This is a genomic window from Streptomyces sp. CMB-StM0423, from assembly GCF_002847285.1.
GTDB lineage: Bacteria > Actinomycetota > Actinomycetes > Streptomycetales > Streptomycetaceae > Streptomyces.
The window spans coordinates 3,008,641-3,123,983 of record NZ_CP025407.1 but is presented as its reverse complement, the minus strand read 5'-3'; the positions used below and the strand labels follow the sequence as shown (position 1 = coordinate 3,123,983).

Genomic DNA, 115,343 nt, shown 5'->3' with positions numbered 1-115,343 from the left:
ACGGCGCGGAGTGCCGCGAGCTGCGCGAGACGGCGTTCGGATCCTTCAAGCCGGGGGACTAACCCGCGCGAGCGGGGCACAGACCACCCGTCGAGCACGTATCGTGATGTCTCGCGGACCGTACGCATCCGGACCAGGCTGAATACCGACCGCATTTGGCCCGGTCTCAGGCTCATTGCGCGGTTGTGGGGAGGCGTTCGTGGACGACTACGCGGGCCGAGTGCTCGCCGACCGTTACCGGCTACCGGCTGCCGTCGACGCCGAACCCATCCACACGCGCGCCTTCGACACGTACAGCGGGCAGGACGTCCTCATCGGGCAGGTGCCGCTGCCGGAGATCGTCGAGGCCGAGCTGATAGAGGACGGCGGCGGCGCGGATCCCTCCGGGTACGGCGACGGGGCGGGCCGGAGCGCGGCGAGCGCGGTGGTGCAGCGTGCGATGGACGCAGCCCGCGCGGCCGCGGCCATACCGGACCACCCGCGGCTGGCGCAGGTCTTCGACGTCTTCGAGGAGGGCGGCAGCCTCTGGATCGTCAGCGAGCTGGTGCCCGCGCGGACGCTCGAAGGGCTGCTGGAGGAGCGGCCGTTGAGCCCGTACCGCGGGGCGGAGGTCGCGGCGGACATCCTCACGGCGCTGCGGGCGCTGCACGCGCACGGCTGGACGCACCGGAACATCACGACGCGCACGGTGCTCGTCTGCGAAGACGGCCGGGTGGTCCTGACGGGCCTGGCGTCGGGCGCGGCGGAAGAGGCGCTGTGCGGCTACGACCCGCTGCCGCCGCCGCCGGGCCGCGGCGAACCCCCGCGCCCGTCGGGCAGCCCTGGGCCCCGCCCCGGCGTGACCGCGGACCCGGGGTTGGGCCCGGAACCGGGACTGGGGCCGGGCGACGCGCCGGGCCTGCCGCAACTCCCGGACCCGGCAACGGGGTTCCTGCCGGCGCAGGGCTCTCCCGGCGTTCCGCGGGGTGTGGCCGGTCAGCCGGAGGGCGGGGTCTTACCGCCGAGATGGGACGACCGCCGCGGACCGTACGGCGACGGCGCGGAGGCGCGCGGCGGTGCGGGCCCGTACGGCACGCCGCCGTACGACGAGGACGACGAGGTGTGGCGCTCGGCTCCGTACGGTGCGGGCGGCGGACCCGATCCGGCGGAGGGCGAGCCCCGGGGCGGCGAAGGCCGCGAAGCGAGCTGGGGGACGCAGGGCGGCTCGGGCACCGGAGCGGGCGCCGGCGAAGGCGCCGCGGAGGGCTGGCCGTTCGGCGCGTGGCAGCAGGGCGGCACGCCGGCGGGGCCGACGGGCGGTGAGCGCGGCGGCCCGGCCCAACGGCCGCCCGCGGGTGGCCCGCAGGGCGGTCAGCCGGGCGGTGGCCCGGCTCAGCAGTCGTACGAGAGTGGTGCGCAGGGCGGTCGTCCGAGCGGCGGTGCCCCTGGGGCGCCCGGGCAAGGACCCGGGGGCCCGGGCGGGGCCCCGGGGCAACGGCCGTACGCGGGTGCCGCGCAGGGCGGTCGTCCGGGTGGTCAGCCAGGCGGCGGTGCCGCCGGGGCGCACGGGCAAAGGCCCGGAGTGCCGGGCGGAGGTCCGGCTCAACGGCCGTACGCGGGTGGCCCGCAGGGTGGTGCGGCGCAGGGGCAGCCGGGTGGTGGGCCTCCCGGTGCCCGCGGGCAAGGGGCCGGAATGCCGGGCGGTGGACCGGCTCAACAGCAGTACGGGGGTGGGCCGCAGGGCGGTCAGCCCGGTGGTGCGGCTCGGGGTGCGCCCCCCGGTGCGGTGCCCGGAGGGCAGCCGCGCGGGGATGAGGTGCCTGCGGCGCGGGCCGGGGTGATGGCCGCGTACCAGGCCGGTACGCGGGCCGCCGAGGAGCAGCTTGCCGGTGGCGCCGGTGGTGCGAGACGTCCGGTGGTGCCGGGGCAGGCCGCGCGTACGCCCGAGGCCGGCGGGCCTCCGGGCGCGGGGACGGGCCCGGCGTACAGCGACCGCATCGACGTCGGTGGCGGGCAGCCCGCGCAGGGCGCCGCCGCCAACCCGGTCCCGCAGGCCGCCGGTTCACCGGATGCCGGCGCCCCCTGGGACGACCTGCCGCACGACGCGGGCGACGACGGCTACGACGAGTACGGCACCGCGGACCCGTACGGCACCACGCCCCCGCCCGGCCAGTACCGGGCCCCGGGCACGGCCCAAGGGGGCCCGACGCCGCACGCGGGCGGCCCCGTTCCGCCGGGCGCAGGCGGCGGTCCCGGCGCGCCCGGGGCCGGCCCGCCAGGAGTTCCGGGGCCGCACGGCGGGAGCGGCGGACCCGGTCCGTATCGAGGTGTGGGCGCGCCCGGCGCCCGCGGCGGCACCGGCGGTGCGCCGGCGGGCGCGGGCGGTCCCGGTACCCACGGCGGCCCCGGTGCCTCCGGCGGTCCCGGCGCGGCCGGTGGATCTCACGTGCCCGGCGGGCCCGGTGCGTCCCGCGGGCCCGGCCAGGGCCCCGTGCCCGGTGCGTCTCGTGTGCCCGGCCAAGGGCCCGTGCCCGGCGGGGCCGGTGGCGGTCAGGGCGGCTACCCGTCCGCCGACCGGTCTCGGCCGTCCGGTGCCCCGGGGGCGTACCCCGGCGGGCGCGGTTCCGGTGCCTACGGCAACTCCGGCGCCAGGCCCGCCGGGTTCGCCGAGCCCGAGCGGCAGCCCCTTCCCGACCCCCTCCCCGGCGGTGCCTCCTACGGCGGCAGCCTGCCCGGGGTGCGCCCCGGGGCGTCCATCGCCGTGCCCGTCGGCGCGCAGGCCGTGCCCGCGGGGCGCGACGAGCTGCCGGGACCCGGGACCGGCGGGGCCACCCGCTACCCCGGGCCCAGCACCCGGCTCGCCGCCGAGCGCGCGCGGCAGACGCGGATGCAGGTCGTCGGCGCCGTCACCGAGCGCTGGGCGCCCGAGCAGGCCGGGCCCATCCACGAGCACTGGCAGCTCGCGCCCCCCGTCGGCCCCGCCGCCGACCTGTGGGCGCTCGGCGCGCTGCTCTTCCGCGCCGTCCAGGGGCACTCCGCGTACCCCGAGGAGGACGTCGCCGAGCTGGTGCAGCTCGTCTGCTCCGAGCCGCCCGCGCACGCGGAGGAGTGCGGGGCCCTGCGCCCCGTCGTGGAGTCGCTGCTGCGCCAGGACCCCACGGAGCGGCCGGACTTCGAGGAGCTGCGCGGCTGGCTGCGGTCCCTGATCAGGACCGCGCCCGAGCCCGGCATCGGCAGCCGCACGGTCACCGTGCCGCAGCACGGCACCGGCCGCGGCGGCGATCCGCGGCGGCTGCCGATACTGCGCAGGCGCGGCGAGCTGATGCGCAGGCGGCGCGCGAACAAGTCGCCGGTGCCGGTGCGGCGGCGGCACAAACGCCGGGCGCGGCGCGGCCCGCGCGGGCCGCGCAGCCTCGGCCGTACGCTCATTGCGCTGATCTTCGTCGCCATGGCGGGCGCCATCGCATACGCGGCGATGTTCATGCCCGGGACCGAAGAGGCGGGTCGCGACCAGCGCAGCGTCGTCGGCGCCGGCCGCGAGGACGAGCCCGGTGACACGGCGGCACCGCCCGAGGACGCCGGCGATCCGAACGAAGCCGGGGAGCGCGGGCAGCCGAAGGAGTCCGGGGACGACCCCGACAAGCCGAAGAACGGCGGGCAGGGCAGCGGCGCGGGTTCGGAACTGCCCGACGGCTTCGTGCTCCGCGAGGACCCGGCGGGCTTCGAGGTCGCCGTCCGCGACGACTGGCAGCGGACCGCCGGGAGCGACGGCCAGGTCAGCTACGTCGGCGGGGAGTACGAACTGCTCGTCGTCCCCGGCCGCGACGGCGTCGGCGAGTTCGGCAGCGACCCGATGGCGTACCAGCAGCAGAGCGAGCCGGAGCTGGACGAGTACCGCGACTCCGCGTGGGCACAGGCCGACGGGCTGCGGCGGATCGAGGTCGGCCAGCGGGTCATGGCGGAGGGCGAGTTCGACTGGACGGACGGCAGCGGGCGCCAGGTGCACGCGCGCAACCTGGCGATGATCTGGGACGACAGCTACCACGTGGTGCTGCTGATCGGCCCGGACGGCAAGAACGACGAGGTGGAGCGGTTCCACCGGATCGCGGCGGAGAGCTACCGGCCCACCGCATGAGGAGGCGGCGGGTTCCGTAGCCGGGCCCGCCCCTTCCGTCCCGTACGCGCCACACGCCCCCCACGTGATCCCGCGCGCCCCCTTCCCGTCACCTCCCTCCGCTACCCTCCCGCCCATGTCCGACCAGGCCACCCCTCTCGTCCGCCGTCTAGGCGTCGGCGACGCCGTGCTCGTCGGCCTCGGCGCCATGCTCGGCGCCGGGATCTTCGCCGCCCTCGCGCCCGCCGCCCGCGCCGCCGGCTCCGGGTTGCTCATCGGGCTCGGCGCCGCCGCCGTCGTCGCGTACTGCAACGCCACCTCCTCCGCCCGCCTCGCCGCCCGCTACCCCGCCTCCGGCGGCACCTACGTCTACGGCCGCGAGCGCCTCGGCCCCTTCTGGGGCTACCTCGCCGGGTGGGCGTTCGTCGTCGGCAAGACCGCGTCGTGCGCGGCGATGGCGCTGACGATCGGCGCGTACGCCTGGCCGGAGCAGAAGCACGTCGTCGCGGTGGCCGCCGTCGTGGCGCTGACGGCCGTCAACTACCGCGGGGTGCAGAAGTCCGCGCTCCTCACCCGGGTGATCGTCGCGGCCGTGCTCGCGGTGCTGGCCGCCGTCGTCGTGGCGGCGCTGACCAGCGGCGCCGCCGAGGCGGACCGGCTGCGGCCGGGCGGGGACACCTCGGTGCGGGGGGTGCTGGAGGCGGCGGGGCTGCTGTTCTTCGCGTTCGCCGGATACGCGCGCATCGCCACGCTCGGCGAGGAGGTACGCGACCCGGAGCGCACCATCCCGCGCGCGGTGCCGGTGGCGCTGGGCATCACGCTCGTCGCGTACGCGGCGGTGGCGGTGGCCGTCCTCGCCGTCCTCGGCGCCGGCGGTCTCGCGCACGCGACGGCGCCGCTGTCGGACGCGGCGTCGGCGGCGGGCGCGGGGTGGCTGGAGCCGGTGGTGCGGGTCGGGGCGGCGGTGGCGGCGCTGGGGTCGCTGCTGGCGCTGATCCTCGGGATCTCCCGTACGACGCTGGCGATGGCCAGGGACCGCCATCTGCCGCACGGTCTCGCGGCGGTGCACGAGCGGTTCCGGGTGCCGCACCGGGCGGAGCTGGCGGTCGGCGCGGTGGTGTCAGTGGTGGCTGCGACAGTGGACGTGCGCGGGGCGATCGGGTTCTCCTCGTTCGGGGTGCTGCTGTACTACGCCGTGGCCAACGCCTCGGCGTGGACGCTCACCCCGGAGGAGGGCCGCCCGCCGCGCGTGGTGCCTGCGGTGGGACTTGCGGGGTGCGTGGTGCTGGCGTTCTCGCTGCCGCCGGTGTCGGTGGCGGCGGGCGCGGGGGTGCTGGCGGCGGGCGCGCTGGCGTTTGCGGTACGGGGACGGTGGGCGGAGCGGTGACGGAAGACGGCGCGGTGACGGATTCCGCCGTGCTCCGCGCGCGGGCGCGGGCGCAGTGCGTCGCCGGGGGCGTCCGGTGCGCCGGCGCCGAGGAGGTCGTGGCGCGCGTCTTCGCCGTGCAGGCGCAGGACCTGGAGGCCGCGGCACTCGGGCTGCGGGCGCGCGCGTACGGGCTCACCCGCACCGCCGTGCGCGAGGCGCTGGAGGAGCGGCGGACCCTGGTCCGCGGCTGGTTCATGCGCGGCACGCTGCACCTGGTACCCGCGGCGGACGTGCACTGGCTGCTCGCCCTCTACGGCCCCCGCCTCGTCTCCCGCGCCGCCCGGCGCTACCGCGACCTCGGTCTGGACGAGGGCGTGTACGAGCGCGCGGAGCGCGTCGTCGTGGACGCGGTCGCGGCGCACGGGCCGCTCACCCGCCCCGAGTTGGCCGAGCGGCTGGCGCGCGTCGGCGTCCAGCCCGACGGGCAGGCGCCGTTCCACGTCATCCGCAGGGCGGCGCTCGCGGGGCTGGTCTGCCACGGGCCGCTGCGGGCGGGGGAGCCCACGTACGTCGCGCTGCGCGACTGGCTGCCGCCCCCGGCAGGCCCGCAGCCGGCCGGCGACGCCGCGGTGCGCGAGCTGGTCCGGCGCTACCTCCGCGGCCACGGACCCGCCGCCCCGGGCGACTTCGCCGCCTGGTCGGGCCTGCCGCCGGGCACGGCCCGCCGCGTATGGCCGGACGAGCCGGGAACGGACGAGCCGGGAACGGACGAGCAGACCAAGGACGACCAGCGCAGGGACGTGCCGGGCAAAGACGATTCGGGCCCGCCCCCCGACGTGCGCCTCCTCCCCGCCTACGACGACTACTGGCTCGGCTGGCGCGACCGCGACGCCGCCATCCCCCGGGACTTCGTCCGCGCCGTCCGCCCCGGCGGCGGCCAGATTCGCGCCGCTGTTACCGTGAATGGCCGCGCGGCCGGCACATGGACCCGCCTGCGGAAGGGAACCGTGCAGGTCAGCATGTTCGCCGAGGGCCCCGACCGGGTTGCGGCGGATGTCACGGCGGAGGCCGCCGATGTCGCACGTTTTCTACAGAGTTGATATCCGGGGGAGCGACCGCGCGGTAGTGCGCTATTGATGGTGCCATGACGGACGAGGGGGACAAGGTGGGGGACGAGCCGACGAGCTACGGCCTGCGGCCACCGCAGCAGAACGCCGACGGCATCGCGCAGGGGCCCGCGGCCACGCAGGTCGTCGGCGATCCCGCGGTGGGCCGGCTGATCGGCGGGCGCTACCGCCTCGCCGCCCGCCTCGGCGTCGGCGGCATGGGCACCGTCTGGCGGGCCCACGACGAGGTCGTCGACCGCGACGTCGCCGTGAAGGAGCCCCGGCTGCCCGCCGATCTCGACGAGCGGATGCGGCAGACGGCGTACGAGCGGATGCAGCGCGAGGCCCGCGCCGCCGCCCGGATCGACCACCCCTCCGTCGTCACCGTGCACGACGTGGTGGTGGAGGACGGCAGGCCCTGGATCGTGATGGAGCTGGTCCGCGGCCGCTCCCTCGGCGACCAGCTCACCGAGGGCACCCTCGACCCGCGCGAGGTGGCGCGCATCGGCGGCGCCGTGCTCGGCGCGCTGACCGCCGCGCACGAGGCGGGGATCCTGCACCGCGACGTCAAGCCCGACAACGTGCTGCTCGGCCGGCACGACCGCGTCGTGCTCACCGACTTCGGCATCGCGCAGATCGAGGGGGAGCAGGGGCTGACGGAGACCGGCGCGTTCGTCGGGTCGCCGGAGTACATCGCGCCGGAGCGGGTGCTCGGCCAGCGGCCGGGCCCCGAGTCGGACCTGTGGTCGCTGGGCGTGGTGATGTACGCGGCGGTGGAGGGCATGTCCCCGTACCGCAGGCAGACCGCTCCGGCGACGCTCCAGGCCGTGCTCTCCGCAGAACCGGCGGCGCCGGCGCGCGGCTCCGGGGCGCTGGGCATGGTCGTGATGCAGTTGCTGCGCAAGGACCCGGCGGCGCGGCCGGCGCCGGACGAGGTGCGCCGGCAGTTGGAGGCGGTGGCCCGGCCGGTGCCGGCGCCGACGATGATCGCCCCGGTGGCGGGCGGTGCCGGCGGCGGAGAGGACGGCGCGGGCGGCGGGCGCGGCGGGAAGCTGGCGGCGGCGCTGCCGAAGGGGCGCGGCGGGAAGCTGGCCGTGTTGGGCGGGGCGATAGCCGTGGTGGCTGTGCTGGTGCTGACGCTGGCGAACCCGCTCGGCGGTGGCGACGACGCGCCGGCGGGCTGGAAGACGTACGACGAGACGGAACAGCTCAAGGCGTCGCTGGCGGTGCCGGAGGACTACAAGCGCAGCGTCGACGAGGGCACGGTCACGTACACGGACCCGGGCGGCATGCCCAGCCTGTGGCTCACCCGCTCCTCCGGCAACGAGGACAGCGCGCTGAGCGAGGCCAACCAGACGCTGGCGTGCGACAAGGGCGACAACATCGAGTGCACCGAGCTGAGTTCCGACGTCGACGGGTCGATCAAGGAGTTCGAGTACCGGGGCAAGGACGCCGCCGAGATGGTCACGACGTGGACCCGCGACGAGGGGTACGAGACCGAGACCGAGATGCGCAGCCGGGAGTTCTTCTACGTCAACGACGACAACATCGGCTGGCACCTGACCGTGGAGATGCCGGCCGCGGGCGAGGGCAAGCGGGACGGCGAGCGGGTCTTCCGGGAGGTCGTCGACTCGCTCGACATCCAGGACCTGTGACGGGGGCGGGGGCGGCCGCCGGTACGCCCCGGCGGGCGCCGGGGCCCCGGTCGTGTCCCGCCGGTGCCGCGCCGAACGTATGAGCCAGCAATCGCTGGCGGAATTCGGTTACCGGCAGGTATCCAAAGGCGCCGCAGGAGTCCTACCCTCGGCCTTATGACGGAGACCGCCGCAGGCAACCCCACCGCTTCCGCTTCCGACGGCGCCCGCACCGCCGTCGCCGTCGCCGCCGCGTTCGTCACGCCCGCGCTCGTCGAGCGCCTGACCCGCGGCGTGGCCGGCGCCGGCACCGTCGCCGTCCGGTCCCCGCTGACCGGCGAGGTGCTGGCCGAGGTGCCGGAGGCGGGGCCCGCGGACGTGGAGGCCGCGTTCGAGCGGGCCCGCGCCGCGCAGCGCGCCTGGGCGGCCAGGCCCGTACGCGAGCGGGCCGCCGTGCTGCTGCGCTTCCACGACCTGCTGCTGCGTCACCAGGACGAGGTGCTGGACCTCGTGCAGTTGGAGACCGGCAAGGCGCGGCTGCACGCGCACGAGGAGGTGCAGTCCGTCACGCTGGCCGCCCGCCACTACGGCCGCAGGGCCCCCGCCTACCTCGGCCCCAAGCGCCACACCGGCGCGCTGCCGACGCTGACCAAGGTCACGGAACTGCGCCACCCACGCGGCGTCGTCGGCCAGATCGCGCCCTGGAACTACCCGCTCGAACTCTCCGTCGGCGACGCCCTGCCCGCCCTCGTCGCGGGCAACGCGCTCGTCATGAAGCCCGACTCCAAGACCCCGCTGACCGCCCTGTGGGCACGCCGGAAGCTGGTCGAGGCCGGGCTGCCCGAGGAGGTGTGGCAGGTCGTGATCGGCCCGGGGCCCGTCGTCGGCCCCGAGATCGTCCGGCACGCCGACTACGTCTCCTTCACCGGCTCCACCCGCACCGGACGCGAGGTCGCCCAGGGCGCCGCGGCCCGGCTCGTCGGCGCCTCGCTGGAGCTGGGCGGCAAGAACCCCATGCTGGTGCTCGCCGACGCCGACGTGGAGAAGGCGGCGGAGGGCGCCGTGCGCGCGGCGTTCGCGTCGGCGGGGCAGTTGTGCATCTCCGTCGAGCGGCTGTACGTGCACGAGTCGGTCGCCGACGCCTTCCTCGCCCGCTTCGTCGCCAGGACCAGGGCCCTGCGGCTGGGCAACACCCTCGGCTACGGCGCCGACATGGGCTCGCTGGTCAGCGAGCAGCAGTTGGAGACCGTCACCCGGCACGTGGACGAGGCGGTCGGCAAGGGCGCCGAGGTGCTGGCCGGCGGGCGGGCGCGGCCCGATGTGGGCCCGTACTTCTACGAGCCGACGATCCTCGACGGCGTCGAGCCCGGCATGACCGTCTGCGACGAGGAGACCTTCGGGCCCGTCGTCTCGGTCTACCGCTTCCGCGACGAGGACGACGCCGTCGCGCGCGCCAACGCGACGCCGTACGGGCTGAACGCGAGCGTGTGGACGAAGGACGGCCGCCGGGGCGGCCGGATCGCGGCCAGGATCCAGTCGGGCACGGTGAACGTCAACGAGGCGTACGGGGCCGCGTACGGCAGCGTGCAGGCGCCCATGGGCGGGATGAAGGACTCCGGGGTCGGCCGGCGGCACGGCGCGGAGGGGATCCTGAAGTACACGGAGTCGCAGACGGTGGCGCAGCAGCGGGTGGTACCGCTGGCGCCGTTCGCGCTGGGGCCGCTGCGGTACGACGACGACAAGAGCTACGCGGCCTTCATGAGCCGCGGGCTGCGGGCGCTGAAAGCGCTGCGGTTCCGCTGAGGCGGGTGCGCGTACGGAGCCGTTGGGCGGTGCGTACGCGGGCGGGTGCGACCCGGGCGGCGGCGCCCGGGCGGTGGCGTGGGGGCGGCCGGTCCGGGCGTCCCCGGAGCCGGCCGCGTCCCTGCCGGGACCGGGAAGCTGTCCCCTGCATCCGGTCGCCGCGTCCGGTTCAACGAACCGGGTGTGGCGGCGGTCACGCCACCCGGACGCCGACCGGGTGACCGGTGAGAACGGATTTGCCCCCGCCCGTCCCTCCTGCTGAAACCATTCTGTGACTGGATGGACCGGACCCCGCTTCGGATATCGGATCGTCACCGTAGGAGTCTGGAACGCGGGGGTTCGTATGGCCTTGAATGCAGTGCCATGCACTTCCTCCGGCCCCTTGTGACGTTCCCGCGCGTGGTGCGCCACTACTCCTGGGTCGGCGCCGACTTGCCCCTCGACGAAGACGTCCTGCTGGACGCCCCGGGACACCGCGTCCGTGCGGTCCTGCCGGCCGCCGAGGCGGGCGACTTCCGCCCGGCCCGCGAACTCCTCGCCGGTGCCGGGCGGGCGGCGGAGTGGGAGCGGCGGGACACGTACGTCGCGGAGTTGGCGACCGCGGCCCTCGACGACGGCGGGTGGCTGCGGCGGTGGCGGGAGTGGGACCCGGAGTGCGGGGACGCGGCGGTGGTCGAGGCGGAGCGGCTGCTGCGGGCGTGGCGGGTGGAGCGGTACGGGCCGCGCAGACGGCGGTTCGAGGGGTGGGGCGTACGGCGGCGGGGCGGGGCGGTGCCGGCGCCGTGGGCGGGGTCTTCTGCCGGTACCGGGGGCGGTGACGGTGCCGGAGATGGTTCCGGGGACGCTGACGGGGCGGATGGCGCGTGGGCCGGGGTGGCCGACGCCGAGTCGTGGCCGTGGTACGGGGTGCCGGGCGCGGGGCCCGGGTACGGAAGGCCCGGTGCGGGAACGGAGCACGGCCGGCCGGGTACGGGTACGGGGGCGGTGCCGGGCGCGGGCGCGGCGGCCGACACCGGCGCCGGCCCGGGGGGCCCGGCGCCGGGGGGCGGCGGGGGTCCCCGTACGGGAGCGGGCGAAACCGCCGGAACCGCCGGCGCGGCCGGAACCCCCGGCACCGCTGGATCCGCCGGCGCGGCCGGTGCCGGCTCCGGCAGTGGGCGGCGGGCCCGGGGCCCGTACGGCGCCGGCGGCCTTCCCGCCACCGACTCCCGGGCCGTGCTGCGCGACGTCCTGCCCCTCGTCCGGCTGGCCGCCGCCCAGGCGCCCGGCGACCCCGTGCCGTGGCGCATCGCCCTCGAACACGCCACCGCCGTACGGGCGCCGCGGGAGGCGTTCGTCTCCCGGTTCGCCGAGGCGGTGGTCCGCGCGCCCGGCCACCACGGGGCGCACGTCGCGGCGTTGCGCTACCTCGCCGTCGTCGGGGGCGCGGACGTTGAGGAGTTGATGGTCTTCGCGGAGGAGTCGGCGGAGGAGGCGCTGCCGGGGTCGCTGCTGCACGCGCTGCCGCTGGAGGCCGCGTCGCTGGGCGCGAGCCGGGCCCTTGGCGCACCGTCCGGCGGCCCCGACCCCGCCGACGCCCCCGGCTCGTCCACCACCTGGGCCGTCGAACGCGCGCTTGAGCTGTCCGCGCACTACGAGCCGGGCGACCCCGAGGCCGCCGGCTTCCGCAACTGCCTCGCCGCCGCGCTCGTCCGCGCCCGGCGCTGGGACGAGGCGCTGGAGGTCTTCCGCGCCGTCGGCTCGGACGCCCGCGGCATGCCCTGGGCGCAGCCCGGCGACGACGCCGAGGCCATCCGGCGCCGCTTCCTCCTCGCCCGCCAGGAGGTACGGGCCCAACTCGCCCGGCGCGTCCCGCTGTTCGGCCCCCGGCCGGACAACGCCCCAGGGCCCGGCGCGGCCTTCGGGCCCGCCGGCACCGGCGCCGGGCCCGAGCCGGCCCCGTACGCCGGGATCGTCGTCTGCACCGCACCGCCGGCCGCGGTCGACAAGGCGGCCCACGCGGCGGGCCTGCGGCTGCGCCTGACCGCCACCGGCGGCGCCCGCACCTGCGCCCAACTGCGCACCCGGCAGCGCCCGGAGCCGGGCCGGCCGCCGGTGCGCGTGCCGGGGCGCGCGCCGGGCCGGTGGCCGCGGGGCCGTACGGCGGCGGGGGAAGCGCCGTCGCCGGACGCGCTGCTCGCCGCCGCGGCGGCGATGACGCGGGGCGAGGGCTGGTCCGCGGTGGCGCTGTACGCGGCGGACGGCGCGGCGGGGATCGCGGTGTACCGGGGCGGGGAGCGGACGGCGGAGTTCACGTGGCGCGCGTCGGGCGCGGCGTCGGTGGCGGCGACCGTACGGGACGTGGCGCAGAGCGCGTCGCCGGGCGGCGGCGGCGCGGCGGCGCCGAGCGGTCCTGAGCGGGCACCGCGTGGCGGCACGGGGCGGGTGGCGCAGTTCGCGGAGGTACGGGACACGGCGGAGGCGATCGCCGCGGCGCTGGCGGTCGCGGACGCCAGACCGCTCACGGGCGTGCTGCGCACGGCGGGCACGCGCCGCCCCCGTAGCACGCTGGCGGAGGCGCTGCAGGCCCTGGATCTGGAGGTGCTGGCCCCGCTCTTCGCCCCCGCCCCCGCCGACCCGCCCTCCCGCCCGACCACACCGCAGGCGGGCCCGGACCCGATCTCCTGAGGACGGGGGGCGCGCGGCGTACGGGCAGCGCGCGCCGCGTGCGCGTCTGCGACCGCGCACGCCGAGCCGGGTGAGTGCGTACGCCTGCGCGACGGGTCGGCGCACCATGTGGTGCCTGCCGGCGCGTGGGCAGGCGCCCGCGGCGAGCCCGCCCGCGGCGAGCCCGCCGCCGGGACCGACCGGGCGTCGGATCCTGCGCGCGGTGCGCCTCTCCGCCCCGGCCGCCGTGGATCTCCGGCCGCACGCGCCGGACCGTACGCGGGAAGGCTGTGCCTCCTGGCCGCCTCACAAGAGCCGGGCCTCGGCCCTGGTGCCCGGCCTCCTCCGCCCGGCTCCTCCGCCCGGCCCCGTCCGGGCAGCCGCGCTTCGGCCTCGCCCGGCCGTGCCACGCCCCTCACCAACCTCCCCCACAGCGCGCTGGGCGCGCGTGGGCGGTACCCCCTGGCGGCACGTCGCTGATCCCCGCCCCGGAACGCGGCCACGTCGCGTACGTCCGCTGGGTCACCGAGCACACGGACATGGACGTCGACCACGTCAACGACCTCGGCTGGACCGCCCTCCTCGAAGCGGTGATCCTCGGCGACGGCGGCAAGGACCATCAGGAGATCGTCGCCCTCCTCCTCACCGCCGACGCGGACCCGGCCATCGCCGACAAGGACGGCGTGACGCCGCTCCAGCACGCGGACAACCGCGGCTTCACGGAGATCGCCACGCTGCTGGAACGCGCCTGACCGATGACTTTCGCCGCCGGCCCGGGTCGATGATTGACGACTCGGCAATCAGCGCAGAAAGGACATCCAATGGGAAACCCCGTGGTGCACTTCGAGGTCATCGGACGCGACCCCGCGAAGCTCCGGAGCTACTACGGCGAGTTGTTCGGGTGGGAGTTCGGCGTCGGCGACGCGGCCACCGAGTCGGTCTCCCAGCCCGGCACCTACGGCTTCGTGGACGGCAGCACGACGGACGGAGGAATCAACGGCGGCATCGGCGGCGGCGAGGGCTACGAGGGCCGCGTCCTGTTCTACGTGGGCGTCCCCGACGTGGAAGCGGCACTCCAGAAGGCCGAGACCCTGGGCGGCACCCGCCGCATGGGCCCGGAGGGCACCCCGGGAACCCTGGTGGTAGGCCACTTCACAGACCCCGAGGGCCATCTGATCGGCGTAGCCGGCACGAGGTAGCGAACGGCCCCCGTCGACGCGTCGACGGGGGCCCGCTTCCTGGACAGCCCCCGCCCCGGGCTCTCACCGCCGATCCGATGCCCTCTCGATGGCGTCGAAGATGTCCGCGTCCGTCTCCTGCTGCCACCCGGGAAGCTCGGACCAGTCCGCGACATAGCCTGGCTTCGGGTCCTCGATGCGGTAGTGGATCTGCGCAATCCAGCACGTGGCGACGAAGCGCCCGCGCTGTTCCCTGCTCAGTTGAGCCGTGCTGCCGCCTGACAGCTCGATGAACTCCCGCACCTGCCGACCCACGACCGCCGCGGCCTCCCGCTCCCAGTCCGGGGTCTGCTCCCACGGTGTGACGTACCCGGGCTTCGGCTCGCCGGGAAAGTGCTTCCTGACCCCCTCAATCCACGCCTCGCGAAAGATGCGGCCTTCATCGATGTCCACGGATCTCCCTTCCGCGCGAGAAATTCAGCTCACTGTTCCTGGACCAGCGAAATGATCTGGGGAAGCAACTCCGGGGCCACGGCAATGGTTTCGCCCGAGTCGATGTCGTGTGCGCTTCCGGACGCGGAGACAACTCGCGCACCGGCTTCGCGCGCAATCACGACGCCCGCCGACGTGTCCCAAGGGTTGTTGGACAAGATGACGCTCGCGTCGGTCTTCCCTTCCGCGACCCACACCAGGTCCAGGGCCGCGGTTCCCCACATACGCACCCGCTGAACCCGTCCCGCAAGCCGCTCGGTGATCGCCAGCCGCTGCTCGTTGCGCACGCGCGCGTCCGGGCCGACGGCGTAGTCCCCGATGGACACGATGGCGGCGCTCACGTCGCTTGTGCCGCTCGCGTGGATCCTTCTTGATCCGCAGTACGCGCCACCCCCTTCGACGGCGTGGTACCGGGCACCCATGAACGGCAGGTCGACGACGCCGAGTACGCAGCGCTTACCATCGAAGAGCCCCAGAGAGACACAGCAGAGCGGGATACCGCGAACGAAGTTTGCGGTGCCGTCAACCGGATCCAGGGCCCACATGAACCGCCCTGCCTTCGGCGACTTCCCTTCCTCCTCGCCCAGGAAGGCGATGTCCGGAGTCAGACCGGCCAGATACTCCCGCACCGACGCCTCGACGGCGAAATCGACCGCGGACGCCATGTCGCGGTCGCCTTTGGCGGTGATCTCGCCGGGGTCGCGGCTGACGATGATGGACTTGGCGAGTTCGACGGCGCCGTCGGCGACTTTGAGTAGATCGGCAAGGTCGGTCATAGGAGTGTCGCTCGATCCCAGAGTGAGGTGAAGATCTGCTCGTACGCGTGGAAAAGCTCACCGCCGTGTGCCCTGCGCTCGACCAGAAACGTCGGAGAATCCACACCGCGAGCCTGCGGAAGATAAGGCTGGATCACCCCGGTCGCGTCATCGATGAGGGTGATGTTGAACCTGAGGGTCTCATTCGAGATGCCGATCTCGACTCGATCGCGTTTCTCTGTCTCCAGAAGAGAGCGCACGCGCTCCTTCGCGATCCTCAGGTTGATCTCGGTGAGGCCGGCCAGGAACCCGATGTCGTACCCTTCCTCGCGCTCGCGAACCTTCATCGCCTCGCTGCCCGGATCCAGGAAGAGTAACTGGAACCGTGTGCCGGACTCGATCAAGCGGCGAATCTGTGCGTCCGGGTAGTGCTGAACGAGAAGGTTGAGGGAGAGTCCGCTTGCCCGAACGAGGGAGGCGTTTTCGATCATTTCGTCAAGCGGCACCTCGGACAGGAGTTGCGGCCGGGACATGTAGACACCCGTCAGGTCGAGGTGTCGATTTCCCTGGCCGGGAAGTTTCCGGTGGTTGTCTGACGCTCTTACACGGTAAGGAGCGAAAAGCTCATCGATCGTCCAGCCGGGAAACATAGTCTCAAGGACTCTGCAGGAGTCGGTGCGAGGCTTTCCGCTCCGAAGGTCTCCCTTTAACCACCGGTAGAACTGGGCGTGCCCAGGGTGGCTGCCGCTGAGCCTCTTGTCAATCCCTTCCGCGATCTTCTCCCATTCCTGGCAGAAACCCGCGTAGCTGAGGTGGCGCTGCCGGACCAATGCCTTGATGGCCACCACTTCTTCGCCCATAGGCTGCCTCACCCCTGGCTGCTTGAGGCCCTCACGATACTCCGGATGAGACCGGGAAGATACAAGGTGATACCGAAACGAGTGAAGGAGGGATGCGGGCGGTATCGAAATGCGACCAGCGGTAATGCCACTGTGCGGCATGTCCACAGCAGCCGACCGAGTACCAGCTTTGAGGCGGGAGCAGATGCCGAGTAGGGCGACCGATCAGGCGGGCATTCCTGACATGCACGTGATGAAGTGGCAGTGGCGCAGGCATCCCAGGTGCGTGGGGCTGGCGCGGGCTCAGTTGCGTAAGGCGCTGGCCGGGTGGGGGATGGCCGAGCTGGAGGAGCCGGCCGTGCTGGTGGTGTCGGAGCTGGTGACGAACGCCGTCGTTCATGCCCGTGTACCGCCGGGGCGGGAGGTCCAGACGCGTTTCGTACGGCAGGACGGCGGGGTGCGGATCGAGGTGCACGATGCCTCAGGCGTCTGGCCGGTGCGGCGTGCGGCCGACGAGGCCGGGGGCTACGGGCTGCTCCTGGTCGAGACGCTCTCCTCCCGGTGGGGTGTCGCCGCGCGGGGCGGGGTCGGCAAGGTGGTGTGGGCTGTGGTCGTCGAGCCGGTGGCCGGGGGCCCGGCCGGGAGTCCTGCACGGTGACCCGAGCCGCCCGGCTCGGGGCGTCCCGGTGCTCCGGCCCCCGTCATGGCGGCGGAGCACCCGGGCATCCGGGCGGCGGTCATACCCGGCCGCGGCTGAGTTCCAGGAGGGTCATCGCCAGGGTCGTGCCCGGGCGGCCCAGGTGGTCGCGGTAGCGGGCCAGGATCTCCATTTCGCGGGAGAGGTTCACCCGGCGGCCGCCCGACGCGATGCGGGCCTTCTGGATGCGGGCCGAGACCGCCATCCGTTCCTCGACCAGCGCGATGATCCGCGTGTCCAGGTCGTCGATCCGCTCGCGGGCGTCCGTGATCTCCGTCGCCGCCTCGTCCGTGCGGGCGCCGGTCCGGTCCGTGGTGCCGGTCGGCGCGGGGGCCGTGGTGCGGTCGCCCGACTGGGTTGCGTTCATCTCGTCGCTCCTGGGGTCACGGCCCCGGAGCCCGCCGCCCGGCGGCGGCAAACGCAGCGCGCCCCGGGCCTGCCGGCCCGGGGCGCCTGGGAAGTCGCTTGTCAGCTCAAGCGCACGACCATGGCAGCCGGACGGGCCGGTTGCCATAGGTAAAGAGGAAGCTCCGCGTGCGCATGGCCGCCAGTATTCACCCCCGGCCCCCGGGGGCCAAAGGCGGCCCGCATGGTGAGACGCCGCCAGCCGATAGACTCGGCGGTATCTCCCTCCCACCGCCGGAAGGCCGCAGCAGTGACCTCAGCGACCCCCGACACCGTTCTCGTCGTGGACTTCGGTGCCCAGTACGCCCAGCTCATCGCGCGCCGCGTGCGCGAGGCCCGGATCTACAGCGAAATCGTGCCCCACACGATGCCGGTGCCGGAGATCCTGGCGAAGAACCCCAAGGCGATCATCCTCTCGGGCGGCCCCTCCTCGGTGTACGCGGCGGACGCCCCCGGCATCGACCCGGCGATCTTCACGGCCGGCGTCCCCGTCTTCGGCATGTGCTACGGCTTCCAGCTCATGGCCCAGGCCCTCGGGGGCACGGTCGACAACACCGGGAGCCGCGAGTACGGGCGTACCCAACTGGACGTCACCCGCCCCGACTCCACCCTCTTCACGGGCACCCCCGAGCGCCAGGACGTCTGGATGTCCCACGGCGACGCCTGCTCCGCCGCCCCCGCGGGCTTCACGGTCACCGCGTCGACCGAGGGCGTGCCGGTGGCCGCCTTCGAGGACGACGAGCGGAAGCTGTACGGCGTGCAGCACCACCCCGAGGTCATGCACTCCACCCACGGCCAGCTCGTCCTGGAGCACTTCCTCTACCGCGGCGCCGGCCTCGCCCCCACCTGGACCACCGCGAACGTCGTGGAGGAGTCCGTCGCCGCCGTCCGCGCGCAGGTCGGCGACGCACAGGCGATCTGCGCGCTGTCCGGCGGCGTGGACTCGGCGGTGGCCGCGGCGCTCGTCCAGCGGGCCATCGGGGACCGGCTCACCTGCGTGTACGTCGACCACGGGCTGATGCGCAAGGGCGAGTCCGAGCAGGTCGAGAAGGACTTCGTGGCCGCGACCGGCGTGCAGCTCAAGGTCGTCGACGCGGCGGAGCGGTTCCTCGCCGCCCTCGCCGGGGTGTCCGACCCCGAGCAGAAGCGGAAGATCATCGGCCGGGAGTTCATCCGGGTCTTCGAGCAGGCGCAGGCCGAGATCGTGGCCGCGGCGGGGGAGACCGGCGCGCCGGTGCGCTTCCTCGTCCAGGGCACGCTCTACCCGGACGTCGTGGAGTCCGGCGGCGGCACGGGCACCGCGAACATCAAGTCCCACCACAACGTCGGCGGGCTGCCGGAAGACCTCGACTTCGAGCTGGTCGAGCCGCTGCGGCGGCTCTTCAAGGACGAGGTCCGGATGGTCGGCAAGGAGCTGGGGCTGCCCGAGGCGATGGTGCAGCGCCAGCCGTTCCCGGGCCCCGGGCTCGGCATCCGGATCGTCGGCGAGGTGACGAAGGACCGGCTCGACCTGCTGCGCGAGGCCGACGCCATCGCCCGCGAGGAGCTGACCGCCGCCGGGCTCGACCGCGACATCTGGCAGTGCCCGGTGGTGCTCCTCGCGGACGTGCGGTCGGTGGGCGTCCAGGGCGACGGGCGCACGTACGGGCACCCGGTCGTGCTCCGGCCGGTGTCGTCGGAGGACGCGATGACCGCGGACTGGTCGCGGCTCCCGTACGACGTGCTGGCACGGATCTCGACGCGGATCACGAACGAGGTGGCGGACGTCAACCGCGTGGTTCTGGACGTCACGTCGAAGCCGCCGGGGACGATCGAGTGGGAGTGAGCGGCCCGGCGCCCCCGCCGCGGCGGCGGTAGGGCAGAATTCGCTCTCATCACATGTACGGCTTGCGGTCAAGGGGGCACGAGGTGGCGGTGGAAGCGGGGGGCGACGACACGGTGCCGCCTGCGGCGGGCCCGGCGGGTGCGGGCGACGCGGCACCGCTTGGTGCCGGTGCGGCGGGTGGGCCGGCAGGCGGAGGGTCCGCGGGCGGTATGCCGCCGGGGGACGCCGGAAGGGCCACGAGGGCCGTGCAGGTCCCTGCGCAGCTCGGCTCCGGGGACTCGGGCACGCGCGGTACGCCGACGGCGGGCGAGGCGGGCGCCGCGAACGTCCTGCCCGGCGCCGGGAGCGGTTCGGCGGGCGGATCGCCGGGGGCCGGCGAGCCGTCCGGGTCCGGTGTCTCCCGGTCCGGTGGCGAGCCGTCCGGCTCCGTCGCCCCCGGGTTCGAACCCGGCTCCGGTTCCGCTCCCGCGCCCGCCCCTGAACCCCCCGACCCCGCCGCCGAGTTCGCCCGGCGCCGCGACGGCTTCGCCGCCGGCGAGGGCGTGCCCGCCGGGGTCGCCTACTCGCCCGGCGCCTCCCGCCAGTGGGTCTCCGACGAGCTGACCCGCTCCGCCGACACCCTCGCCGAGCGCGGCGCCGCCGCGGGCGGTACGTGGCTGGCGTCGCTGTGGCGGCGCAGCCTGTACGTCACCGGCGCCGGCCTGCTCGCCCTCCTCCTCGTCATCGGGCTCACCGCCCTCGGCCCCGGCTGGACCCGGGCCCGTACCGCGGCGCTGCTCGCCGCCCTGCTGACCGCGGGACTCCTCGCCGGTGCCGCGTGGCTGAACCGCGCCCGCGGCGGGCTCCTCGCCCCCGTCGTCGGCGAGGACGGCCGGCTGTCGACCGGCCGCGCGGTGGCCGGCGCCTGGACCCTGCTCGCCGGGTACGCCCTGCTGCACTTGGCCCTCGCGCTGGCCCTCGCCGACGGTTCCGCGGCGCGCGACCGGCTCCTCGACGGCCTCGGCTGGTCCGGCACGGGCGCCGGCACCGGCGGCGCCGCCGGGCTCGTCGTCACCGTCGCCGTCGCGTGGGCCGCCGCCCTCGGCGCCCGCGCCGTCGTCGCGTACCGGCTGCGCAGCGGCGGGCTGACCAAGACCCGCGCCGCCCGCCCCCGCGGCGCCGACCTGCTCACCGACGACGCCGGCCGCGCCGCCGCCGTCGACGTCCAGTACGTCGTCGTCTCCGCCGCCGCCCTGCTCTTCGCCCTGGTGCAACTCGGCCGACAGCCCGAGCAGTTGCCCGGGCTGCCCTGGGGCGTGGCGGCGCTTGCCGCGGTGAGCGCGGCGGTGCACCTGGCCGCCCGGCTGGTCGACGGCGGGCGGCCCGCCGTGCTCTCCGTCGTCCGGGTCCGCGAGCCCGGCGACCTGCACACCGCGATCCGTACCGGCGACGACATCGAGGTGCGCGGCACCGGCTTCGTGCCGCCGGGCGCCGAGTCGCCGGAGCTGCTGGCGCGCGTGGTCGTGCGGATCGGCGCCGTCCACGTGTACGTACCGCTGGTCCCCGTGCCCGGCGGCTTCGCCAACCCCGCGGCCACCCGGCTGACGGTCCCGGTGCCGGTGGACGTGGAGCCGGGCCGCACGGAGTTGCGGGTCGTCACCGCCGGAGGCGCGGAGTCCGCCCCGTACCTGCTCGACATCGTCGACTGAGGCGGACGCGAACGACCCGATCCGGTTGAGCGTTCACGAAACGCTTTACGTATCCCCTCCCACACATGAAGTATCGGCGCCGGGGCGATCACCGGCACGGTCCACGGCAGGAGAGGCGGACTACACATGGCACAGGACCAAGCGTCCGGCACCACGGTTCTCGGGAGGGTGCCCCAGGGAGAGCCGCCCGGCGGACTCCGCGCCGCCGCCGCCCGGTTCGCGCTGCTGCCGCTGCGGATCTTCCTCGGCATCACGTTCGTCTACGCCGGCTTCGACAAGCTCACCGACGACGCCTTCCTCGACTCCAGCGGCCCCGGCTCGCTGCACAACACCCTGGACACCCTGCCCGACGTCGCCATCCCGGCCCTGGTGGACCTGGCGCAGCAGGCGCCGACGGAGTTCGGGATCGCCATCTCGCTCGGCGAGATCGCGGTCGGGCTCGGCACGCTCGCCGGGCTGTGGGCGCGGCTGGCGGCGGCCGGCGGGGCGCTGCTGTCGATGACGCTGTGGTTCACGATGAGCTGGTCGGCGGACCCGTACTACTACGGCCAGGACCTGCCGTACATGATCGCGTGGATTCCGCTGATCCTGGCGGGCGCGCCGTACTGGTCGCTGGACTCGGTGCTCGCCGTCCGCCGCCGCAGGAAGGGCCAGCAGCTCTTCGCCTAGCGCGGGAGCTTCGGCGTCCGCGCCGGATCACGCACCCGCCGTCCCCGCCGCTACGCCCGGCTCCCCGGCCCGCGCCGCCGGCCGCTCCCGTCCACGTCCCCGTCCACGTCCGCGGTCCCGTCCGCCGAAGAACCACCGGCGCCCGAGCCGTCCGCACCGGAGCCGTCCGCGCCCAGGCCGTCCACGCCCGGGCCGCCCGTGTCCCGGGCGCCGAAGCGTGCGTCGTACGTCCCGCGCAGCTCGTCCATCGGCAGCCCCCGCAGGTCCGCGCCCACGTCGACGTCCGGGTCCCGGTCCCGCGCCGCCGCCGCGCGGGCCTCCCGCGCCCGCCGGCGTGCGCGGCGCGCGCCGTAGCCGACGGCGGCGACCAGCCCGGCCAGCGCGAGCCCCGGCGGCACCACGGCCAGCGGCACCCAGTCCGGCTGCCGCAGCGCGTCCGCCGCGTCGAGCAGGGCGAACGCCGCGCCCGAGAGCAGCACGAGCCCGGCGACCAGCTTGGCGGGCTCGAACCTATGACGCCGCACGCTGGACCTCCAACTGCCCGATCGAGACCGTCAGGTCCAGCACCAGCGTCCCCCTGGGCGCTCCGGACCCGCCGGCCGTGGGCTCCAGCACCGTCGTGCGCTCCTGCCGCGGGGAGACGTCGATGTCGCCGTCGCCCTGGTTACCGCTGCTCGTGGTGGGCGGGAGCTGCATGTCGCCGATGTCGACCCGGGAGTGCACCTCCACGCGTACGTCGTCGGGGACCCGCACCGTCAGTTGGCCAAGGCCCAGCTGGGCCGCCGTCTCGACCCGCCGGCCCTTGGCCAGATCGAGCCGGCTGAGGTCGAGCCGGGCCTCGCCGCTGCCCAGCTCGTACCGGTCGCGCACGTCCGCGGCCGTCGCCGGGTGCCAGTTCCGCGTGCCCCACTCCGCCGTGATGGTGTCGGGCAGCCACAGCGCGACGGCCAGCAGAACGCTCGTCAGCAGCGCCCAGAAGGCCGTGCCGCCGCCGGTGCGGCCGATCCAGGCGCTGAGCGTGAAGCCCGCGCCGAAGACGGCGAGCGCGCTGCCCAGGCCGTACGCCAGGGTGGTGCCCAGCGGCTCCGCGCCCCAGGTGGCGCCGATGACGACGGCGCAGGTGCCCGCGGCGGCGAGGAACGTCCAGCCGCCGATGCCGGCCGCCTCGTGCTCGTCCCGGCCGCCGCCTGCCGGCGCCGAATTCTGCGGGCGGAAGCCGGCGCCGGGCGGGCCGCCCGGCGGTGCGTCCGCCACGCCCTCGCCGTCGTCGGGGCCCCAGAGGTAGGGCGGGAAGTCGCCGTCCTTGGTGAGCGGGTCGCGCCACCAGGACGGGGAGTACGGCACGGGCGGCGGCGCGGTCTCCGGCGGTGCGTCGGCCACGGCGTGGGCGGTGGCGTCGTCCACGGGGACGCCGTCGGCGGCCAGTTCCTCGGCCTCCCGGCGGTGGTGCGACCAGTAGGCGGCGCCGCCGAGGCAGAGGAGCAGCAGGGCGGCGAAGAAGTGGGTGTCCGTCGAGTTCAGCACGGACAGGAACAGGCCGCAGCCGACGATGGCGAACAGCAGCGCCGTCAGCGCCGAGCCCTCGACCCGGCCGGACAGCAGGCGGCGGCCCTCGCTGTCGTCCTCGCCGTCCAGCGGCATCAGCAGCCAGGCGAAGCCGTAGGCGACGAGGCCGAGGCCGCCGGTCGCGGTGAGCACGCCGAGGACGACGCGGAAGATGACGGGGTCCATGCCGAAGTACTGGCCGAGGCCGCCGCAGACGCCGCCGACGACCTTGTAGCGGCGGCTGCGCCGCAGCCGCGGCCGCCCCGGCGACCCGTCGGGCGTCCCGGGCGCCGGGCCCCCGGCGGTGCCGCCGGTCCGGTCCCGTACCCCCGCGCGCGCCGTACGCATACGGGCCTCCGCCGCGGCACGGCCGCCCGCGGCGTCCCGCGCGCCCGCGTCCGCGCCCGGGGACGCATCGGTGCCCGGGGACGCACCCGCGTCCGGGGATGCGCCCCCGTCCGCGCCGGGGCTCCTGTCCGTCATGGGTCCATGGTGGCGGACGCCGCCTCGGCGCGGGAGGCGGGACTACCCCGAGCCCACCCTGAAATCCTCCGGGGACCGATGGGGGGCCAACCCTGATGCCAGAGCCGCCCCACCCGTGTGACCATGCATGGCATGACCGCCCCCACCGCCGCGCCCGCCCCCGAGGGCGCCGCCCCGCCCGGCGGCCCGTACGACCCGTACGAGCGGCCCGTCCGGCGGCTGTACCGCAGCGCCGACGGGCGCTGGCTCGGCGGCGTCGCGCGCGGCCTCGCCGGGCACCTGGGGCTGCCGGTGTCGTGGGTGCGGATCGTCTTCCTCGGCCTGCTCATGGCGAACGGCCTGGGCGTGCTGCTGTACGCGGTCTTCTGGTTCGTCGTCCCGCTCGGCCAGGGCGGCAGGGCGGAGAAGCCGCTCGTCGACGTCGACGCCGACGGGCGCAAGCGGCTCCGCAAACCCGACAAGGGGCAACTGCTCGCCCTCCTCGCCCTGCTCATCGGCGCCGGCATCTTCGCCGGCAGCCTGGACCTGGGCCGCTCCAACGCCTTCGTCTGGCCGCTGCTGCTCATCGGCGCCGGTGTGGCCCTGGTGTGGCGGCAGGCGGACAACGCGCGGCGGGCGAAGTGGGCGGCGGTCACGCGGCGCACGAAGTTCCTGCCGCTGGCGCGCGGTGCGGCCGGGGTGCTGCTGGTCGGTGCGGGGGTCAGCGCGATATTCGTCATGCAGGGCTCCACCCGGCACATCGGCGCGGTGGTGCAGGCGTCGCTCGCGGTACTGGTGGGCGTGGCGCTGCTGGCGGGGCCCTGGCTCGTACGGATGGTGCAGGACCTGTCCGAGGAGCGGCTGATGCGGATCCGGGCGCAGGAGCGCGCCGAGGTCGCCGCCCACGTACACGACTCCGTGCTGCACACCCTCACGCTCATCCAGCGCAACGCGGACAACGCCGGCGAGGTGCGCAAGCTGGCCCGCGCGCAGGAGCGGGAGCTGCGCACCTGGCTGTACAAGCCGGAGGGGACCGGCAAGGACGAGGAGGGCGGGGCCGGGCCCGGGACGCTCGCCGAAGGGGTGCGCAAGACGGCGGCGGAGGTCGAGGACTACCACGGGGTGCCGGTGGAGGTGGTGTGCGTCGGCGACTGCCCGCTGGACGACAAGCTGAGCGCGCAGTTGCAGGCGGCGCGTGAGGCGATGGTCAACGCGGCCAAGTACGGTGGCGAGGCGGGGCCGGTGCAGGTCTTCGCGGAGGTCGAGGGGCGGCAGGTCTTCATCTCGGTGAAGGACCGCGGTCCCGGCTTCGACCCGGACGCGGTCCCGGCCGACAGAATGGGCGTACGCGAGTCCATCATCGGCAGGATGGAGCGCAACGGCGGCACCGCCCGGCTGCGCACGCCGGCGGGCGGGGGCACCGAGGTGGAGCTGGAGATGGAGCGCGCCGAGTGAGCGCGCACGCGGACGCGGTGGGCGCAGTGAGGAGCGGACGATGACGGACGACGCAGCGGGCGGGACCCCGGCGGCGGGGACCCCGGCGGCCGGGATCCAGGCGGGCGGCGCGGGCCCGGAGGAGGGCCGCCGGGTACGGGTCGTGCTCGTCGACGACCACCGCATGTTCCGGGCCGGGGTGCAGGCGGAGATCGGGGTGACCGACGAGACCGGCGTCGAGGTCGTCGGCGAGGCGGCGGACGTCGAGCAGGCCGTGACGGTCATCACCGCCACCCGCCCCGAGGTCGTGCTGCTCGACGTGCACCTGCCGGGCGGCGGCGGCGTCGAGGTGCTGCGCCGCTGCTCCGGGCTGATGGGGGAGTCGCCGAGCGGCGAGGCGCCGGTGCGCTTCCTGGCGCTGTCGGTGTCGGACGCGGCAGAGGACGTCATCGGCGTCATCCGCGGCGGCGCGCGCGGGTATGTGACGAAGACCATCACCGGCACGGACCTCGTCGACGCGATCTTCCGGGTCTCCGAGGGCGACGCGGTGTTCTCGCCGCGGCTGGCCGGTTTCGTCCTCGACGCGTTCGCTTCGACGGACGCGCCGCCCGTGGACGAGGACCTGGACCGGCTGACGCAGCGGGAGCGGGAGGTGCTGCGGCTGATCGCCCGGGGGTACGCGTACAAGGAAGTGGCGAAGCAGCTCTACATCTCCGTGAAGACCGTCGAATCGCATGTCTCGGCGGTGCTGCGCAAGCTCCAGTTGTCGAACCGGCACGAGCTGACGCGCTGGGCGACGGCCCGCCGCCTGGTCTGACGGACCGCCCCCCGCGCCTCTTGGCGCCTCCTCGGGCTCAGGCGGGACGTACCGCCGTCACGAACGGCATCGAGTCCACGGGCGCGTAGCGCACGGTCGCGCCCGGCCGGGGTGCGTGGATGATCTGGCCGCCGCCCGCGTAGATGCCGACGTGGCTGAGGCCGGAGTAGTAGAAGACCAGGTCCCCGGGCGCCAGCGCGGAGCGCGGGACGGTGCTGCCCGCCGCGGCCTGGGTGTAGGTGGTACGGGGCAGGGAGACGCCCGCGGCTCCCCAGGCGGCCTGGGTGAGTCCGGAGCAGTCGAAGGCGGCGGGGCCGACGGCGCCCCAGACGTACGGGCTGCCGACCGCGCCCTGGGCGTACGACACGGCGCGCGCGGCGCGGGCGTTCGGCGCCTGCACCGGCCCGCGCGCGGCGCCGCGCGCCGCCCGGTCGCCCGCCGAGCCGCCCGCGCCGCCGTGCCCGTCGGCGCCGAGGACGGCGTCGCGCTGCTCGGCGGTGAGGGTGTCGAGCAGCCCGCGGGCCTCGGTGAGCTTGTCCTCGATCGCGCCCTTGTGCCGCTTCAGCTCCGCCCGCGCGTCCTTCAGCTCCGCCAGCCGGTCGCGGGCCTCCGCGCGCACCTGCTCCACCTCCCGCAACTGCCGCCCGACGCCTTCGAGCGCGGTGGCCTGCCGGTTGCCGACCCGTTCGAGCAGGGCGGCCGAGCGCAGGTAGTCCTCCGGCTCGGCGGAGAGGGCGAGCTGCACCGTGGGGTCGGCGGTGCCGTTGCGGTACTGGGCGGTGGCGAAGGAACCGAGTGCGTTGCGGGCGTCGTTGAGCCGCGCGGTCTTGCGGGCGGCCTCGTCGCGGAGGTCGTCCAGGGCCCGTTCGGTACGGTCCGCCTCCTCCTTGACGCCGTTGTACTCCTCGACGGTCTGCTCGGCCTCGTGGTGCAGCCGGTCGACCCTGGCCCTGACCTCCGCGGGGGTCGGCGGCGGGTCGGCGTGCGCGAAGCCGCCGAGCGCGGTGGCGGTGGCGGCGCCGATGAGCATGATCGCCCCGGCGGTACGGGCCGTGGTCCTGCTGTGGGACGCCACTCGGGCGTTCACCCCTTCCTTGCGGTCCGGCGGCGGGCCGCACGGGGGAGCGGACCGCCGCCGGCTCTCGGCGGGGGCGGTCTGCTCCCGCTGCCGCGCCGGTGACGCGGGCGGCGGTGAGAAGCCGACCACCTGAGCGGAGACGCTAAGCCGAGGGCGCGGCGCGGGAGGAGGGGATGAAAGAGACTTACCAGACCTGTCCGGCGGTGACACATTGTGATCGCCCGAACACGGCCCCGTGATCTGTGGGTTGGCATCCGTGACCGATGTTCCGGAAGTGGTCACCCCCATTGGGGCGAGCTGTTACGGACCGCTACGCTCGCGTCTCATGGATGTACTCATCAACCTCTTCGTCGCCTCGCACATCATCGGTGTCGCCGCGCTGCTGGGCGGCTGGCTCACCCAGTTGAAGTCGTTGAGCACGGGCGACGTGCGCATCGCGCCCTCGATGGTGCACGGCGCCCTGGTCATGCTGGTGACCGGATTCATCCTCGTCGGTCTCAACGAGGCCGATGACGTGGAACTCGATCAGACGAAGATCAGCGTCAAGAGCCTGATCCTGATAGTGATCCTCGTCATGGTCTTCATCAAGCGGAAGGAAGAGCGCATCCCGAAGCCCTACTTCGCCGCCATCGGACTCCTGACCATGGCCAACGTCGTCATCGCCACCACCTGGACCTGAGGGCCGGACCGTTCTTCCGGCCCCCTGACCCCCTGCAACCCACGCCTTCAGGCCGGGCGCACCCCGCTGTGGAACGGCATGTAGTCGATCGACTCGTACTTCACGTCGTCGCCCGGCTTGGAAGCGTGGATCATCTGCCCGTTGCCCACGTAGATCCCGACGTGGCTGATGTCGTCGTAGAAGAAGACCAGGTCGCCCGGCTGCAGATCCGCCTTGGCCACCTGTGTGCCGGCGTTGACCTGGTCGTAGGTCGTACGCGGCAGTGAGATGCCCGCCTCCCGCCACGCGGCCTGGGTCAGGCCCGAGCAGTCGTACGAGTCCGGTCCTGTGGCACCCCACACGTACGGCTTGCCCAACTGGGCCTCGGCGAAGGCCAGCACCTGCTCCGACTTCGAGGGGCCGGGGTCCGCGGGCGGCGGCTCCTCCTTCTGCTCCTCTTCCTTCTGCTGCTCCTGCTCGCGCTGCTGCTGCTCGCGGCGCTCCTGCTCGGCCTGCTGCTGCCGCTCCAACTCCGCCTGCCGCGCGGCCTCCTGGGCCTTGCGCCGCGCCTCCTCCTCGCGCTTGCGCTCCAGCTCGGCGAGGCGCTCCTTCTCCGCCTCGGTGAGCCGGTCCAGCACCTTGCGTGCGTCGGACAGCTTGGTCTGGACCTCCTGCTTGGACTCCTGGAGCTGCTCCTGCGAGTCGGTGAGGTTGCGCAGGCTCTCCTGCGCCTCCGTGCGCTTCTTGGTCGCCTTGGCCTGGCGCACCTGGAACTGGTCGACCGCGGTCTTCTCGCGGTTCGTCAGCCGCTCCATGAGGTGCGCCTGGTCGAAGTAGGTCTGCGGGTCGGGCGCGAGCATGAACGTCGCGGTGGGCGTGATGCCCCCGGTGCGGTACTGCGCCGCCGCCAGCCGGCCCAGTTCGCGCCGCGACTCGTTGAGCCGCGCGGTCTCCTGGGCCACCTCGTCGAGCTGCTGCTCGACCCGGGTGCGCTGCTGCGCGGTGTGTTCCTTGGCGCCGTTGTAGCGCTCCGTTGCCCGCTCCGCCTCGTGGTAGAGGTGGTCGACTTCCTTCTGTACGTCCTCGATCGACCGCTCGGCCGGGGTCGCGCCGGCTTCCTGGGTGAGAAGCGTCGCTGAGGCCAGCGCCGCGGAGCCGACGCCGACGGCGGTACGGCGCCCCGCCGGCGACTCAAGGATCCGGGTCCGCGGCTTTCGGTGGGAAGCCAAGGCAGGCCACTCCTTCCGTCCGGGCAGTGTCGTGCACGGTAGCCACTCGGTGGGACTGCTGTGAAGTCTGATGTTCGATATGCCCGAAACCGTTTCGTGATCCGAGGAGCAGTTCGGCGCAAGGAGGACATCCCGGTCAGGCGGTGCGGCCGCCCGCCGGGTCGCCGGGCTGGGGTGGAAAGAGGGCTGCGGCAGTAGGTTGTCGGTGCGGCGCCCTAGACTCTGTGGACGATGAGCAGCCTCTTCGACGACAGTCATCTCGCCCTCGCCGCGAGCACCCCCGAGCCGTACTACCGCGATGGCGCACCCCGCCCCGTGACGGACCCGGAAGCGCTGCTCACGGGGCTGAACGAGCAGCAGCGCGCCGCCGTGGAGCACACCGGCTCGCCCCTGCTGATCGTCGCCGGCGCCGGCTCCGGCAAGACCCGGGTGCTGACCCACCGGATCGCGTACCTGCTCGCCAAGCGGCGCGCCCACCCCGGCCAGATCCTCGCCATCACGTTCACGAACAAGGCGGCGGGGGAGATGAAGGAGCGCGTCGAGGAGCTCGTCGGCGCGCGCGCGAATGCGATGTGGGTCTCCACCTTCCACAGCGCCTGCGTGCGCATCCTGCGCCGCGAGTCGAAGAAGCTGGGCTTCACGTCCTCGTTCTCGATCTACGACGCCGCCGACTCCCGCCGGCTGATGGCCCTGGTCTGCCGGGACCTGGACCTGGACCCGAAGCGCTATCCGCCGAAGGCGCTCAGCGCCAAGGTCTCCAGCCTGAAGAACGAGCTGATCGACGAGGAGAGCTGGGCCGCCCAGGCCGTCGACGGCTTCGAGAAGACCCTCGCCGAGGCGTACGCGCTGTACCAGTCGCGGCTGCGCGAGGCCAACGCGCTGGACTTCGACGATCTGATCATGACGACCGTGAACCTGCTGCAGGCGTTCCCGGACGTCGCCGAGCACTACCGCCGCCGGTTCCGGCACGTGCTGGTCGACGAGTACCAGGACACCAACCGGGCGCAGTACATGCTGGTGCGCGAGCTGGTCGGGCCGCCGGCCGAGGTACCAGGGGAGGACGGGGCAGCGGCGGAGGACACGGCTGCGGGGGAGGACGGGACCGCGGCGGAGGACGGCGGCGCGGGACGTACGGCGGGCCCGGAGGGACCCGCGGAGCTGTGCGTCGTCGGCGACGCCGACCAGTCCATCTACGCCTTCCGCGGCGCCACCATCCGCAACATCCTGCAGTTCGAGGAGGACTACCCCGAGGCGCGCACGATCCTGCTGGAGCAGAACTACCGCTCCACGCAGACGATCCTCAACGCGGCCAACGCCGTCATCGAGCGCAACGCCTCCCGCCGCCCCAAGAACCTGTGGACCGATGCGGGCGCCGGCGCCCGCATCGTCGGTTACGTCGCCGACACCGAGCACGACGAGGCGCAGTTCGTCGCCGACGAGATCGACCGGCTCTCGGACGCCGGCGAGGCGCGCGCTGGCGACGTAGCCGTCTTCTACCGGACCAACGCACAGTCCCGTGTCTTCGAGGAAGTCTTCATCCGCGTCGGCCTGCCGTACAAGGTCGTCGGCGGCGTCCGCTTCTACGAGCGCAGGGAGGTCCGCGACGTCCTCGCGTACCTGCGCGTGCTCGCCAACCCCGAGGACTCCGTACCGCTGCGCCGCATCATGAACGTGCCGAAGCGCGGCATCGGCGACCGCGCCGAGGCGATGATCGAGGCGCTGGCGCAGCGCGAGCGGATCTCGTTCCCGCAGGCGCTGGTGCGCGTCGACGAGGCGTACGGGATGGCGTCCCGCTCGGTCAACGCCGTCAAGCGGTTCAACACGCTGATGGAGGAGCTGCGCACGGTCGTCGAGTCCGGCGCCGGGCCCGCCACGGTGCTGGAGGCGGTGCTGGAGCAGACGGGCTATCTCGCTGAGTTGCAGGCGTCGACGGACCCGCAGGACGAGACCCGTATCGAGAACCTGCAAGAGCTGGCTGCCGTGGCCCTGGAGTTCGAGCAGGAGCGGGGCGATGAGGGGCCGGGGACGCTCGCCGACTTCCTGGAGCGCGTTGCGCTGGTCGCCGACAGCGACGAGATCCCGGAGGAGGAGACGGACGGCTCCGGCGTCATCACGCTGATGACGCTGCACACCGCCAAGGGCCTGGAGTTCCCCGTGGTGTTCCTCAGCGGCATGGAGGACGGCGTCTTCCCGCACATGCGGGCCCTCGGCGACGTCAAGGAGCTGGAGGAGGAGCGCCGGCTGGCGTACGTCGGCATCACGCGCGCGCAGCAGCGGCTGTATCTGACGCGTTCGGTGATGCGCAGCTCGTGGGGCCAGCCGTCGTACAACCCGCCGTCGCGCTTCCTGGACGAGATCCCGCCGGCCTATCTGGAGTGGCGGCGCACGGGCACCTCGGCCACCCGGGGCGGCGGCGGGGGGCGGTCGCCGATGGAGTCCGCGGCCGCGGCGCTGGCGTCGTCCACGTCCTCGCCCCGTACGCGGCAGGGCCCGTCGGGCTTCGCCACGGGGCGGGCGACGGAGCGGCCGGTGATCGCGCTGTCGGTGGGGGACCGGGTGACGCACGACCAGTTCGGGATGGGGACGGTCGTGGAGGTGTCGGGCTCGGGCGCGAACGCGCAGGCGACGATCGACTTCGGCGACGGGGGCCGGACGAAGAAGCTGCTGCTGCGGTACGCGCCGGTGGAGAAGCTGTAGGGCGCGCGCCCCCGGGTTTCGCGGGCTGCTGCGGTCCGTCGGGGCCGCGCGGCCCGCGCGGTCTGCTGCGGGTCGCCTACTGCGGGTCGAGGCCCTTCTCCTGCAGCCAGGCGAGCGGGTCGATGGCGGAGCCGCCGCCGGGGTGCACCTCGAAGTGCAGGTGCGGTCCCGTGGAGTTGCCGGAGTTGCCGGAGTAGGCGACGACGTCGCCCGCCTGTACGGGGCCGGTGGTGATGGCGTAGCTGTCGAGGTGGGCGTACCACGTCTCGGTGCCGTCGGCGGCGGTGAGGACCAGCATGTTCCCGTACGAGTAGTCGTAGCGGGTGGTGACCGTGCCGTCGGTGGCGGCCTTGACCTCGCTGCCGTACGAGACGGGGAAGTCGATGCCGGTGTGCACGGACATCCAGTTGACGCCCGCCTGGCCGTAGTACGCGCTGAGCCCCGGGCTGTCGACCGGGACCGCGAACTTCGGGCGCAGCGCCTCCTTGCGCGCCGCCTCCTCCGCCTCCCGCTTCCGCTCGGCCTCCTGCTTCTCCTTGAGGTCGATGCGCTCCTGGGTGCGGCTGGCGCGGTCGGCGAAGTCGTCGGCGTCCTCGGTGACGCCGCGAAGCTGCGTGTCCAGCGCCGCGTTGGCCTTCGAGGTCTTCGCGGAGGCCGTGTCCGCAGCCGCCTGCGTCGTCTTGCCGTCGCCCTCGGCGCCGCCCTTGCCGGTGCCCGTGACGGTCGCGGCGGCGACACCGGCCACGCCGACGACGGCGATGGACGGCACGGCCACGGTCAGCAGCGCGGAGCGCTTGGGACAGCGGCGGCGGGCGCGTACGGCGCGGCCGACGGGGGCGCCGGCCGGCCGGCGCGCTGTGCTGGGTGCGGGGTCGGCGTCGAGTGTCGCGGGGGTCCCGGGCGCGTCGGGGTGGTCGAACCCGTCCGGCTTGTCGGGGCCGCCGGTGCCTGCGACGCCGTCGTGCCCGGCGAGGGCGGCGAAGTCCCAGGCGGAGGTCGCGTCGGGGTCGGCGTGCGCGGCGTTCGCGAAGTCCGGGGCGTAGGCCGCGTGCTCGTCGTACGCGGCGGTGGCCGCCGCGGTGTCGCCGTACGCCTCGGGGTACGCGGTGGCTTCGGCGTACGCCGTGGCGTCGGGGTAGCCCGACGTGTCCGTGGCCGCCTCCGCGTACGCCGCGGTGTCGTAGTGGCCGGTGTCCCAGCCGGCGGCGGTGTCGTACTGCGTGCCGGTGTGCTGCGGGACTTCGTGCTGCACGGCCTCGTACTGCGTGCCGTCGTACTGCGTGCCGTCGTACGCCGCGGCCCCGTGCTGCGTACCGTCGTACTGCGCGGCCTCGTACTGCGCACCGTCGTACTGCGCACCGTCGTACTGCGCGCCGGTGTCCCAGCCGGACCACTCGCCGGTGGTGTTCCACTGCGCGGCCGGGGCGCTCGCCGAGGGGTAGCCGTAGTCGTCGGCCGGGCCCGCCTGCCGCGGGATGCCGCCGGTCGGAACGCCGGCGGCCGGGGTGTCGGTGGCTGCTTCCGTCCAGAGCGCGGAGACGTCGTAGCCGCCGGAGGCGTGGGCGTCAGTGGCGTAGGGATCGGCCGTGCCGTACAGGCCGTTCGCGCTGTACGCGCCGAAGTCGGCGGACTGCGTACCGGTGTCCCACGACGTGGTGGCGTCGGGCGTCAGATAGCCGCCGGCCTCGTAGCCGGTGGTGGCGTAGGTGCCCGAGTCGTACGCGGCCGAGTGGCTCGCGTCGTAGCCGTCATAGCTCTGGTCGTAGCTCTGATAGCCGTGATGGAGAGGCTCTTCACCGGAACCGCCGCCGTGGCCGGAGGTGTCGTAGCCGTACCCGTAGCTGTCGAGGCTTCCATAGGCGGAGGCGTCGCCAGCGGGAGAGGCCGGGGTGGGGAAGCCCGGCGGGGGACGGTCGTTCACCACTTCTCTTTCGCCTCGGGAGCAGGAGACTGCCGCGACTGTACCGGGCGTCCCACGGCTCGACAATCTTTCCTTGGTTTCGCCGGGGCGCGTTCGGGGCACTTGCCCGATTTTTCGAGTACCCGAGGGTAAGACCGGGGCCACGGCTGTCCGATTTGCCGGTGGCCGCCCGTGTGATTTCCCCCTCCCCGGATGTTGCGGTCGGCCGGGGTGCGCGATGCTGGGGATAACGTTCGTTCACACCCTCGAAGGATTCACGAACGCGCGGGACGGCGCGATGGAGGCAGCGATGAGTGGCACCGGTCCGATCCGCGTGGTGGTGGCCAAGCCGGGACTCGACGGCCATGACCGCGGGGCCAAGGTCATCGCGCGGGCGCTGCGCGACGCCGGCATGGAGGTCATCTACACGGGCCTGCACCAGACGCCGGAGCAGATCGTCGACACCGCGATCCAGGAGGATGCCGAGGCGATCGGCCTCTCCATCCTCTCGGGCGCGCACATGACGCTCTTCGGCAAGGTCGTGGAGCTGCTGCGGGAGCGGGACGCGCTGGACATCAAGCTGTTCGGCGGCGGGATCATCCCGGAGGACGACATCCCGCAGTTGAAGGGGCTGGGTGTCGCGGCGATCTTCACGCCGGGCGCGGCGACGACCGAAGTGGTGGAGTGGGTGCGGACGCACGTGCGGGAGCCGGCGGGCGCGTAGGGCGTACGCCCCGAGGGCGCGCACCCGGTGGCGCATTGCGCCACCGGGAGCGGCGGGTGACCGCCTGCGCGCCCGCGTCCCTCAGGGCCGCAGGGCAGCGGGCGTGGTCAGCTCGTCGCGCATCGCGGCGCGTATCCGCAGGGTGGCGACCAGCCGCTGGAACGCCTCCGACCAGTACCCGGCGGCGCCGGGCGAACTCTCCTCCGCCTCCTCGTGCATCGCGGCCAGCGGTTCGAGGCGGACGGCGTACGAGGGGTCGAGGCAGCGCTCCGCGAGGCCCATCACGCCGCTGAAGCTCCACGGGTAACTGCCGCCGTCCCGCGCGATCTCCAGGGCGTCGACCACGGCCCGGCCCAGCTCCTCCGGCCACGGCACGGCGCACGCGCCGAGGAGGCGGAACGCCTCGGACAGACCGTGCGCCGAGATGAACTCGGCGACCCACGCGGCCCGTTCCGTCTCGGGCAGCGCGGTGAGCAGCCGCGCCGGGTCCCGCCCGGGAACGTGCTCGCCGCCGCCCGACGTGCTGCCGGGTGCGGGGATGCGCGCCGGGGAGGGCGGGCCCGCGGTGAAGGGCGGCGGCTCGTTCGGCGGCGAGGTCGGGGCGGTGCCGAGGAGGGCGCGGGCCCAGGCGGCGTCGTGCTGCCGGGCGGCGGCGCGGCTCCAGGCGGCGAGCAGATCGGGCCGCCAGCCGTCGGCGACGGGCAGATCGATGACCTCCGCCGGCGTCCGGTCGTCGAAGACCTCCGTCCATACCGCCAGCGGCGCCGCCGCGACCAACTGCCCGAACCACCACGACCGCTCGCCCATGCCCGCCGGCGGCGTGGCCACGATCCCGTCCCGCTGCATGGCCGCGTCGCACTCGTACGGCGCCTCCACCGCGACGACCGGCGGCTCCTCGCTGCGGTCGAGCATCACCAGCGACCGCACCCGCGCGGCCATCCGCCCGGCCAGCGCGGAACCGGGGAGCCCGGCGAGGAGTTCGGCCGCCGCGGCCCGTACGCCGCGGCTGCGATCGGCCAGGGCCTCCTCCAGGAACGGCTCGTCGGCGAGGGACAGCCCCGTGCGCAGCAGCTCCACGAACGCGAGCCGGTCCTCCGCCTTCTCGGCCGGCCAGGTCGTGGTCAGCAGCGCGACCGCGCCCGCGGGGTCGGCCCTGCGCACCTCGGCGAAGAGCGCGCCGCGCACCTGGCTGGTCCCCGGCCCGCCGGTCCGCGGCCCCTCCTCCCACAGCGCGCGGACGGCGCCCGCGTCGCGCGGGTCGGGCAGCGCGGGCCCGGCCGCGCCGTCGCGCAGCAGCGGCGCCCACTGCGGCGCCCGTTCGGCGAGCCACAGTCCGCGCGGCCCGGCGAGGGCCAGCGCGTGCGGCCGCAGGTCGATACGGGCCCGGGCGGCGTCGAGCAGCGGGGGCAGCAACTCGGGCGGCGCCTGGTAGCCGCACTCGACGGCGTGCCGCAGCCACTCCGGTATCAGCTCGGCCAGGTCGGGCGTGGGCCCGCGCCGCCGGGTGCCGCCGCCCGTACCGGAGCGGTCCGCGAGCAGCCCGGCGAGGCGCCGCCGCGCGGCGGCGGGCAGCCGGGGCCGCGGATCGTGCGCGGCGGGCTCGGGCAGCCGCCGCGCGGGTCCCGGCACGACCCCGGCCCGCCGCCGCACGGTGGCCGCGGCGGCGGCGTCGAGCAGCGCCCCCTCGTCGACCCCCCGCCGCCCGCCCCCGACGACAGCCGCTCCGACCAACTCGCCCCAGCCCCCGAAGACCTGCGTCTCCACCGCCGTCCCCACAGTCATACGACCCCCTCCGAAGACCCGCACACCGCCCGAACCCCGCACCCGCGCGCCGACGCCACGACGGCCGCCGCCCGTCCCGTACGCCTCGCGCCCCGCCGGCCGGCCCCCGCCGGTCCTTCGCGCCGCAACTCCTCCCGATTCCGCGTCAGCGCCATGCGCCTCCGCCCTTCGCCGCCGCGATCGGCGCCCCCGCCACCGCCGCGACCGCGCCCGTCAGCGGGACCGCCGTGCCCGCCGACCACGTGGTCAGCGGGCGGAAGCCCGCGTGGCCGAACTCGCCGAAGACCGTGACCGGGCCGCCCCCCGACACCGCGAGGAGCTGCCACACGCCCGGGCCGCGCCCCGCGGCCGGGTGGAGCGGCAGCGCGCGGTCGCCCGTGCGCTCGGCCAACTGCCAGCCCCCGTCGCCCTCTTCCGGCACCGGGACCACGTCCGTGAGGACAGCCGGTATCCCCTCCAGCCACGGGTCCGCCGCCAGCGCCGCCCCGTACGCCGCGGCCACCGCCGCCACTCCGGAACCCGGCGGCAGGGACCGCTCCTCCCGGCCGCCCCCCGCCGCCGGGGTCCGCGGGCCCGCATGGACCGTGCCCAGCGCCGCGCGCAGCGGGTACGCGCCCGGGTGATAGGCCAGCTCCGCGTCCAGCAGCAGGCCCGTCGGCAGCGACTGCTCCGGCGCCCGGCCCGCCGCGCCGTACGCCAGCAGCAGCGCCATCCGCCCCGTGCCCGCGCCCCACAGCCAGATGCGGCGCGTGACCAACTTGCCGTCGTCGGCGTCCTCCTGGGCCAGCACCAGCCAGTCGTCCCGCAGCGTGCCGCCGCGCAGCAGCCCCGCGGCGTCGACAGTCAGGCCCACTCGCGCCCGCACCGTCGCCGCCAGCGGCTCGGGCAGCTCGTCCAGCCGCAGGAACCCCTGGTCCAGCAGATGCAGCAGGCTGCACTCGGCGAGCAGCCGCGCCGGCCACCCGGGTCCCGAAGCGGGCAGCGTCCCCAACTCCCGCACCCGCGCCGCCAGCCCGGGCGCCTGCGCGTCGACCATCCGCGCCGCCGTCTCCTCCCACACCGCGCCCCGCGGCGCCGTCGCCAGCCCGTCGCGCAGCAGGTCCGCCAGCCGCTGCTCCAGCTCCACGGCGCCCGCGGCGATCCGCTGCCGCCGCTGCTCCGCCCGCCGCCGGGCCTCGGCCGCCGCCGCCGGATCCGGGGCCCGCTCCGCCGCGGGCCCGGCGGCTGCCTTCCGCTCCGCCTTCTCCCGGCGGCTCGCCAGCCACTCCGCCGCCCACTCCGGAACCGGCGCTCCCGCCTGGGTCCCGGGTACGTCGCCCTGCGCCCAGCGCAGCAGCAGCCCCAGCGCGTGCTTGCACGGGAACTTCCGGCTCGGGCAACTGCACTTGTACGCCGCGCCCTGCAGATCCACCACCGTCTGATACGGCCTGCTCCCGCTCCCGCGGCACAGCCCCCACACCGCCTCGCCCGCGGCCCCGGACTCCACCCACGGCCCGGCCGCGGCGAGCTTGCTGCCCGCCGTACGTGACGAGGCGTCAGGCGCCAGCCCCCACACCTGATCCACGCTCCACCGTTCGCTCAGCCCGTCCATGCCCACGACGCTACGACCCCCCACTGACAACGGCTCCGACCTGCGCTGTCCACAGGCGCGGGGGCGGTGTCAGTGCCGTGCGGCATGGTGGTTTCCGCAGTCACCGCGGCGGTAGCGGGCGGCGGCTGCGACCGAGTCGGCGAGGAGGGGACGATGACGACCACGACAGGGGCAGGCGCGGCCATCGGGGGCAGCGGCGAGGCGGGCACGGCCGCGGAGTCCGAGGGGTCCGCGGGCACCGGCGGGTCCGCGGCCGCGGACGCCGCGCTGCGGCCGCACGCCGAGGACGCCTTCGCGCATGAACTGGCGGCCCTCGCCGCCGCGGACGACCGGCCCAGGCCGCCGCGCTGGCGGCTGTCGCCGTGGGCGGTGTCCACGTATCTGCTGGGCGGCACGCTCCCGGACGGCACGGCCATCACGCCCAAGTACATCGGCCCGCGCCGGATCGTGGAGGTGGCGGTCGCCACGCTGGCGACGGACCGGGCGCTGCTGCTCCTCGGCGTGCCCGGCACGGCGAAGACCTGGGTCTCGGAGCACCTGGCCGCCGCCGTCAGCGGCGATTCGACCCTGCTCGTGCAGGGGACGGCGGGCACCCCGGAGGAGGCGATCCGCTACGGGTGGAACTACGCGCAGTTGCTGGCCGCCGGCCCCAGCCGGGAGGCGCTGGTGCCCAGCCCCGTGATGCGGGCGATGGCGGAGGGCATGACGGCGCGGGTCGAGGAGCTGACCCGTATCCCCGCCGACGTGCAGGACTCGCTCATCACGATCCTGTCGGAGAAGACGCTGCCGATCGCGGAGCTGGGCGACGAGGTCCAGGCGGTCCGGGGGTTCAACGTCATCGCGACGGCCAACGACCGCGACCGCGGGATCAACGAGCTGTCGAGCGCGCTGCGCCGCCGCTTCAACACGGTGGTGCTGCCGCTCCCGGCGTCCCCCGAGGACGAGGTCGGCATCGTCACCCAGCGCGTCGCCCAGATCGGCGCCTCGCTCCAGCTCCCGCCGGTCCCCGAGGCGGTCGACGAGATCCGCAGGGTCGTCACGGTCTTCCGCGAACTGCGCGACGGACAGACGTCCGACGGCCGGACGAAGGTCAAGTCCCCGTCCGGGACGCTCTCGACGGCCGAGGCGATATCCGTGGTCACCGGCGGCCTCGCGCTGGCGGCCCACTTCGGCGACGGGGTGCTGCGTGCGAGCGACGTGGCGGCGGGCATCCAGAGCGCGGTGGTCCGCGATCCGGCGGCGGACAGCGTGGTCTGGCAGGAGTACCTGGAAACGGTCGTCCGCGAGCGCGAGGGCTGGAAGGACTTCTACCGCGCCTGCCGCGAGCTCACGGCGTGACCCCACCGGAGTGCCGCACATAAAGAAGTAAGGAAGGGAGTGAGGGGGTGAAGGTGGCGGAAGAGGCGTATGCGGGGGAGGAGTTCGCCGGCGCGCGGCAGGAGGACGCGGGACACATGGCAGGGGGAGGCGCGGCGCCCGCGGCCGGGGAAGCCGCGCGGGCCGTGGCCGCGAGCGGCACCGGGCCCGTGGCCGGGGAAGCCGCGGGGCGCCTGGCGGGGAGGGGCGCGGAATCCGTGGCCGGGAGAGTCGCCGCAGGCGTGGCAGGGAGGGGTGCGGAGCGCTTGGGCGGGGGAGTCGGGGTCGTGGAGGGGGAGCGGGCTGTGAGCGGTGTGGAGGAGGGGAGCACGCGGAGCGCCGCGGCCGTCGAGCCGCTGCTGCTCGGCGTGCGGCACCACGGGCCCGGCTCCGCGCGCGGGGTCGCCGCGGCGCTGGACGCGTACCGGCCGCGGGCCGTGCTCATCGAGGGGCCGCCGGAGGCGGACGCGATCGTGGGACTGGCCGGCGACGAGGAGATGCGGCCGCCCGTCGCGCTGCTGGCCCACGCCGTGGACGAGCCGGCGCGGGCGGGGTTCTGGCCGCTGGCGCACTTCTCGCCGGAGTGGGTCGCGATCCGCTGGGCGCTGCGCCACGGTGTCCCGGTCCGCTTCATCGACCTTCCCGCCACCCACACCCTCGCGATGGCCGGCGCCGGCCAACTGGCCCCGGGCGCACCGGGGCCGGGCGAGGGCCCGGAGGAAGGCCGGCCAGACGAGGGGGACGGAGCAGGAGGCCAGGGAGGGGAAGTGCCGGGGCTCAACCCCGAGGCGCTGCGCATCGACCCGTTGGCGGTCCTCGCGGAGGCCGCCGGCTACGACGATCCGGAGAGGTGGTGGGAGGACGCGATCGAGCACCGCATGCCCAAACCGGGTGCGGAAGCGGGGGAGCGGGGCGGTCGTACGGTCACCGCGACCGGTGCCGGGGACTCCGCGGCGCCGGCCGCCGAGGGCTCCGCCACCGCCGACCTCCGGGGCCCGGACGCCTACGGGGCCGGCGGCGGTGACGTCGCCGCGACGTTCGTCGCGCTGGGCGAGGCGATGGGCGCGTTGCGCGAGCGGTACGGGGACGGAGGGCACGACCGGGACCTGGTGCGCGAAGCGCACATGCGGCTGCGGCTGCGGGAGGCGCGGCGCGAGTTCGACGGGCAGGTCGCCGTCGTCTGCGGTGCGTGGCACGTGCCCGCGCTGCGGACCCGTACCACCGTCACGGCCGACCGCCGTCTGCTCAAGGGCCTGCCCAAGGTCAAGACCGAGGTGGCCTGGGTGCCGTGGACCCACCGCCGGCTGGCGCGGCAGAGCGGCTACGGGGCGGGCATCGACTCCCCCGGCTGGTACGCGCACCTCTTCGAGGTCCCGGACCGGCCCATCGAGCGCTGGTTGATCAAGGTCGCCGACCTGCTGCGCGCCGAGGGCCGTACGGTCTCGTCCGCACACGTCATCGAGGCCGTGCGGCTCGCCACCGCGCTGGCCACGATGCGGGGCCGCCCGCTCGCCGGGCTGGCCGAGACGCTCGATGCCGTACGGGCCGTGATGTGCGACGGCTCCGAGGTGCCGCTGGCGCTCGTCGCCGACCGGCTCGTCGTGGGCGACGCGCTCGGCGAGGTGCCGGAGTCGGCGCCCGCCGTGCCGCTGCAGCGCGATCTGGCGCGTACGCAGCGGGCGTTGCGGCTCAAGCCGGCGGCGGAGGAGCGCGAGCTGCAGCTCGACCTGCGCAAGGAGACCGACGCCGGGCGCAGCCGCCTGCTGCACCGGCTGCGGCTGCTCGGCATCGACTGGGGCGTGCCCGCGGCCTCCCGGGCGAGCACCGGCACGTTCCGCGAGACATGGAACCTGCGGTGGGAGCCGGACCTGTCCGTACGCGTCGTGGAGGCGGCGCTCTGGGGCACGACGGTGGTCGCGGCGGCCACGGCCAAGGCCGAGTACGAGGCGGCGCAGGCCGGTTCGCTGGCGCAGGTGACGGCGCTGGCCGAGCAGTGCCTGCTCGCCGAGCTGACCGACGCCCTGCCGGTCGCCATGCGGGCGCTCGCCGACCGCGCCGCGCTCGACACCGACGTCGGCCACCTGGCCGCGGCCCTCCCCGCGCTGGCCCGCGCCGTCCGCTACGGCGACGTCCGCGGCACGGAGACCGCGGCGCTCGCGGAGGTCGCCACGGGTCTGGCCGACCGCATCTTCGTCGGCCTTCCGGCCGCGTGCGTGGGTCTCGACACGGACGGGGCACAGGAGATGCGCACGCACGTCGACGCGGTGCACGCGGCGGTGGTGCTGCTGGACGCGGGCACGGGATCGGGAGACGCCGGTTCGGAGGCGGCCGCCTCCGGCGGTGCGGTGAACGGAGGACGCGGACCGGACGCCGCCGGTGGCGGTGCGGCGGCGGGGGCGGCGGTCGTTGACACGGCTGGTTCGCTGCGGGGGCGGTGGGCCGGTGCGTTGCGGGTGCTGGCGGGCCGGGACACCGTGCCCGGTCTCATCCGGGGCCGGGCCGTGCGGCTGCTCCTCGACGGCGGCCGGATGCCGGCCGCGGAGGCGGAGCGGGTCATGGGCCTCGCGCTGTCGCACGCCGTGCCGCCCGCGGACGCCGCCGCGTGGGTCGAGGGCTTCCTCGGCGGCGACGGCGGCATGCTCCTCGTCCACGACGAGCGGCTGCTCGCGCTGGTCGACGGCTGGCTGACCGGGCTGTCCGGCGACGCCTTCACGGACGTGCTGCCGCTGCTGCGGCGGACGTTCGCCGAGTACGAGCCCGGAGCCCGGCGCGCCATCGGAGAGTTGGTGCGCCGCGGCACCTCCGCCGCGGGCCCGGCGGAGCCGGAGGGCCTGCCCGGCTTCGCCGACGAGATCGACATCGCCCGCGCGGCCGCGGTCCTGCCCACGCTCCGCGCCCTGCTCGGCACCGAGGAGGGACAACCGTGAAGCCCGCACCCGGTTCGTCTCCAGACCCCCACACCCCGGCAGAGGAGCCCAAGATGCCCACCCCCGCCGAGTCCGCGGCCCCCGCCACCGACCCCGTGACCCCAACTCCCGCCCCTCCGGACTCCTCTGCCCCTTCGTTCGCTGTCCGCTCCGCGGACGCGGCCCCCGCCGGCCCCACCCCCGGTAACTCCACCCCCGACCCCGCCCCGTGCCCCCGACCTCCACACCCACATCTCCCGCCGCCCCCGCGGGAGAGCGGTTGCGGCGGTGGCGGCTGGTGTTGGGCGGTGAAGGCGGCGGGGACGGGACCGGGGCCGCGCTGGGTGGCGACGACGCCGGGATGGATCAGGTGCTGGCAGCTCTCTACGGGGGCGCAGAGCAACCCGGCCGCAGCGGCCGGCGCCGGGCCGGGCTCGGCGGGTCCGCGCCGCAGGTGGCCCGGTGGCTCGGCGACGTGCGGGAGTACTTCCCGACCCCCGTCGTCCAGGTCATGCAGCGCGACGCCATCGACCGCCTCGGCATCGCCTCGCTCCTCCTGGAGCCCGAGATGCTCGCCGCCGTCGAGCCCGACGTGCATCTCGTGGGCACGCTCCTCTCCCTCGCCAAGGCCATGCCCGACGAGGCCCGCGAGACCGCCCGCACCGTCGTCCGGCAGGTCACCGACGACCTGGAGCGCAAGCTCGCCGCCCGCACCCGCGCCACCCTCACCGGCGCCCTCGACCGGGCCGCCCGCGTGCAGCGCCCCCGGCACCGCGACATCGACTGGGACCGCACCATCCGCGCCAACCTCAAGCACTACGTCCCCGAGCACCGCACCGTCGTCCCCGAGCGCCTCGTCGGCTACGCGCGCGCCGCCCGCTCCGTCCGCAAGGAAGTCGTCCTCGCCATCGACCAGTCCGGCTCCATGGCCGCGTCCGTCGTCTACGCCTCCGTCTTCGGCGCCGTCCTCGCCTCGATGCGCTCCCTCGCGACCCGCCTCGTCGCCTTCGACACCGCCGTCGTCGACCTCACCGACCAGCTCAGCGACCCCGTCGACGTGCTCTTCGGCACCCAGCTCGGCGGCGGTACGGACATCAACAGGGCGCTCGCGTACTGCCAGCAGCGCCTCACCCGCCCCGCCGACACCGTCGTCGTGCTCATCAGCGACCTGTACGAGGGCGGCATACGCCAGGAGATGCTGAAGCGGGTCGCCGCGATGAAGGCGTCCGGCGTGCAGTTCGTCGCGCTGCTTGCGCTCTCCGACGAAGGGGCGCCCGCGTACGACCGTGATCACGCGGCCGCGCTCGCCGCCCTCGGCGCACCCGCGTTCGCCTGTACGCCCGAGCTCTTTCCCGAGGTGATGGCGGCGGCGCTCGAGGGCCGTCCGCTGCCCGTCCCCGCGGCGACGTAGCGGGACGCGGAAAGGAGTCCCCCGTGCCCCATCCGTACCCGCTCACCCGGGAACCGCACTTGTGACCGTTCTCACCGCGCCGGTGTGACCCCGGATTTATGCCGGGCTGTCGGGCAGGGCTAATCTGCAAGGCGACCCTGCCATTACAACGCGACACGACTGAATCACAAGGGACGGACGCGCGTGGATCTGTTCGAGTACCAGGCGAGGGATCTCTTCGCCAAGCATGGTGTACCGGTGCTGGCCGGCGAAGTCATCGACACGCCCGAGGCGGCGCGCCAGGTGACCGCGGAACTCGGCGGTCGCGCCGTCGTCAAGGCCCAGGTCAAGACCGGCGGCCGGGGCAAGGCGGGCGGCGTGAAGCTGGCGTCCGACCCCGACGACGCCGTCGTGAAGGCCGGCCAGATTCTGGGCATGGACATCAAGGGCCACACGGTCCACAAGGTGATGCTCGCCCAGACCGCGGACATCGCCGACGAGTACTACGTGTCGTATCTCCTCGACCGCGCCAACCGCACCTTCCTCGCCATGGCCTCCGTCGAGGGCGGCATGGACATCGAGGAGGTCGCGGCCACCAAGCCGGAGGCGCTGGCCAAGATCCCCGTCGACGCCAACGAGGGCGTGACCGAGGCCAAGGCCCGCGAGATCGTCGAGGCCGCGCGCTTCCCCGCCGAGCTCACCGACCAGGTCGTCGAGGTCCTGCAGACGCTGTGGACCGTCTTCGTCAAGGAGGACGCCCTCCTGGTCGAGGTCAACCCGCTGGTCAAGACCGCCGACGGCAAGGTCCTCGCGCTGGACGGCAAGGTGTCGCTGGACGAGAACGCCGAGTTCCGCCAGCCCGACCACGTCGCTTTCGAGGACAAGGCCGCCGCCAACCCGCTGGAGGCCGCCGCCAAGGCCAAGGGCCTCAACTACGTGAAGCTCGACGGCCAGGTCGGCATCATCGGCAACGGCGCGGGTCTGGTCATGTCCACCCTCGACGTCGTCGCGTACGCGGGCGAGAAGCACAGCGGCGTCAAGCCCGCCAACTTCCTCGACATCGGCGGCGGCGCCTCCGCCGACGTGATGGCCAACGGCCTGGAGATCATCCTCGGCGACCCGGACGTCCGGTCCGTCTTCGTCAACGTCTTCGGCGGCATCACCGCGTGCGACGCGGTCGCCAACGGCATCGTGCAGGCCCTGGAACTGCTCAAGAGCAAGGGCGAGGACGTCACCAAGCCGCTGGTCGTGCGGCTCGACGGCAACAACGCCGAGCTGGGCCGCAAGATCCTCAGCGACGCCAACCACCCGCTCGTCGAGCAGGTGGACACGATGGACGGCGCCGCCGACCGCGCCGCCGAGCTGGCCGCCAAGTAAGGACAGAGGGCAGAAGAAAACCATGGCTATCTTCCTCACCAAGGACTCCAAGGTCATCGTCCAGGGCATGACCGGCTCGGAGGGCCAGAAGCACACCCGGCGGATGCTGGCGTCCGGCGCCAACGTCGTCGGCGGGGTCAACCCCCGCAAGGCGGGCCAGAAGGTCGACTTCGATGGCACGGAGATCCCGGTCTTCGGCTCCGTTAAGGAGGCCATCGACACCACCGGCGCGGACGTCACGGTCATCTTCGTGCCGGAGAAGTTCACCAAGTCCGCCGTGATCGAGGCCATCGACGCCGAGATCCCGCTCGCGGTGGTCATCACCGAGGGCATCGCGGTCCACGACACCGCCGCCTTCTGGGCGTACGGGGGCGCCAAGGGCAACAAGACGCGCATCATCGGCCCCAACTGCCCCGGTCTGATCACCCCGGGCCAGTCCAACGCCGGCATCATCCCCGCGGACATCACCAAGCCCGGCCGCATCGGCCTGGTCTCGAAGTCCGGCACGCTGACGTACCAGATGATGTACGAGCTCCGCGACATCGGCTTCTCCACCTGCGTCGGCATCGGCGGCGACCCGGTGATCGGCACCACCCACATCGACGCGCTCGAAGCCTTCGAGGCCGACCCCGACACCGACCTGATCGTGATGATCGGCGAAATCGGCGGCGACGCCGAGGAGCGGGCCGCGGACTACATCAAGGCCCATGTGACGAAGCCGGTCGTCGGCTACGTCGCCGGCTTCACCGCCCCCGAGGGCAAGACCATGGGCCACGCCGGCGCCATCGTCTCCGGCTCCTCGGGCACGGCCCAGGCGAAGCAGGAAGCGCTGGAGGCCGCGGGCGTGAAGGTCGGCAAGACGCCGTCGGAGACGGCGCGGCTGGCCCGCGAGGTGCTGGCGGGCTGATTGCGGCTCGCCGCGCAGGTCTCGGCGGAGGCCCCCGTTACGGAACGAGAGCGGGCCCGCCCCACCCGGGGCGGGCCCGCTCTCGCGTGCCGGGGAGGTGCGCGTCAACCTGACGTGCCGCGGACGGGTCCCACGGACGGGTGGTCCCGTTCGCCCGCGGGCGCGGCGGCTGGACCGGGCGCGAGCGGCGTGGCGGGCGGACCGTAGCCGGAGCCGACGGCGGGGCCCGGGGTACGGAATCCCGGTGCGGGCGGGGCGCCGTGGCCGGGGGCGGGCGGCCAGACGGACCTGCCGGTCAGCCACGCCGGCTTCACCGGTGACGTGGCTCTGTTGCGGGCCTGGATCTCACCGGTGACGGAGACGACGGCGGCGATCAGGAAGATGACGGCGGCCAGCAGGGCGTAGCGGCGCAACTGCCGGTCGGTACGGCGCTCGCTGCGCTGCCGTGCCGTGCCCGGGGGCAGGGTGCGTATCGGCTGCGCCGCGGCGAACCGCCGCAGCCGGGCGCGCAGCTCCTCCGCCCGCCTGCGCTCCGGCAGCGCCCCCAGCTCCGGCACGGCTTCGGCCAGCGCCTCGTGCGCGTGCGTGACCCGCCCGGCGGTGGCGACGGTGCTGGCCTCCAGCTCGGCGGCGGCTTCGGGCAGGTCGAGCCCGACGACGTCGTAGACGACGACGGCGCTGCGGTACGACTGCGGCAGCGCCCGCAGCGCCGCGAACACCCGCCGGTCCGCCTCCTCGCCGCAGCCCTCCTCCCCGCCCGCCCCGTCCCGGCCGAGCTCGTCCTCACCCGCCGCCTCCCCGCGCCGCGCCCGGCGCCGCCACCGGGCGCGCAGCCACTCCCAGGGCTCCTGCACGTACCCGAACGCCGCCGCCCGCACCCACCCCGGCGGATCCCGGTCCGTGGCCACCTCCGGCCACCGCTCCCACGCCAGGTGGAAGGCGCGCTCGACGGCGTCGCGGGTCAGGGCGTGGTCGCCGGTGAGCAGGTATGTGTGCCGGGTGACGTCAGCGGCGCAGCGCTGGTAGAGCGCGTCGTACGCGGCCTCCGCGGCGGCGGCCGTGGTGTCGGCGGCGGCCGCGGAGTTCCGCGCGGCGGCGGCCCGCCGGCCGGCGCGGTACGCCTGGCTCCCGTACACGCCGACCCGGTGCGCCCGGCCCGCCGCCGCCCGGTTCCGGGGCGTCCCGCCGGCCGGCCCAAGTCCGTATGCTCCGGTCCCTCCGGTCCACGTGTCCGCCCCCGCCCCCGCCCCGGCCAGGCCCACGACCGGGATCTCCTCGGTGTCTTCCAGATCGGGAGACCGCCCCTGCCCGCGCCGCCGCCGGCGCCTCTCCCGGGGCCCGAGCGGGACCGGCGGCCCGGGCGGCGGGGATATGTCAGGGTCCATAGCACCATCGTGGCCAACACGACGGGCAAAGGCTCGTTACCAGGGCGAAACGGGTTAATTTGGCACCATGGCGGCCGTGAGCCAATTGACCGACCTCGCCCCGTCGTTATCGCCCCGGCACCAGGCCCAGGGCGCCCGCAGCGCCGCCGTCGTCGCGGCGCTGGCGAGCGGATTCCTCGCCGCCGGCCTCGGCCTCGGCTTTCTCGCCGTGCTCGTGCTGCTGCTGTGGATCACGTCCCCATACCCCGACAGCGGTCCGGGCGGCGCCCTGCACATCGTTGCCGACCTGTGGCTTCTCGCCCACGGCGCCGATCTCGTACGCACCGAGACGCGCACCGGCACGCCCGCCCCCGTCGGCCTCACCCCGCTGCTGCTCACGGCGCTGCCCGTCTTCCTCCTGCACCGCGGCGCGCGCGACGCGCTCACCCCGCAGGACGGCAGGCCGCAGCTCGCGCCGCTGGCCACCGGCGCGTGGGTGGCCTGCGGCTACCTCGCCGTCGCCGCCGGGGTCACCGGCTACGCGCTGGGCGGGCCGCTGCACGCCGCGCCGCCCAGCGTCGCCGCGGTGGTGCCGCTGACGGTGGCGGCGGCCACCGCCGCCGGGGTGTGGTCCGCGGCCGGGACGCCCGCCGTGCTGCTGCCCCGCCGCTGGCACCCGGGCGCCGCCGACGCCCGGGCCGGGGCTGCTCCGCGCGCGGAGGCCGCCGCGCGGGCGGGCGCTGCGGGGGTCTTCGCGCTGCTCGGCGGCGGGGCGCTGCTGTGCGCGGTCGCCCTTGTCGCGCACGCGGCCGTCGCGCAGGAGCACTTCCTGTCCCTGTCCACGACGGTCTCCGGCCGGTTCGGTGTCTTCCTCCTCGCGCTGGCGCTGCTGCCGAACGCCGCGATGTGGGCGGCGGCGTACGGGCTCGGGCCCGGCTTCGCCGTCGGGGCGGGGAGCACGGTGACGCCGCTGGGCGCCGCCGACTACCCCGTGCAGCCCGTCTTCCCGCTGCTCGCCGCGGTGCCGGGGGAAGGCCCCGGCGGGCCGCTGACCTGGGCCGCCGCGGCGGTTCCTGCGGTGGCGGGCATCGTCGTCGGGTGCCTTTCGGGGCGGGCCGCGGCGCCGGTGGCGGGGGAGCGGGAGCCGAGTTGGCGGTGGTGGCCCACGGTGTGGGTGACGGCGCTGGCGGCGCTCGGCTGCGGCGCGGGCACGGCCGCGGTGGCGTGGCTCGCCGGCGGGCCGCTCGGCACGGAGACGCTGGCGGCCTTCGGGCCGGTGTGGTGGCAGGCCGGCGGTGCGGCGGTGGCGTGGACGGCGGTGGTCGGGGTGCCGGTGGCGCTCACGGTACGGGCCGTCCGGCTGCGCGGCGCGGCGCCGCTGCCGGTGCAGACGTCGGTGGCGGCGCCCCGCGGGCGCGTACGGCCGCGGCGGTGGACCTGGGGGCGGCAGGGCTGGCCGCTGTGGGAGCCGCGTTCACGGCTGGCGGAGGAGTGGGAGGAGGAACCGGGCGGCGACTGACGCCGTGCGAGAGGAGCCGACGCCGTACGGCACGAGCCGACGCCGTACGCACCGTGCCCGGGCGCCGCCGCAGCGGGGCGCCCGGGCACGTACGTGACCGACTGCTCTGCTGCTCGCGCTCAGTCGCGCTCGAAGAACGTCCGCAGCGGCTTGGGCAGTTCGTTGGTGCAGTGGTCCTTCGACGCCTCGGTGAGCGCGTCGCTGCGGCAGCTGAAGTAGTCGCGGTACGCGATCTGCACCGAGAACCCGATCAGCACGATGGACAGCGTGATGCCTGCCGCCACGATGCCGGTGATCGCCGCCGTGGTGTGCGGGCGGCCGCCCCGGGCCCGGCGCTGCACCGGCTGGCCGTAGGCGTCCGTGCCGCCGCCGTTGGCGCGGCCGTTGGCGGCCGCGCCGTTGCCCGGCGCGCGGGACTTGCCGCGGAGCGCGTCGATGCCCCAGTAGAGGGCGAGCGAACCGAGGAGCAGGGCCAGCGGCCACCAGTTGAACAGGGCGAAGAAGAAGCCCCACATGCCGGCGAGCAGCGCGTACCGCGAGCGGCGCTGCACCGGGTCGGTCGGGTCCCAGCGCAGGTTCTTCCCCGGCCCGTCGCCGTTGTCGCGGCCGTTGTCCCGGCCGTTGTCGCGGCCCGGTCCCTGCCCGTCGCCGGAGCCGCCGGGACCGGGACCCTGGCCCTGCGGGCCACCCGGTCCCTGCTGGCCGTGGTCGCCGCCGCCCCAACCGCCGTGCCCGGGGGGCGGCTGGTGGCTGCTCCACTGGTTGCCCCACGGGGGCGGCGGCTGGTCCTGACCGCCGTTCTGCCCGTTGCCCTGCCCGTTGCCCTGGCCGTCCTGACCGCCCTGGCCGCCGTGCTGCGGCCCGCCCTGGCCGCCGCCACCGGGCGATCCCTGCGGGCCCTGCGGCGGTTGCCCCTGCGGCGGCGCGTCCTGCGGCCCGGGACCGTTCTGCGGCGGACCCTGCGGCGGAGCACCGTAAGGCCCGGGCCCGTACTGCGGCCCGCCCTGCGGCTGCCCCTGGCCGCCCTGTCCGCCCGGCGTCCCCTGGCCGCCCTGCCCGCCGCCCTCCGGCGGGGGCGCCGGCGCCTCGGGGTCCGACGGCGGCCTGGAGTCGCGGTACACGACGCCGCCTTGTCCGGGCACGAGCACGTCCCGGGGCGCGCCGAACCAGCCGGGGGACTGCGAAGGGCCCCCGGCCGCTGCGGGGACGGGGCGTCGGAGGGCCGCGCTGCGGCGTCGGTCCTGCTGCATCTGGACGGCGTCGTCTCCTCAGGTCGTCTGCCCGCGCGGCCGGGGCGCGTGCGCGGGCGCGCGTAACTGCTACCGGAGACGCTACCCCGCCCGGCCTGGCGCGGCCCCGCCAGGGGACGCCCGGTATGGTGGCAGACGTCCGCCGCCCCTCCCCGGGACCCCTGGCACCCCAGGGTCTCGCGGCTCGTACGGACACACAATCGCCCGCCGAAGAGAGATCCCCCGTGGTTCCGCATGCGCCCGCCCGCCTCGTCGTGCTCGTCTCCGGCTCCGGTACGAATCTGCAGGCCCTGCTCGACGCCGTCGCCGGGCAGGGGGCGGACGCCTACGGCGCCGAGGTCGTCGCGGTCGGCGCCGACCGCACCGCCGAGGCCGGCGCCGCCGGGCTGCTGCGCGCGGAGCGCGCCGGGCTGCCGACGTTCGTCTGCCGGGTCCAGGACTTCGCCACCCGCGCGGAGTGGGACCGGGCGCTGGCCGAGGCCACGGCCGCGTACGAGCCGGACCTCGTGGTCTCGGCCGGGTTCATGAAGATCGTGGGGAAGGAGTTCCTGGCCCGCTTCGGCGGCCGGTTCGTCAACACCCACCCCGCGCTGCTCCCCAGCTTCCCGGGCGCCCACGCCGTACGCGACGCGCTCGCGCACGGCGTGAAGGTCACCGGGTGCACCGTCCACTTCGTCGACGAAGGCGTCGACACCGGCCCGATCATCGCGCAGGGCGCGGTCGAGGTCCGCGAGGAGGACCACAGGGACGGGGGCGAGGCGCTGCACGAGCGCATCAAGGCAGTCGAACGGCGGCTGCTCGTCGACGTCGTGGGCCGGCTGGCCCGGGACGGGTACCGCGTCGAGGATCGAAAGGTTCGGTTCGGTGAGTAATTCTGGGTCCCCGGGCAAGGCAGGTTCCGCGTCGGAAGAGGCTGCCGGGGCTGACTCCCGGCGGCCGGTACGCCGCGCGCTGATCAGCGTCTACGACAAGACCGGCCTGGAGGAGCTGGCCCGCGGGCTGCACGGGGCCGGGGTCGCGCTCGTCTCCACCGGCTCGACGGCCGCGCGCATCGCGGCCGCCGGCGTGCCGGTGACGAAGGTCGAGGAGCTGACCGGCTTCCCCGAGTGCCTGGACGGCCGGGTCAAGACCCTGCACCCGCGGGTGCACGCCGGCCTCCTCGCCGACCTGCGCCTCGACGACCACCGGCGGCAGCTCGCGGAGTTGGGCGTCGAGCCGTTCGAGCTGCTGGTGAGCAACCTCTACCCGTTCGCCGAGACCGTCGCCTCCGGCGCCTCGCCCGACGAGTGCGTGGAGCAGATCGACATCGGCGGCCCGTCGATGGTCAGGGGCGCGGCGAAGAACCACCCGTCGGTCGCCGTCGTCGTCAACCCGGCGCGCTACGACGAGGTGCTCAAGGCCGTCGGGGACGGCGGCTTCGACCTGGCGCAGCGCAAGCGGCTCGCGGCGGAGGCGTTCCAGCACACGGCGGCGTACGACGTGGCCGTGGCCAACTGGTTCGCCGCGGACTACGCCCCCGCGGACGAAGGACCGCAGGACTTCGTCGGTGCCGCCTACACCCGGCTGAACCCCCTGCGCTACGGCGAGAACCCGCACCAGGCCGCGGCCCTCTACACCGACGGCTCCGGTGCCGGCCTGCCCGGCGCCGAGCAGGTGCACGGCAAGGAGATGTCGTACAACAACTACGTCGACACCGAGGCCGCCCGCCGCGCCGCGTACGACCACGAGCGCCCCTGCGTCGCCGTCATCAAGCACGCCAACCCCTGCGGCATCGCCGTCGCCGACGACGTCGCCGAGGCGCACCGCAAGGCGCACGCCTGCGACCCCGTGTCCGCGTACGGCGGCGTGATCGCCGTCAACCGGCCGGTGTCGAAGGAGATGGCCGAGCAGGTCGCGGAGATCTTCACCGAGGTCATCGTGGCGCCGGAGTACGAGGACGGGGCGCTGGAGGCGCTGACGCGGAAGAAGAACATCCGCATCCTGCGCAGCGCCGGGACGCCGCAGCGCGGGCAGGAGTTCCGGCCCGTCGACGGCGGGCTGCTGGTGCAGGAGCGGGACGTCTTCCAGGCCGAGGGCGACGACCCGGCGGGCTGGCAGCTCGCCGCGGGCGCGGGCCTCGACGCGGCGGGCCTCGCGGACCTGGCGTTCGCCTGGCGGGCGTGCCGCGCGGTGAAGTCCAACGCGATCCTGCTGGCGAAGCACGGCGCCACCGTGGGCGTCGGCATGGGCCAGGTCAACCGCGTCGACTCGGCGAAGCTCGCCGTGCAGCGCGCGGGCGCGGAGCGCGCGGCCGGGGCGTACGCCGCCTCGGACGCCTTCTTCCCGTTCCCCGACGGTCTCGAGGTGCTGCTCGACGCGGGGGTACGGGCCGTGGTGCAGCCGGGCGGCTCGATCCGCGACGAGCAGGTGATCGAGGCCGCGCAGAAGGCGGGCGTGACCATGTACCTCACCGGCGCACGGCACTTCTACCACTGAGGACCGCGGGCCCGGCAGGCCCAGACGAACGGAGCCCCGCTTCGCCGGCGGGGCTCCGTTCGTACACGTAGACGAATGTCACGGCCTGGGGCGGGAGAACCAGCGCCCGGAGTCGCGGTTCGCGACCATCACGATCGAGATGATGCCGAGCGTGATCCAGATGATGCCGAACGGGAGCGCCACCACACCGAAGAGGATGAGGAAGCTCAGCCACACGATGCTGCCGACGCGCACGCCCCCCGCGCCCCTGCCGAACAGCGAGGCGAGGACGATGCCCAGGATCGCGTGCACCAGGTAGATGCCGGCGACCACGGCCACCGCCTCGGCCGGGACCTCGACGCCCGAGCCTTCCTCGAAGCCGTCCTCGAAGGCATCCGGGTCGACCGCGATGCCGATGAGCAGCACGACTGAGAGCAGGGACTGCAGCCCGGCCGAGATGAACATCATGATGCGGGCGGCGGTCGCCTTGCCCGGGATGCTCGTCGGATAGCCGCCGCCGTCGCCGTACGGGCCGGGGCCGCCCGGGTACGCCGGATACGGCTGGCTGGCGCCGGGGTACTGCGGGTAGCCGTAAGGCTGCTGCTGGGCAGGCTGCTGCTGCGCCTGCTGTTGCTGGCCCTGGGGCCCGCCGTAGGGGTTGTTCTGGTCGGGGAGGCTCACGGTGCCCTTCTTCCGCGGTTTTGGAGTACTGACACACTGACCTGGCCCGAGGACGGCTGTCCAGACCGGCTGATTGGTCTGTTACCCGCAGCATCGGGGAGGATGGGGCCATGACCGCCCAGATTCTCGACGGCAGGGCCACCGCGGCCGCGATCAAGTCCGAGCTTGCCACGCGCGTGCAGGCGCTCAAGGGCCGGGGTGTCACGCCCGGCCTCGGAACCCTCCTGGTCGGCGACGACCCGGGCAGCCAGAAGTACGTCGCGGGCAAGCACCGCGACTGCGCCGAAATCGGCATCGCCTCGATCCAGCGCGAGCTGCCCGCCACGGCCACGCAGGAGCAGATCGAGGCGGTCGTCCGCGAGCTGAACGAGGACCCGGACTGCACCGGCTACATCGTGCAGTTGCCGCTGCCGCGGGACATCGACGAGAACCGGGTGCTGGAGCTGATCGACCCGGCCAAGGACGCCGACGGGCTGCACCCCACGAACCTGGGCCGGCTCGTGCTCAACGAGCCGGCGCCGCTGCCCTGCACCCCCAACGGCGTCATCCGGCTGCTGCGCCGGTTCGGCGTGGAGCTGAACGGGGCGCACGTCGTGGTCGTCGGGCGCGGCGTCACCATCGGGCGGTCGCTGCCGCTGATGCTCACCCGCAAGTCCGAGAACGCCACGGTCACCCAGTGCCACACCGGCACCCGCGACCTCGCCGGGCACCTCCGGCAGGCCGACGTCGTCGTGGCCGCGGCCGGCTCGCCGCACCTGATCAAGCCGGCCGACATCCGCCCGGGCGCCGCCGTCCTGGACGTCGGCGTGAGCCGCGACGAGCACGGCAAGATCGTCGGGGACGTACACCCGGGCGTCGCGGACGTCGCGGGCTGGCTGTCGCCGAACCCGGGCGGGGTGGGGCCGATGACTCGGGCGATGCTGCTGGTCAACGTCGTGGAGGCGGCGGAGACCGCGACGGGGGCGAACGGGGCCGCCGGTACGTCCGGGATGGGCACGGCCGCGCCGGCGGCGCCGTGATGGCCCGCCGCACGGCGTTCCCCACCCGCGGCACGGTCCGCCCCGAGGGCGGCGGCCGGGCGGCGTCCGGCCATGCCCCGCCGCCGGTGCGGCAGTGGCCGATACTCCTGGTGCTCGCGATAGCGGCGGCCGGGCTGATCACGGTGGCCGCGGGCCCGTTCCGCGAGGGCTCGCTGATCGTCGGCGGGGCACTGCTCGTCGGCGGCGTGCTGCGCTGGACGGTGCCGGAGGTGGGCATGCTGGCGGTGCGGTCCCGGTTCACGGACATCGTGACGTTCGGGGTGCTGGGCCTGGCGATCGTGCTGCTGGCGCTGGTCGCGATGCCGGACCCGTGGCTTGAGGTGCCGTTCCTGGAGGACGCGGTCCACTTCTCCGTACGCTGACGGGCCGGCGCCTGCACCGGGCCCGGCTGGGGTCGGCGGGGGGTCTGGCCGGGGTCCGCGAAGGGGCCGGCGGGGGGCGGGATCATACCCGGGATCTCCACGTCCGCGCTGGCAGATGCGATGCTGGAGCGGGAGCGCGTCACGGGGGCCAAGGGGGAACAAGGGAGTAGCGATGCCTCGCTGGAAGGAGCTGCCGGAGGAGCTCGACCCGCAGATCCGGGACTTCGCCGCACACCTGCGCCGGCTGGTAGACCGCAGCGGCCTGACCGTGTCCGAGGTCGCGGACCGCACCGGGTACAGCAGGTCGTCGTGGGAGCGCTACCTCAACGGGCGGCTGATGCCGTCGCGCGAGTCGGTCGTCGCGTTCGCGGAGGTGACGGGCGCGCGGGACGACCAGCTCATGACCGAGTGGAGCGTGGCGGACCGCGCCTGGAGCCGGGCGGAGCTGCGGAACGAGTCGGCGCTACGCGCCCTGCGGGCGGCACGGCCCGACTCGGATGCCCCGCCCGCTTCGGAGCCCGGCCGCCAGGGGCGGGGACTGCGGGGGGTCCTGGGCCGGGGCAGGGGACGCGGCGAGGAGATACCCGGTGCGGGGGAGACGGCGCCCCTCGGCGGGACCGGGGGCGCGCCGCGGGGTGCGGAGAGGCCCGTACACCCGGACGCGACGGAGCGCTCGGCGGTACGTCCCGGACCTCCGCCGCCGCCGGAGCGGCGGGCGACGGGGGCGGCCGGGGAGGGCGACGCGGGGACGGGAGTCGGCGAGAGAACCGGGGCCGGGATAGGGGCCGGGATCGGGGCTGCGGCGGCGAAGGGGGCCGGGCTCGGTTCGGACACCGGGGGCGACGACGGTTCCGGCACGGGGGCCGATGCCGGGGGGAACGCCGGACGCAACGCCAAAAGCCACGCCATCGACCCCGCCGCCCGGGATACCGACGAGACCACCAAACTCCGCGCGCTCTCCCGCCCCACCCCGCCGCCCGCACCGGAGCCGGCCGGCGAGACGGCACGTACCCGGCCGATATCCACCGCACCCGCTCCCGCCCCGCCCGCCGCGGCGCCCGCGCGGAAGAACTGGCCCCTGCGCCGCGTGCTCCTCGCCGGCCTCGTCACCCTGCTGCTCGCCGGGAGCGGCGTCGGCGTCGTCTACGTCGGCCACGGCCTGATCTCCGACCCCGGCGTCGAGGAACAGCAGAAGCCCCGCGGCGGCCCGGAGCCCGACTCCAGCCCGGCGGGGAAGTCGTCGGGCTCCGGGTCCGGGGCCGAGTCGCCGTCCGAGACGGCGGAGTTGCCCGAGGGCGTGGAGTGCCAGGGCGACGACTGCACGGGCAAGGACGCCGACGAGATGGGCTGCGGCGGCGACTTCGCCCGTACGACCACGGAGACGACCATCGGCGACATGGTCCTGGAGATCCGCTACAGCGAACCCTGCAAGGCGGCATGGGCCCGTATCACCGCCGCGGAGCCCGGCTCGACGGTCACCGCGCTGGCCGAGGTGCCGGGCGAGGAGCCGGTACGCGAGGACTCGTCGGCCGGGACGAGCGAGGGCTACACGGCGATGGTCGTGGCGGAGGAACTGGACGCCGTACGGGCGTGTGCGGAACTGCCGGACGGGACCGCGGCCTGTACGAAGGGGACGCTGCCGTCGTAGCCGTCGTAGCCGTCGTAGCCGTCGTAGCCGTCGTAGCCGTCGTAGGCGTCGTGGCCGTAGGCGTAGGCGTGCCGTGGTCGCCGTCGTAGGCGTCGGGCAGGGTGCAACCCCCCTTCCCGCCCGTACCGGCAACTCCGCCTCACCCGCCGTCGTGACCGGGCCCATACCGGCCGCCCACCGGCACTCCGTGCCAGTCGGATAGATTGACCCCCCGGGGGCACGGCTGCCCTTGGCCGCCCGGGCCCCGCCAGCCCGTACGTCGCGCCCCCTCATCGGAGAGATCACCATGACCCGCACTCCCGACAGCCCCGTCACCGTCACCGTCACCGGCGCGGCCGGCCAGATCGGCTACGCGCTGCTCTTCCGTATCGCCTCCGGCCAGCTCCTCGGCCCGGACGTGCCGGTCAAGCTGCGGCTGCTGGAGATCACCCCGGCCCTCGGCGCCGCCGAGGGCACGGCGATGGAGCTCGACGACTGCGCGTTCCCGCTGCTGCGCGGCATCGACATCACCGACGACCCGAACGTCGCCTTCGCCGGCGCCAACGTCGCGCTGCTCGTCGGCGCCCGCCCGCGGACGAAGGGCATGGAGCGCGGCGACCTGCTGGAGGCCAACGGCGGCATCTTCAAGCCGCAGGGCAAGGCCATCAACGACCACGCCGCGGACGACATCAAGGTCCTCGTCGTCGGCAACCCCGCCAACACCAACGCGCTCATCGCCCGCGCCGCCGCCCCGGACGTACCGGCCGAGCGGTTCACGGCGATGACCCGCCTCGACCACAACCGCGCGCTGTCGCAGCTCGCGAAGAAGACGGGCGCAGCGGTCGGCGACATCAAGAAGCTGACGATCTGGGGCAACCACTCGGCGACCCAGTACCCGGACGTCTTCCACGCCGAGATCGCGGGGAAGAACGCCGCCGAGGTCGTCAACGACGAGAAGTGGCTGGCCGACGAGTTCATTCCGACCGTCGCCAAGCGCGGCGCGGCCATCATCGAGGCGCGCGGCGCCTCGTCGGCGGCGTCGGCGGCCAACGCGGCGGTGGACCATGTGTACTCGTGGGTCAACGGCACGGCGCAGGGCGACTGGGTCTCGATGGGCATCCCGTCGGACGGCTCGTACGGCGTGCCGGAGGGGCTGATCTCGTCGTACCCGGTGACGTGCGCGGACGGTGCGTACGAGATCGTGCAGGGGCTGGAGATCAACGAGTTCTCGCGGACCCGCATCGACGCCTCGGTGAAGGAGCTTGCGGAGGAGCGCGAGGCGGTACGGGGCCTCGGGCTGGTCTGACCGCCTGGCGCTGCTGGCCGCTGTTTGCCGCCTGCCGCCTGCTGTTTGCCGCTTGCCGCGGCGGGTCCTCCTGGGGGAGGGTCCGCCGCGGTTTTTGTGTGGCGGGGATATTCGGTTGCGGCCTGCCGGGGGTGGTCTCTACGGTCTGGCGCATGGTCTCCGAGCCGGTCGACACACCCGAGGCGCACTAGCGCCCTCGCGCCGGCCCCGCGGGTAGCGGGGCTGCTTCGGCTTGCCCTGCTCGACCATCTCGTCTCCGGGACGTATCCCCGTGCTTCCTCAGTTGCCTTTGCTTTGCGCTCGTACGCGTGCGCATGCGCGTCCGTACGTGCATCCAGACACAGCCTTGGTTCTCCGGCCTCTGGTCGGGCGGGATCCCCCGCCCGCGTTCGCCGCACCCCAGCGAACGTCCACCGGAGGAAGGAAACCAGCGTGTCCAGCTCGATGTTCAGGAAGAAGTCGCGGGCCCGGGTCCGCCACCACCGCGCGCAGTGGCGCGGCCGGGTCTCCGTGCCCGCGCTGATGACGTGCCCGAACGCGGCGTGCGGCGAGCCCAAGCCGCTGCACACCGCGTGCCCGAACTGCGGGCAGTACAAGGGGCGTCAGGTCTACCGCCCGTAGCGCGTCTGAAGGCACCCCGCCCGGGCTTGCCGGCCTGGGCGGGGTGTCGGCGTGTGGAGGGGAGCCGGATCGGGGGCGGGGGCCGTATCCGGACGGGTGCGTTGTCGGGCGGCGGGGGCGCGAGGGGCCGAGTCCTCGGTACGGTTCGGTGTGCCGGCGGAGGGCGCGGTGCCGGGGGCGAGTCCGGGCGGGGCGTGCTGTGTTGCCCGTGCGGGGCTCTCGGAGACCTGGGGGACAGGAGACTGACATGAGCAGCGGCGGGTCGTACGGGGACGAGGACGAACAGCAGGGGCGGCAGGGACCGGAGGTCCCCCCACCACCGACGATCCCGCCGCGGCCGGCGGAGGCGCCGACGGGGGGCTCTGAGGCGCCCGTGGGTGACGAGGAGCCGGATGCACCGGCCGTAGGCGACGGGACGACATCCGGAGAGGACGCGGGGGAGGAGACTCCGGCCGTGGAGTCCGACGACGTGTCAGCCTCGTCGCCACCGCAGGATCAGGTCCCGGAGGACGGGGTGCCCGAGGACACGGCGCCCGAGGACAGGGTTCCCGGCCGGCCGGTGGAAGACGGGGACGACGAAGCGACGAACTCTGTTGCGGATGAGGCGCCGTCGCCGTCGTCGTCGGCAGCGGAGCGGGAGTGGTGGGAGGACCGGGCTGCGGACGCGTCGTCGGCGGGGCCGGACTGGGCGGCGGGCGGGAAGGACGACGTACCGCCGCGGCCGACGGTGGCGCCTGCGGATGTGCCGGATGTGCCGGATGGGTCGGCGGATGCCGGTGCGGAGGCGGTTTCGGATGCCAAGCCGCCGGTTGCGTCGGGCGCGGAGCTGCCGGGGGAGTCACAGGACTCCGAGGCGGAGCCGCGGGATGCTGAGGCGGAGCCGGCGGGCGCAGGGGCTGAACTGCCCGCGTTGAGGGTGCCGGAAGGGGCCACCGGTTCGAGGGCTGAGCCGCCGGCGTTGAGGGTGCCCGACTGGTGGGCGGGGGCCGGCAGTTCGGCACCGCCGCCGACTGCGCCCGACTGGTCCGAAGCCCCCGGCCCCATCCCACCGCCACCGGCCACGGCTCCCGACTGGGGCGCGCCGAGCGGCCCCGAGGTGCAGGCCCCGCCCCCGCCTCCGGAGTTGCCGACGCAGTCCGCCCACCCGCCGCCCCCCACGGCACCGGGCTGGGGCCCGGAACCGGCCCCCGGAGTACTCCCGCCGCCGCCGCCGGACGTGCCGACGCAGGCTGCGACTCCGCCGCCGGAGCCGGGGTACCCGGCGGTGCACGGGCAGGAGCAAGAGCAGGCGTACGGGTACGGGCAGGACGCCGCGTACGACCCCTACGCCGGTGGCTACACCCCGTACCCCGGCTACGAACTCGGCATCGAGCCCGGGCGCCCGCGGCGACGCGGCGGGGTCATCGCGGCGGTGGTGGGCCTCGTGGTGATCGTGGCCAGCGGGCTCATCGCCGGCGGCTGGCTGCTGCTCGGCGGGGACGACGACGGCGAGCAGGCGGCAGAACCGCAGCGCAGCGCCGCGGCGGACCCCAAGTCCCCGAAGGAGGACCCTGCTCCGTCGTCCGAGCCGCCGTCGCCGTCGTCGTCGCCTTCGGAGTCTGTCGTACCGCCGGGCTATGCGCTTGCGAGGGAGAACGAGTACTCGCTGGCCGTACCGGAGGATTGGGAGCGGCGTGTCGACGGGGTGTCCGTGTTCTATGAAGAGCCGTTCGCGGGGGGCGCGTTCATCCAGGTCTACGAGGTGACCGAGCAGGTCAGCCCGTATGAGGCGGTGCAGATCATCGAGGGCACGAAGGAGAACGCGGAAGGCTACCGGCTCAACGAGCTGGCGGATCTGGGTCACGCCGCGGAGTACGACTACTCGTACATCGACGAGGAACTGGGCCCGCGGCGGGTCTTGCTGCACGACCTTGAGGCTGAGGACGGAAAGATGTACGCGCTGCTGACCTCGGGCCCGGAGACGGCCTGGCCGCAGCAGCGGGAGGTCGTGGACGAGATGACGGCATCGTTCTGCACGGGGGCGGATTGCGGGGTAGCGGGCGGGGCTTGAGCCGGGGGCGGTTTCCCGGCGCCTCGGGCCTCTTCCGCTGTGTCGACAGCCACCCGCGTCTTCCCTTGCGCCCGTCCAAGGTGTGCGCCGGGTCTGGTGCGTTCGCTCCCGTACGTCCCGTCACGCCCGCCCGAGGTATGCGCCGGGTCTGCTACTTCCGTTCACGCCCGTGCATCCCCTCACACCCGCCCAAGGTATGCGCCGGGTCTGCTACTTCCGTTCACGCCCGTGCATCCCCTCACGCTCGCCCAAGGTATGCGCCGGGTCTGTTGCGTTCCCTCTCGTACATCCCCTCACGCCCGCCCAAGGGTATGCGCCTGCTCTGACAGCGCGGGGGTAGCGGGGCGTTGAGCTGGTACGTCGTGGGGGTGGGACCGGATGCGGGGGTACGGTGCCGGGTTGGCGGTGGTGCGTGGGGTGGGCCGGTTCCGGGGGTGGCGGCGAGGGGAGTGGCCGTGTCGTAAAGGCTCCCCCCGGGCCACCCCGCTGTTGAGTGTGCGGGCCTGCGTCCGGTGTCAAGGGCGCTCCTCTCCGCTTCGCTGCGAGGAGCGTCGCTTCGCGATGGGGCTTCGCCCCACCCCTGACACCGGACTCCGGCCCGAAAGACCGGCGGCTATGGGTGGCCCGGAGGGAGCGGGCACCCTAACACTGCGCTACGAAGGCGGAGCCCCGCGGACGGGGTGCCGGACTGCCGGGCGCCGGGCCCTCCCCGCTCGCCGAGGTCCCGGCCGACGTGGGAAGACGGAGGCGGCCGGGCCCGATCGCCGATGCCCCCGCCGGACCGGGCCGGGCCGCCGGACGCCGGGTCTTCCCCGATCGCCGAGGTCCCCGCCGGACGGCGGCGGACCCACGGAGCCGGGCCGCCCCCATCCCCGATGCCCCCGCCGGACCGGGGCGGAAGCCGGCGATGGCTGCGCTCCGTTGCGGATGTGCCCCGGCGGACGGGGCGGGCCCACGGCTCTGGGGTCTGTCCGGTCGACGTCGTCACCGTGCGCGTGGGTGGGCGAAAGTCGGCCCGTGGGGGTGATTTGTCCTGGTTGGTTGAAGGTGTTGCCGTGAGTTTGTCTCGGTTGCGGATGTTCGGAGTCGCCTGGGGTGTCGTCGGACCGCCTGGGGGCCGGTGGGTGCGCGCGGGTGGGCGAAAGTCTGGCCCCTTGGGTGATTTGGGATGGTATTCGACGTGGGTTACCGCGAGTTCGGCCCGTTGACGTGCCCTCGGGGGCTCTCAGGCTGCGGGTTCGGGGCCCTGGTCCCGTGCGTGCGCGTAGGTGGGCGAAAGGCCGGGCCCGGGAGTCGATTTCGGTCGGATTCCGGGGTGTTACCGCGAGTTACGGTCGGTTTTCTCCGGCCTGGTGGCTGGGCCGGTCCTCTGGCTCGGTTCGGGGTGGGGGCGAGGGCGCTAGCGCCGGTTGTCCCGGGCCATCGCCGGTGCTGTCGGGCCCGCGTTGTTCTGCGGCGCCGGCCTGCGGTCGAGGTGGGCCCAGTGCTCACAACCCACGTCCGGCCTCCTCGTACGCGACCTCGTCCACCCCGGCTCCGTACCCCCGTAGCGGAGCCGGCAGCCGCCGTCCGCCGGGCCGCCGCGTACCCCGCTGCCCTCCCCGTCGTCCGGGCGTCCTTCTCGTCGGGGTTGGCCGGCGCGCGCTCCCCCGGGGCCGGTTTCCTTCCCCCGGGGGCAGGCCCCCCTCCGTCCGGGTAACCCCGTCGTCCCTCGGCGTGCGTGGTTGCGTTGCGCCGACTCCCGGTTCCCCGTCGCCCGGCCCGCTTCCCTTCCCCGCCCTACCCCCTCCCCAACTCCCTCGCCAGTTCCTCCACCCCCCTCAGCGTCCTCTCCAGCAACCCGCCCCCGAACGTGATCCTGCTCGCCCCCAGCCTCCCCAGCTCCGCAGGCCCCGGACCCTGACCAGAACCCGGGCCCGCCGCCAGGGCGTTCACCGGCAAGCCCGTCTCCTGCGCCAGCAGGGCCAGGTGCCTCGGCGGCGCCCCGATCGGGTACACCCCGTCCGCCCCCGCCGCCGCGTACAGCCTGCCCCGTTCCACCGCCGCTCCCGGGTCCTCCACCCCCCGCACGAACGTGTCCACCCGGGCGTTGATGAACAGCCCGTCCCCCGCCTCCGCCCTGACCTCCGCCAGGAACTCCGCCTGTTCCGCCGCCTCCCGCAGGGTCTTGCCCGGGTGCACCGTGTCCTCCAGGTTGCAGCCCACCGCCCCCGCCGCCAGCAGCCGTTCGACCAGTTCCCGCGGCCGCAGGCCGTAGCCCGCCTCCACGTCCGCCGTCACCGGTACGTCCACCGCGCGCGTGATCCGCGTGATCGCCGCGAACATCTCCGCCACGGGCGTCGCCTCCCCGTCTCCGTAGCCCAGGGCCCTCGCGATGCCCGCGCTCGGCGTTGCCAGCGCCGCGAAGCCCGCGTCCGCGAACACGCGGGCGCTCGCCGCGTCCCACGGGCCCGGCAGCACCAGCGGGTCCCTCGCCTCCCTGCCGTGGTGCAGCGCCCGGAACTCCTCGACTCCTCCCGCCACGTCCCTCACGCCCCCTGCTCGTACTGACCCGGCGTGTAGTCCCCCGCCTTCGCTCTGCTCGTCACGCACCACCGGTTCCACGCGTTGATCACCGTCAGCACCCCGATCAGCCGCGCCAGTTCCTGCTCCCCGAAGTGCTTCGCCGCCCGCTCGTACACCTCGTCCGGTACGAACCCGTCCGTCAGCACCGTCACCGCATCCGCCAGCGCCAGTGCCGCCCGCTCCTTCTCCGTGTACAGGTGCGGCACCTCCTCCCAGGCGTTCAGCAGGTACAGCCGCTGCTCCGTCTCGCCGGCCGCGCGCGCGTCCTTCCAGTGCATGTCGATGCAGTACGCGCAGTGGTTGATCTGGGAGGCGCGGAGCTTCACCAGTTCGTAGACGACCGGATCGAGGCCCTTCTTGGCCGCTTGCTCCACCCTGACCAGGGCGCGGTGGACGTCGGGGGCGAGTGCGAAGAGGTCGAGACGCTGAGTCATGCCTCCCACGCTAGATCTTCATATCCCAGATGTATGGTCCATTTCCATGGCGGATTCCTGGGCCACTTCAGCGGAGCTGCGCGACTTCCACCGCTCCCTCGACCTGCACGTCGACGTACGCGCCGGCACCCGCGGCGCCGGTGCCGCGCTCACCGGGTCACTGCGCGACGCGGTACGCACCGGGCGGCTCGCCCCCGGCACCCGGCTGCCCTCGTCCCGGGCGCTGGCCGCCGACCTGGGCGTGGCGCGCAACACGGTGGCCGACGCGTACGCCGAACTCGTCGCCGAGGGCTGGCTGACCGCCCGGCAGGGCTCCGGCACCCGCGTCGCCGCCCGCAGCGAGCCCCGCCGCACCACGCCCCAGGCGCACGCCCCCGCGCACGAGCCGCCGCGCCACCTCCTCGACCGGCAGGCCGCCTACAACCTCCTCCCCGGCGCCCCCGACGCCGCCCGCTTCCCCCGCGCCGCCTGGGCCGCCGCCGCGCGGCGGGCGCTCACCGCGGCGCCCTCGGCGGCCTTCGGGCACCAGGGCCCCGGCGGGCGGGTGGAGCTGCGGCGGGCGCTCGCCGGGTATCTGGCGCGGGCGCGCGGGGTGTACGCGGAGCCGGAGCGGATCGTGGTCTGCGCCGGGTTCACCGGCGGGCTGCGGCTGCTGGCCGAGGTACTACGGGCCGAGGGCGCCCGCCGGGTCGCCGTCGAGCCGTACGGGCTCGGGCTGCACCGCCGTCTCCTCACCGATGCCGGGCTGCGGACGGTGCCGCTGCCGTACGACGCCGAGGGCATCGCCACCGCCGCCCTGCCCGCGACCGGCGCCGGCGCCGTCCTCCTCACCCCGGCGCACCAGTTCCCCACCGGCGTCCCCCTCGCCCCCGAACGGCGCGCGGCGGCCGTCGACTGGGCGCGGGCGACGGGCGGGGTGGTGCTCGACGACGACTACGACGGCGAGTTCCGCTACGACCGGCAGCCGGTGGGGGCGCTCCAGTCCCTCGACCCGGAGCACGTCGCGCACCTGGGTACCGCCAGCAAGAGCCTCTCGCCCGCGCTGCGGCTGGGCTGGATGGTGCTGCCGGAGCGGCTGTTGCGCGGGGTGCACGCGGTGCAGTCGCTGAGCCGTACGCCGCCGGGGGTGGTCGATCAGCTCACCCTCGCCGAGTTCCTGGACTCCGGCGGCTACGACCGCCACGTACGCGCCGCCCGCCAGCGCTACCGCCGCCGCCGCGACCGTCTCGTCGCCGAACTCGCCCGGCGGGCGCCCCGGGTGACCGTCACCGGGATCGCGGCGGGCCTGCACGCCGTCGTACGCCTCCCGCCTGGCACCGAGCGGCGGGTGCTGGCGCGGGCGGCGGATGAGGGGCTCGCGGTGGCCCGGCTGGGGGCGTACGCGTACGGCAACGCGGCGTGGGAGGAGGGCGGCGACTTCACGGCGCCGGCCCCGGCGGGGGAGGCGCCGGGGGTGCAGGGGGAGGCGCTGGTGGTGGGGTACGGGACGCCGCCTGACCACCTGTACCCGGCGGCGCTGGGAGCGCTGTGCCGGGTGCTGGAGGCGGAGACGTAGGGGTACGGACCCGTCCCGCGCGCGGGCGGGCGCGGGACGTACGCGTACGAGCGCCCCTCACGCCCCCGGCGACGCCAGCCGCACCATCGTGATGTCCGACGGCGCCCCCACCCGCACCGGCGGCCCCCACGCCCCCGCGCCGCGCGTGACGTACAACTGCGTGTCCCCGTACCGCTCCAGCCCCGCCAGCGTCGGGTTCGCCGCCTCCGCGATGTACGTCACCGGCCACATCTGCCCGCCGTGCGTGTGCCCCGACAACTGCAGGTCCACGCCGTGGTCCACCGCGTCGTGGATCACGACCGGCTGGTGCGCGAGCAGCACAGAGGCGCGGGAGGTGTCGCGGTCGCCGAGGGCGCGCGCGAAGTCCGGGGCCTGGCCGACGTCCTCGCCGGAGACGTCGTTGACGCCGGCGAGGTCGAAGCCGGCCAGTTCCGTACGGGCGTTCTCCAGCGGGTGCAGGCCGAGTTCGCGGAGGTGGTCGAGCCACTCACCGGCGCCGTCGGCGCCGGTGAAGTACTCGTGGTTGCCGGTGACGAAGTACGAGCCGTCCCGCGCGTCCAACTGCCCCAGCGGCTCCGCGGCCGTTCCGAGGTGGTCGACGGAGCCGTCGACGAGGTCGCCGACGATGGCCACGAGGTCGGGGCGCCGGGCGTTGATCGTGTCGACGATCCGCTGGGTGTGCCCGCGGCCGAGGACGGGACCGAGGTGGATGTCGCTGACGACGGCGATGCGGTAGCCGTGGGCGGACGCGGGCAGCTTGGTGAGGGGGACGGTGACGTTCTTGACCCTGGGCGCGCGGCCGAGCACGCCGTACGCCCCGTACGCGACGGTCCCGGCGGCGACGGCGGTGGCGCCGATCGCGACGGTACGGGCGACGAAGAGCCGCCGCGACACGTCCCCGCCCACCGGCGCGGCCGCGGAGTCGCCGCCGTCGGCCGCGCCGCCCTCGTCCCCGGCCTCGGTGGCCGGCCCGAGCCGCAGCGGCGCCTTCGTCCCCGTACCGCCGCTACTGGCACCTTTGCCGCCACCGGCCGCCGCGGCCGCCTCGTCCGCCGCCTCCGCCGTCGCGACCTGCTGCGCCAGGGCGGCGACGGCCGCCTCGCGCTCCGCCTCGGCCATTGGCGCCGCGGCCCCCGTACCACCGCCGGCCCGCCGCGCCCGCCGCTCCAGCACCCGCAGCAGCACCGGCCGTACCAGCTCGCCCACCGCCAGCCCCAGCAGCAGATACAGCAGCAACGCCAGCCACATCAGCCCCGGCCACCCCAGCGCCTGCTGCACCGGCATCGGCGCCCCGGCCCGCTCCGAGGCCACCGCGGCGAACGCCATCAGCGGCAGCAGCACCACGGCGGGCGTCGCCAGCCGCCGCGGCCAGCCGCCGCGCCGCATGGTGTCCCGGACCAGCCGCCGCCACACGTACCAGTGCGCCCCGGCGACGAGCAGCAGCATCCCGATCGCAATCGGCACGAAGACCACGGCCCTACCTCCCGGCCCCGGCCGCCGCCTCGCGCACATCCCCGCCGGCGCCGCCGGCACCGTCCGAGCCGCCCGCGCCGTCCGCCCCGCCCGCCCCGCCGTCCGCCCCGCCGCCCGGCCCGCCGTCCGCCGGACCCCGCTCGGCCCGCCGCGCCGCCCGTACGCCGCGCAGGCCCAGCCACCCGATCGTCGTCCCCAGCACGAAGGACGTCACGGCCAGCGTGAGGTGCACCCAGAAGTACCCCGTGGGGTCGCCGTCCTCGAACGCCAGCCCGCTGGAGTCCTTCCACAGATTCCGGACGAACGTGATCCAGATGAACCAGGACCACCCGCCGAAGGCGAGCAGAAACCAGGAGCTGCGGCGTGAGAGGTACATGCGACAAGCCTCGCACCCCGCCCCGCGAACCCACGCCCGGGGCACTCTGAGCCCCCGACCCGCGGGCCCGCGCACCCCCGGCGAGCTAGACGATCGGCGGCCGTCCCAGCCTGGACATGCGCCACACCGTGCGCCACCGCATGGGCCGCCGCCCGCCGCAGTCTGTCCGCATCCCTTCGGTGAACCCGCCGAACCACGCCCGCAGCCCCGCCGCCGACCGCACCCGCGCCAGGGTCAGCGCCAGCCAGGTGCCGAGATAGACCGGGACCAGCGGGAACGGAAGGTGCCGGCGGGCCAGCCAGACGCGGTTGCGGGCCGTCATCCGGTAGTAGACCGCGTGCCGGGCGGGGGAGGTCTTCGGATGCTGGAGCAGCAGCTCGGGGTCGTAGACGACCTTCCAGCCTGCGTCCAGCGCCCGCCAGGCGAGGTCCGTCTCCTCGTGCGTGAAGAAGAAGTGGCCGGGCCAGGTGCCGACCTCGTCCAGCATGCGCATCGACAGGGCGTGACCGCCGCCGAGGAACGTGGTCACCTCTCCGCCGCGCATCGGGTCGCCGGACCGCAGCCGGGGTACGTGCCGCCGCTGGGTGGCGCCGGTGGCGTCGGCGATGCGGAAGCTGACGACGCCCAGTTGTTCGTCGGCGGCGTAGTGGTCGCGGAGCCGGGCGAAGACCTCGTTGTCGACCAGCAGCCCGTCGTCGTCCAGGTCGACGACCACGTCCACGTCGCCGAAGGCGCGAAGCTCGTTGATCGCGACGTTGCGCCCGCCCGAGACGCCCAGGTTGTCGCTCAGCTCCACGGCGGTCACGCCGTCGCCGAGATCCGGCAGCCGGCATCCGTTGCCGACGACCACCACCCGAGCGGCCGGCACCCGCTGCGCGGCCACCGACTCCAGCAGGGCGGCGAGTTCGGCGGGGCGCGTGCCCATGGTCAGGACGGCGACCCCGAGGCGCGGTACGGACACGACGGCACTCCAGACCTCGACTACGGTGCCCGCGATGCTAACCGTTCACCACCCGGCCACCCCTTGTTACGCCGCCGGCGGCCCCGGGACCCGGGGCCATCCGGTGGTGCGGGGCGGGTGACGATCGAGGGGTGGGGAGTTTCCGGAGACGGGGCGGCCGGCCGGAGCAGATCGCCGGCTCGGAGAACGGTGAGGTCGCGTACGCGCTCACGCGGAGCCGGTGGGAACAGACCCGGCAGCCGCCGGTGGTGCCTCGGCCACGAAGAAGAGGAAGCAGGTCTTCGTCGCCAGGTCGTCGAAGGTGTCGGGGAACAGCTCGCGCGCCGCCGGATCCGGCCGCGGCTCGCTGAGGACGGCGGTGCGGAAGCCGGCCGCGGGGAAGGCGTCGGTCATCGCGTGCAGCGGCTTGCGCCAGAACTTCATCGGGACGGTCTGCCCGCCGAAGCTCCAGTCGAAGGTGTAGCTGGTGGTCGCGAAGTAGTCGGGCCGCCGGCTCCCGGTGCGTGTACGCGACGAAGGGGTGGTCCACGGACGCGATCAGCCGCCCGCCGGGCCTGAGCACGCGCCGCAGCTCCGCCAGCGTCGGCCCCCAGTCCTCCAGGTAGTGCAGGACCAGCGACGCGACCACGTCGTCGAACGTCCCGTCGGCGAACGGCAGGCGCTCGCGCAGGTCGGCCCGGTGCAGGTCCGCGCCGTCGCCCAGCCGCCGCGCGGCCAGCGCCAGCATGCCCGTACTCGCGTCGACACCGGTGACGACGGCCCCGCGGTCGCGGAGCGCGGCCGTCAGCGGGCCCGCGCCGCAGCCGGCGTCGAGGATGCGCCGGCCGGTCACGTCGCCGGCGAGGTCCAGCATCGCGGGCCGCTCGTAGTGGGCGTTGACGAGGCTGGTCTCGTTCTCCGCCGCGTACGCCTCGGCGAAGGCGTCGTAGTCGTTCACCCGGGCCCGGGCACCGGCCGCACCCACGTCACCCGCCTCCCCCGCGTCACCGTCGATACGTGCCATCGCCGCAGCCTAGATCACGGGGCCCCCGGCCGGGCCGCCCCAATCCCGCCCTTCGGGGCTGTAGTTCGCCCGCTGGCCCCGGTTGAGGTTCCGGGCCAGGCACACCTGGCACTCCACCCAGCCGGTCTCCCCGTCCTCCTTCGTACGGACCTCGCGGACCGGGCGGTCGTGGTCGGTGAACCCGTTCGCCTCGTACCGCGCCAGCGTGTCCTTCGCGACGAAACCCCACATCTCGCCCACGTACATCTTCTTCTCGCAGAAGTCGCATACGTCGGCGACCTCCGGCCGTTTCACCGACTCCGGCCACGAACCGTGCACCCGTTCCCACCCCAGGGCCGCGAAGAGTACGCACCCCGCCGGGTCCACCGCACCGTTGCCGTCGGAGATGTGGTCGTTCAGCGCGTCCGCGCGTGCCGCCGCCCGGTCGAAGATGAAGAACTCGCTGCACCGCTCGCACACGGCCCACGGGGTGTTGCTGGAGACGTGCTGCCGTAAGAAATCGCCGAACACGGAAGGCAGCCGGTCCGCCGGAAGGAACATCTCCCACACCCCCTTGTTCGTCGCGAAGCAGTCGGCCCAGTGGGCCTCGGAGATCATCACCGTCCTCGTGGGGAGGTAGTACGCCTCCGCGCGTGCCAAGCCCGCGTTGCAGCAGTCGCACACCATCTCGTCGCCACGGCCGCCGGCGCCGCTGCGCGCGCCGGTGCCGCCGTCCCCGGGCGGTGCCGGCAACGCCGCGTCCCCGCCGCCCCGCCCCCGGCCCGCGCGCCCGCCGAACAGCCTGTTCCTGATCCAGCCCATGCCCACCGCTCCTCTGTCGGCGACGGTCGTAGATTCAGCGTAGAACCGGGGCCCGGGACCCCTCCCGTGTCCCACCCGCCCCCATCCGGGGGCGCTCCTCGGCCAACTAGCGCACCTCGGTGTCCACATCGACGGCGACTCCAGGTAGGTTCGCGACGTGCCGACATCTCATGTGACTATCCGCGGCGCCGCGCTCGCCGCCGCCGCCACGCTCCTGTCGCTCGGGGGCGTCGCGCCCGCGGCGGCCCAGGACGACAAGCCGCGGCCGCCCGACCAGATGTCGAACGTCGGGGGCACCCTCCTCGGCCAGCCCGGCACCCACGTCGATCTCGGCACCGGCGCCCCCGAGCTGCCGAAGAAGCTCACCGGCAGGGCCTGGGTCGTCGCCGACGCGGAGAGCGGCGCGGTTCTCGCCGCGCACAACGCGCACTGGAAGCTGCCCCCGGCCAGCACGCTGAAGATGCTCTTCGCCGACACCCTGCTCCCCCTGTTCAACAAGGAGGAGAAGCACAAGGTCGCCGCCGAGGAGCTGGAGGACATGGGCGCGGGCAGCAGCCTCGTCGGCATAAAAGAGGACCTCACCTACACCGTCCGCGAGCTGTGGCTCGGGGTCTTCCTGCGGTCCGGCAACGATGCCGTGCACGTGCTGTCGGCCATGAACGGCGGCGTCGACGCCACCGTGCAGGCCATGAACGACCGGGCGCGCGAGCTGGGCGCCGAGGACACGAACGTGGTCAGCCCCGACGGGTACGACGCGAAGGGGCAGACGTCCAGCGCGTACGACCTGACGCTCTTCGCCCGCGCCGGCATGCAGAACCCGGACTTCCGCGCGTACGCCGCCACCCCCCGGGCGAAGTTCCCGGGCGGGAAGAAGGGCAAGAAGCGCGAGTACTTCGAGATCCAGAACACCAACCGGCTGCTGACCGGGGACGTCGACGTGGACGTCTACCAGGGCATCGCCGGCATCAAGAACGGCAACACCACCAACGCGGGTGCCACCTTCACCGGCGTCGCCGAGCGCGACGGCCGGGTGCTGCTCGTCACCGTCATGCACCCCGACGAGGACGAGTCGAACGCCGTCTACAAGGAGGCCGGCAAGCTGCTGGACTGGGGCTTCAGGGCGGCGCCCGCCGTGCAGCCGGTCGGCGAGCTGGTCCCGCCCGAGGGCATGCGGAACGAGGACGGCGCCGGCAAGGACACCGGCCAGGAGACCGGCAAGGACGGCGGCGGCACCCAGGGCTCCGGCGACGGGGCGTCCGCGTCCGACGGCGCCAGGCCCACCGCCGCGGACGGCGAGGAGGAGGGCGGCGTCGGCACGGCGCTCGCCATCACGATCGGCTCAGTCGCGCTGCTCGCGATCGTCGCCTACGTCATCCACCGCCGCTGGCCGCTCCCCGACCTCGTCGGGCGTGGCCGTCCAGGCGGCGCAATAGAGCAGGAGGCGGGCCATGAAGTTGATCCAGATGACGAGCGCGACGGGAACGCCGAAGGCGCCGTAGACGCTCCGTCCGGCGACGCCGCTGAAGTAGCCGCTGAGAAGAAGCTTGAGTAGCTCGAAGCCCACCGCCCCGGCGAGCGCCGCCTCCACCACCCGCCGCCGCGGCGGGTGGACGCCGGGCAGCCGGGTCAGGACGTAGACAAGCAGCAGGAACCCCGCGGTCACGGCCGCGCCGAACGCGGCCACCTCCAGCACCGCGCTGCCCCAGCCGCCCTCCGTGATGCCGATCCCTCCGAGCACGGCGTCGGTGGCGGTCGCGGCCGTGATCGAGACGGTCAGCGAGACGAGCACCGTGCCGCCGAGGCCGAACAGGATGAGGGCGTCCTTGCCCTTGCCGAGGAACAGGTTCTCGGAGGTGTCCGCCCGGTCCCACACCGCGCGCAGGGCGTCGCGCAGGGTGCTGATCCAGTTGATGCCGGTGACCATCAGCAGGGCGAGCGAGATCAGCCCCACCGTGCCGGCGTTCTCGAAGAGGCTGCTCATGTCGAGCCGGTCGGAGATGCCCGGCACCTGCTTGGTGAGCCAGTTCTCGATGTGCTTGCGCCGGCTGTCGCTGAGGACGGCGGCGGAGATCGCGGCGGCGGTGGTGAGCAGCGGGAAGAGGGCGACGAAGCTGCTGAACGTCACGGCCCCGGCGAGCCGGCTCCAGTGCCGGGCCTGGACGTACTCGAAGGCCCGGTAGGGGCGGGTGCGCATGAACCGGGCGAGATACGGGCCGACGACGGGCAACCTGGTCAGCCACTCCACGCTGCGCTCCTGCCGTCGCGTCCCCCGAGCCGCCACCGGGTGCGCGGCGGCCGTACGAACCGGCGTCTGCCCCGGAAACGCCAGGTTATCTGTGGGGAGGGTGGGGAAAGTGACGCGGCACGCTGGGCGGAAGGAGGCGCCGCGGGAGGAGGTGCCGGGGTTTTATGTGCCGTACGGGCCCCTATGTTCCGTACGAGCCGTTACGTGCTGTAGTGCGAGAAGTTCCCGACCCCGCGAGCCCGCCTCAGCCCGGCGACGGGGCCGGCTCCGAGCGGGTCTGCGCCGGCACCTCCAGCGCCGAGTCACCGCCGAAGCGGAACTCCCGCTCCAGCCGCCACACGCCCTCCGCGTCCTGCTCGTACAGCGAGAACCCGGCCACCGACCACGCGGCCTCGAAGTCCGCCAGCTCCGCCGCCGCCCGGTCCATCGCCGCCTCGTCTATGTCGTGGGCGATCGTCACATGCGGGTGGTACGGGAACTGCAGCTCCCTGGCCAGCGGCCCGGAGGCGTCCCGGACCATCTTCTGCAGCCAGGAGCAGGCCGCCGCGCCCTCCACCACCTGCACGAAGACCACCGGCGTCAGCGGCCGGAACGTGTCCGTACCGCTCAGCCGCATCGGGAAGGGCACCCCGCAGTCGGCGATCTGGGCCAGGTGCCGTTCGATGTGCGGCAGCGCCCCGGCGTCGGCGGCGGTCGGCGGCAGCAGCGTGATGTGCGTGGGAATGCCGTGGGCCGCGGTGTCGCCGAAGCTGATCCGGCGCTGCTGCAGCAGGCTGCCGTACGGCTCCGGGACGGCGATCGATACACCGACCGTCACGGTCCCCACAAGCGTCTCCTTCACGGCCCTCAGTGCTTGGCGGGCAGGAAGCCCACCTTGTCATATGCCTCGGCAAGTGTCTCCGCCGCGACCGCACGCGCCTTCTCCGCGCCCTTGGCCAGCAGCGAGTCCAGGGTCTCCGGGTCGTCCAGATACTCCTGCGTACGGGAACGGAAGGGCGTCACCCACTCGGTCACCACCTCGGCGAGGTCGGTCTTGAGCGCACCGTAGCCCTTGCCCGTGTACTTCTGCTCCAGTTCGGCGACGGTGGCACCGGTGAGCGTCGAGTAGATGGTGAGGAGATTGCTGACGCCGGGCTTGGCCTCCGGGTCGTAGCGGATCTCGGTGGCCGTGTCCGTCACCGCGCTCTTGATCTTCTTCGCGGAGGACTTCGGCTCGTCGAGGAGGTTGAGCAGGCCCTTGGGCGAGGACGCGGACTTGCTCATCTTCACCGTCGGGTCCTGGAGGTCGTAGATCCGGGCCGTCTCCTTGAGGATGTACGGCGCCGGGACGGTGAACGTCCGGCCGAAGCGGGTGTTGAAGCGCTCGGCGAGGTCGCGGGTCAGCTCGATGTGCTGGCGCTGGTCCTCGCCCACCGGGACGGCGTCGGCCTGGTAGAGCAGGATGTCGGCGATCTGCAGGATCGGGTACGTGAAGAGGCCGACGGTCGTGTGGGCCGTGCCCTGCTTGGCGGCCTTGTCCTTGAACTGCGTCATGCGGGACGCCTCGCCGAAGCCGGTGAGGCAGTTCATCACCCAGCCGAGCTGCGCGTGCTCGGGCACCTGGCTCTGCACGAACAGCGTGCAGCGCTCGGGGTCGAGACCGGCGGCGAGGAGCTGCGCGGCGGCCAGGCGCGTGCTGGCGCGCAGCTCCTTGGGGTCCTGGGGGACCGTGATCGCGTGCAGGTCCACCACCATGTAGAACGCGTCGTGCGTCTCCTGCAGGGCCACCCACTGGCGGACGGCGCCGAGGTAGTTGCCGAGGTGGAACGAGCCGGCGGTGGGCTGGATGCCGGAGAGCACGCGGGGGCGATGGGTCGGGGCTGCCATGGGGCTCATTCTCTCAGGTGCGGAACGCGTTTCGGCCCGGCGGTGTAGGGAGGATGCGGGGGCTGCCGGCGGCGGTCCGCGGGCGGGTCCTGTGGGCGGCGGGGGGAGGGGCGGCGATCAGCGGGGACGGTGCGGGTGAGGCGCGGCTGGTGGCGCGTGTACGGAACGGGGAGACCGAGGCGTACGCGGAACTGGTGCGCGCCCATGCGGAGACCGCGCACCGGCTCGCGCTGCTGCTGGGCGCGGGCGCGGAGGCCGAAGACGTGGTGCAGAACGCCTTCATCAAGGCATACCGGGCACTCGGCGGCTTCCGGGACGGCGCGGCGTTCCGGCCGTGGCTGCTGCGGATCGTGGCCAATGAGACCAAGAACACAGTGCGCGCCGCGGCCCTGGGACTCGCCCCGCCCGCCGCCGCGGGCGGTCCGACGAGCGTCCTGCTCGTCAACGGCGGCAGCGGCGAAGCCGCCGCCCTGTACGCCACCCACCCCGACTACGCCGCGCTCGACAAGGCCATCGGCGGCGCCGGCGAACGGGTCGGCCCGGTGCTCACCGAAGCGGGCCTCGGCGGTGCGGACGCGCGGCAGATCACGGTGACGTGGCTCCAGCACGACGTCCACGTGTGGCGCGTCGACACCGTCTACCCGGACGCCCGCGGCGGCGCGGTGGTCAGCAGGGGCACCGGCGGGGACGCGGCGACCGCGCTGACCTGGCGGCGGGTGGAGCACCCGGGGCGGCTCGGTTCGCTGCTCGGCCGGCTGGGGGTCGCGGAGCGGCCGGAGGCGCAGAGCGGGTGGTACATGCCACCGCAGTTCGGCACCGAGGCCGCGGCACCGGAGGCGGGGGGCCTGCCGGAGCCTGCCGCCGCGACGAAGGGGCGGACCAGGGCTCGGCGGCCACGGACACGGACCGGGCGGCCCGCCGCGAGGCGACCGCCGCCGCCGACCCGGATACGGGGCCCGGCACCAACTGGTGGTGGACCCTGCCCGGCCTGGCCGCCGGTGCCCTCCTGGCCACCGCCGCACCCCGCCTGTACCGCCGCCGCCGGACGGCACCGGCCGAGCGGGCCGACTCCCGCGGCGTACTCCTGGACCTCGACGACTGAGGCCCGCCGGAACCCGCGCCACCCGGGTGCGCGAGCCCTCCGGCTCACGCACCCGGCGATCGCACGGCTCCGGACAACGGCCGGCCCCGGCCGACCGGCCAACGGCGTCCCGTGCTCAGCCCACCGCCAGCCCCGGCGCCGGATAGGCCCCCATCAGCTCCGCCACCTCGCCCCGGATCCCCTTCAGCGCCACGTCCCCCTCCGTGCCGCCGGTCCGCGCCGCCGCCACCCCCCGGTCGATCCACTCCGCCACCTGCGCCATCTCCGCCGTCCCCAGCCCCCGCGACGTCAGCGACGGCGTGCCGAGCCGGATGCCCGAGGGGTCGAACGGCTTGCGCGGGTCGTACGGGACGGTGTTGTAGTTGACCACCAGGCCCGCCCGGTCCAGGGCCTTCGCCGCCACCTTCCCCGGGACCCCCTTGCCGGTGAGGTCGATGAGGATCAGGTGGTTGTCCGTGCCGCCCGAGACCAGCGAGAAGCCCCGCTCCGCGAGCCGCGCGGCGAGCGCCTTCGCGTTGGCGACCACGGCCGCCGCGTACTCCCGGAACGACGGCTGCGCCGCCTCGTGCAGCGCCACCGCGATGGCCGCGGTGGTGTGGTTGTGCGGGCCGCCCTGGAGACCGGGGAAGACGGCGCGGTCGATCGCGCGCGCGTGTTCCGCGCGGGTCAGGATCATCGCCCCGCGCGGTCCGCGCAGCGTCTTGTGCGTGGTCGTCGTGACGACGTCCGCGTGCGGTACGGGCGAGGGGTGCGCGCCGCCGGCGATCAGCCCGGCGATGTGCGCCACGTCCGCGACGAGCACGGCGCCGACCTCGCGGGCGATCTCGCCGAAGGCGGCGAAGTCGATGGTCCGCGGGATGGCGGTGCCGCCGCACAGGATGATCTTCGGGCGCTCGGCGCGCGCCAGGTCCCGTACCTCGTCGAAGTCGATGCGCCCGTCCTCGCGCCCCACCGTGTACTGCACACCGCGGAACCACTTGCCGGTCACCGACACGCTCCACCCGTGGGTGAGGTGCCCGCCGTGCGGCAGGGACATGCCCATCACGGTGTCGCCGGGCTCGGCGAAGGCGAGGTAGGCGGCGAGGTTCGCGGGGGAGCCGGAGTAGGGCTGCACGTTGGCGTGCTCGGTGCCGAAGAGGGCGTTGGCCCGGTCCGCGGCGAGGGTCTCGATGGGGTCGATGTTCTGCTGGCCCTCGTAGTAGCGCTTGCCGGGGTAGCCCTCGCTGTACTTGTTGGTTAGCACGGTGCCGGTGGCTTCGAGCACGGCGGCGGAGACGTAGTTCTCGCTGGGGATGAGCCGCAGCGTGTCGGTCTGGAGCTGCTCCTCGGCGGCGACGAGGGCGGCCAGCTCGGGGTCGGTCCGGGCGAGGGCCGGGTGGGCGGGCGAAGGGGCCACGGTGAACCTCCGGGTCGAGTCTGCGTCGGACCCGGGGCACCCAGGCGGGCGGCACCACTCGGCTGCTGCGCCGCGCGGCTCCCCCGTGGTCGGTTCCACGTTCGCCAGTCGCCGCACGTGGTGCCACCCTAGCGGGCACGCCCGCCGGTGATGGATCCTTCGTCCATCAACCGAGTGAAGATAGAAACAGGGGCACCACCCCTGCCCCGCCCGCACCGCCCTTCACGGCGCAACGGAACGGAGATCCCGTGACGCGAACCGACGCAGCCATCGCCGCGGCCGACGCCCACAGCGCGCACAACTACCACCCCCTGCCCGTGGTCGTCGCCACCGCCGAAGGCGCGTGGATGACCGACGTCGAGGGCAACCGCTACCTGGACATGCTCGCCGGCTACTCGGCCCTCAACTTCGGCCACGGCAACCCCCGCCTCCTTGACGCCGCCCGCGCCCAGTTGGACCGGGTGACGCTGACCTCGCGCGCGTTCCACCACGACCGCTTCGCGGAGTTCTGCACACAGCTCGCCGAGCTGTGCGGCAAGGACATGGTGCTGCCCATGAACACGGGCGCGGAGGCCGTCGAGACCGCGGTGAAGACCGCCCGGAAGTGGGGCTACCGCGTCAAGGGCGTGCCCGAGGGGCGCGCGAAGATCGTCGTGGCGGAGAACAACTTCCACGGCCGTACGACCACCATCGTCAGCTTCTCCACCGACCCCGAGGCCCGCGCCGACTACGGCCCGTACACGCCGGGCTTCGCCATCGTCCCGTACGGCGACCTCGCCGCGCTGGACGCGGCCGTCGACGAGGACACGGTCGCCGTGCTGCTGGAGCCGATCCAGGGCGAGGCGGGCGTGCTGGTGCCGCCGCCGGGCTATCTGGCGGGCGTACGGGAGCTGACCGCGGCCCGGAACGTGCTGTTCATGGCCGACGAGATCCAGTCGGGCCTGGGCCGTACGGGCCGTACCTTCGCGTGCGAGCACGAGGGCGTGGTGCCGGACGTCTACATCCTCGGCAAGGCCCTGGGCGGCGGTGTGGTCCCCGTCTCCGCGGTCGTCGCGAGCCGCGAGGTCCTGGGTGTCTTCCGCCCCGGCGAGCACGGCTCCACCTTCGGCGGCAACCCGCTGGCGTGCGCGGTGGGCCTGGAGGTCGTCGCGATGCTCCGCACCGGCGAGTACCAGCAGCGCGCGACGGAACTCGGCGACCACCTGCACCGCGAACTCGGCCTGCTGACGGGCACGGGCGCGGTCCGGGAGGTACGCGGCCGGGGCCTGTGGGCGGGCGTCGACATCGACCCGGCGCACGGCACGGGCCGGGAGCTCTCGGAGAAGCTGATGGCACGCGGCGTCCTGGTCAAGGACACCCACGGCTCCACGATCCGCATCGCCCCGCCCCTGGTCATCACCAAGGAAGACCTCGACTGGGGCCTCACGCAGCTCCGCGAGACCCTCACCGCCTGACCCACCTCGCCGACCGCGGGGCACGGAGCAGATGCCGTGCCCCGCGTCGCTACTTCCTGCGCGCTCTGGCCGCCTTCTTCTTCCGGGAAGCCGCCTTGCCGGCACCCGCCCGGACGGCCTGTGCCCGCCGGGGCCCGGAGGCGGGCTGCGGGATGACGGCGATCTCGCGGGCCGCGAACTCCCGGGTGATCTCGGACTGGGAGCGGACGGTCTCGGGCAGCCCCGGCGTATTCAGGAGTCTCTCGCACGCCTGGAGCGACGCCGGAAAATCGCGTACGAAGTACGCGGTGAGCGCGTACTCGAAGAGCAGGCCCCACTGGTACACCCAGGACTTCGTGAAGAGCAGGTCCGCCGGCGCCGTCCGGCCGACCACGGCACGGAGGATGGCGTACGCGGTCTGATAGCGGCCCTGGCCGCGCAGCCGGGACACCATTTCGTAGCAGGCTTCCAGCCGCTGGGGGCGCGAGTCCCAGGCGCGGGAGAAGGAATCCAGCGCCCCCGGCCAGTCGTTGGCTTTGTCGGCCTTGAGAAGGCCGGCCTCCAGGTGCGAGCAGTAGACCTCTTCCGCCCAGCCGCCCATGGCGGCGCGGCGTTCGTACAGCTCGATCGCGACTTCCGCGTGGCCCAGATCGCGTTCGGTGTTGGCCAGATAGAAGACGGTCCGCGGGTTGGCGGGATCGCGTTCCAGCTCCTGCCGCAGCAGGCGCGCGTCGCGCTCGAACTTGTCGCTGCGACAGCCGCCGTCGGCGTGGTCCTCGATGACCAGGGCGTCGAGGTTCTCCTGGACGTCCTTCTCGTCGGTGCAGGGGTATTCGTGGGTGACGCCTTCGTAGCGCCACGCCACGTCACCGCGCATGAGGTGCTTGAAGCGGTGCTGGGTGCCCGGTGTGTCGTAGCTCAGCATGTACGAGGTCGCGGTCAGGTGCGGCAGCGGTGCGTCCTGGCGCATGACGTGGTCGGCGTCGAGGGTGAGGAGGTAGTCGGCTTTTCCGCGGGCTCGGCGGATGTTCTCCGTGCGGTTGTGCCCGAAGTCGGTCCAGGGCTCCTCGTGGAGTTCTCCGGGGATACCGTCGAGCGCGGAACGGATCAGTTCCTGCGTACCGTCACTTGAACCGGTATCGGAGATCACCCATGTGGTGATCAGAGGGCGCACGGACGCGAGGCACCGCTCGATCACACGCGATTCGTTCTTCACGATCATGCACAGGCAGATGCTCTGCTTCGTCACGCTTCACCGGTCCTGGATGAGGGCGGGGCCCTTGATACGAGGAGCGCCACCACTGTGACACGTGGTCTATCCGGGACTCGGTATCCACGCAAAGGCATGACCCGGATATCACGCCTTACTTGTCACACGAATACCCCGTTCGCCCTCGGCGCTTCGGCCGATTCGCTGATGTCCAAAGCGCGTCTCGGTAAAGCACGCGTCTCGGCGAAGAATGACCGTTCACACTCTGCGCAAGAGATTCCTCCTCGTACATTGACACGCAGGCAGAGAGGCAGCACAACATGAGTCCTAGAGGGGCAGGGCGCCCGCTTTTGGGGCCGCTGGCACGCGACAGCTTCAAGCGAGCGGGCATGATGGCCTCGCTCGCGCTCGTCCTGACCGCCGGGGTGGCAAGCCCGGCCGTCGCGGCTGCGGAGAGCATGACCCCCCAGGGGACCGTGGCTCGCGGCGGTGGCGGTGGCGGCGGTGACAAGTGCAAGGACGGTCACGGCCACGACCACCACAAGGGCACGCACGGCGAGAAGGGCAAGGGCAAGGGCAAGGACCACTGCCGCGGGGCGACCGGCCCCACCGGCCCCACGGGTCCGCCCGGAGCGACCGGCTCCACCGGTCCGCAGGGTCCGCCCGGAGCGACCGGTGCCACCGGTCCGCAGGGTCCGCCCGGGACCGGGGCGACCGGTGCGACCGGCCCGCAGGGTCCGCCCGGAGCGACCGGCTCCACGGGTCCCCAGGGTCCGCCCGGAGCCACCGGAGCCACCGGAGCCACCGGTGCCACCGGAGCCACCGGTGCGACCGGAGCCACCGGTGCGACCGGTGCGACCGGTCCCTGTGCCGACATCGACAGCGTCGCCCCGTCCAGCGACGAGCAGTTCAGCGCGGTGATCTCCGGTGGTGTCACGTCTGTGGGCCGCCAGGACCTCACGCCCACCGTCGGCGCCTTCACCTGGGATGACCTGAGCGACAACACCGGCTACCCGGCCAATGGCTGCAGCGTCGGTATCACCACCCAGGGCAACGACCTGTGGGTCCAGCTCCTGACCACCGACGGCCAGGTCTGGCAGACCCACTGCGACGTGCCGGATATGACGCTGACCTGCGACGAGGCGTGGATCCAGCAGACGACGCCGCCGTCGCTCATGAAAGCTCCGGCTGCCACCGACGGTGCGGTGGCGGGCGCCGCCCCGAACTCCGACACCTACACGGTGCCGAGCAGTTGGGCCGGGCTGTCCGCCGGCTATGAGTCGAAGGGCAGGGCCAAGCAGACCAGCTAGCCGAACCTGAGCGGTACGCAGCAGCCGTGCCCGGCCGTCAGGCCGGGCACGGCTGCCGCCGTTGCGGGAGCGGGCACCGCGGGGGAACTCACAGGGAACTCGCAACATCCCTCCCCGCGGTGCGCCTGTGCGGCGCCCCGATACTGGGGCCATGAGCGGTGCGGCGGAGCGAAGTGCGGCGGGACAGTCCGTTCTCGTGGTCGAGGACGATCCCGGGATCGCCGACATCCTGCAGATCACCCTGCGCTTCCACGGCTTCGCCGTGCGCGCCGCGGCCACCGCCGGGCGGGCGCTCGAACTCGCCCGCAGCCACGCCCCCGACCTCGTCCTCCTCGACGTCATGCTCCCCGACGGCAGCGGCTGGCAGGTCTGCCGCGAGCTGCGGGCGCACGGGGACGAGCCCGCCGTGATCTTCCTGACCGCCCGGGACGCGCCCGCCGACGTGCTCGGCGGGCTCGCGCTCGGCGGCGACGACTACATCACCAAGCCGTTCAACGTCGATGAGGTCGTCGCCCGGGTGCGGGCCGTGCTGCGCAGGACCCGGGGGCGGGCGCCCGCGGGCGGGGTGCTGCGGCACGGGGACGTGGAACTGGACGAGGCGACGTTCACCGTACGGCGCGGGGGCGCGCCCGTGGAGCTGACGCCGACCGAGTACAACCTGCTGCGCCACCTCATGCGCAACGCCGGCCGCATCCTCACCAAGGAACAGTTGCTGCGCAGCGTCTGGCAGTTCGACACCGCGGTCGAGTCGACGGTCGTGGAGACGTACATCAGTTATCTGCGGCGCAAGCTCGACCCCCTCGGCCCGCCGCTCATCGAGACCCGCCGCGGCGTCGGCTACGGCCTGCGGCCCGTAGGACCGGACGGACCGGACGGACCGGACGGACCGGGGGGACCGACGGGACCGGCAGGAGCCAGGGGTTCCGCAGCGTCCGCCGGGCCGCCGCCGTGAAGCGGTTTCCCCGTTCGCTCAGCAACCGGCTCTCCGTCACCAACGTCGTCATCCTCGCCGTCGGTCTCCTCGCCGCCGCCTGCGCCAGCCTCTTCGGTACGTACACCCTCCTCGTCGGCGAGGTCGACACCACCGTGCGCCAGGGCCGCGACACCCTCGCCTCGGGACCGCTCAGCGCCGCCGCCCTGGAGCGGGTGTGCCAGCTCGCCGAGACCTTCGGCGTCCGCGAGGACGAGGGCATCGCGGGCTCCGCCAAGGACGAGCCCTTCGTCCTCCTGGAAGCCACCGGCGAACTCCGGCCCACCTGCGTGCTCTTCGGCGGCAACGACCCGCGGCTCTCCCGCGGGATAGCCGACTCCGTCGACGATCCCGGCGCCCTCGCCGACTCCGGCGACCTCACCAGCATCGCGGCCGGCGGCCGCCACTACCGCGCCGCCGTCGCCCGCCTCGACGACGGTTCGTACGCGATCAACACCACCCGCTACGACGGCGTGCGCAACGCCGTGCGCAAACTCTTCGTGATGGAAGCCGTCTTCGGCGCCCTGCTCCTGCTGCTCCTCGCCGTCGTCTCCTCGCACGCCGCCCGCCGCCGGCTGCGCCCCCTGGAGGACATGGTCGAGACCGCGTCCGCGATATCCGAGGGCGACCTGTCTCGCCGCGTCGACACCTCGCCGCCCGGCGGCAGCGAGGTCGAGCAGTTGCGCGACGCGCTCAACGCCATGCTCCAGCAGGTCGAGGGCGCCATGGCCAGCCGGGAGGAAGCCGCCGCGCGGCAGCGCCAGTTCCTCGCCGACGCCTCGCACGAACTGCGCACCCCGCTGGCGACCGTACTCGGCTACCTCCAGCTCTACGACAAGGGCATCCTCGACGACGACGAGGCCGAACGCGCCCTGACCCGCGTCGGTGCCGAGGCCGAGCGCATGAGCCGCCTCGTCGACGAACTCCTCGCCCTCGCCCGCCTCGACCAGCACCCCGCCCGCGACCGCGCCCCCGTCGACCTCGCCGCCCTCGTCCGCGACGCCGCCGCCGACCTCCGCGCGCAGCAGCCGCACCGCCCCGTGACGGCCGAGGCCGCTGCCCCCGCGGTCGTCGTCGGCGACGAGGCCCAGTTGCGCCAGGTCCTCGGCAACCTCCTCGCCAACGTACGCACCCACACCCCGGAAGACGCCGCCTGCACCCTCTCCGCCGCCACCGGCGCCGGCGCCGCCGTCCTGCGCATCGCCGACACCGGCCCCGGCATGCGCGCGGAGGACGCGGCGCGCATCTTCGACCGGTTCTTCCGCGCCGACCCGGGACGCGCGCGGGCCGCGGGCGGCAGCGGCCTGGGCATGTCGATCGTGCGGGCGGTGGTCGAGGCGCACGACGGCGAGGTCGCGCTCGACACCGCACCAGGCGCGGGCATGGCCGTCACCATCCGGCTGCCGCTGCCCGACGCGCGGGTTGAGAGTTCGGTGTGAAGCCCCTGCGGGATCCCTGAGGGCCCTGGGTCGCCCCGGCCGGCGCGGTGACGCTGAAGCCCCCACTCCGTGTCGCCGAGCCGAGGAGCCCCGCCGTGGCCGCACTGGCCCGATTCTGTTTCCGCCACCGCTTCGTCGTCCTGCTGCTGTGGGTGTGCGCCCTGCTCGGCACCGCCGTCGCCGCACAGGCCGCGGGCAGCCGCTGGGCCAACGACTTCGAACTGCCCGGCACCGAGTCCGCCGAGGCGGTCGACCTGCTGCGCGCCTCCTTCCCGCAGACCTCCGGGGACACCGACAGCGTCGTCTGGCGGGCACCGGAAGGCGACTCGGTACGCGACCCGCAGATCCGCGCGCGGATGACGGAGGCGCTGGCCGGCATCGCCGGCGTACCGCAGGTCGGCCGCGTCGTCGGCCCGTACGCGGCCGAAGGCGGCGGGCAGATCAGCGAGGACGGGCGGATCGCGTACGCGCAGGTGACGTTCACCGAGCAGGCCATGAACCTGGAGAAGGAGAACGTCGAGGAGGTCGTCGACACCGCGCAGGCCGCGGCCGGCGACGTCGACGGACTCCAGGTCGAGCTGGGCGGCGAGGCGATCCAGGCGGTGCAGGGCGCGCCCGGCGGGCTCGCGGAGGTCACGGGCATCGTCGCGGCGGCGGTCATCCTGTCGATCGCGTTCGGCTCGCTGTTCGCGATGCTGCTGCCGATCGTCTGCGCCGTCTTCGGCATCGGTACGGGCCTGATGACCGTCACGCTGCTCAGCCACACGACGGACTTCGCCGAAGCCACCACCCTCCTGGGCAGCCTCATCGGCCTCGGCGTCTCCATCGACTACGCGCTCTTCATCGTCACCCGGCACCGCACGGGGCTGCACCGCGGCATGCCGGTGGAGGACTCCGCGGTACGGGCCCTCGACACCGCCGGGCGCGCGGTGCTGTTCGCCGGCGGGACGGTGTGCGTGGCGCTGCTCGGCATGATCGCGCTGGGCATCAGCTTCCTGAACGGGGTGGCGATCGCGGCGTCGCTCACGGTGCTGCTGGGCGTCGCGGCGTCGGTGACCCTGCTCCCGGCGCTGCTGGGCATCCTGCAGACGCGGGTACTCAGCCGCCGCCAGCGCCGCAGCCTCGCGGAACACGGCCCGGAGCACGCTCCGGAGCCGGGGGACCCGGCGGCGGGGGAAGCCGCCGGCCGGGCGGCGCGGTGGGCGCTGCTGGTGCAGCGCAGGCCGCGGCTGCTGGCGTCCCTCGCGGTCGTCGTCATCGCGATCGTCTCCCTCCCGCTGCTCTCCCTCCGCCTCGGCACCACCGACCAGGGCAACCACCAGGAGTCCAAGACCACGCGCAAGGCGTACGACCTCCTCGCGGACGGCTTCGGGCCGGGCTTCAACGGCCCGCTCCAACTGGTCGCGGAAACCCCCGGGAAGGCGGACACCCCCGCACTGAGCCGACTGATCACCCGGGTATCCCGAACCGAAGGCGTGGCAGAGGTAGGCACCCCCGCCCCGGCCCCGGGCGGCAGGATCACGGTCGTCCAGGTCGTCCCGGACAGCGCCCCCCAGGACGAGGCGACCGACCAGCTCATCGACCGGCTACGGGACGACGTCATCCCGGCGGCACAGGAGGGCACGTCGCTGGACGTCCACGTCGGCGGGGTCACGGCGATCAACAAGGACTTCGCCTCCGTCATCACCGGCAAACTGCCCCTCTTCGTCGGCATCATCGTCGCGCTGGGCTTCGTCCTGCTGCTGGTCGCGTTCCGCTCGCTGGTGGTACCGCTGACGGCGGCGGTGATGAACCTGCTCGCCGCGGCGGCGGCGTTCGGCGCCCTGGTCGCGATCTTCCAATGGGGCTGGGGCAGCGACCTCTTCGGCCTCGGCCGCGAGGTGCCGATCACGGCGTTCCTCCCGGTCATCATGCTGGCGATGCTCTTCGGCCTGTCGATGGACTACCAGGTGTTCCTGGTCAGCCGCATGCACGAGGAGTGGGTCCACCACGGCGACAACGCCCGCGCGGTCCGCGTCGGCCTGGCGGAGTCCAGCCGGGTCATCAACGCGGCGGCGCTCATCATGATCTGCGTCTTCAGCGCGTTCGTCCTGAGCGGCGACCTGGAGGGCGTGATGGCGGGCATCGGCCTGGCCGGCGCGGTGGCCCTGGACGCCTTCGTGATCCGCACGATGCTGGTCCCCGCCCTGATGCACCTGATAGGCCCCGCCAACTGGTGGCTCCCCACCTGGCTGGACCGCCACCTCCCCCACCTCGCGGTAGAACCCCGCGACACCCCCGGCGGACCGGAAGCCGAGCCGCGCCGGGAGGAGCTGGCGAAGACGGCCGGCGGCCCGGAGTAGGGCGCGGCCCTCGCGCAACGGAACGGGGTGCCGCCCTCGTGGGCTGCACCCCGTTCCGTACGGCGTCGTCGTGTCAGACGGTTACCAGTTCTTCCTTCTGCTCCGGCTCCGCCTCCGCGGCCGGCTCCGGCTCCTCCGCCGGGTTGTGCTTCGGGAGGGCGAAGAGCAGGGCGTAGACCACTCCCAGGATCGCGATCACCCACCACATCGCGTTCTCGAACGCCCCCGCGAACGCCGGGCCCACCTCCTGCGGGGCCGTCGGCTCGTCCATCGCGCCGAAGAAGACCACCGACACCAGGCCCAGACCCAGCGCCATCCCCAACTGGTTCGTCGTGTTGATCAGACCCGACGCCGAGCCCGCGTGGCGGCGCGGGACGCCGGAGAGGACCGCGTTCGTCAGGGGGGCGAAGACCAGGCCCATGCCCGCGCCCAGGAGGGTCAGCGGCAGTGCCATCTGCCAGGTGGAGATCTCCGTGCCGTAGCGGTCGGACGCCGCCAGGTACAGCAGCGCTCCCGACACCATCATCACCGCACCGCCGTGCAGCACCTTCCGCCCGAACCGCGGCGTCAGCTTCTGCACCGACATCCCCGCCGCCACGGAGCAGCCGAGCGAGAACGGCAGCCCCGTCAGGCCCGCGTGCAGCGCGCTCCAGCCGAGGCCGAGCTGCATGTACAGCGTCCACACCAGGAAGAAGATCCCCAGCCCGGTGCTGAAGGCGAGCTGTACCCCGATGCCCGCGGCGAAGCTCTTGACCCGGAACAGCGTCAGCTCGACCAGCGGCGAGCCGTCCGCGCGCTGCTTGCGCTTCTGGTACGCGACGAAGGCGGCGAACACCGGCAGGCTCGCGGCCATCGAGACGAAGCCCCACGCCGGCCAGTCGTTCTCGTGGCCCATGGTGATCGGGTACAGCAGCATCAGCAGCCCCGCCGTGGCCAGCAGCACCCCGCGCAGGTCCAGGCGCAGCGCGTCGGGTGCCGTCGACTCGCTGATGAAGCGGCGGCCGAGGATCAGGCCGGCGATGCCGACGGGCAGGTTGATGAGGAAGATCGGCCGCCAGGCCAGCCCGAACAGGTCCCATTCGGTGAGCAGCGCGCCGATCATCGGGCCGGACACCGCGCCGAGACCGGCGACCGCGCCGAACATCCCGAAGACCTTGCCCCGTTCCTCCGCGGGGAACGTGACGTGGATGATGCTGAGTACCTGCGGCACCATCAGCGCCGCCATCGCGCCCTGCAGCACCCGCGAGCCCACGAGCATCGCCGGGTCGGCGGCGATGCCGCACAGCAGCGAGGCGACGGTGAAGCCGCCCATGCCGAGCAGGAAGACCCGCTTGCGGCCGTAGATGTCACCGAGCCTGCCGCCGGTGACGAGGCCGATGGCGAAGGCGAGCGCGTACCCGGCGGTGATCCACTGGATCGCGCCGAAGGAGGCGCCGGTGTCCTCCTGGATGCTCGGGATGGCGATGTTGACGATCGTCGCGTCGACGAGGTCCATGAAGGAGGCCGTCAGCACGACGGCGAGCGCGATCCACCGGCGGCGATCCGGTCCTGCCGCAGAGGCGTTCTGGAAGGTCATAGCGGTAATCTAGAATCCGTATAGGACAGGTCATGTCCTAAAGGGAAGGCAGTCTGGAAAACATGACGACCGACACTCCCAAGCGGCTTCTGCACCTGCTCTCCCTCCTCCAGACGCCCCGCGAATGGCCCGGCAGCGAGCTGGCCGGCCGCCTCGGCGTCACGGACCGCACCATCCGCCGCGACGTCGAGCGGCTGCGGGACCTCGGCTACCCGGTCGAGTCCACCAGGGGCACCGCCGGCGGCTACCGCCTGGTGGCGGGGAAGGCCATGCCCCCGCTGCTCCTTGAGGACGACGAGGCGGTCGCGATCGCCGTCGGCCTGCGCAGTTCCGCGGGTCATACGGTCGCGGGGCTCGCGGAGGCGTCCGTACGGGCGCTGGCCAAGCTGGAGCAGGTGCTGCCGTCGCGGCTGCGCCGCCGGGTCACGTCCCTCGGCACCGCCACCACCCCGCTGACCCGCTGGCAGGGCCCGCAGGTCGACGCCGAGGTGCTGACGGTGCTGGCCGCGGGCGCGGCGGGCGGCGAGCGGCTGCGCTTCGGTTACCGCGCGGCGGACGGCACCGAGACCAAGCGGCTGGTGGAGCCGGCCGGGCTGGTCGCGGCGGGCCGGCGGTGGTACTTCGTCGCGTACGACAACGACCGTGACGACTGGCGGATGTTCCGCGTCGACCGCATCACCCGCCCCTTCGCCACCGGCGTCCGCCCGCCGCGCCGCGAGCTGCCGGCGGCGGACGCGGCGGCGTTCGTCGAGGACCGGATGGGCGGGGACCGGCCCCGCTACCGCGCCCGCGCGACGCTGCACGCGCCGTACAAGGAGCTGGCGCGCCGCCTCGCCGGCACGGAGGGGCTGACGCGGCTGGACGAGGGGCGCTGCGAGTTCGTGACGGAGGCGGACGCGCTGGACTGGCTGGCGCTGCGACTGACCGCACTGGGCTGCGAGTTCGAGGTGCACGAGCCGCGGGAGCTGGCCGTGTACCTGCGGGACCTCGCGGGCCGTGCGTCGCGAGCGGCGAGCGGGATGGGGGAGGGGACGGGGGAGGACTGAGCGGGGCAGCGGCGCGGGCTGCGGGGATCCGGTACGCGTACGGGCCGGCGGTTCCGAAGCGGGCTCCGGCCCCGCCGCCCTCTCACCCCGGCCGGCCCCGCCGGCGCTCTCACCCCGGCCGGCCCCGCCGTCCTCTCACCCCGGCCGGCCCCGCCGGCGCCCTCACCTCAGCCGTCGCCGCAGCGCCCGTGCCCGGCGCGCCACCCGCCGTACCGCCGGGCTCCGCGGCACGAACGCCAGCCGCTTCGGCACGCCGCCCGGCAGTCCCTCCACCGTCAGCCGGCGCCGTTTGAAGTACCGCCACGTGTCCGCGTCCAGCTCCGCCGCCAGCCACGCCTCGACCTCCGGCCGCCGCCGCGCGTAGATCCGCGGCTGCATCGTGAACCCGACCGCCGTCAGCAGCCCGCCCAGCGCCGCCTGCGCCTCCTGGGCGGTCGGCGCCCGCCAGTCGCGCACCGCCGCGGGGTCGTCCAGCGACGGGAGCAGCGCGTCGGCGATCGTGACCGGGACGCGGTTGCTGTTCTCGTACGGGGTCAGCCGCTCCAGCAGCGTGTCGGTGCCGACGCTCGCCACCGGCAGCCCGTACAGCGTCGAGGCGGTCATCAGCGCCGTGGAGAACGCGCCCGCGACCAGCGCCGGTTGCAGCCGCTCGTACAGCACCTCCGCCAGCACCGGGGAGTCGAGCACCGTCAGCGTCACGCCGAGGCTCTCCGCCTCCTGCTCCAACAGCCGCGAGACCCGCGGCGGCGCCATCGGGTGCGGCTTGAACACCACGCTGCGGTGGCCGAGTCCGGCCACCCCGCGCAGCATCCGCACGTGCAGTTCCTCTTCCTCCTCCGCCGTGAGGATCTTCAGCGCCGACAGGTACTGGCCCAGGAGGAGTGCGGGCGAGGACCCTTCGGCGAGCCCGGCGGCGGGCAGGTCGAGGTCGGCGGCGGCCGCCAGTTCGGCCAGCACCTTCTTCAGCTCCTCGGCCGGCACGATCTCCGGCGGCACCCCGAACTCCGTGAGCAGCATGGGCCGTACGCCCGGCAGCAGGTCGGGGTGGAGCAGCCGCTCGACGCGGGTGCCGACGAAGGAGGAGAGCTTGTTGCGGGTGGGGCCGTAGCTCATCAGCCCGTCGGCGTAGACGTGCAGGGCCGCGTCGGGGAAGAGCTGGACGAGCGCCCGCGCCGGGTTGACCTGGATCGACTCCACGACGAGCGTGAGCCGGTCGTCGCCCAGGCCCCACAGCAGCCGCAGGTGCCGCTCCCACAGCGGTACGTCCTCGGTGCGCGGCTCCCACGCGGCGGGGTGCAGCGGGCGGATGGCGTGGTTCCAGTCGTGTACGTCGTCGAAGCGGGAGCGCAGTTGCGCGAAGCCGGCCATGGCGTCGGCGGCGGGGGTGGTCTCGGGGTTGGCGGCGTTGTTGGTGAGCAGCAGGATGCGGCGGTCCGCGGCGGGGAAGAGGCCGGCGTCCAGGGCGGCGGCGAGGGTCGCGGTGCCGTAGAGGGTGGAGGCCACGAAGACCTGGGTGTGCCGGCCGGGCGCGTAGCGGATCTGCAGCGGCGGATACGCGGACGCGGACACGGAGGCCGTGGGGTCTGCGGACGGGGAGGTCATCAGACGGCCACCTCCGCCGGTACGCCCCGGCGGTGGAGCCGGCGCAGCAGTTCGGAGCGGTCGGCGTCCATGGCGTCCAGCGCCTCCGTGAGTACGTGCTGGGGCATGCCCCGCAGCGCGTCTGCGCTCATCTCGCGCAGTCTGCGGGCCACCGACTTCTCGAACCGTTCGATGTTCTTCAGATGGTGCGCGATGATCGCGCAGTAGTTCCGCACCGCCTTGGGCAGCAGCAGCTCCGCGTCCCGGTCCGCCGCCGTCTCCTCGACGACCTGGTCGAAGGCGCGCAGGAAGTCGAGCTGGCGGATGTCGCCGATCTGCGTGAGGGAGTTCGCGACGCCGCGGCGGTAGAAGACGCCGAGCAGCCCGACGACCGCGAACGTACGGGCCTCGCGGTGCAGCCGCCAGATCCACGGCCGGTCCTCGGCCGTCCGCAGCCCGTCGGGGAAGTGCAGCAGGCCCTCGTCCAGCAGCCGGCGGTGGTAGATGCCGGCCCAGGCGTACGCGTAGTCGACGGACGTGGTGTGCGTCGCGGGCAGGATCGCGGAGCGCGGGTCCTGGACGACGCCGCGGCGGCCGTGCGGGACGCGGTGGATGGTGCGGGCGCGGGCGGCGCACTGCACGTGGTCCGTGCGGACGAAGTCGCAGTCCAGCTCGGCGATGGCCGCCAGCAGCCGGCGGTAGTGGCCGGGGGCGAGCCAGTCGTCGCCGTCGAGGAAGGTCACGTACCGGCCGCGGACGCGGTCGAGCCCGGTGTTGCGGGCGGTGGCCAGGCCGCCGTTGTGCTCGTGGCGCACGTGCACGGCGCCCGGCAGGTCGCGCGCGGCCTGCTCCAGCAGCTCGCCGGTGCGGTCCGTCGAGCAGTCGTCCACCAGGATGAACTCGGTGTCGGGTGCCGCGTTGGCGCGCAGGCAGGCCAGCGTCTCGGGCGCGTAGTCCTGCACGTTGTAGAAGGGAACGATCACGGAGAGTTGAAGCATCCAGGCGATGCTAGGGGCCGCCCCGCGCCCGGGGCTTGCCCTGCCCCGACGCCGGCATGAACGCCGGGCGGCGGAATGGTGAACGCCGTCCCTCTCCGACCGGGTTCGCCGTCCGGCGGCGTGTTGTTAACCATTTGTACGGCCGGTGTTGGGCCACCGAGCGGAATGCCTCCCTACCGTCGGCGGCGTGCTCAACGACCCCCCGTCACCGCTCCGTACCGCTGTTCTCGCCGACTCGGACACCCGCTGGAAATGGGGCGCGCTCACCGCTCGCCGCATGGCCCCGGAGGCGGCGCTCGACGGGTACCTGCTGCACGGCCGGGCGACACCCACGGCCCGCCAGCTCGCCGAGGTGGGCGTACCCGCGGACGCGATGAGGGAGGTCACGGCCGTCGAGTTCCTGGCCGCCGCCGACCCCGACCGCTACGACGTCGTGCTCCTGTCCTGCGTCGGCGGCACCGTGCAGGCGATGCTCCACGGCCTCGCCCGCGCCTGGCAGGGCGCCAAGCGCCGCCCCGCGGTCGTCACCGGCTACGTCGGCGTCGTGTACGAGAAGCTCTCCGACGGCCTCCTCCTGCGCAACGGCGCCGACATCGTGCTGGCCAACAGCCGGCAGGACGCCGAGCGCTTCCGCGCGGTGTACGAGGGCGTCGGCGCCTCGCCGAACAGCATCGTGGAGTGCGCGCTGCCGTTCCTCGACGGCGCGGCGTACGAGCCGTGGGACCTGAACGGCACGGCGGCGCCGGGCGGCGACCGTCCGTACACCGTCGTCTTCGCCGTCCAGCCCTCGGTGCCCGACACCCGCGAGGACCGGCTGTACCTGCTGCGCCGCGCCGCCCGGCACGCCGAGCGGCACCCGGAGCGTGAGGTGCTGGTCAAGCTGCGCAGCCGGCCGGGCGAGCACACGACGCACATCGAAGAGGCCCCGTACCAGAAGCTCGCCCAGAAGCTGCCCGGCGGCCTGCCCGCGAACTGCAGCCTGGTCTACGGGAACATGGGCGAGGTCCTCGACCGCACCGACCTGCTCGTCACCGTCTCCTCCACCGCCGCGCTGGAGTCCCTGCACCGCGGCATCCCGACCGCCGTCCTGACCGACCTGGGCGTACGCGAGCCGCTGGGCAACCACCACTTCCTCGGCTCCGGCTGCCTCGCCTCCTGGGACGAACTGGACGCCGGCCACCTGCCCAAGCCCGACCCCGTGTGGCTGTCCCGCCAGGGCGTCCCCGGCGCGGCCTCCGCCGAGCCGTACGACGCCGCCTTCGACCGCGCCAGGACCCGGCTGACCACCCTGGTCGCCGACCCGCAGTTGCCGCCGCTGGCCCCGTACTACACCCCCGAGACCGCCGGCGGCTACCTGCCGCGGATCCTCGCCCGGCACGGCCTGGCACCCACCGGCGAGCCGCTGCCGCAGGCCGCCGCCGTCGCCGAGTCCGGCCCGCTGCGCCGGTGGGCGCGCACGCTGCTGCGCAAGGCCGCGCGCGCCGCGTACCGGGGCGGAGTGCAGCGCATCGCGCCCCTCATCCGCCGTATGGGGGCGCTGTGATGTCCCTCGGCCGCTCGCATCAGCAAGGAGCCTCCATGTCCCAGCCCGAGTCCGCAGCCCGCGTGCTCGCGGTCATCCCCGCCCGCGGGGGGTCCAAGGGCGTCCCCGGCAAGAACCTCGCCCGTGTCGGCGGCGTGCCCCTGGTGGCCCGCGCGGTACGGCAGTGCCTCGCGGCCCGGCTCGTGACGGACGTCGTGGTCTCCACCGACGACGACACCATCGCCTCCGTCGCCCGCGAGGCCGGCGCCGAGGTCGTCCGCCGCCCCGCCGAGATCGCCGGCGACACCGCCTCCAGCGAGGCGGCGGTGCTGCACGCGCTGGACAGCCACGAGGAGCGCTGCGGCGCGACGATGGCCGCGGTGCTGCTGGTGCAGTGCACGAGCCCGTTCCTGACCGGCGAGGACATCGACGGCGTCACCAGGGCGGTGCTCGACGAGGGCGCGGACAGCGCGCTGACGGTGGCCCCCTTCCACGGGTTCATCTGGCGGGACGAGGCGGACGAGGCGGAGGCCGCGGCCGTCGCCGAGACCCCCGCGGCCGCGAAGACCCCGGCCGTCGCGGAGGCCACCGCGGTCGCCAAGGCGGCGGCGACGGGTGCCGCGGCGGGCACCGCGACCGGTGCCGCGCCCACGAAGGTGGCCCCCGCCGTCGAGGCCGCGCCCGCCCAGGGGTACGGCGTCAACCACGACAAGTCGTACCGCCCCCGGCGCCAGGACCGGCCCCAGGACCTGCTGGAGACCGGCGCCGCGTACGCCATGCGCACGACCGGGTTCCGGGAGCACCGCCACCGCTTCTTCGGCCGCACCGCCCCGGTGCGTACCGACGCAGCCCGCGTGCTGGAGGTCGACGAGCCCGACGACCTGACCCGCGCCCGCGGCCTGGCCCCCCTGCTCGACGTGCCGGGACCGGGCTCGCTGCCCACCCGCCGCGACGTCGACGCCATCGTCCTCGACTTCGACGGCACCCAGACCGACGACCGCGTCTACATCGACGCCGAGGGCCGCGAACTCGTCGCGGTCCACCGCGGCGACGGCCTCGGCATCGCCGCCCTGCGCCGTGCCGAGCTGAAGCTGCTCATCCTGTCCTCGGAAAAGAACCCGGTCGTCGCCGCGCGGGCACGCAAACTTCACCTCCCCGTTCTGCACGGGGTCGACCGTAAGGACATCGCACTGAAGCAGTGGTGCGAAGAGGAGGGCATCGCGCCCGAGCGCGTGCTCTATGTCGGCAACGACGTGAACGACCTGCCGTGCTTCGGCCTCGTCGGCTGGCCCGTCGCGGTCGCCGGCGCCCACGCGATCGTGCGGGACGCGGCGCGTGCGGTGACGTCCACCCCCGGAGGCGACGGAGCGATCCGCGAGATCGCCTCGTGGATCCTCGGTCCCTCCCTGTAGCCCGATCCCTCCCTGGTGAGGGTCTGGAGAGTAAGGAACAGATCTGCATGAGCTCCACCCAGCGTTTCCGCACCTTTGGCGACCGCGTCGTCGGCCCCGGCCGGCCGGTCTACGTCACGGGTGAGATCGGCATCAACCACAACGGCGACCTCGACAACGCGCTCGCGCTGGTCGACGCCGCCGTCGAGGCGGGCTGCGACGCGGTGAAGTTCCAGAAGCGCACGCCCGAGATCTGCACCCCCCGCGACCAGTGGGACATCGAGCGCGACACCCCCTGGGGCCGGATGACGTACATCGACTACCGGCACCGGGTCGAGTTCGGCGAGGAGGAGTACCGGGCGATCGACGCGCACTGCAAGGAGCGCGGCATCCACTGGTTCGCCTCCCCCTGGGACCCCGAGGCCGTCGCCTTCCTGGAGAAGTTCGACGTGCCGGCCCACAAGGTCGCCTCCGCCTCGCTGACCGACGACGAACTGCTGCGCGCCATGCGCGCCACCGGCCGCACGGTGGTCCTGTCCACCGGCATGTCGACCCCGAAGCAGATCCGGCACGCGGTCGAGGTGCTGGGCAGTGACAACATCCTGCTCTGCCACGCCACCAGCACGTACCCGGCGAAGGCCGAGGAGCTGAACCTGCGCATGATCCACACGCTGCAGGCCGAGTTCCCGAACGTGCCGATCGGCTACTCCGGCCACGAGACGGGCCTGCAGACCTCGCTCGCCGCGGTCGCCCTGGGCGCCGTCTTCGTCGAGCGGCACATCACGCTGGACCGCGCGATGTGGGGCTCCGACCAGGCCGCCTCGGTCGAGCCGCAGGGCCTGGCGCGGCTCGTACGCGACATCCGCGTGGTCGAGGAGTCGCTGGGCGACGGCGTGAAGAAGGTCTACGACAGCGAGCTGGCGCCGATGAAGAAGCTGCGCCGGGTCAAGGGAGTCGTCGCGGAGGCCGCCGAGTCGGCCGACGAGGCGGGAGTCGAGAAGGAGCCTGTCGGCGTATGACCGGAGACGGCGCCGGCGGCACGACCGTCGCCCTGGTGGAGAGCCCGGTCCAGTTGCTCAACGTGCTGGAGTGGGCGTACCAGGGCGGCACCGTCATACCGTTGACGGTGGTCGTGCTGCCCCCCACCGAGCCGCTTTCGCGCGGCCAGTTGCGCCGGATGGCGGAGCTGGCGATAGACGACGGGCTGGACGTCCGCTGGCAGGAGGCACGCGGCGGCGCGGGCCCGCTGCGCACCCTGACGAGCCTGGCCCGCCCGCTGCGGCGGGCGCGCCGGGTGGTGCTGGGCGACCCGTTCTCGCGGTACGTGCAGACGCTGCTGACCGTCGTCAAGGCGCGGGAGGTCGTCGTCGTGGACGACGGCACGGCGACGATGGAGTTCACGGCGCAACTGTCGCGGGGGGAGCGGTTCGTCCGCTGGCACCGCAGCGGGCGCAGCGGCGGGGCGCGGGGGATGCTCTTCGCGCCGGTCGCGAGCGCGGCGCGGCGCCGGCTGACGCCGGCGGGCAGCGGGGCGTCGGGCACGCGGGTGGAGGTGTTCACCTCCATGCCGGTGGTGGACCCGCCCTCCGGGCTGAAGGTCACGGCGAACGAGTTCGCCTGGACCCGCTCCCGCTTCGGCCCGCCGAGCGTCGGCACGGCGACGGACCTCGTCGGCACGTCGCTGGTGGAGACCGGTGTCGTCGACCACGACCGGTATCTGGAGGCGGTGGCGTCGCTCACCAAGGCGTACGGCGTCACGCGCTACTTCGCGCACCGCAGGGAGCGGGCGGACAAGCTCCACCAGCTCCACGCGCACACCGGTCTGGAGATCGTCCGCCCCGACCTGCCGCTGGAGATCGTCGCCCGCCGCGGCCCGATAGGCCGCACGATCGTCAGCTTCCCGTCGACGGTGGTGCACACGCTGCCGCTGGCGCTGGCCGGTACGGGCGTGAAGGTGGCGGTCTGCGAGGTCGACCCGAGCTGGCTGACGGAGACGGCGTCGCCGCGGGCGCAGGGCTTCCTGTCGTCGGTGGCGGGGGCGGCCCGGGAGCGGCGCGGGGTCGACGGGCTGCCGGTGGGTCCGGCGACGGCGACGGGGTGGTCGGGGGCGCCGGCGGCGTCGGTGTGAGACGCCCGTTGTGCGTCGGTGTGAAGCGCCGGTTCTACCGGGGGACGGGGGGAGCCGGATACGGGGAACGGGGGCCGGATACGGGGTGAACGGGGAGCCGGATGCCGGTTGAACGGGGGAGCGGGCCGCGCGAGCGCCGGAGTGTACCCACCGCGCACGCCGGTCATGCACCCGCGGGGCTGAAATTTTGTTGATCCCTTCTCGGTAGCCCCGGTGATCCCCGTACTCTTCAGAGTGTGAACCGACTGATGTCCCGTGACGCAGAGCCCGAGTCCGGCCCCGACGCGCTGCTGCCCGGGACACTCCCGGCGGCGCTGAATGCCGAACTCATCGCGTTCCGGCGGGACTTGCACATGCACCCGGAGCTGGGCAACCAGGAGTTCCGTACCACCGCCGCGATCAAGGAGCGGCTGGAGGCGGAGGGCCTCGCCCCGCGGGTGCTCCCCGCGGGGACCGGGCTGATCTGCGACATCGGGGTCGAGGAGGGCGGGACGCCGCCCGGCCCGATGCTGGCGTTGCGCGCCGACATCGACGCGCTGCCGATCCCGGACACCAAGACGGTGCCGTACCGCTCCGCCGTCCCGGACCGCGCCCACGCCTGCGGCCACGACGTCCACACGGTGGTCGTCCTCGGCGCGGGCATCATCCTCGCAGGACTGGCCCGCGAGGGGATGCTGCCGCATCCGGTACGGCTGATCTTCCAGCCGGCGGAGGAAGTGCTGCCGGGCGGCGCCACGGACGCGATCGAGGCCGGGGTGCTCGACGGGGTGGGCCGGATCATCGGCGTGCACTGCGACCCGCGGGTGGACGTGGGCAGGATCGGCCTGCGCCAAGGGGCGATCACGTCCGCGTGCGACCGTCTGGAGATCTCGCTCGACGGCCCCGGCGGTCACACGGCGCGCCCGCACCTGACCACCGACCTGGTCACGGCGGCCGCGAGGGTGGCAACCGACGTACCGGCACTGCTCGGCCGCCGGGTGGACGCGCGCGCGGGCCTGGCGGTCACGTTCGGCCGCCTCCAGGCGGGCCACGCCTGCAACGTGGTGCCGCAGCACGCGGAGCTGTCGGGCACGGTGCGCTGCCTGGACCTGGACACGTGGCGCCGGGCTCCGGACCTGGTGCACGCGGCGGTCGACGAGGTCGCGTCGATGCACCGGGCGAAGTCGGCGATCACGTACGTCCGCGGGGTCCCGCCGGTGGTCAACGAACCGGCGACGACGGCGCTGCTGGCCAACGCGATGGCGTCGCGGCGGGGAGCGGAGTCGGTGGAGACGACGGAACAGAGCCTGGGCGGGGAGGACTTCTCCTGGTACCTGGAGCACGTCCCGGGCGCGCTGGCGCGGCTGGGCGTGCGGTCGGTGGGGGAGACGGGGCTGCCGCGGGACCTGCACCAGGGGGACTTCGACGTGGACGAGGGGGCGATCCGGGTGGGAGTGGAACTCTTCACGGCGGCAGCGCTCCTGGACGCGGGGTCTGTGGACTAGCGCCGGGCTTCTTGCGCGGGTGAGCAGTTGGACAACTTGCGGCGCTATCGTCGGACCGATTGACTACGGTGAGTGGTTGATTGAGCCCGGAGCGTAGGGAGTCTGGCGGATGAGCCGACGGAACGCGGTGGGAGAGGGCGGGGCCAGAGCTGTCTGCGGACGATGATCGGCGGGCCGGAGATCATGCAAGGTCAGTGTGCCCACCTGCCCGACGCAGGGCAACGCACCAACATCCGTATCCAGATCGTCCCTTCGTGCTCCCCAGGCATGCGCCGTCCCGCGACCTCCATGTCCCTGATCAACCTGCCGGAAGGGCAGGACTGGGTCTATTCGGAGTCGTTGGAGCATGGGCATCTGACCGATGATCCGAAGGTCTATGCGCGCCACTCGCAGACCTGTGATGTGCTCAGGGCCGACTCTCTGTCCGCCCCCGAATCCGCCGCTCTGATCGGCGAGTTCATGGAGGGATACCGGCATCATGGCCATCGCGTGGCGCAAGAGCAGCTACAGCGCGGCCAACGGCGGCGACTGCATCGAGGTCAAGACAACCCCGATGGCGATCCCGGTGCGTGACTCCAAGGACCCCGAGGGCCCGCAGCTCACCTTCACCCCCGCCGCCTGGACGGCGTTTCTCGCCTCCGTCAAGGCAGGCGAACTCTCCGCCTGACCCCATGCGGTTCCGACGCCGCCTGCACCGTTAGCCAACGGTGTGCGGGGGTGTCGGTGAGGGGAGTGGCCGTGTCGTAAAGGCTCCCCCCGGGCCACCCCGCTGTTGAGTGTGCGGGCCTGCGTCCGGTGTCAAGGGCGCTCCTCTCCGCTTCGCTGCGAGGAGCGTCGCTTCGCGATGGGGCTTCGCCCCACCCTTGACACCGGACTCCGGCCCGTAAAAGACCGGCGGCTATGGGTGGCCCGGAGGGAGCGGGCACCCTCATGCTGCGCTACGAAGGCGGTCCCCGGCGGACGGGGTGCCGGACTGCCGGGAGCGAGGCTGTACCGAGCGCCGATGCCCTGGGTGGACGGGGGCGGAGGCCGGGGGCGGTCGGGTCCGATCGCGGATGCCCTCGGCGGACGTGGGGCGGAGGCCGGGGCGGGGCTGCCCTGTTCGCGGGTGCCCGCGGTGGACGGGGGACGGGCGCCGGGAGTTGAGCCGGCTCCGACCGCGGACGCCCCGGCAGACGGGGGCCGGGGTGCCGGAGGCGGACCTGCCCACCCGGGCCGCGCGGAATGCGTGCCGCGGAGGCGAACTCGCGGTAACCCAGCCCCGAAATCGGCCCAAAACGCCCACCAAGGCCGACTTTCGCGCACCTGGGGTCCGTGAACGGGCCCCAGGTGGCTGCGAATGAACGCGACCGGGATGGATTCGCGAGAGCCCGCCCCCAAAGCCGACGCAAATCGCCCGCAAGGCCAGACTTTCGCCCACCCGCGCGCACTCATGGGACACGGGCAGGCCGGACGGCACCCCAGGCCACTCCCAACGCAGGAAACCGAGCAGAAGTCGCGATAACGCCCCCAATGAACCTGGACAAACCGCCCCCGGGACCCGAGTTTCGCCCGTCGGCACGCACGCACTGTTCGGTCGACGTGGGCGACGCCCACCCGGCGAAGTCGTTCGCCCGGCCCGGCCGGGGCATCGGTGGCAGAGGTGAACCCGGATCCGCGAGCTCGCCCCCGCCGGGGGACCTGCGATCCGGGCAGGCCCGCCTCCGGCGCCCGGGCCCCGGCTGCCGGGACGTCCGCGATCGGAGCCGGCCCCGCTCCCGGCGCCCGGCCCCCCGTCCACCGCGGGCACCCGCGAACAGGGTGGCCCGCCTCCGGCCTCCGCCCCCGTCCGGCGGGGTATCGGTGATCGGGACAGACCTGGCACCGGGCAGCCCGCCCCGTCCGCCGGGAGGCCCGCGATCAGCGCCGCCCCGCCTCCGCCTGACGTCGGCCGGGACCTCGGCGAGCGGGGAGGGCCCGGCGCCCGGCAGTCCGGCACCCCGTCCGCGGGGCTCCGCCTTCGTAGCGCAGTGTTAGGGTGCCCGCTCCCTCCGGGCCACCCATAGCCGCCGGTCTTTCGGGCCGGAGTCCGGTGTCAGGGGTGGGGCGAAGCCCCATCGCGAAGCGACGCTCCTCGCAGCGAAGCGGAGAGGAGCGCCCTTGACACCGGACGCAGGCCCGCACACTCAACAGCGGGGTGGCCCGGGGGGAGCCTTTACGACACGGCCACTCCCCTCGCCGCCACCCCCGGAACCGGCCCACCCCACGCACCACCGCCAACCCGGCACCGTACCCCCGCATCCGGTCCCACCCCCACGACGTACCAGCTCAACGCCCCGCTACCCCCGCGCTGTCAGAGCAGGCGCATACCCTTGGGCGGACGTGAGGGGAGCGCGCGACGGGAGCCCGCCTCGGCAACCCACGACCTGAGCCCCCGACGGGAGCCCCGGACCTGAGCCCCCGACGGGAGCCCCGGACCTGAGCCCCCGACGCGAGCCCCGGACCCGAGCCCCGGCGGGAGCCCCGGACCCGAGCCCCGACGCGAGCCCCGGACCCGAGCCCCGGCGGGAGCCCCGGACCGGAGCCCCCGACGGCAGGCCGCGACCCGAGAGCCAGATCACCCACCCCCCATCCCCCGCACCAGAAACGCCCCCGCCTCCGCCGCCGCTACCGCCGCCGTTGCCGACCGCTCCGGCAATCGCGGGTCCGGGGCCGCCCGTAGCAGCACCGCGTGGTGGTACACCGGCGCCGTCGCGGACATCAGCACCGCCCGCGCATCCGTCCGCCCCGCCGGGAGTTCACCCCGGTCGCCCGCCCGGGTCACCACGATCTCGCACTGCGCGTACCGCTCCTCCCACAACCGCGACTGCGCCCGCGCGGCCCGTTCGGAGTGGAACGACGCGGCCATCAGGGCAACGGCGAACGACGGCCGCACGACCAGCGACTCCTGGATCTCCTCGTTCAGCGCCGTCAGGTCGCCGCGCAGCGAACCGGTGTCCGGTGGGTGCCAGTCGATCTCCCCGGCCGCGTCGATGACGTCGACCAGCAAGCCGCCCACATCACCCCAGCGCCGGTAGACCGTCGCGCGGTGGACGCCCGCGCGCGTGGCGACGCCCTCCATCGTGAGTCCTTCGTGGCCCCTCTCCGCGAGTTCGGCCCGTACCGCCGCGAGGACCTGCGCGCGGATGCGGGCGGTGCGACCGCCGGGGCGGCGGTCCGATGTCGTGGCCTGGGGGTCTGTCATCAGGAGTCCAGAATCCGGTTGATCGACGTGCCGGGGATGCGTGACCATCTTAAAGCTACAGTTGTCGCACTAGTAACACGCCCGAGAGGAACCGCCTCCCCATGCCGCCCGCCCCCGCCCTCCCCGCCGACCCCACCCTCCTGCACCCGATGCCCGAGCATCCGCGCGTCGTCCTCCTCAAACCCCTGCTTTCCTCGCCCCTGATCGAGGCCGGCGACTTCTCGTACTACGACGACCCCGACGATCCGACCGCGTTCGAGACGCGCAACGTGCTGTATCACTACGGGCCCGAGCGGCTGGTCATCGGCAAGTACTGCGCGCTGGGGACCGGCACGCGGTTCATCATGAACGGCGCCAACCACCGCATGGACGGCCCGTCCACGTTCCCCTTCCCCACCATGGGCGGCTCCTGGGCCGAGCACTTCGACCTGATCACCGGCCTGCCGGGCCGGGGCGACACCGTCGTCGGCAACGACGTGTGGTTCGGGCACGGCGCCACGGTCATGCCCGGCGTACGGATCGGCCACGGGGCGATCATCGCCGCCGGCGCCGTCGTCACGGGAGACGTTCCCGACTACGGCATCGTCGGCGGTAACCCGGCCCGACTCATCCGCACGCGCTACGAGGCGGCGGACGTCGCCCGGCTCCTCGCGGTGGCGTGGTGGGACTGGCCCGTGGAGCACATCACCGCGCACGTACGGACGATCATGTCGGGAACGGTGATGGACCTGGAGGCGGCAGCTCCGTAGCCGGACCACCCCGGGGTGTCAGAAGAGATCCAGCAGTTCCGTCAGGGAGCTGACGGCGGGCACAGCCGAGGCGGTCCCGTCCCGGCACAGCGCACGTCCCGCGTACCCGAGCCGGATCGCCGCGGCGACCAGCTCCGGGTCGTCGTCCACGAACAGGCACGCACTCCCCGGGCGGGAGGCCCAGCGCGGTGCTGGCGTGGCGGTACATGCGCGGGTCGGGTTTGTTGCAGCCCAGGACGGCGGAGATGGCATACACCTCGAAGAACCGGCCGATCCCGAGTCCGGCATGCAACGCGGGCAGGTTGGGCCAGGCGTCCGACACCACGGCCATCCGCACACCCCGCCGGCTCAGCTCGACCAGGGTCCTCTCGACGTCCGGGTACGTCTCCAGGAGCGCCGACGGGTGCACGTCGCGGCGGAGGTCGGCGAGGAGTTGCGCGGTCGGGGCGACGCCGAGGTGGCGGAGCACCGCCCGGTGGTAGTCGTCGGGATCGGGCGTCGGGGACGAGGCGGCGAAGAAGCGGTCGCCCGCGGCGATGGCCGCGGCGAACTCCTGAGCCGTGAGGGACGGGGCATGGGCGAGGACGGTCTGCTCGAAGTCGGCGCGCGGATTCCACCGCCCGCCGACGGGCCGCATCAGAACGCCGCCCGAGTCGAAGAGCACGGCCCGGAGGGCCGGAGGAGAGACCGCGCGGGACACCACCCACCCAGTCTGGCCACCCCGCCCGAAGAGCACCACCACCCCAACCCCACCCCCTGACCCGCAGAAATAGCAGCCATGGACATAGTCGCCATGTACTCTATCCAGTATGAGTGCAGGTCCACCCGGTCCCACGCCCGGTTTCCTGGTCTGGCGGCTCGCCAACAAGTGGCGCGTCGCCGTCGACCGCGCGCTGGCGCCGCTGGACCTCACCCACGCGAAGTACGCGCTCGTCGGCTCCCTCTACGGCATGCAGCACGCCGGCGAGCGGCCCAGTCAGCGGCAGCTCGCCGACCACACCGGTATGGAGGCGCTGTACGTCTCCAAGCTGGCGCGCGCCCTCGAAGCCGACGGGGTGATCGAGCGCACCCGCGATCCCCGCGACCCCCGTGCCATGCGGCTCGCCCTCACCGAGTCCGGTCTCGCCGTGACGCGGGAGGCCGTCGTGGTGGTCCGGGAGCTGGCCGACCAGTTGCTGGAGCCGCTCGGCGGGCTCGACGCCCCGCGGACCAGTGCGTTCACCGACGAGCTGCTGGCCCTGCTCGACGTACCTCTCGCCCCCCTTCTGCCGAACGACCCGACGACCCAGGGGACATGACCATGACCACCAGCGCACCCGCCGCCAACGCCCGTGCCCTCGCCCTGGCCCACTACGCCGCCCGCGGGGTCCTGGAGCACGTCCTCGCCCGCCACGGCGTCACGTTCCAGCAGCAGATCGCCCTCCGCGCCGCCGTCACCGCCGACGCCCCGCAGACCGCCGACGACCTCGTCGCCCGGGTACGGGGCTCCCTCAAGGCCGACCCGGCCGCCATCCGCGCCACGCTCGACGAACTGGTGGCCAAGGAACTCCTCGCCGCCGATACCCCGCACTTCCGCCCCACCGACGCCGGGCGCGAGTTGCTCGCCGCCGTCGGTGCGGAGACCGCCCCCTTCTCCGCGCGCATCTGGGGCGGCATCGCCGCCGAGGATCTGGCCGCCGCCGGCCGCGTCCTCGCGCTCGTCCACGAGCGCGCCAACGCCGAGCTTGCCGCACTCGCCGACTCACGGCACTGACCCGCCACAGCGCCCTCGCCGCCCCCTAAAACGCGTCCACCGGCTCGTACGTCCCCCACACCCCCCGTAGCGCGTCGCACACCTCTCCCACTGTCGCCCGCGCCGCCAGTGCCGTCTTCATCGGATACAGCACGTTCCCCGTCCCCTCCGCCGCCGTCCGCAGCTCCGCCAGTGCCCCGGCCACCGCGCCCCCGTCGCGGGCGGCTCGCAGCCGGGCCAGCCGCTCCACCTGCCGGGTCTCGATCGCCGGGTCGACGCGCAGCGGCTCGTACGGCTCCTCCGCCGCCAACTGGTAGCGGTTGACGCCCACCACGACCCGTTCGCCCGCCTCCGTCTCCTGCGCGATCCGGTACGCGCTCCGCTCGATCTCGCCCTTCTGGAAGCCGTTCTCGATCGCGCTGACCGCGCCGCCCTGGTCCTCGACCCGCCGCATCAGGTCCACCGCCGCCGCCTCCAGGTCGTCGGTCATCGTCTCCACCACGTACGACCCGGCGAAGGGGTCGACCGTCGCGGTCACGTCCGTCTCGTACGCCAGCACCTGCTGGGTGCGCAGCGCGAGCCGCGCCGCCTTGTCGGTGGGGAGCGCGATGGCCTCGTCGAAGGAGTTGGTGTGCAGCGACTGCGTGCCGCCGAGGACCGCCGCCAGGGCCTGGACCGTGACGCGGGCGAGGTTCACCTCCGGCTGCTGGGCGGTGAGCTGGACGCCCGCGGTCTGGGTGTGGAACCGCAGCATCAGCGACTTGGGGTTGCGCGCGCCGAACTCCTCGCGCATCACCCGCGCCCAGATGCGGCGCGCGGCGCGGAACTTGGCGACCTCTTCCAGGATCGTGGTGCGGGAGACGAAGAAGAACGACAGCCTGGGCGCGAAGTCGTCCACGCCCATGCCGGCGGCGACGGCGGTGCGCACGTACTCGATGCCGTCGGCGAGCGTGAAGGCGACCTCCTGCGCGGGCGAGGCGCCCGCCTCCGCCATGTGGTAGCCGGAGATCGAGATGGTGTTCCACTTCGGGATCTCGGCGCGGCAGTACCGGAAGATGTCGGCGATCAGCCGCAGCGACGGCTTAGGCGGGAAGATGTACGTGCCGCGCGCGATGTACTCCTTCAGCACGTCGTTCTGGATCGTGCCGGTGAGCCGGGCCGCCGGGACCCCCTGTTCCTCGGCGACCAACTGGTAGAGCAGGAGCAGCAGCGCGGCAGGGGCGTTGATGGTCATCGACGTGGACACCCGGTCCAGCGGGATGCCGTCGAAGAGCACCCGCATGTCGTCCAGCGAATCGATCGCGACGCCGACCTTGCCCACCTCGCCGTGCGCGAGGACCGCGTCGGAGTCGTGGCCCATCTGCGTCGGCAGGTCGAAGGCGACGGACAGTCCGGTCGTGCCGTGGGCGATCAGGCCGCGGTAGCGGGCGTTGGACTCGGCGGCCGTGCCGAAGCCCGCGTACTGGCGCATCGTCCACGGCCGGCCGGTGTACATCGTGGGATAGACGCCGCGCGTGTACGGGTACGCCCCCGGCTCCCCGAGCCGGACGTCGGGGTGCCAGCCGGCCAGGGCCTCGGGCCCGTACACCGGCTCGATGGGCAGCCCGGACTCCGAGTGGCGCGCCATGTGATCCCAGCCTTTCCCAGCCTTCCGTGCCCTGTACGGACCGTAGTCACGAGCCTACGCTCCGTCGGTGACAACGGGCCGGGACCTCGCGCCGGGACCTCGCGCCGCCTACCCGGCGTGCCGGTACCCCCACAGCTCCGCCAGCTCCGCGAGCCGCCCGCTCAGCCCGGCGTCGTGGTCGCCCGCGCGCGCGGGCTGGATGCGGCCCGACTTGATGTTGCTGCTCCAGTCGCCCATGTGCGGCCGGAAGGTGCCGTGGTCGTGCGCGCCGTAGTCGAGCATCCCCGGGGCCCACTCGACGCCGAGGAAGTCACAGATGCCGCGGGTGGTCGCGGCCGGTTCTGCGGTCAGCTCCTCGTAGCGCAGTACGTGCCCCGCCGCGCCCAGTTCCGTACGCGCGGCCTCCAGGGCCTCGCCGTAGTCGAGGACCTCGGTGTGGATGGCGTCGAGGTCCGGCTCCTTGCGGCGGTTGACGAGGGAGGAGACGACGGCGCCGGGGTGGCGCAGCAGGACGAGGAAGCGGGCATCGGGCCAGCAGTCGCCGAGGCGGTCGCGGATGAGCGCGTTGGCGGGGGTCTTGTCGACGATGACCCGCTTGCCGCTGCGCTCCAGTTCCATGTGCAGCACCCGGTCCCACAGCACGTGTTCCAGCTCGCGGCGGTCCAGCTCAAGCCCCTCCATGGCCCTGGCGCTGTACGGGCGGGTGAGGTCGACGCGCAGTGTGCGCAGGTGCATCTCGTGCGGGGCGCGGATCTCGGGGTGGCTGTTGAGGAGCACGCGCAGCAGGGTGGACCCGGAGCGTACGGACGACAGCACGAAGACCGGGGACTCGACGAGGCGCGGGGCGCGCGGCGCCGTGTACTCCCGCGAAGCGGCGGTGCGCGCGGGCGCGGTGGCGGACCGGGGGGCGCGCCGGGGTGGGCCGAGCGCCTGTGCCATCAGCTTGCCGCGCCGCTTGAGCCCCTTGCCGACGGCGTTCATGCGCACACCCAACCCTCCTAGTGGCGATCACGGTCGGTCCGGCGGCGCGCGCCGGGCCGACGGGCCATTCCAGGGGATCGTGGCAAACGCAAGGTGTCCGGCAGGCAACGGCGCGCTACGGGGTTCCGGAGCGGCCGTGGCAGGGGAGAGAATTGTTCGACGTCTTGCAGGAGGGAACCGGGGGGGGGTGGGCGAATTGCGTCCAGCACGTGTGAGCGTTGACAGGAAACTCCGTTCGATCCGCGTGGCCGTCGCGCTCGCGGCCGCCGGTGCGGCGCTCGCGGCGGGGTGTTCCGCCTCGGCGGACGCGGCCGGCGGCGGGGACCGTTCGCCGTCGCCGTCGACGTCGAGCACCACGCCCACGCCGTCCGAGAAGCCTGCGGAGCCGTCGGCCACGCCGTCCGAGACGAAGCCGGCGAAGCCGACCGAGAAGCCCAAGGCGCAGGCGTCCGCGACCAGGACGCCCACAGCGGAGCCGACGCCCGAGGGCCCCGAGGTGCTGATGGCCGTGGGCGACGAGACCGAGCAGGTACGGGAGCTCCAGGCGCGGCTGCGCGCCCAGGGCGTCTTCCACCAGAGCCCCACCGCGTACTACGGGCCGGTCACCGCCGACGCCGTCTCGGCGTTCCAGGAGGACCGCGGCCTGCCGCGCACCGGCGAGACCGACGTCGTCACCTGGGAGCGGCTGCTGGCCCGTACGGACGAGCCCACGCGCGACGAGCTGTACCCGCCGACCTCCCAGGCCATGGAGAAGCCCGACCCGCGCTGCAACGAGGGGCGGGTGCTGTGCGTGAGCAAGCGCAGCGACACCCTGCGGTGGATGAAGGACGGCGAGGTGCTGGCGGCGATGGACGTGCGCTTCGGCTCGCAGTACACGCCGACCCGCGAGGGCGCGTTCGAGGTCTTTCTCAAGAGCCGGCACCACGTCTCCACGCTCTACGACACCCCCATGCCGTACGCGATGTTCTTCAGCGGCGGCCAGGCCGTCCACTACTCCGCGGACTTCGCCGCCAACGGCTACGCCGGCGCCTCGCACGGCTGCGTGAACGTGCGCGACGAGGCGAAGATCGCGAAGCTCTTCGGGGACGTCCGGGTCGGCGACAAGGTGGTCGTCTACGGCTGAGCGCGCGCGGCGGTACGGCACCCGCGGTGCCGTACGCGCCGTACGCAGGGGCTGAGCTGTGGCTGTGACACTTTCTCCGCCGACGACGCTGTAAGTGATGTGCCGACTGGTCATCGGCCCAGCGCTCGGCCGGGGTTCCCCCCGTACCTGCGGCTCAGCGCATATGGCGCGGGCGGGTTGCGTTCCCCCAGCACCGCCCGCGCCACTCCCCCCTCGTGAAGCCGCCTACGGATTCCGTACGCCGGAACGCGTACGGCAACGGGCGTACGGCACCTCTCAGGCGCCCAGGCCCAGCTTCAACTGCTCTTCCGAGCCCTCTTCCCGCTCCGCCGCCGGCGGGCCGCTCTCGCCCGCCGCGAAAGCCGCGCGCTCCAGGCTCCGTTCCCGCCGGGCCGCGGACGTCACCAGCTCGGCGAGCTGGCGCAGCCCGCGGTGGGCGGCGGTACGCACCGCGCCCGGCCGCTTGCCCAGCACCTCACCGGCGTCGGTGGCGCGCATCCCGGCCACCGTGCGCAGCAGCACCGCCTCCGCCTGGTCGCGGGGGAGCGTGGAGATGAGCCTGAGGACCTGCCGGGTGCCCAGCGACTCCAGCGCGTGCTCCTCGGCCGCGCGCTCCGCGGGCAGGTCGTGGACGTCCTCGTCGAGCAGCACGCCCTGCGGGCGGCGGCGTTCGCGGCGCAGCAGGTCGAGCGCCCGGCGCCGGGCGACGGTGATCGTCCAGCCCCGGAACGACGGGCCGTCGCCGCGGAACTTGCCGAGGTCGCGCGCGATCACCAGCCAGGCGTCCGCGGCCACGTCCTCGGCGTCGTCGCCCACCACGCCGCGCAGATACGCGAGCAGCACCGGCTGGAGCCGCCGGTAGAGCGCGGTGAACGCCGTCTCGTCGCCGTTCTGCGCCCGGTGGACCAGTGGCTGAAGGTCCTCGTCCGCAATCGTGCGTCCCGGCGCCGCCCGTGCGGCAGCCGGTCTGTCGTAATCCCCCACCTTGTGAGCCTCGTGAGATCGGCCTGCGGCACTGTGCACCGTGCCCGCGCCCCCGCGCGCTCTCCGTCAGGCCGCTGCCCCAGCCACTCCCGGAATCGAACAGATCACTGCAACCATGCCAGACATCATGGACGTTTGACGTGAGCACCCCCACATTTATCCCGTACGGGCAGGTGACCGCCACAAATATTCTTGGCCCGCTCCGGATGAAACGGGATAAAAAGGCGCCCCGGCGGGCGACTTGCCGAAGGGCGGGGTGCCGCGGCGTCAGCCGGCGGCGGACTCCTCGGGCTCCGCGGCGGTCGCGGTGGCCGAGGGCTCGGGCGCCGGGGACTCCGAGACGTTGACGCCGGGATTCGGCGACGGGCCTTCCTGGGGCGGCCCTTGGCTGCCGCCGCTCTCGCTGCCGCCGTCGGTGTCTCCGCCGCCGGTCTCCCCGCCGGAACCGCCCGAGCCGCTGGAACCGCCCGTGCTCCCGCCCGGGTCCGTGCCCGGGTCGGTCGGCGACGGGCTCGGGCTCGTCGGCTCCTCCGAGTCGCCGCCCGTGCTGCCTCCGGAGGAGCCGCCCGTGCCGCCGCCCGTCGCGCCGCCGGGGGTGCCCGCGCTCGTGCCCAGCCGGTTCGAGCAGTACGACGACATCGCCGCCGGCGAGCCGGCCGCCTGCTCCAGGACGCGCAGCCGCCCCTGGCCCGGCATCGGGCCGGTACCGGCCTGCGCGGCGAGGTAGTCGCGGCACAACTCGTCGAGGACGGCGTCCGCGTTCGCCATGTTCGGCGGCTCGTTGCCGCGTACGTCGCCGATGACGCCGCGGCCCGGCAGGTCCGTGTCCGCACCGCGGCCCTCGTCCCCGGGGTCCTTGCCGTCCTTGCCGGACTCCTTGTCCTTGCCGTCCTTGTCCGACCCCTTGCCGCCCTCCGCGGCGGAGCCGTCCTCCTTCTCGCCGTCGGGGGTCTCCGCCGACGACGTGGCGCCCACGCTCGGCGACCGGTTGCCCCCGGTGTCCTGGATGAACGACGGCGCGGGCAGCACACCCGCGCTGGAGGCCACCGCGACGCCTCCCAGCGCACACGCCGCCACCGCGCCCACGACGCTCAGCCGCAGCGACCGCAGCCGCTCCACGACGCCGGAACGGCGCCTTCCGCGGCGCCCGTCGAACGGCGACTCGGCGGCGAACTCCGCGGCCGACGCCGGGCTCGGGCTCTCCTGCGCCGCCCGGAACGCCGCCAGCGCGGCCTGTTCGCCCGGCACCCGGCCGTTCTTGCCCGGACGGCCCGACTCCGCCACCCGCGCCAGTACGGCGGCCAGCCGCTCGGCGGCGGCCCGGTCCTCCGGCGACCAGCGCTTACGCCCTCGCCGGCCGTTGCCGTCCGCGAAGTCGAGCGGCTCTCCGCGAAGCAGTCGCTCCGCGACGTCCTCGTCGAGCCAGCCGTACCGGTCGTCCACCATCACATTTCCTTAAGCGTCCGCGCGGCTGATTGCGTCACACCGCCAGGCTGCTGCCCTTCCCCGGGCGGAACGTCCCCCTCTTCCTGCGGCCGCTCGATAAGCGCGGTCAACTGCTTGAGGCCGCGGTGCGCCGCCGTACGGACCGCGCCCGGGCTCTTGCCCAGGACTTCGGCGGTGCGCTTGGCGTCCAGTCCCATGATCACGCGCAGCACCACGACTTCGGCGTAGTCGCGGGGCAGCCGTGCAATGAAGGCCATCGTGCGGCCCGTACCCAGCGCCTCGATCGCCTCCTCCGCGGTGTCCGAGTCCGCGGGCCGGTCGGCGAGCTGGGTCTCGTCGCCGCCGGAGACGGGCCTGCGGGAGCGCATCCGCACGTGGTCGAGCGCCCGGTTGCGCGCTATGCGGGCGGCCCAGCCGCGGAAGCGGTCGGCGTCACCGCTGAACGAGCCGAGGTCGCGGGCGATCTGCAGCCACGCCTCCGAGGTCACGTCCTCCGCGTCGCCGTCGCCGACGAGGCTGCGCACGTATCCGAGCAGGCGAGGGTGCACCGTCCGGAACACGATGCGGAACGCTGCCTCGTCACCACGCTGGGCAGCGTGCACCGCGCCGGACAGCGCGGCGTCTTCCGCGTATTCCCCCTGCACGGTGGTCAGTCGGTCCGTGGCGCCGGGAGACGCTGTACACGCGGATACATCTGCGGAGCACCCCCGGATCTGGGCGGACCGTCGAGCGATAGTCGAACGAATGTCTGTGCGCCGAGTCGACGCGAACTGCACGCTACGGCGGTGGCGGTCCCTTCGCAACACACCGGGGCCCTCCCCACCCGGCCGCATGAGGAACGGACGAGTCCGGGCAGGGTCCCCGCGGCGGCCCGGAGGCCCGCCGCAGAGGGCCCGACAGCCCGTAGGAGAAGGGCCGGACGGGCCCCGGAGAAGTGGGGCGCGGGGGTCCCGCGGCACCCGCCGACGGGGTGCTGTGACATTTCCGGGCCCTCTGGCGCTGAGTAATACAGCGGGCCCGAACGGGCACCGCACCTGAGGCCGACGGCCGGAGCAGCTCCTGTGGGGGGTAGCGGCTCCGGCCGTCTTCTTTGTACCGGTCAGGGCGGGCGTGACACGTTTTCGGCCCCGGCGGCGCTGTACGTGTGTCAAGCGTGAGCGAACGTCACACGCGAGCGAACCGAAGGGGCGGAATGTGAGTCCGCGTAGATCCCATGCGTACCGGCCGCTGAGCCTGCGCAGACGGGCCTGGCTGACGCTGGGCGCGGTCGTGCTCGGCGGTGCCGGCGTGATCACCGTCGCCGTGGCAGACCCCGGCTCCGGCTCCGACGACCCGGCGGCGGCCGGGCTGGAGCCGCGCAAGTCGGCGGTGCACGGCGTCGACCTGACCGGGGACGGCTCCCGGCAGGAGGTCGACCGTACCGAGACCGAGCAGTTCTCGATGGTCGGCATCTCCTGGAGCAACGAACGCCGCGACCTGGGCGGTGCCGCCGAGGTGCGCACCCGCTCGGCCGAGACCGGCGCCTGGAGCGACTGGCGCGCGCTCGGCACCGACGGCGGCCCGTCCACCGACGACCTGACCCCCGCGATGCGCGGCAGCACCGAGCCGCTGTGGGTCGGCCCGTCGGACGGCGTCGAGGCGCGGGTCGTCCGCGAGGACGGTACGAGCACGCCGCTGCCCGCCGGCATGGAGGTCGCCCTCGTCGACCCCGGTGTCACGCAGGAGGAGGCCGAGGAGGCCGAAGCCGCAGGCGTCGGCACGGAGGCGGGTACGGAGACGGCACCGGTCGCGCAGGCGGCCGCGCTGCCCGCGCCGGAGTCCGGCGCGGTTTCGTCCTCTTCGTCCTCGTACGCCGCCGGCATGGCCCCCGCCGCCGCCGTCACCCAGGCGGACCCGGGCCCGGCGCCCGACTCGCCCGTCACCCCGCCGCCAGTGATCCGCCGGGCCGCCTGGGGCGCCGACGAGTCGCTGGTCGAGGACCCGCCGACGTACAACCCCGACGGCATCAAGACCGCGCTGGTGCACCACACCGCGCAGGCCGTGAACTACTCGTGCGCCGAGTCCGCGGCCATCGTCCGCGGCATCTTCCTGTTCCACGTGAACGACAACGGCTGGAACGACGTCGGCTACAACTTCCTCGTCGACAAGTGCGGCCGCATCTTCGAGGGCCGCGCCGGCGGCATCGACCAGCCGGTGCTGGGCGCGCACACCAGCAACTTCAACAGCCACTCCACCGGCATCTCCATCCTCGGCGACTACCACACCTTCAGCCACCCCTCCCGGGCGTCGCTGGAGGCCGTCTCGCGCATCGCCGCATGGAAGCTCGGCCAGTACGGCGTGAGCCCCACCGGCAGCACGTCGCTGACGCCGATGAAGCTCGACGCGGACGACAACTTCATCCCCGCCGGCGCCCCGAAGACCATGAAGAACATCTCCGGTCACAAGGACGCCCAGTTCCGCCCGGACGGCGCGAACGCGGACGTCAACGCCACCGCCTGCCCCGGCGACCGGCTGTACGCCAAGCTGGGCCAGATCCGCGCCCTGGCCGCCGCCCCCGGCGCTTCGCACGCCCTGCCCACCCGGGACTTCAACGGCGACGGCCGCGGCGACCTCGTCGCCGGTACGCCGCGGGCCAACGGCGGCGGGAAGACCGGCTCCGGCGCGGTGTTCGTCGTCCCCGGCGGCGAGAACGGCCCGGTGGCGAGCGCCAAGCTCAGCATCACCCAGAACAGCGCAGGCGTGCCCGGCACGGCCGCGGCGGGCGACGCCTGGGGCACCGACACCGAGTGGGGCGACGTCAACAACGACGGCATCGCCGACCTCCTCGTCGGCGCCCCGGACAAGGACGACGCCGCCGGCCACGCCGACGCCGGCGTGATCACCGTCCTGTACGGCCCCGGGCTGAACTCCGGCCGCAACCTCGAACTCGGCGACGGCTTCGCGCCGACAGGCGCCAAGTACGGCTCCGCGGTCGCCGCCGGCGACTTCGACGGCGACGGCCGTGACGAGGTCCTCGGCGTCGGCGCCGAGGCGTGGGCCACGCACGACCTGAACGGCAACGGCCGCGAGGGCTCGTTCCCGTACTCGAAGGTCGAATACCAGGACGCCGCCGTGGGCGACTTCAACCGCGACGGCTACGACGACGCCGCGATCACCTACCGCGACCCGAGCGGCAAGGCGCGCCTCGACGTGCTGCGCGGCTCGGCGGTCGGGCTGGACGTCACCGCGAAACTCGCGGTGCCGGGCGGCCGTTCGGTGGCCGCAGGGGACATCACCGGCGACGGCTACGCCGACCTCGTCGTCGGCCAGCCCTTCGCGAGCGAGTCGGCGGCCAACACCGGCGGCCAGATCACGCTGCTGAAGGGCTCCGCGAACGGGCTGACGACGACCGGCAAGCAGATCGTCCACCAGGACACGGGCTCTGTGCCCGGCGCGTCCGAGGCCGGCGACGCGATGGGCTTCTCGGTCTCGGTCGGCGACGTGGACGCCAACGGCTACGCCGACGTGCTCACCGGCGTCTACCGCGAGGACATGACCCGCGACGGCGCCAACCGCGCCGACGCCGGCACGTCCCTGCTGCTGCGCGGCGGCTCCACCGGCCTGTCGACGGCGTCCGGTTCGCCCAAGGCGTACCACCAGGACACCGCGGGGATCAGCGGGGTCAGCGAGAAGGGCGACCGGCTCGGCTCCTCGGTGCTGCTGGCCGACCTGTCCGGTTACGGGCGGGCGGACCTCGTCATCGGCGTGATCGGCGAGGACGACTACGACGGCACCCTCCTGCAGCTCGACAGCGGCAGCCAGGGCGTGTCGGCGTCGGGGGCCGTGTACTACGGCAAGTCCGCGCTCGGCACGCCGACCGGCGGCCGGCTGGGCGTGGAGCTGGCGCCGTGACGCGCTGACTCCCGGCACCACTGCCGACGAGGGGCCGCTCCCGGCGGGGGCGGCCCCTTCGGCGTGCGTGCGGCGGCCGGAGGCGGCGCGGCCGGTGGGTGCCCGTCTCGTACGGGCGCGGACCCCGGCCGTCCGCACCGCCGGGGGGCCGTGCCCGGACGCCGCTCAGCCCCCGCCCCGCACCGTCCGCGCCAGGTCCGCGAACCCGCCCCATCCCAGCCGGGGCCTGCGCGGGTCCCACACCTTCTGCGCCAGGGCCGCCAGCGGCAGCCTGACGCCCTCGGCCACCTGCTCCGGCGTCTGGGCCTCCGCCCGGTCCCCCCAGACCGCGAAGCGGGCGCCCAGCACCTTTCCCGGGCCCGCCAGCCGCGCCGGCACCGGGCGGGTGCCGCGCAGCACCGCGGGCGTCCACTCCTCGTAGATCCGCTTGCCCGTCGGGTAGATGAAGTCGTTCGGCTCGCCGAGGACGTAGTACAGGTACTCGTCGTTGAGGTTGACCAGCCGCCACCCGTCCTCAAGGAACGCCTGCGGGTCGCGCGCGAACGCCTCCTTGCCCGTCCAGTACTCGACCTCCCGGTCCCGGTCGGGGCTGACCTTCGCGCCCGGGATGAAGCCGTCGTTCCACGCCTTGACCTTCTTGCCGTGCTTCCTGACCGTGTCCGCCCGCTCGTTGAGCCAGGCGGCGTTGAGGTCGGCGACGGCCGCGCCGGCGCCGAAGCGCTCGCGGGCGGCGGCGGCCAGGTGCGGGTAGCGGGCCTCGGGGTCGCTCGCCATCAGCGCGACGTACTCGTCGCCGCCGATGTGCATGTACGGGCCGGGGAAGAGCTCCGCGTACTCCGTCAGCAGGTCGTCCACGATCCGGGCGGCGCGCGGCTTGGAGATGTCGATCGCGCCCTCCACCGGGCTGCCTTCCGGGGTCTTCAGTTGCAGGTCCGGGTGGGCGTCGAGGACGGCGCCGAGGTGGCCGGGGGAGTCGATCTCGGGGATGACGGTGATGTGCAGGTCGGCGGCGAGCTCGATGAGGTCCCTGACCTGGGCCTTGGTGAGGTGCGGGTCGGAGACCACCTCGGGGTGGCTGTCGCTCTCGATCCGGAACGCCTGGTCGTCGGAGAGGTGGAGGTGGAGCTGGTTGAGCTTGAGGTCGGCCATCTCCCGGAGGCGGTCGGACAGCCACGTGGCGCTGAAGTGCTTGCGGGCGATGTCGACCATGAACCCGCGCTGCCGGCGGTCGGGGCGGTCGTCGATGCGGCCAGGCGGCACGCCGCCGCCGGCGCGGGCGGCCTGGAGCAGGGTGCGGGTGCCGTAGAAGACGCCGGTGTCGGTGGCGGCGCTGACGGTGGCGCGGCCGTCGGCGACGTCGATGCGGTACGCCTCGGGGCCGCCGGCGCGGCCGGGGTCGAGCCGCAGGCGGATGTCGCCGCCGCGCTGCCCGAGGTCCGCCGACCGGTCGCCGCCGGGGTCCTTCGCATAGAGCATGCCGAGTTCTGCGGCGAGGCGCATGGACTCGTCGGTGAGCCCGTCGTCCTCGGCGATGACGACGGCGCGGTCGGCGGGCCGCCAGCCGGTGCCGTCGGCGCGCTCGTAGGAGCGGACGGCGGGGACGGTGCGGGGGTCGGGCAGGGGCTTGCCGCGATCGCCGCGGGGCGGGGCGGGGAAGTCCTCGCCGCCGGGCGTGGGCGTGGCCGGGGCCTGGCCCTGCGCGGTGCGGTGGGCGGCGGCGCCGACGCCGCGGTGGGGGGAGCCGTCGCCGTCACCGCCGTCGAGTACGGGGCGGAGGGCGAGGAGTACGGCGGCGGTGGCCAGGACGGTGGCCAGGGCCCAGTACAGCGCGCGCCGGGGGCCCCGGAGGGCGCGGAGCGGGCCGCCGGGGCGGCGGGCGTGCCGGCCGGTGGGGGACCGGCGCGGGGGACGGGGCGGACGCGGGGGAAATCGCATGGGCGGGGACCTTCCGGAGGGCCACGGCAGAGCGTGGGGACGCGAAGCAGCACTCCTGTCGATTCAGTGCGACAAACCTCCCCTTCCGGGTGAACCGTCGGCCGGTACCACCGGAACGTTCGGTTCCGGCCGCTAGCGTGGCGCATCGCTGTTCGACCGTAACCGCCCCCGGTACGCCCCCACGCACCCGGCACGCCCCAGGGAGCCACCCTGCCCACACCAGCCCCCCGTGCGACGCGCGCCCCCGGTCCCGCCGCCGACCCCGCGCGGCTGGCGGCCTTCAACGCGGCGCCGGCCGCCGACGCCGAGCTTGCGCTCCTCGGCTGCCTCCACGACCGGCACTGGGCCCGCCGCCTCACCGCGCACCGCCCGTACCCCGACCTCGGCGCCCTGCTCGCCGCCGCCGACGAGGCAAGCTACGACCTCGCCCCCGGCGCCGTCGCGGGTGCGCTGGCCGGCGAGGCCACCGCCCCGCCCGCGGCCGCGGGCCCCGCCGAGCGCACGGCGCTGCGGGCCGCGCACGCCGCGTACGAGAGCCGCTTCGGCCACTCCTTCGTCCTGTGCCTCGACGGCTGCCCCGAGGACGAGCGCCTGGACCACACCCTGGCCGCCCTCCGCACCCGCCTCGGCAACGAACCCGACGAGGAACGCCTCGTGGCCGCCGACGAACTCCGCCGCCGGGCCCGCGCCCGCCTCGCCCGGCTCGTCGCCCCGGCGGCCGGCCCGGCCTCTGTCTGACGGCGAAAACCCGCCACGGGCGCGGGCGCCACATGGGGACGCAACCACCCGGATCCCCACGCCTGCCTGCGCCGTTAGGCCACGCGCGTGCCTGATTGATCACACCTGCACCCCCATGGCCGATGTGCCGACGCACCGTCGCTACGATGGCGAAGGCCGGTGGACCGTACCCGGCCGGGTCATGACCGACAGTGCAGTACCCGAGCCCTGACGGCCGGCCCCCGATCAGTTTCCGGAGGGTTTTTCCGTGCCGGCAGGAACGCTCTACCGCGGCCGGGAAGGCATGTGGTCATGGGTGGCGCACCGCGTCACCGGCGTCCTCATCTTCTTCTTCCTGTTCGTCCACGTCCTCGACACCTCGCTGGTGCGGGTGTCGCCCGAGGCGTACGACGACGTGGTGGCCACGTACAAGACGCCGATCGTGTCGCTGCTGGAGTACGGGCTGGTCGCCGCCGTCCTCTTCCACGCGCTCAACGGGCTGCGCGTCATCGCCGTCGACTTCTGGTCGAAGGGCGCCCGGCTGCAGAAGCCGATGCTGTGGATCGTGGTCGGGATCTGGGCGGTGCTGATGGCCGGGGCGATCTACCCCGTGCTCGGCCACACCGCGCGCGAGCTGTTCGGGAGCTGATGACCATGGCCACCTCCGATGTCGAGCTGACCGGCTCCTCCGCCGCGTACTCCGCGGACAACCCCGCCCCGCTCATCGAGGCCCCCCGCGCCCGCACCCCGCGCAGCGCCCGCTCCACCTCCTCCCGCACCCGCACCAACTTCGAGCTGTACGGCTGGGTGTTCATGCGGGTGTCGGGGGTCGTGCTCGCGGTCCTGGTCGTCGGCCACCTGCTGATCCAGTTGGTGCTCGACGGCGGCGTCAGCAAGGTCAGCTTCGCCTTCGTCGCCGGCCGCTGGGCGTCCCCCTTCTGGCAGGGCTGGGACCTGGTCATGCTCTGGCTCGCGATGCTGCACGGCGGCAACGGGCTGCGCACGGTCATCAACGACTACGCCGAGCGCGACGGCACCCGCTTCTGGCTGAAGATGCTGCTGTACGCCGCCACGGTCTTCACCATCCTCCTGGGCACGTTGGTGATCTTCACCTTCGACCCGAACATCCGCTGACGCGGCGAAGAGGTTCCCCTCATGCAGATCCACAAGTACGACACCGTGATCGTCGGCGCGGGCGGCGCCGGCATGCGCGCCGCCATCGAGGCGACGAAGCGCAGCCGCACCGCCGTGCTGACCAAGCTGTACCCGACGCGCTCCCACACCGGCGCCGCGCAGGGCGGCATGGCCGCCGCCCTCGCGAACGTCGAGGAGGACAACTGGGAGTGGCACACCTTCGACACCATCAAGGGCGGCGACTACCTGGTCGACCAGGACGCCGCCG

90 protein-coding genes, 5 pseudogenes and 1 riboswitch (2 of these 96 only partly in view) are annotated in these 115,343 nt (G+C 74.1%); of the genes and pseudogenes, 58 read left to right on the top strand and 37 right to left on the bottom strand.

Annotated elements, in window-relative coordinates:
• The 9 genes and pseudogenes from CXR04_RS13190 to CXR04_RS13150 form a co-directional block, all read left to right on the top strand.
• Nucleotides 1-62 carry the 3' portion of a serine/threonine-protein kinase gene (locus CXR04_RS13190; RefSeq protein ID WP_101422178.1) on the top strand. 2,119 nt of this gene lie to the left of the window's left edge, so only the last 62 of its 2,181 coding nucleotides appear in the window; its start codon lies beyond the left edge, outside the window; its stop codon occupies nucleotides 60-62.
• Nucleotides 63-199: 137 nt separating this feature from the next.
• Complete coding sequence (locus CXR04_RS36425; RefSeq protein ID WP_101422176.1) at nucleotides 200-4,114, top strand: protein kinase; 3,915 nt, start codon at nucleotides 200-202, stop codon at nucleotides 4,112-4,114.
• A 115-nt stretch (nucleotides 4,115-4,229) separates the two neighbouring features.
• Nucleotides 4,230-5,480 (top strand): APC family permease, encoded by a 1,251-nt coding sequence (locus CXR04_RS13180; RefSeq protein ID WP_101422174.1) that lies wholly within the window; start codon nucleotides 4,230-4,232, stop codon nucleotides 5,478-5,480.
• 14 nt (nucleotides 5,481-5,494) lie between these two features.
• Nucleotides 5,495-6,562 carry a winged helix DNA-binding domain-containing protein gene (locus CXR04_RS13175; RefSeq protein WP_234380211.1) on the top strand — a complete coding sequence of 356 codons (1,068 nt, stop codon included), beginning with the start codon at nucleotides 5,495-5,497 and terminating at the stop codon, nucleotides 6,560-6,562.
• 44 nt (nucleotides 6,563-6,606) lie between these two features.
• Nucleotides 6,607-8,223, top strand: coding sequence for a serine/threonine-protein kinase (locus CXR04_RS13170; protein WP_101422170.1), 1,617 nt, complete (start codon nucleotides 6,607-6,609; stop codon nucleotides 8,221-8,223).
• 156 nt (nucleotides 8,224-8,379) lie between these two features.
• Nucleotides 8,380-10,005, top strand: coding sequence for a succinic semialdehyde dehydrogenase (locus tag CXR04_RS13165; RefSeq protein ID WP_101422168.1), 1,626 nt, complete (start codon nucleotides 8,380-8,382; stop codon nucleotides 10,003-10,005).
• A 363-nt stretch (nucleotides 10,006-10,368) separates the two neighbouring features.
• Nucleotides 10,369-12,672, top strand: coding sequence for a hypothetical protein (locus tag CXR04_RS13160; protein WP_101422166.1), 2,304 nt, complete (start codon nucleotides 10,369-10,371; stop codon nucleotides 12,670-12,672).
• 443 nt (nucleotides 12,673-13,115) lie between these two features.
• A pseudogene (locus CXR04_RS13155) lies at nucleotides 13,116-13,403 on the top strand (ankyrin repeat domain-containing protein); the annotation flags it as partial.
• A gap of 69 nt (nucleotides 13,404-13,472) precedes the next feature.
• Nucleotides 13,473-13,850 carry a VOC family protein gene (locus CXR04_RS13150; RefSeq protein WP_101422164.1) on the top strand — a complete coding sequence of 126 codons (378 nt, stop codon included), beginning with the start codon at nucleotides 13,473-13,475 and terminating at the stop codon, nucleotides 13,848-13,850.
• Nucleotides 13,851-13,913: 63 nt separating this feature from the next.
• Here CXR04_RS13150 and CXR04_RS13145 read toward each other — a convergent pair whose 3' ends face one another.
• Genes CXR04_RS13145 through CXR04_RS13135 form a run of 3 tightly spaced genes read right to left on the bottom strand, consistent with a single transcriptional unit; the run spans nucleotide 13,914 to nucleotide 15,936 of the window.
• Entirely contained in the window at nucleotides 13,914-14,276 is a 363-nt protein-coding gene (locus tag CXR04_RS13145; protein ID WP_101426346.1) for a hypothetical protein, read from the bottom strand.
• A 35-nt stretch (nucleotides 14,277-14,311) separates the two neighbouring features.
• On the bottom strand, nucleotides 14,312-15,097 hold the full coding sequence (locus CXR04_RS13140; RefSeq protein WP_101422162.1) for an inositol monophosphatase family protein: 786 nt from the start codon (nucleotides 15,095-15,097) through the stop codon (nucleotides 14,312-14,314).
• Nucleotides 15,094-15,936, bottom strand: coding sequence for a DUF5919 domain-containing protein (locus tag CXR04_RS13135; protein ID WP_101426345.1), 843 nt, complete (start codon nucleotides 15,934-15,936; stop codon nucleotides 15,094-15,096). Before CXR04_RS13135 ends, CXR04_RS13140 begins: the two co-directional genes overlap by 4 nt.
• Before the next feature lie 223 nt (nucleotides 15,937-16,159).
• On the opposite strand from CXR04_RS13135, the gene CXR04_RS13130 reads away from it, so the two are divergent.
• Nucleotides 16,160-16,573, top strand: coding sequence for an ATP-binding protein (locus tag CXR04_RS13130; protein ID WP_234380210.1), 414 nt, complete (start codon nucleotides 16,160-16,162; stop codon nucleotides 16,571-16,573).
• Between the two features lie 79 nt (nucleotides 16,574-16,652).
• Here CXR04_RS13130 and CXR04_RS13125 read toward each other — a convergent pair whose 3' ends face one another.
• Nucleotides 16,653-16,979, bottom strand: coding sequence for a chorismate mutase (locus CXR04_RS13125; RefSeq protein WP_101422159.1), 327 nt, complete (start codon nucleotides 16,977-16,979; stop codon nucleotides 16,653-16,655).
• A gap of 288 nt (nucleotides 16,980-17,267) precedes the next feature.
• Between CXR04_RS13125 and guaA the strand changes: the two genes are divergently transcribed.
• The 3 genes from guaA (at nucleotide 17,268) to CXR04_RS13110 (ending at nucleotide 21,199) form a co-directional block, all read left to right on the top strand.
• A complete protein-coding gene (gene guaA / locus CXR04_RS13120; RefSeq protein ID WP_101422157.1) occupies nucleotides 17,268-18,842 on the top strand; it encodes a glutamine-hydrolyzing GMP synthase in 1,575 nt (524 codons plus the stop codon).
• Between the two features lie 329 nt (nucleotides 18,843-19,171).
• On the top strand, nucleotides 19,172-20,530 hold the full coding sequence (locus CXR04_RS13115) for a hypothetical protein (protein ID WP_442802455.1): 1,359 nt from the start codon (nucleotides 19,172-19,174) through the stop codon (nucleotides 20,528-20,530).
• 126 nt (nucleotides 20,531-20,656) lie between these two features.
• Nucleotides 20,657-21,199, top strand: coding sequence for a DoxX family membrane protein (locus tag CXR04_RS13110; protein WP_101422155.1), 543 nt, complete (start codon nucleotides 20,657-20,659; stop codon nucleotides 21,197-21,199).
• 50 nt (nucleotides 21,200-21,249) lie between these two features.
• Here the strand turns inward: CXR04_RS13110 and CXR04_RS36420 are convergent, their stop codons facing one another.
• Nucleotides 21,250-21,723 carry a hypothetical protein gene (locus CXR04_RS36420; RefSeq protein ID WP_101422153.1) on the bottom strand — a complete coding sequence of 158 codons (474 nt, stop codon included), beginning with the start codon at nucleotides 21,721-21,723 and terminating at the stop codon, nucleotides 21,250-21,252.
• On the bottom strand, nucleotides 21,710-23,227 hold the full coding sequence (locus tag CXR04_RS13100; RefSeq protein WP_101422151.1) for a PspC domain-containing protein: 1,518 nt from the start codon (nucleotides 23,225-23,227) through the stop codon (nucleotides 21,710-21,712). Before CXR04_RS13100 ends, CXR04_RS36420 begins: the two co-directional genes overlap by 14 nt.
• A gap of 132 nt (nucleotides 23,228-23,359) precedes the next feature.
• Here CXR04_RS13100 and CXR04_RS13095 point away from each other — a divergent pair, with 132 nt between their 5' ends.
• Together CXR04_RS13095 and CXR04_RS13090 are read left to right on the top strand one after the other, a co-directional pair.
• On the top strand, nucleotides 23,360-24,661 hold the full coding sequence (locus tag CXR04_RS13095; protein WP_101422149.1) for an ATP-binding protein: 1,302 nt from the start codon (nucleotides 23,360-23,362) through the stop codon (nucleotides 24,659-24,661).
• A 40-nt stretch (nucleotides 24,662-24,701) separates the two neighbouring features.
• Nucleotides 24,702-25,457 carry a LuxR C-terminal-related transcriptional regulator gene (locus CXR04_RS13090; protein WP_101422147.1) on the top strand — a complete coding sequence of 252 codons (756 nt, stop codon included), beginning with the start codon at nucleotides 24,702-24,704 and terminating at the stop codon, nucleotides 25,455-25,457.
• A 37-nt stretch (nucleotides 25,458-25,494) separates the two neighbouring features.
• Here the strand turns inward: CXR04_RS13090 and CXR04_RS13085 are convergent, their stop codons facing one another.
• Entirely contained in the window at nucleotides 25,495-26,544 is a 1,050-nt protein-coding gene (locus tag CXR04_RS13085; protein WP_101422145.1) for a C40 family peptidase, read from the bottom strand.
• Nucleotides 26,545-26,860: 316 nt separating this feature from the next.
• Between CXR04_RS13085 and CXR04_RS13080 the strand changes: the two genes are divergently transcribed.
• Nucleotides 26,861-27,214, top strand: coding sequence for a hypothetical protein (locus CXR04_RS13080; protein ID WP_101422143.1), 354 nt, complete (start codon nucleotides 26,861-26,863; stop codon nucleotides 27,212-27,214).
• A 47-nt stretch (nucleotides 27,215-27,261) separates the two neighbouring features.
• Here the strand turns inward: CXR04_RS13080 and CXR04_RS13075 are convergent, their stop codons facing one another.
• Nucleotides 27,262-28,422: a C40 family peptidase gene (locus CXR04_RS13075; protein WP_101422141.1), complete on the bottom strand. Its 1,161-nt coding sequence runs from the start codon at nucleotides 28,420-28,422 to the stop codon at nucleotides 27,262-27,264.
• A 231-nt stretch (nucleotides 28,423-28,653) separates the two neighbouring features.
• Here CXR04_RS13075 and pcrA point away from each other — a divergent pair, with 231 nt between their 5' ends.
• Nucleotides 28,654-31,119, top strand: coding sequence for a DNA helicase PcrA (gene pcrA, locus CXR04_RS13070; protein ID WP_101422139.1), 2,466 nt, complete (start codon nucleotides 28,654-28,656; stop codon nucleotides 31,117-31,119).
• Nucleotides 31,120-31,195: 76 nt separating this feature from the next.
• On the opposite strand, the gene CXR04_RS13065 is transcribed toward pcrA, so the two are convergent.
• Complete coding sequence (locus CXR04_RS13065; RefSeq protein ID WP_101426342.1) at nucleotides 31,196-33,040, bottom strand: M23 family metallopeptidase; 1,845 nt, start codon at nucleotides 33,038-33,040, stop codon at nucleotides 31,196-31,198.
• Nucleotides 33,041-33,329: 289 nt separating this feature from the next.
• On the opposite strand from CXR04_RS13065, the gene CXR04_RS13060 reads away from it, so the two are divergent.
• A complete protein-coding gene (locus CXR04_RS13060) occupies nucleotides 33,330-33,743 on the top strand; it encodes a cobalamin B12-binding domain-containing protein (protein ID WP_047017636.1) in 414 nt (137 codons plus the stop codon).
• Between the two features lie 81 nt (nucleotides 33,744-33,824).
• Here the strand turns inward: CXR04_RS13060 and CXR04_RS13055 are convergent, their stop codons facing one another.
• The gene (locus CXR04_RS13055) at nucleotides 33,825-35,525 is read right to left on the bottom strand and encodes a DUF5691 domain-containing protein (protein ID WP_234380209.1); all 1,701 of its coding nucleotides are present in this window, start codon (nucleotides 35,523-35,525) and stop codon (nucleotides 33,825-33,827) included.
• A gap of 145 nt (nucleotides 35,526-35,670) precedes the next feature.
• The gene (locus tag CXR04_RS13050; protein WP_101422137.1) at nucleotides 35,671-37,122 is read right to left on the bottom strand and encodes an SWIM zinc finger family protein; all 1,452 of its coding nucleotides are present in this window, start codon (nucleotides 37,120-37,122) and stop codon (nucleotides 35,671-35,673) included.
• A 147-nt stretch (nucleotides 37,123-37,269) separates the two neighbouring features.
• On the opposite strand from CXR04_RS13050, the gene CXR04_RS13045 reads away from it, so the two are divergent.
• From CXR04_RS13045 to sucD, 5 genes are all read left to right on the top strand, one after another.
• Complete coding sequence (locus CXR04_RS13045) at nucleotides 37,270-38,454, top strand: ATP-binding protein (protein ID WP_101422135.1); 1,185 nt, start codon at nucleotides 37,270-37,272, stop codon at nucleotides 38,452-38,454.
• A gap of 53 nt (nucleotides 38,455-38,507) precedes the next feature.
• A complete protein-coding gene (locus CXR04_RS13040; RefSeq protein ID WP_442802454.1) occupies nucleotides 38,508-41,399 on the top strand; it encodes a DUF5682 family protein in 2,892 nt (963 codons plus the stop codon).
• Between the two features lie 208 nt (nucleotides 41,400-41,607).
• Nucleotides 41,608-42,789, top strand: a complete 1,182-nt coding sequence (locus tag CXR04_RS13035; RefSeq protein WP_101422131.1) for a VWA domain-containing protein — start codon at nucleotides 41,608-41,610, stop codon at nucleotides 42,787-42,789.
• 183 nt (nucleotides 42,790-42,972) lie between these two features.
• Nucleotides 42,973-44,145: an ADP-forming succinate--CoA ligase subunit beta gene (sucC, locus tag CXR04_RS13030; protein WP_101422129.1), complete on the top strand. Its 1,173-nt coding sequence runs from the start codon at nucleotides 42,973-42,975 to the stop codon at nucleotides 44,143-44,145.
• Nucleotides 44,146-44,167: 22 nt separating this feature from the next.
• Nucleotides 44,168-45,052 (top strand): succinate--CoA ligase subunit alpha, encoded by an 885-nt coding sequence (gene sucD, locus CXR04_RS13025; protein ID WP_101422127.1) that lies wholly within the window; start codon nucleotides 44,168-44,170, stop codon nucleotides 45,050-45,052.
• Between the two features lie 104 nt (nucleotides 45,053-45,156).
• On the opposite strand, the gene CXR04_RS13020 is transcribed toward sucD, so the two are convergent.
• Nucleotides 45,157-46,188 carry an RNA polymerase sigma factor gene (locus CXR04_RS13020; RefSeq protein ID WP_101422125.1) on the bottom strand — a complete coding sequence of 344 codons (1,032 nt, stop codon included), beginning with the start codon at nucleotides 46,186-46,188 and terminating at the stop codon, nucleotides 45,157-45,159.
• Between the two features lie 325 nt (nucleotides 46,189-46,513).
• On the opposite strand from CXR04_RS13020, the gene CXR04_RS13015 reads away from it, so the two are divergent.
• Nucleotides 46,514-47,935: a cell division protein PerM gene (locus tag CXR04_RS13015; protein ID WP_159072310.1), complete on the top strand. Its 1,422-nt coding sequence runs from the start codon at nucleotides 46,514-46,516 to the stop codon at nucleotides 47,933-47,935.
• A gap of 119 nt (nucleotides 47,936-48,054) precedes the next feature.
• On the opposite strand, the gene CXR04_RS13010 is transcribed toward CXR04_RS13015, so the two are convergent.
• Nucleotides 48,055-49,185: a hypothetical protein gene (locus CXR04_RS13010; RefSeq protein WP_159072309.1), complete on the bottom strand. Its 1,131-nt coding sequence runs from the start codon at nucleotides 49,183-49,185 to the stop codon at nucleotides 48,055-48,057.
• A 224-nt stretch (nucleotides 49,186-49,409) separates the two neighbouring features.
• Between CXR04_RS13010 and purN the strand changes: the two genes are divergently transcribed.
• Nucleotides 49,410-50,057: a phosphoribosylglycinamide formyltransferase gene (gene purN, locus CXR04_RS13005; protein ID WP_101422121.1), complete on the top strand. Its 648-nt coding sequence runs from the start codon at nucleotides 49,410-49,412 to the stop codon at nucleotides 50,055-50,057.
• Nucleotides 50,050-51,660, top strand: coding sequence for a bifunctional phosphoribosylaminoimidazolecarboxamide formyltransferase/IMP cyclohydrolase (gene purH / locus CXR04_RS13000; RefSeq protein WP_101422119.1), 1,611 nt, complete (start codon nucleotides 50,050-50,052; stop codon nucleotides 51,658-51,660). The genes purN and purH overlap by 8 nt, the downstream gene beginning before the upstream one ends.
• Nucleotides 51,661-51,738: 78 nt before the next feature.
• Here purH and CXR04_RS12995 read toward each other — a convergent pair whose 3' ends face one another.
• On the bottom strand, nucleotides 51,739-52,320 hold the full coding sequence (locus tag CXR04_RS12995) for a hypothetical protein (protein WP_101422117.1): 582 nt from the start codon (nucleotides 52,318-52,320) through the stop codon (nucleotides 51,739-51,741).
• A 110-nt stretch (nucleotides 52,321-52,430) separates the two neighbouring features.
• On the opposite strand from CXR04_RS12995, the gene CXR04_RS12990 reads away from it, so the two are divergent.
• From CXR04_RS12990 to CXR04_RS35815, 6 genes are all read left to right on the top strand, one after another.
• A complete protein-coding gene (locus CXR04_RS12990) occupies nucleotides 52,431-53,339 on the top strand; it encodes a bifunctional methylenetetrahydrofolate dehydrogenase/methenyltetrahydrofolate cyclohydrolase (protein WP_101422115.1) in 909 nt (302 codons plus the stop codon).
• A complete protein-coding gene (locus CXR04_RS12985; protein WP_101422113.1) occupies nucleotides 53,339-53,722 on the top strand; it encodes a DUF3017 domain-containing protein in 384 nt (127 codons plus the stop codon). The genes CXR04_RS12990 and CXR04_RS12985 overlap by 1 nt, the downstream gene beginning before the upstream one ends.
• A 172-nt stretch (nucleotides 53,723-53,894) precedes the next feature.
• Nucleotides 53,895-55,370 carry a helix-turn-helix domain-containing protein gene (locus CXR04_RS36415; protein ID WP_101422111.1) on the top strand — a complete coding sequence of 492 codons (1,476 nt, stop codon included), beginning with the start codon at nucleotides 53,895-53,897 and terminating at the stop codon, nucleotides 55,368-55,370.
• Nucleotides 55,371-55,656: 286 nt separating this feature from the next.
• Nucleotides 55,657-56,655 (top strand): malate dehydrogenase, encoded by a 999-nt coding sequence (locus CXR04_RS12975; RefSeq protein WP_101422109.1) that lies wholly within the window; start codon nucleotides 55,657-55,659, stop codon nucleotides 56,653-56,655.
• Between the two features lie 432 nt (nucleotides 56,656-57,087).
• Nucleotides 57,088-57,276, top strand: a complete 189-nt coding sequence (gene rpmF / locus CXR04_RS12970; protein WP_442802374.1) for a 50S ribosomal protein L32 — start codon at nucleotides 57,088-57,090, stop codon at nucleotides 57,274-57,276.
• Between the two features lie 1,264 nt (nucleotides 57,277-58,540).
• A complete protein-coding gene (locus CXR04_RS35815; RefSeq protein ID WP_234380856.1) occupies nucleotides 58,541-59,326 on the top strand; it encodes a PsbP-related protein in 786 nt (261 codons plus the stop codon).
• 1,779 nt (nucleotides 59,327-61,105) lie between these two features.
• Here the strand turns inward: CXR04_RS35815 and CXR04_RS12960 are convergent.
• Nucleotides 61,106-61,849, bottom strand: coding sequence for an isocitrate lyase/PEP mutase family protein (locus CXR04_RS12960; protein WP_101426338.1), 744 nt, complete (start codon nucleotides 61,847-61,849; stop codon nucleotides 61,106-61,108).
• 5 nt (nucleotides 61,850-61,854) lie between these two features.
• On the bottom strand, nucleotides 61,855-62,325 hold the full coding sequence (locus CXR04_RS12955) for a carboxymuconolactone decarboxylase family protein (RefSeq protein WP_101422107.1): 471 nt from the start codon (nucleotides 62,323-62,325) through the stop codon (nucleotides 61,855-61,857).
• 46 nt (nucleotides 62,326-62,371) lie between these two features.
• On the opposite strand from CXR04_RS12955, the gene pdxR reads away from it, so the two are divergent.
• Nucleotides 62,372-63,880: a MocR-like pyridoxine biosynthesis transcription factor PdxR gene (pdxR, locus tag CXR04_RS12950; protein ID WP_101422105.1), complete on the top strand. Its 1,509-nt coding sequence runs from the start codon at nucleotides 62,372-62,374 to the stop codon at nucleotides 63,878-63,880.
• Between the two features lie 57 nt (nucleotides 63,881-63,937).
• On the opposite strand, the gene CXR04_RS12945 is transcribed toward pdxR, so the two are convergent.
• From CXR04_RS12945 to CXR04_RS12920, 5 genes and pseudogenes are all read right to left on the bottom strand, one after another.
• Complete coding sequence (locus tag CXR04_RS12945) at nucleotides 63,938-65,353, bottom strand: metallophosphoesterase (protein ID WP_101422104.1); 1,416 nt, start codon at nucleotides 65,351-65,353, stop codon at nucleotides 63,938-63,940.
• A gap of 148 nt (nucleotides 65,354-65,501) precedes the next feature.
• Nucleotides 65,502-65,729: pseudogene (locus tag CXR04_RS36895) on the bottom strand (SCO4848 family membrane protein); the annotation flags it as partial.
• Nucleotides 65,730-65,814: 85 nt separating this feature from the next.
• A complete protein-coding gene (locus CXR04_RS12930) occupies nucleotides 65,815-66,690 on the bottom strand; it encodes a glycosyltransferase family 2 protein (protein WP_101422102.1) in 876 nt (291 codons plus the stop codon).
• Nucleotides 66,691-66,897: 207 nt separating this feature from the next.
• Nucleotides 66,898-67,693 (bottom strand): annotated as a pseudogene (locus CXR04_RS12925) (methyltransferase domain-containing protein).
• A 9-nt stretch (nucleotides 67,694-67,702) separates the two neighbouring features.
• Nucleotides 67,703-68,494, bottom strand: a complete 792-nt coding sequence (locus CXR04_RS12920; protein ID WP_101422100.1) for a hypothetical protein — start codon at nucleotides 68,492-68,494, stop codon at nucleotides 67,703-67,705.
• A gap of 172 nt (nucleotides 68,495-68,666) precedes the next feature.
• Between CXR04_RS12920 and CXR04_RS12915 the strand changes: the two genes are divergently transcribed.
• Nucleotides 68,667-70,046 carry a D-alanyl-D-alanine carboxypeptidase family protein gene (locus CXR04_RS12915; RefSeq protein ID WP_101422098.1) on the top strand — a complete coding sequence of 460 codons (1,380 nt, stop codon included), beginning with the start codon at nucleotides 68,667-68,669 and terminating at the stop codon, nucleotides 70,044-70,046.
• Here CXR04_RS12915 and CXR04_RS35810 read toward each other — a convergent pair.
• The 3 genes and pseudogenes from CXR04_RS35810 to trpS form a co-directional block, all read right to left on the bottom strand.
• A pseudogene (locus CXR04_RS35810) lies at nucleotides 69,963-70,688 on the bottom strand (YihY/virulence factor BrkB family protein); the annotation flags it as partial. The gene CXR04_RS12915 and the pseudogene CXR04_RS35810 sit on opposite strands and share 84 nt — an antisense overlap.
• Nucleotides 70,689-70,983: 295 nt before the next feature.
• Nucleotides 70,984-71,565: a 2'-5' RNA ligase family protein gene (locus CXR04_RS12905; RefSeq protein ID WP_101422094.1), complete on the bottom strand. Its 582-nt coding sequence runs from the start codon at nucleotides 71,563-71,565 to the stop codon at nucleotides 70,984-70,986.
• Nucleotides 71,566-71,585: 20 nt separating this feature from the next.
• A complete protein-coding gene (gene trpS / locus CXR04_RS12900) occupies nucleotides 71,586-72,605 on the bottom strand; it encodes a tryptophan--tRNA ligase (protein ID WP_101422092.1) in 1,020 nt (339 codons plus the stop codon).
• A 53-nt stretch (nucleotides 72,606-72,658) separates the two neighbouring features.
• On the opposite strand from trpS, the pseudogene CXR04_RS36890 reads away from it, so the two are divergent.
• Together CXR04_RS36890 and CXR04_RS12890 are read left to right on the top strand one after the other, a co-directional pair.
• Nucleotides 72,659-72,931, top strand: a pseudogene (locus tag CXR04_RS36890) (sigma factor); the annotation flags it as partial.
• Between the two features lie 464 nt (nucleotides 72,932-73,395).
• On the top strand, nucleotides 73,396-73,707 hold the full coding sequence (locus CXR04_RS12890; protein ID WP_101422090.1) for a hypothetical protein: 312 nt from the start codon (nucleotides 73,396-73,398) through the stop codon (nucleotides 73,705-73,707).
• Between the two features lie 115 nt (nucleotides 73,708-73,822).
• Here the strand turns inward: CXR04_RS12890 and glyA are convergent, their stop codons facing one another.
• The gene (gene glyA, locus CXR04_RS12885; RefSeq protein ID WP_101422088.1) at nucleotides 73,823-75,103 is read right to left on the bottom strand and encodes a serine hydroxymethyltransferase; all 1,281 of its coding nucleotides are present in this window, start codon (nucleotides 75,101-75,103) and stop codon (nucleotides 73,823-73,825) included.
• Between the two features lie 31 nt (nucleotides 75,104-75,134).
• Nucleotides 75,135-75,225: riboswitch (ZMP/ZTP riboswitch) on the bottom strand.
• Between the two features lie 126 nt (nucleotides 75,226-75,351).
• Here glyA and rocD point away from each other — a divergent pair.
• Nucleotides 75,352-76,557, top strand: coding sequence for an ornithine--oxo-acid transaminase (gene rocD, locus CXR04_RS12880; RefSeq protein WP_101422086.1), 1,206 nt, complete (start codon nucleotides 75,352-75,354; stop codon nucleotides 76,555-76,557).
• Between the two features lie 49 nt (nucleotides 76,558-76,606).
• Here rocD and CXR04_RS12875 read toward each other — a convergent pair whose 3' ends face one another.
• Entirely contained in the window at nucleotides 76,607-77,785 is a 1,179-nt protein-coding gene (locus CXR04_RS12875; RefSeq protein WP_234380207.1) for a glycosyltransferase, read from the bottom strand.
• Between the two features lie 350 nt (nucleotides 77,786-78,135).
• Here CXR04_RS12875 and CXR04_RS12870 point away from each other — a divergent pair, with 350 nt between their 5' ends.
• The 4 genes from CXR04_RS12870 (at nucleotide 78,136) to CXR04_RS12855 (ending at nucleotide 83,807) form a co-directional block, all read left to right on the top strand.
• Nucleotides 78,136-79,056, top strand: coding sequence for a collagen-like triple helix repeat-containing protein (locus CXR04_RS12870; protein WP_234380206.1), 921 nt, complete (start codon nucleotides 78,136-78,138; stop codon nucleotides 79,054-79,056).
• Nucleotides 79,057-79,207: 151 nt separating this feature from the next.
• Nucleotides 79,208-80,008, top strand: a complete 801-nt coding sequence (locus tag CXR04_RS12865; protein WP_234380205.1) for a response regulator transcription factor — start codon at nucleotides 79,208-79,210, stop codon at nucleotides 80,006-80,008.
• A complete protein-coding gene (locus tag CXR04_RS12860; RefSeq protein WP_101422082.1) occupies nucleotides 80,005-81,465 on the top strand; it encodes a sensor histidine kinase in 1,461 nt (486 codons plus the stop codon). The genes CXR04_RS12865 and CXR04_RS12860 overlap by 4 nt, the downstream gene beginning before the upstream one ends.
• Before the next feature lie 95 nt (nucleotides 81,466-81,560).
• Nucleotides 81,561-83,807, top strand: a complete 2,247-nt coding sequence (locus CXR04_RS12855; RefSeq protein WP_101422081.1) for an MMPL family transporter — start codon at nucleotides 81,561-81,563, stop codon at nucleotides 83,805-83,807.
• A gap of 73 nt (nucleotides 83,808-83,880) precedes the next feature.
• Here CXR04_RS12855 and CXR04_RS12850 read toward each other — a convergent pair whose 3' ends face one another.
• Nucleotides 83,881-85,383: an MFS transporter gene (locus CXR04_RS12850; protein WP_101422079.1), complete on the bottom strand. Its 1,503-nt coding sequence runs from the start codon at nucleotides 85,381-85,383 to the stop codon at nucleotides 83,881-83,883.
• A 62-nt stretch (nucleotides 85,384-85,445) separates the two neighbouring features.
• Here CXR04_RS12850 and CXR04_RS12845 point away from each other — a divergent pair, with 62 nt between their 5' ends.
• A complete protein-coding gene (locus CXR04_RS12845) occupies nucleotides 85,446-86,429 on the top strand; it encodes a helix-turn-helix transcriptional regulator (RefSeq protein WP_101422077.1) in 984 nt (327 codons plus the stop codon).
• A gap of 162 nt (nucleotides 86,430-86,591) precedes the next feature.
• On the opposite strand, the gene CXR04_RS12840 is transcribed toward CXR04_RS12845, so the two are convergent.
• Nucleotides 86,592-88,031: a polysialyltransferase family glycosyltransferase gene (locus CXR04_RS12840; protein WP_101422075.1), complete on the bottom strand. Its 1,440-nt coding sequence runs from the start codon at nucleotides 88,029-88,031 to the stop codon at nucleotides 86,592-86,594.
• Nucleotides 88,031-89,008, bottom strand: coding sequence for a glycosyltransferase family 2 protein (locus tag CXR04_RS12835; protein ID WP_101422073.1), 978 nt, complete (start codon nucleotides 89,006-89,008; stop codon nucleotides 88,031-88,033). Before CXR04_RS12835 ends, CXR04_RS12840 begins: the two co-directional genes overlap by 1 nt.
• A 187-nt stretch (nucleotides 89,009-89,195) precedes the next feature.
• On the opposite strand from CXR04_RS12835, the gene CXR04_RS12830 reads away from it, so the two are divergent.
• The 7 genes from CXR04_RS12830 to CXR04_RS12805 all read left to right on the top strand — a co-directional run bounded on the left by CXR04_RS12830 (nucleotide 89,196) and on the right by CXR04_RS12805 (nucleotide 96,200).
• Nucleotides 89,196-90,551: a DUF6716 putative glycosyltransferase gene (locus tag CXR04_RS12830; RefSeq protein ID WP_324841665.1), complete on the top strand. Its 1,356-nt coding sequence runs from the start codon at nucleotides 89,196-89,198 to the stop codon at nucleotides 90,549-90,551.
• A gap of 35 nt (nucleotides 90,552-90,586) precedes the next feature.
• Nucleotides 90,587-91,942, top strand: coding sequence for an acylneuraminate cytidylyltransferase (locus tag CXR04_RS12825; RefSeq protein ID WP_101422069.1), 1,356 nt, complete (start codon nucleotides 90,587-90,589; stop codon nucleotides 91,940-91,942).
• A gap of 47 nt (nucleotides 91,943-91,989) precedes the next feature.
• Nucleotides 91,990-92,940 (top strand): N-acetylneuraminate synthase family protein, encoded by a 951-nt coding sequence (locus tag CXR04_RS12820; protein ID WP_101422067.1) that lies wholly within the window; start codon nucleotides 91,990-91,992, stop codon nucleotides 92,938-92,940.
• A complete protein-coding gene (locus CXR04_RS12815; protein ID WP_101422065.1) occupies nucleotides 92,937-94,049 on the top strand; it encodes a hypothetical protein in 1,113 nt (370 codons plus the stop codon). Before CXR04_RS12820 ends, CXR04_RS12815 begins: the two co-directional genes overlap by 4 nt.
• 248 nt (nucleotides 94,050-94,297) lie before the next feature.
• Nucleotides 94,298-95,533 (top strand): amidohydrolase, encoded by a 1,236-nt coding sequence (locus CXR04_RS12810; protein ID WP_101422063.1) that lies wholly within the window; start codon nucleotides 94,298-94,300, stop codon nucleotides 95,531-95,533.
• A gap of 162 nt (nucleotides 95,534-95,695) precedes the next feature.
• Nucleotides 95,696-96,106 carry a Scr1 family TA system antitoxin-like transcriptional regulator gene (locus CXR04_RS35795; protein WP_442802373.1) on the top strand — a complete coding sequence of 137 codons (411 nt, stop codon included), beginning with the start codon at nucleotides 95,696-95,698 and terminating at the stop codon, nucleotides 96,104-96,106.
• Nucleotides 96,018-96,200 carry a DUF397 domain-containing protein gene (locus tag CXR04_RS12805; protein ID WP_234380754.1) on the top strand — a complete coding sequence of 61 codons (183 nt, stop codon included), beginning with the start codon at nucleotides 96,018-96,020 and terminating at the stop codon, nucleotides 96,198-96,200. Before CXR04_RS35795 ends, CXR04_RS12805 begins: the two co-directional genes overlap by 89 nt.
• Nucleotides 96,201-98,129: 1,929 nt before the next feature.
• On the opposite strand, the gene CXR04_RS12800 is transcribed toward CXR04_RS12805, so the two are convergent.
• Nucleotides 98,130-98,756 carry a TetR/AcrR family transcriptional regulator gene (locus tag CXR04_RS12800; RefSeq protein WP_101422059.1) on the bottom strand — a complete coding sequence of 209 codons (627 nt, stop codon included), beginning with the start codon at nucleotides 98,754-98,756 and terminating at the stop codon, nucleotides 98,130-98,132.
• 101 nt (nucleotides 98,757-98,857) lie between these two features.
• Between CXR04_RS12800 and CXR04_RS12795 the strand changes: the two genes are divergently transcribed.
• Nucleotides 98,858-99,505, top strand: coding sequence for a CatB-related O-acetyltransferase (locus tag CXR04_RS12795; protein WP_101422057.1), 648 nt, complete (start codon nucleotides 98,858-98,860; stop codon nucleotides 99,503-99,505).
• Here CXR04_RS12795 and CXR04_RS12790 read toward each other — a convergent pair.
• The gene (locus tag CXR04_RS12790) at nucleotides 99,462-100,208 is read right to left on the bottom strand and encodes an HAD family hydrolase (RefSeq protein WP_234380204.1); all 747 of its coding nucleotides are present in this window, start codon (nucleotides 100,206-100,208) and stop codon (nucleotides 99,462-99,464) included. The two genes, CXR04_RS12795 and CXR04_RS12790, sit on opposite strands and share 44 nt — an antisense overlap.
• A 106-nt stretch (nucleotides 100,209-100,314) precedes the next feature.
• Between CXR04_RS12790 and CXR04_RS12785 the strand changes: the two genes are divergently transcribed.
• Nucleotides 100,315-100,803: a MarR family winged helix-turn-helix transcriptional regulator gene (locus CXR04_RS12785; protein ID WP_101422055.1), complete on the top strand. Its 489-nt coding sequence runs from the start codon at nucleotides 100,315-100,317 to the stop codon at nucleotides 100,801-100,803.
• Nucleotides 100,804-100,805: 2 nt separating this feature from the next.
• Entirely contained in the window at nucleotides 100,806-101,258 is a 453-nt protein-coding gene (locus CXR04_RS12780; protein WP_101422053.1) for a MarR family transcriptional regulator, read from the top strand.
• Between the two features lie 25 nt (nucleotides 101,259-101,283).
• Here the strand turns inward: CXR04_RS12780 and CXR04_RS12775 are convergent, their stop codons facing one another.
• Together CXR04_RS12775 and CXR04_RS12770 are read right to left on the bottom strand one after the other, a co-directional pair.
• Nucleotides 101,284-102,864, bottom strand: coding sequence for an acyl-CoA mutase large subunit family protein (locus tag CXR04_RS12775; RefSeq protein ID WP_101422051.1), 1,581 nt, complete (start codon nucleotides 102,862-102,864; stop codon nucleotides 101,284-101,286).
• A gap of 108 nt (nucleotides 102,865-102,972) precedes the next feature.
• The gene (locus CXR04_RS12770; RefSeq protein ID WP_101422049.1) at nucleotides 102,973-103,845 is read right to left on the bottom strand and encodes a sulfotransferase family protein; all 873 of its coding nucleotides are present in this window, start codon (nucleotides 103,843-103,845) and stop codon (nucleotides 102,973-102,975) included.
• 244 nt (nucleotides 103,846-104,089) lie between these two features.
• On the opposite strand from CXR04_RS12770, the gene CXR04_RS12760 reads away from it, so the two are divergent.
• Nucleotides 104,090-104,968 (top strand): L,D-transpeptidase family protein, encoded by an 879-nt coding sequence (locus tag CXR04_RS12760; protein ID WP_234380203.1) that lies wholly within the window; start codon nucleotides 104,090-104,092, stop codon nucleotides 104,966-104,968.
• A 276-nt stretch (nucleotides 104,969-105,244) separates the two neighbouring features.
• Here CXR04_RS12760 and CXR04_RS12755 read toward each other — a convergent pair whose 3' ends face one another.
• The 3 genes from CXR04_RS12755 to CXR04_RS12745 all read right to left on the bottom strand — a co-directional run bounded on the left by CXR04_RS12755 (nucleotide 105,245) and on the right by CXR04_RS12745 (nucleotide 108,042).
• Nucleotides 105,245-105,952 (bottom strand): RNA polymerase sigma factor, encoded by a 708-nt coding sequence (locus tag CXR04_RS12755; RefSeq protein WP_234380202.1) that lies wholly within the window; start codon nucleotides 105,950-105,952, stop codon nucleotides 105,245-105,247.
• Between the two features lie 267 nt (nucleotides 105,953-106,219).
• The gene (locus CXR04_RS12750) at nucleotides 106,220-107,398 is read right to left on the bottom strand and encodes a hypothetical protein (protein ID WP_101422044.1); all 1,179 of its coding nucleotides are present in this window, start codon (nucleotides 107,396-107,398) and stop codon (nucleotides 106,220-106,222) included.
• Complete coding sequence (locus CXR04_RS12745; RefSeq protein WP_047017683.1) at nucleotides 107,398-108,042, bottom strand: RNA polymerase sigma factor; 645 nt, start codon at nucleotides 108,040-108,042, stop codon at nucleotides 107,398-107,400. Before CXR04_RS12745 ends, CXR04_RS12750 begins: the two co-directional genes overlap by 1 nt.
• A 550-nt stretch (nucleotides 108,043-108,592) precedes the next feature.
• Here CXR04_RS12745 and CXR04_RS12740 point away from each other — a divergent pair.
• Complete coding sequence (locus CXR04_RS12740) at nucleotides 108,593-111,289, top strand: FG-GAP-like repeat-containing protein (protein WP_101422043.1); 2,697 nt, start codon at nucleotides 108,593-108,595, stop codon at nucleotides 111,287-111,289.
• A gap of 165 nt (nucleotides 111,290-111,454) precedes the next feature.
• Here the strand turns inward: CXR04_RS12740 and CXR04_RS12735 are convergent, their stop codons facing one another.
• On the bottom strand, nucleotides 111,455-113,224 hold the full coding sequence (locus CXR04_RS12735; RefSeq protein ID WP_101422041.1) for a beta-N-acetylhexosaminidase: 1,770 nt from the start codon (nucleotides 113,222-113,224) through the stop codon (nucleotides 111,455-111,457).
• Between the two features lie 210 nt (nucleotides 113,225-113,434).
• Here CXR04_RS12735 and CXR04_RS12730 point away from each other — a divergent pair, with 210 nt between their 5' ends.
• The 4 genes from CXR04_RS12730 to sdhA form a co-directional block, all read left to right on the top strand.
• Complete coding sequence (locus tag CXR04_RS12730; RefSeq protein ID WP_101422039.1) at nucleotides 113,435-113,962, top strand: 2-oxo-4-hydroxy-4-carboxy-5-ureidoimidazoline decarboxylase; 528 nt, start codon at nucleotides 113,435-113,437, stop codon at nucleotides 113,960-113,962.
• A 247-nt stretch (nucleotides 113,963-114,209) separates the two neighbouring features.
• Entirely contained in the window at nucleotides 114,210-114,590 is a 381-nt protein-coding gene (sdhC, locus tag CXR04_RS12725; protein ID WP_101422037.1) for a succinate dehydrogenase, cytochrome b556 subunit, read from the top strand.
• Nucleotides 114,590-115,075, top strand: a complete 486-nt coding sequence (locus CXR04_RS12720) for a succinate dehydrogenase hydrophobic membrane anchor subunit (RefSeq protein ID WP_101422035.1) — start codon at nucleotides 114,590-114,592, stop codon at nucleotides 115,073-115,075. The genes sdhC and CXR04_RS12720 overlap by 1 nt, the downstream gene beginning before the upstream one ends.
• 21 nt (nucleotides 115,076-115,096) lie before the next feature.
• Nucleotides 115,097-115,343 carry the 5' portion of a succinate dehydrogenase flavoprotein subunit gene (sdhA, locus tag CXR04_RS12715; RefSeq protein ID WP_101422033.1) on the top strand. 1,514 nt of this gene lie beyond the right edge of the window, so only the first 247 of its 1,761 coding nucleotides appear in the window; its start codon is at nucleotides 115,097-115,099; the stop codon falls past the right edge of the window.

Excerpts from the sequence above, each read along its gene's own strand:
- CXR04_RS12795 (WP_101422057.1), top strand. The coding sequence starts at position 98,858 with ATGCCGCCCGCCCCCGCCCTCCCCGCCGACCCCACCCTCCTGCACCCG.
- CXR04_RS12865 (WP_234380205.1), top strand. The coding sequence starts at position 79,208 with ATGAGCGGTGCGGCGGAGCGAAGTGCGGCGGGACAGTCCGTTCTCGTG.
- CXR04_RS12850 (WP_101422079.1), bottom strand. The coding sequence starts at position 85,383 with ATGACCTTCCAGAACGCCTCTGCGGCAGGACCGGATCGCCGCCGGTGG.
- CXR04_RS12955 (WP_101422107.1), bottom strand. The coding sequence starts at position 62,325 with ATGACTCAGCGTCTCGACCTCTTCGCACTCGCCCCCGACGTCCACCGC.
- CXR04_RS12810 (WP_101422063.1), top strand. The coding sequence starts at position 94,298 with ATGTCCCGTGACGCAGAGCCCGAGTCCGGCCCCGACGCGCTGCTGCCC.
- trpS (WP_101422092.1), bottom strand. The coding sequence starts at position 72,605 with ATGGCAGCCCCGACCCATCGCCCCCGCGTGCTCTCCGGCATCCAGCCC.
- CXR04_RS13095 (WP_101422149.1), top strand. The coding sequence starts at position 23,360 with ATGACCGCCCCCACCGCCGCGCCCGCCCCCGAGGGCGCCGCCCCGCCC.
- CXR04_RS12835 (WP_101422073.1), bottom strand. The coding sequence starts at position 89,008 with ATGCTTCAACTCTCCGTGATCGTTCCCTTCTACAACGTGCAGGACTAC.
- CXR04_RS13080 (WP_101422143.1), top strand. The coding sequence starts at position 26,861 with ATGGATGTACTCATCAACCTCTTCGTCGCCTCGCACATCATCGGTGTC.
- CXR04_RS13170 (WP_101422170.1), top strand. The coding sequence starts at position 6,607 with ATGACGGACGAGGGGGACAAGGTGGGGGACGAGCCGACGAGCTACGGC.
- CXR04_RS12720 (WP_101422035.1), top strand. The coding sequence starts at position 114,590 with ATGACCATGGCCACCTCCGATGTCGAGCTGACCGGCTCCTCCGCCGCG.
- pdxR (WP_101422105.1), top strand. The coding sequence starts at position 62,372 with ATGGCGGATTCCTGGGCCACTTCAGCGGAGCTGCGCGACTTCCACCGC.
- CXR04_RS13060 (WP_047017636.1), top strand. The coding sequence starts at position 33,330 with ATGAGTGGCACCGGTCCGATCCGCGTGGTGGTGGCCAAGCCGGGACTC.
- CXR04_RS12985 (WP_101422113.1), top strand. The coding sequence starts at position 53,339 with ATGGCCCGCCGCACGGCGTTCCCCACCCGCGGCACGGTCCGCCCCGAG.
- CXR04_RS12785 (WP_101422055.1), top strand. The coding sequence starts at position 100,315 with ATGAGTGCAGGTCCACCCGGTCCCACGCCCGGTTTCCTGGTCTGGCGG.
- CXR04_RS36415 (WP_101422111.1), top strand. The coding sequence starts at position 53,895 with ATGCCTCGCTGGAAGGAGCTGCCGGAGGAGCTCGACCCGCAGATCCGG.
- CXR04_RS35795 (WP_442802373.1), top strand. The coding sequence starts at position 95,696 with ATGATCGGCGGGCCGGAGATCATGCAAGGTCAGTGTGCCCACCTGCCC.
- CXR04_RS13150 (WP_101422164.1), top strand. The coding sequence starts at position 13,473 with ATGGGAAACCCCGTGGTGCACTTCGAGGTCATCGGACGCGACCCCGCG.
- CXR04_RS13160 (WP_101422166.1), top strand. The coding sequence starts at position 10,369 with ATGCACTTCCTCCGGCCCCTTGTGACGTTCCCGCGCGTGGTGCGCCAC.
- CXR04_RS13110 (WP_101422155.1), top strand. The coding sequence starts at position 20,657 with ATGGCACAGGACCAAGCGTCCGGCACCACGGTTCTCGGGAGGGTGCCC.
- CXR04_RS12750 (WP_101422044.1), bottom strand. The coding sequence starts at position 107,398 with ATGGTGGACGACCGGTACGGCTGGCTCGACGAGGACGTCGCGGAGCGA.
- CXR04_RS12775 (WP_101422051.1), bottom strand. The coding sequence starts at position 102,864 with ATGGCGCGCCACTCGGAGTCCGGGCTGCCCATCGAGCCGGTGTACGGG.
- CXR04_RS13140 (WP_101422162.1), bottom strand. The coding sequence starts at position 15,097 with ATGACCGACCTTGCCGATCTACTCAAAGTCGCCGACGGCGCCGTCGAA.
- CXR04_RS12990 (WP_101422115.1), top strand. The coding sequence starts at position 52,431 with ATGACCGCCCAGATTCTCGACGGCAGGGCCACCGCGGCCGCGATCAAG.
- CXR04_RS12780 (WP_101422053.1), top strand. The coding sequence starts at position 100,806 with ATGACCACCAGCGCACCCGCCGCCAACGCCCGTGCCCTCGCCCTGGCC.
- CXR04_RS12735 (WP_101422041.1), bottom strand. The coding sequence starts at position 113,224 with ATGCGATTTCCCCCGCGTCCGCCCCGTCCCCCGCGCCGGTCCCCCACC.
- CXR04_RS12975 (WP_101422109.1), top strand. The coding sequence starts at position 55,657 with ATGACCCGCACTCCCGACAGCCCCGTCACCGTCACCGTCACCGGCGCG.
- CXR04_RS12825 (WP_101422069.1), top strand. The coding sequence starts at position 90,587 with ATGTCCCAGCCCGAGTCCGCAGCCCGCGTGCTCGCGGTCATCCCCGCC.
- CXR04_RS13135 (WP_101426345.1), bottom strand. The coding sequence starts at position 15,936 with ATGGGCGAAGAAGTGGTGGCCATCAAGGCATTGGTCCGGCAGCGCCAC.
- sucD (WP_101422127.1), top strand. The coding sequence starts at position 44,168 with ATGGCTATCTTCCTCACCAAGGACTCCAAGGTCATCGTCCAGGGCATG.
- pcrA (WP_101422139.1), top strand. The coding sequence starts at position 28,654 with ATGAGCAGCCTCTTCGACGACAGTCATCTCGCCCTCGCCGCGAGCACC.
- CXR04_RS12770 (WP_101422049.1), bottom strand. The coding sequence starts at position 103,845 with ATGAACGCCGTCGGCAAGGGGCTCAAGCGGCGCGGCAAGCTGATGGCA.
- CXR04_RS13055 (WP_234380209.1), bottom strand. The coding sequence starts at position 35,525 with ATGACTGTGGGGACGGCGGTGGAGACGCAGGTCTTCGGGGGCTGGGGC.
- CXR04_RS13130 (WP_234380210.1), top strand. The coding sequence starts at position 16,160 with ATGCACGTGATGAAGTGGCAGTGGCGCAGGCATCCCAGGTGCGTGGGG.
- CXR04_RS12840 (WP_101422075.1), bottom strand. The coding sequence starts at position 88,031 with ATGACCTCCCCGTCCGCAGACCCCACGGCCTCCGTGTCCGCGTCCGCG.
- CXR04_RS13180 (WP_101422174.1), top strand. The coding sequence starts at position 4,230 with ATGTCCGACCAGGCCACCCCTCTCGTCCGCCGTCTAGGCGTCGGCGAC.
- CXR04_RS12920 (WP_101422100.1), bottom strand. The coding sequence starts at position 68,494 with ATGGGCTGGATCAGGAACAGGCTGTTCGGCGGGCGCGCGGGCCGGGGG.
- CXR04_RS13010 (WP_159072309.1), bottom strand. The coding sequence starts at position 49,185 with ATGCAGCAGGACCGACGCCGCAGCGCGGCCCTCCGACGCCCCGTCCCC.
- CXR04_RS12845 (WP_101422077.1), top strand. The coding sequence starts at position 85,446 with ATGACGACCGACACTCCCAAGCGGCTTCTGCACCTGCTCTCCCTCCTC.
- CXR04_RS12820 (WP_101422067.1), top strand. The coding sequence starts at position 91,990 with ATGAGCTCCACCCAGCGTTTCCGCACCTTTGGCGACCGCGTCGTCGGC.
- CXR04_RS12800 (WP_101422059.1), bottom strand. The coding sequence starts at position 98,756 with ATGACAGACCCCCAGGCCACGACATCGGACCGCCGCCCCGGCGGTCGC.
- CXR04_RS13165 (WP_101422168.1), top strand. The coding sequence starts at position 8,380 with ATGACGGAGACCGCCGCAGGCAACCCCACCGCTTCCGCTTCCGACGGC.
- CXR04_RS13045 (WP_101422135.1), top strand. The coding sequence starts at position 37,270 with ATGACGACCACGACAGGGGCAGGCGCGGCCATCGGGGGCAGCGGCGAG.
- CXR04_RS12870 (WP_234380206.1), top strand. The coding sequence starts at position 78,136 with ATGATGGCCTCGCTCGCGCTCGTCCTGACCGCCGGGGTGGCAAGCCCG.
- CXR04_RS13125 (WP_101422159.1), bottom strand. The coding sequence starts at position 16,979 with ATGAACGCAACCCAGTCGGGCGACCGCACCACGGCCCCCGCGCCGACC.
- CXR04_RS12815 (WP_101422065.1), top strand. The coding sequence starts at position 92,937 with ATGACCGGAGACGGCGCCGGCGGCACGACCGTCGCCCTGGTGGAGAGC.
- CXR04_RS13090 (WP_101422147.1), top strand. The coding sequence starts at position 24,702 with ATGACGGACGACGCAGCGGGCGGGACCCCGGCGGCGGGGACCCCGGCG.
- CXR04_RS13100 (WP_101422151.1), bottom strand. The coding sequence starts at position 23,227 with ATGACGGACAGGAGCCCCGGCGCGGACGGGGGCGCATCCCCGGACGCG.